The following is a 115,343-nucleotide window of genomic DNA, read 5'->3' on the forward strand; positions in this document are numbered from 1 at the left end:
GCAGCCGATTGGCGTCCATTCCCCGCAAAGCCCGGCCGCGCAGCAGTTCGCGCGGCTGTGGCGGGCTATAGAGGCCAAGCTCGCCGAACGGGCCGGTTAGCTCTCCCTCTGTTCAGCCGCCGGACAACGCGATAGGTTCTCTCCCGTTTCAGGGGGAACGCATGAACGAGATCACCGAGAGTCTCGCCGAGATCGGACAAGGCGCGCTGGCCGCGCAAGCCGTCGAACCCGATACGGGCAGTGAGGGGCACACGCATGAAACCGCCTGCCTCAATTGCGGCACTCCGCTGATCGGTCCGCACTGCCATTCCTGCGGGCAGGCGGCGCATGTCCATCGCAGCCTCGGCGCGTTCTTTCACGACCTGCTGCACGGCGTGTTCCATTTCGAAGGCAAGATCTGGCGGACGCTGCCGCTGTTGGTCTGGCGTCCGGGCCGGCTGACGCGCGAATATATTGACGGACGGCGCGCCAGCTACGTCTCTCCGATCGCCCTGTTTCTGTTCAGCGTCTTCTTGATGTTCGCGGCATTCCACGCCTTGGAAGGGGCCGAGGGCGGAGAAATGCCGACGGTTCGCAGCGGCAATTTCGACGAAGCGATTGGTGCGAGTGAAAAGGAACTCGCGGGTCTGCGCGCGGAACGCCAGAAATTGCAGGACCGGCGCGCCGATACCGACGCGATCGATCGCAGGATCGACAGCAGAAAACAGGCACTCGAAGCGCTGAAGGACACGCGATCCGCAATTACCGAGAACCTGCCCGATCAGCAGCGCTACAGCGACTTCCACCAGATCGACAAGGCCGTCAAAAAATTCAAGAAGAACCCGGAACTCGCCGCCTACAAGCTTCAGACTTACGCCTACAAGTATAGCTGGGCGCTGATACCGATCTCGGTGCCGTTCCTCTGGCTGCTCTTTCCGTTCAGTCGCCGGTTCCACCTTTACGACCACACGGTGTTCGTCACTTATTCGCTCTGCTTCATGACCTTGCTGGTCATTCTCGGCATGGTGCTGGATTCGCTGGGCGCAAAGGCGCTGGTTACGGTGCTGTTCGTCCTGCCGCCGATCCACATGTACCGGCAGTTGCGCGGAGCCTATGGCCTGAGGTGGTTCGGCGCGTTCTGGCGCACCGTGGTGCTGGGCTGGTTCGCTTCTACCGCGCTTGTCATCTTCTTCGTGATGATAATGGCTCAGATAAGCATCTGATTTTCCGCCGTTAGCCCCTGACCTTCACCTTGCGGGCCTGCCCAAGGGTGAGGGCGATCATGATCCGGGTGGAACGGATCGCGAGGTCGAGCAGAGTGCCGCGGGCCTTGTCACAAGGCAGCGTGACGGTGCGCAGTTCCGGACCTTCCAGCAGCGACAGCATCAGTCGTTCGTCGGCGGAGAGGTGCCGGGCTTCGCCTATCCGGAACGGCCGGTCGAGGGCGGATTCGAACAGCAGGCAGAAGCTGTCGAGCACCGGCGCGAGGACCGCGCAGTCGAACAGATCGAGACGGTTGGCAAGACTGGGCTGCGCCAGTCGCCCTTCGCGGCGAGCCTGACTCCAGCAGCGCGCCACGTCTACGAGAACGCTGGGCGGCAGCGTTGCAGGCGGGCCGGACGGGGTAGGGAAGTGAAAGGTCATCGGCGGGCACTCCAGGTCGCGTAAATCATGCTATTGCAAATCATTCGCAAATACTAGTCTGAAGTTTGTCCGGAATGGCGCTATCGGGGGCGGCGCGACGATAATCTTCTCGTCGCGCCGCTTGGCATTACCGCGGTCCGCGCCCCTGACCTCCCGGCGGGGCCGTGAAGAACAGCTTGCGGAAGGTAAGCTGGAACGAGCGGCCCACCGGATCGAGGTAATAAGGCGAATAGGCGAAGGGCGTATTGCCGTTGCCGTCGCGCACCTTCTGGCGGGCGTCGAACAGGTTGGATACCGAGAACGTCACGCGCGAGCCGCGCAGGAACGGCATCTTGTCGACGAGCTTGGGCTGCTGGCCGAGATCGGCGAAGAGGCGCAAGTCGAACTTGGCGAAATCCTCGAAACGCAGCTGCGTCGTCGGGTAGCCGTCTACCCCGTTCACCGTGGTGCCGCTCTGCCAGCTTCCGGTGAAGCGCATGCCGAGGCCGCTCTGCGAGTAGCCGGTCTGGAGTTCCAGCTTGTGGCGCGGCGTGCCGCCGCTGCTGGCACCGATAGTACCGCCCTTGAGCAGGTCGATCTCTGGCTGGCCTTCGCGCAGGACCACGCGGTCGGAGAAGACCCAGGTATGGTAGAGCGAGAAGGTCATGCGTCCGCCGCGTCCGCCGCCTCCGAAACCGCGCCCGCCGAAACTACCGCCAGGTCCGCCGCCGCCCGGACGACCGAAGCCGCCGCCTCCTCCTTCGCCGCGCGGGCCTTCGCCGCCGCCTGGATTGCCAGGTGTATTAGCCGCGGCATCCGGGGAAGCCCCCGCGCCGTCAGACTTGGCGCCAGCGCTTTCGCCTTCTGCAGGTGGCGGCGGCGGGGGACTGTCCTCTCCGTCGCGGCGGCCGGGGAAGCCGCCCGGAAAGCGCTTCCGGAAGCTCTCGCGCATAGCGTCGATCTGCGACTGCGGCGTCTTCAGCGACTTCGTGAAAGTGATGCCCATGCGCAGCTGGGACTTGTCCTCGCTGGCGATGTTGATCGGCCGCAAGTCGACGGAGACCAGATCGCCATCGGCATCGCGGGTGAAGCGTTCCGGGAAGGCTGCGACGACCGCCGGGGTCGCGCCGGGCAGGGCGGTTACCTGACCCCGCTGCCAGGTGCGGTTGTAGTCGAGGTTCAGCGTGATGTTCGGATCGTTCAGGCGGAACGTGCCGCCCAGACGGAAGTTGCGCATGCCCGAGCCCTTGAGGTCGGGATTGCCGCCGGTCAGCGCGGTGACGCGGATCGATTGCCCGCGGGTATAGTCGAAGATGTCGACATTGGCGGTGGTGATCACCGCACCGCCGAGCTGGGCCGCCGTGGGCGCATTCTGATCGTCCCGGTAACTGGCGATCAGGCTGAACTGGTTCGTCGGATTCCAGGTGAAGCCGCCGCCCAGCGTGCGCAAGGTGCCGAAATCGCCGACTTGCCGAACGGCGGCATTGGCGTTGATCGACATGCGTCCTGCGCCCGGGAACAGCGGCACGGCGCGGCTGCTGAGCGGAATGTCGATGTTGACCGAGGCCTCGCCCTGATTGCGGTTCACATCCCTGTTCTGCGTGAGGCCTTGCCGGGTGATCTCGCTTTCGGACCGGTCGAGGTTGCCGCCGACCTTGAAGGTCGTGTTCACCGCGCCGGCCGGCAGTTGCAGCGGCGAGGTCGTGGCGATCAGGTTGAGTTCGGCGCTGTCGGTGGAATTGCGTGACTGGTTGACCGACTGGAAGTCCAGGAACTGCCCGGCGATCGGCAGTGAGGGATCGGCAAGCGGATCTCCGGCGGCGACGGCGGCAGCGTAGTCCGCAAGGTTCAGCGGGCGCTGCTGGATCGAGCGGGTGTCGCTGTGGTCGTAGTTGCCGGTGACCGTCCACTGCCACTTTTGCGTGGTGCCGTTCAGCGTTAGCCCGAGATGCCCGGTCTGGGTGCTGTTGCTGTTGGTCAGCGGGGAGAGGCCGTCGACGGTGGGCAGGAAGGTTTCGTCCGCTGCCCCGCTCGCATAGGCACTGCCGCCGGGGATGGTGACGGGCGAAAGCGCGCTGCCGCGCAGGGCTTCGGTGTCGGTGGTGGTGACTTCGCCGTTGATCGTGGCCAGCCAGACCTGGGAGAGCGGCTTGGCGTAAGTTCCCGTCAGCGTCAGGGCTTCCGATCCCGAGCGCAGGGTGCGGTTGTTGCCGTTGCCGCCGCTGGTCGCGAGCCCGCGCTGGGCCTCGGTGATCGGATTGCCGTGCGAGTAGTTGGCGTCGATGTTGACGCGCTCGCCGCGGCGGATCGCCAGGAAGTCGGCCTTGGGGTTGAGCGTCAGGCCATCGCCTTTGGTGGTGAGCTTGCCGCCGCTTTCGAGGGTATAGGCGCGGAAACGCTGGCGCAGGACGATGTTGACGACCTTCTGCGTTGCCGCATAGCCGTACTTGAGCGCGACTTCCTCGGGCAGGATTTCCACGCGCTGGATCGCTTCGGTGGGGATCGTGCCGACTTCGCGGAAGCTGGCGATTCGGCGGCCTTCGAGCAAGACGACCGGTGCACCGCCGCCCGCGCTTTCGGTCTGCGGTGCGAGTTCTTCAAGCAGTTCGGTGACGCTGGAAACGCCCAGGGCGCGCACGTCGCCGGAGTTGAAGGTCACTTCGGGAGCGATGTCGCCGACCACCGAGCCGCGCGGCTTCTGGCCGGAGACGACGATTTCCATTTCCTCGCCGCTGTCTTCGACCGCTTGGGCAGGCGCAGCACTGCCGGCGCCGGTCGAAGCGGAACCCGAACCCGATTGGGCATGCACGGAAGCGATAGGCCAGGCCACCAGCGCAGCCGATGCCATCAGTCCGAAACGGAGTCGCACCACTTTGTAAATCCCTCATCTTGTTTTGTTGCTGCCATGACAAGATTTGCGCCCTTTGGGGCGTCACAATTTGTATTAATTGGTGACAGCTTCGCGTCATTGTTGCGTCGCCTCGTCGGCGAACTAACGGGCGATGCAATTCCAGTGATTTACCGAAGATGAGCGGGCCGCGATTGCTGCGACTTCAATAGAGATATGTCAGGCGCTCGCGGGTGATATCGGCGAGTGTCGCGCATCCGAGCTGCGCCATGGCCGCTTCCAGTTCGGTGCGCAGCAGGTGGATCGCATGGGCCAGGCCCGGCATTCCGGCGACGGCAAGGGCGTGCATCTGCGGACGGCCGATCAGCACCGAGCTTGCCCCGAGCGCCAGCGCCTTGACCACGTCGGTGCCGGAGCGGAAGCCGCCGTCCGCGAGTAGCGGAACGCACCCGCCGGTCGCCTGGGCTACCTCTTCGATCACGTCGAGCACGCTCGGCAAGCCATCGAGCACACGGCCGCCGTGGTTGGAAACGATAAGGCCGTCCGCCCCCAGACCGACGGCGAGGGTCGCGTCCTCGCCGAGCACCATGCCCTTTATGAGGATCGGCAGGGTGGTTGCCTCGCGTAGCCATGCGAGGTCCTCCCAGCGCGGGGCCGTATCGGCGAGCGGAGTACCGAACAGGATACGCCCGCCTGGCGTCGCGGTCTGGCGCGGCAGCGCCATTCCGGAGAGGTTCGCCGCGCCGACGCCGGGCGGCAGGGTCATGCCCGAGAGCTTGATGGCGGCGTCGATGGTGAGGACGATCGCCTCGTAGCCTGCCGCCTCGGCGCGGCGGACGAGGGCAAGGCTGTGCTCGCGGTCAGGCTGGAGATAGAGCTGGAACCAGAGCGGTGCCGCAGGCTTGCCGAGTTCGTGGGCGAAGGCGCGAGCGGCCCCGGCGATCTCTTCCAATGGCACGCTCGACAGGGTACTGACGATCGTGCCGGTATCGAGCGCGGTGGCGGCGCGTACGCTCGCCAGTTCGCCGTCGGGATGGGCGAGGCGCTGGTAGGCGATCGGCGCGAGCATCAGCGGTGCCGCGTGAGTGCGCCCGAACAGCTCGGTCGCCGTGCCGCCGCCGCGCAAGTCGGCCATGGCGCGGGGGCGGAAGCCTCGGTGCGCGAAAGCCTCGCGGTTGGCGCGCAGGGTCTGCCCCGTGCCCGAGCCTTCCTCGATATGGTGCCAGGCTTCGGCTGTCAGATGGGCAGGCGCGCGGCGCTCGTAGTCGGCGAGGCTGCGCAAATCCGGGGCGATCTGTGTCAGCGCGGGGAGTGGGCTGTCGCTCACGTCGCCGACCACTGGCGCAGCAGGTTATGATAGACCTGCGTGAGCGTATCGATCGAGGCGTGTTCGGGGTGGTCGCTTGCTACACCCTGGATTGCGCCGTCGAGTTCGAGCAGCAGGCGGCGGCGTTCCGGGGCGGCCACGAAGCTCTGGGTCCAGAAGAACGAGACGAACCGGGTGCCGCGCGTCACCGGGGCAACGCGGTGCAGGCTGCTGCCGGGATAGACGATCAGGTGGCCCGCCGGGAGCTTGACGGTATGGGCGCCGAACATGTCCTCGATCACCAGTTCGCCGCCGTCGTATTCGTCGGGATCGCTGAGGAACAGGGTGCTGGAAATGTCGCTGCGCAAGTGCTCGCCGGTGCCGGGGATCGGGAAGATCGCGTTGTCGACGTGGTTGCCGTAGTGCCCGCGCCCGTCATAGCGGCTGAAGCGGGGCTGGAGTACGCGTTGCGGCAGGGCGGCGGCGATGAACAGCGGGGTCTGCATGAGCCGGGCCAGCACGCGGTCGGCCAGCTGCTTCGCCAGCGGATGATCGAGTGGTAGCTGCTCGTTCTCCTTGACTTGCGCGGCGCGGTGACCGGCAGTGGCGCGTCCGTCCGCCCAGTCGGCGGTTTCCAGCGCTTCTCGGAATGCGCGCACTTCGTCGCCGGAGAAAAGTTCGGGAATTTCGATGACCATGGGCGCTCTTCTTGCCGAGGACGGCGCTCCTGACAATGACTCGCATCAAAAAGAGAAACCGGCGGGCGCCCTGAAGAGCGCCCGCCGGCCGTTGGGACAGGGTTCCCGCTTACATCTTCGCGGTAATGGTCAGGACTGCCGAGCGGGCATCGCCCGGCGTGGCCCAGCCGTTGTTGCGGATGCGCTGGTAGTAGAGCTTGTTGCCGATGTTCTTGACGTTGATCTGCGCCGAGAGGTTCGGGGTGAAGTCGTAGGACAGGAAGCCCTGATGAGTCAGGTAGTCGTCCGACTTGACGGCGGCAGCGGTCGGCGTTGCGGCCGAGAGCAGGAAGCCGTCCTGGTAGGTGAGGCCGTAGCCCAGCGTCAGACCGAAGGGCAGGCGATAGGTGGTGAACAGGCTGCCGGAGTGCTTGGGGGTCTGCGGCAGGTACTGACCGGCACCGGGGTTGGGGTTTGCAGGCGAGTTGGTGCAGGTGCCGCTGCCGGGGGCCGCAAGGCACTCGTCCGATACCGACTGGAGCAGCTTGGCCTTGAGGTAGGTGTAGTTCGCCGTGATCGTCCACGCCTTGGTGATCGTGCCGGAGGCACCGAGCGCGATACCGTCCACGCGCGACTTGCCGTCGAGCTGCTGGTTCGGAACCGTCGGGTCGCCGGAGATGACGGCGTACTTGTCACGCTCGTTGCGGAAAGCCGATGCGGTCAGCAGCAGGCCGCCGTCGAACAGTTCTCCCTTCACGCCGATCTCGTAGTTCTTGGCCGATTCCGGGTTGATATTGCAGGTCGTACCGGTCACGCCCGGCGCTTCGGCCGTGCAGGAGCCGTTGACCGAGTTCTTCGAGGGCGTGCGCGAGTTGCCGTAGGCGGCGTAGATGCTGACTTGCTCGACCGGCTTGTAGTTCAGGCCCACGCGGTAGGAGAACAGGGTGTCGGCATTGCGGCTCTTCACGCCGACTGCGCTGACGTCGCCCAGCGCGATCCGCGTTCCGCTCACGAGGCAGCCGCCCACGGTCGAGCAGATCGTATCGGCGCGGCTCGTGCCGACATTGCGCTCGATGCGGGCACCGGCGCTCAGTTCGAACTTGCCGAGCTTCATGGTGTCGAACAGGTAGCCCGCGACATTGGTCTGCTCGCCGATGGTGTGCCCGGCGCGGATGAAGTTCACCGGGCCGACATAGACGTTGCTGCCATAGGTGAAGTAAGGGCTGGCCGGTCCTGCCACGACATCGTTCGGGTTGGCGATATTGACCAGCGGGTAGCGCGAGTACGTCACCGAGCCGTCCGCGCCGCGCAGCGAGTTGCCGGTGTAGAGGTCGTACTTTTCCCAGGTCGCCGCGCCGCCGAGCGTGATCGTGTGCTCGATCGCGCCGGTGTTGAACACGGCCTTGAGGTCGAGCTGGTCGAACATCAGCTGGTTGCGGGTGTCGCGCGTGTTTCCGCGCGGACCGCCGATCAGGTAGTAGCCTGCGGGCAGGAGCACATTGTTGGGGGCGTTGGCGGTCCCGACATTGACGGTGCAGGCGGCGCCGAGCGGGGTAAGGCCGTTTGCGAGGCAATACGTACCCTGCGGCGGGCTGACCTGGGTCAGCTGGCGCGAATCCTGCCAGCGGGCGAGGTTGCGGATCGAGACGGTGTCGCTGAAATCGTGCTCGAAGATCGCGGTCAACTGGTCGACGTTGATGCGCTGCTTGTCGAAGTTGCGATAGCCGAAGTAGTCGCTGCGATGGACGCCGGGGACGCCTTTACCGGCATAGTACGGCACGCCGTACTGCGGGATGTTGTCGTCTTCCTGGTGGTTGTACTGGAGCGTCAGGCGGGTCGGGCTGTCAATGCCGATGGTGAGCGAGGGCGCGACGCCCCAGCGCTTGTAGTCCTCGACATCGCGGCCGGGCACGTCGTTGCGGTGCCACATGGCATTCAGGCGGAACGCGACGAGGTCGTTGACGCGCTTGTTGAGGTCCACCGTCGCGCGGTAGTAGTTATCGGTGCCGATACCGGCGGTTGCGAGGTAGGCGTCGTCCGACTTCGGTCGCTTGGTGACGATGTTGATGTTGCCGCCGGTCGAGCCTGCGCCCGAGATTACCGAGTTCGCTCCGTTCGTGACTTCGATCTGTTCGAGGTTGTACGAGTCCGTGCGGGTGATCTGGGCGCTGTCGCGAACGCCGTCCACGGTGATGTCGTTGCTGGCGCTGTAGCCGCGGAACGTGATGTTGTCGCCGGGGCCGGTGCCGCCTTCACCTGCACCGAACGTGATGCCGGGGACAGTCGAGAGCACGTCGCGCAGGGTCAGCAGGTTCTGCTGCTCGATCACTTCATTGGACAGTACGGTGATGGTCTGCGGGGTGTCGAGAACCGGACGGGTGCGCTTGGGGGATTCGAGCTTGCGTCCGGGCTGCTCGTCGATCGCGGTATCGCTGACGGTGACGCCGCCGAGCACGCGTTGGCCATCCGCCTGCTGGGCGTGAGCGACGGGGGCAATTGCCGGAGCGATGCAGGAAAGCGCGAGAAAGGTACGGCGAGCAGCCGCCGACGAAGGCTTGAAAGACATATTTCCCCTCATGTTTTGGAAACCTGTTGCGGTTCCGATAATGAGAGTCATTCGCATTCGCAATACGCTTTGTTACAAATGTATCGCTTTTGTTGCAAAGTTGGGTGAATGCAGCCGCTTGCGTAACGGCTCCGTTGCCAGCCGTGCCGTGAACTGGGGCTTAGTCTTCGACGATAAGCCGCTGAAATGCGGGACTGAGCCACTCCTCGACCTTATCGCCTGTACGATGAAGTGCGCGGACCGTCAGGTCATTCCGGATCGCGATTTCGTGCATGGCAGCGACGGATAGAACGGAGAGCGCGGTAGCCCAGGCGTCGGCCAGCATGGCGGAGCGATGGAGGACGCTCACCGCCATGGCATGTTCGACCGGCACGGCGCTGCGTGGGTCGATAGTATGACGACCGCGCACGTAATCTCCCGAGGTCGCTACGGCGAGCTGGTGGAGGGCGATGCGCAGCGGCGATACGTCGACTGTCGGGGTTTCCAGATCGACCCACCAGGGATCGCCGTCGGGCCTGACCCCGGAACCGATGAGTTCGCCGCCGATCTCGACAAGGAAATGACGGCAACCGCGTTTTCGCAAAAGTGTTGCCAGAGCGTCGACGGCATAGCCCTTGGCAATGCCGGACAAGTCGAGATGAAGGCCGCCGGGCTGGAGCAGGCGGCTGTTTTCGTGATCGTACGTCAGTCGCTGCCAACCGGAGCGCGCGCGGGCTTCGGCCAGTGCGTCCGGCGTCGGTGGCGCCTCGGAGGGTGTGGGGCCGTGGCCCCAGAGGTCGACGATAGCCCCGATCGCCGGATCGAAGGCGGCATCGGTCATTTCGGCGATGGCAAGAGCCGCGCTCATCACGCCCGCGAAATCGGGCGGGAGGGAGGTCCATTCCCCGGCAGGCGCACGATTGAAGCGGCCAAGGACCGAGTCCGCACGCCAATGGCTCATCTGCGCGAGAATGTCTTCCAGTCGGTCCTCGATCGCTTCAAGCGTCGCGTTCCGGTCGAAATCCTCGGGCACGGCCAGGCGCAGGCGCCAGGTCGTGCCCATGGTCTCGCCGCCGAGATCGATCACCGGGGCGCCCTGCCGCCAGTCGGCAAGGGCGCCCGGATCGATTTCGACGGGGATCGCCAGTCGCAGGCTGCCGGTCAGGGCGCTACCACTTCGACGGTGGCGGTATAGGTCATGCGACGCTCGGTGGCGCGCTTCTCGCTGGGCTTGGCGTCGCTGGCACTGGCGTTGATCCAATACATTCCGGCGACCGGCCACTTGATATGGAGCACGCCGTCGGCGCCGGTGGTCAGTTCCTGCGCTTCTTCGGCCTCGCGGTACTTCTTGCTGCCGGGGACGACCGTGACCTTCACCCCGGCGGCGGGCTTGCCGTCGATCAGGAAGCGGAACTGGCCTTCTTCGTTGGAAACGAGTTCGTCAGGATGCGAGATCGGATCGATTTCAAGACCCTTGCCGGTCGGGGTGAAGACGGTCTTGGTCGGGGCATCGGCGGTGACGTAGATGTAGTTGGCCGAGAGCGATTCCACGAGCTTCACGTCGGTGGCATTGGCCGGAATGTCGGCCACGGTCGCGACGCTGCGAGCAGGTGCTCCACCCGGACCGCCCGGGCCTCCGGTACCGGGAGCTCCCATCGGACGACCACGGCCGCCGAGGCGCCAGTCCTCGCCATTGACCTTGAAGCTGCCCATGATCGCCGAGCGCTGCGTGCCGATCTTCCATGTGCCGGGCTTGTCGATCTTCACGTCGAAGGTCGAGCGATAGCGGCCGGTGGCCGGGTTTTCGAGCTTGCCCACGCTGCCATCGGGTGTCCAGACGGTAACCTGCTCCGGGTTCATCGGGAAGTGATCGGGATAGAACAGGTCGTTCGATATGGCTGCGTCGACGGTCACGTATTCGCTGGTTCCCGCAAGCGTCGTGGTCGAGGGCAGCAGCCACGCGCGGTGGGCAGACGCAGGCGAGGCGAGGGCGGCGGCTGCGGCGGCCGACGCGATCAGGATGGAACTGTAGCGCATGTGATGTCCCCAAAAATCATAGAAAATGCGAGAGAGCGAAGTCAGCGGATGGTGACGGCGCCCAGTTCGGATGTGCCTGCCGCCGAAGCGCTCTTCTTGACCGGCACGGTGATCGGAACCGATACCAGTTCGCGCCCGCCCGTTTCGCGCGCGGCTTCCACCTTGAAGACGTATTGTCCGGCCGGGAGATTGGCAGGCAGCGCGACCTGATAGGTGCCGGGCGCGCGGGTAGCGCCGCTGAGACCGTCCGCAGGCAGGTTCAGCGAGCGACCGCCCTTGCGCCACCAGGACCGCAAGTCCGCCAGCCACTTGGTGCCGGGTTCGCGGCCGGCCTTCTTGACGTCGTACCACACGAAGATCGTGCGGGCCGGGCCGCCCGCAGCGGGTTCCAGCCAGCCGACGACATAGGGACGATGGTATTCCGCGACGTTGATGCGCGGGATCGTCACGCTCACGGTGGCCGCCGCCGCCGGAGAGGCGATGGTTCCGGCCGCCACGAGCGGGGCCAGAAGCGGAAGCGCGGGCAGTGCCTTCGATGTCGTCATCGGTGCCTTCTTGTCTCAGTGGATGAATATCAGGGCGATCGCGAGCGGGATCAGCAGGCTCAGCCCCACCAGCGGCCAGGTCGAGGGCCGGTGCTTGGCGTGAAGCTGGAGCAGGAACAGGCCGGTCACAGTGAAGATGACGCAGGCCGCCGCGAAGAGATCGATGAACCAGAACCACACGGAGCCGGTGTTGCGGCCCTTGTGGAGGTCGTTGAGATAGGAAACCGCACCGCGTTTTGTCACCTCGGCCGAGACCGCGCCGTTCGAGCGATCGATGCTGACCCAGGCGTCGCGGCCGGGACCGGGCATGGCGACATAGACTTCGTCATCGGCAGACCAGTCCGCCGCGAAACCGGAGGGATCCAGCGGGACCGCAGCTGCGACGGCTTTGGCCACGTCGGCGGGCAGCGGGGCGGTGCTGTCTCCTGCGGGCGGCAACTGGCGCAGGAGGCCCGGGGCGATCTTGCCCTGGCTCTGCACGACTTTGGGTTCGGCGCCGATCGACGCGGCGTGGTTCAGCGTGATGCCGGTTATCGCGAAAAGGAACATCCCCGCCAGCGAAACCGCCGCGCTCACCCAGTGCCAGGTGTGGAGCTGCTTCAGCCAGAAGGCGCGGGCCTTCTTGTTCTTTTTCTTGGCAGGAGCCTTGCGCGGCGCGGCCGGAGCCGCCTTGCGAACGGGCGGATCGATGCGTGCGGCTGCGGGCGCTTCTGTCAGGGCCGCAGCATCCAGCACATCGAGACTATCACCGCTGCCGCTCAACTTGCACGTTTCCCTTGAAAGACGGGAAGCGCGTGTAACGATGCGGAATCGAGTCCCGGCCCCCTTGAGCGGCAGCCATTACGCCAAGTGCGAATGCCTCGCAATAACAAAAGTGAATAAGGCTTATTAAGGAATCGTGCGGGCAACGAATGCCGCCGGGTTCCGGCTGAGCGGCTCCCGGCGGCAGGTCTACCGCCGCGCGTGCGACGGCAGGTGGGACTTCGGGATGCGGAGTCAGCCGCCGACCGTGAGCATGACGGCACCGCGTGCAGGCACAGTGTAGCTGGCCGGCAGCTTGGCAGTCCTGGCGCCGCTCCACAGGTCTTCGACCTGCGAAACCGAGGCGAGGCCTGCGTCGGCCGGGCTTAGAGCAAGCGAAGCTGCCGCATCGCCACGATTGAACAGGGCCAGGGCGACGCGGCCACCTGCCAGCGGCTTGGCCCAGACTTCCATCGTGCCGACCTTGCGCACGGCCTTGCCCTGAGCGCCCTTGGCGTCCTGATCGACGGCGATGACGCGCTTGTTGGTGAGCATCGCCAGCGTCGCGGCATCGGTTTCGCGAAGATCGTGGCCCATCATCAGCGGCGCGGCGGACATCGCCCAGAGCGTCATGTGGGTGCGGTATTCGTCCGCGCTCATGCCGCCGTTGCCGACTTCCAGCATGTCCGGGTCGTTCCAGCCGTGGGGGCCGGCCCAGTCGGGATTGCCGTTCTTGTCGAAGCCGATCTTGGCCATCGTCGGATAGTCGTCGGTGATGTCGCCGGTCGTGCGCCAGAGTTGACCGCCGACGTCGCGGCCCCAGCTGCCCACGTCGAAGCGGCCGTATTCGCAGAGCGAATAGATGAACTCGCGGCCGGTCGCCTGAAGCGCGGCGCCCATCTCGTAGTAGCTGCGCTTCACGGTGTCGGCATCGGCATAGAACCACTCGCCCGAGCAGAGGTCGTACTTCAGATAGTCGAAGCCCCATGCGGCATAAGTCTTCGCATCCTGCGCGACATGGCCGTAGCTGCCCTCATAACCGGCGCATGTGCGCGGACCCTGCGAGGAATAGATGCCGATCTTGAGGCCCTTGGAGTGGACGTAGTCGGTCAGCGCCTTCATGTCCGGGAACTTTTCGTTGGGCTGGAGCACGCCGTTCGCGTCGCGCTTGCCCTGCCAGCCGTCGTCGATGTTGATGTAGAGATAGCCCGCATCGCGCAGCCCGGTCGAGACCATGGCGTCGGCCTGGGCGCGGATCGTCTTGTCGTCGATGTGCTCGGCGAACTTGTTCCAGCTGCTCCAGCCCATCGGCGGCGTGGCGGCGATCTTGCTGGGGATCGGCGCGCCGAGCGGAGCGAGGGTCGAGAACTGGAAGGCGCGGGCTTTGGCGTCGGCGGACTTGCCCTTGTAGCCCGTGCTGTCGACTTCGGATTCCCAGATCCGGCCCTTGAGCCGGGCCTTTCCGTCTTCGAGCGCGACGCTCCACGGGCGGGTCAGATGTTCCTTGTCGTTGAGGTTGCGGGCCTCGAATTTCAGCTCCCCTTTTTCGATGCGCGGGTTCATCATCTCGACCGGGCCATACCACTTGGTGGTGACGGTGCCGGCGATCTTTCCGCCCTTGGACGTGACTTCCATCATCGTCACACCGGGCGTCGGCGGGGTGTCGTCGAACAGCCAGACGCCGTCATAGGCGGTCTTGGCGAGGGCAGGAGCAGCAGGCGAAAGTGCGGTGCCGAGCAGGGCGGCGGCCAGAACGAGGGCGCGTTTCATCGCGATCTCCTTGGATATTGAGAAGGATAGTTGAGAACGGTTCGAGGTTTTCGGGCTCAGGCCACCGCTGCCTCTCGGGCCGCCTCGCTGCGGGTGCGGCCATAGAGGAAGTATACCAGCAGGCCGATCACGTTCCAGGCGCCGAAGCGGACCAGCGTGCTCTCGGGCAGGCTGAACAGCAGGTAGGCGCAGCCGAGGATTGTCAGGGTGCCGACGAGGAAGGGCTTGGGGCACTTGAACAGACGCGGCAGCTCCGGCGCGCGGCGGCGCAGGATCATCAGGCAGGCGCCGACCGAGATGAAGGCGATCAGGGTCCCGGCATTGGCCAGTTCGGCGATCTCGTCGAGGCGGAAGATGCCCGCGACGACGGCGATCGACACGCCGGTCATCAGGGTGATGCGGGTGGGGGCACCAGTGCGGGGGCTGATCTTGGCGAGGCTGCGGGGAAGCAGGCCGTCGCGGGCCATGACGAAGAACACGCGGCTCTGGCCGTACATCATGACGAGGATGACCGAGGGCAGCGCGAGCACGGCGGCGAGGGCGATCAGGTGCGCGGCGACCGGCTGGCCGAGCTGGCGCAGGACAAGCGCCAGCGGTTCGGGCGAGTTGGCGAGCTGCTGGAAGGGCAGGGCGCCGATCGCGGTGATGGCGACCGCCATGTAGATCGCGGTGCAGACGACCATCGAGCCGACGATGCCGATGGTGAGGTCGCGGCCGGGGTTCTTGGCTTCCTCGGCCGAAGTGGCGACCGCGTCGAAGCCGTAGAAGGCGAAGAAGACGATGGCGGCAGCGGCCATGACCCCGCGCTTCTGGCCCTCGATCTCGGTGCTGGCGAAGCCGTAGGGCATGAAGGGTTCGAGGTTGCCGCCGTGGAAGGCGGGCAGCGCCATGACGACGAAGATCGACAGCGCGATCAGCTTGATGATGACGAGCACGATGTTCAGCGTCGCGCTTTCACGCGTACCGGCGATCAGCATGCCCATGACCGCCAGCGCCACGAGCACGGCAGGCAGGTTGACGATGCCGCCGCCGTGCGGGCCGACGAGCAGCATTTGCGGCAGATGTATGCCCGCCGACTGGATCCAGCCGACCAGATAGCCGGACCAGCCGACTGCGACGGTGGAGCAGGCCAGCGAATATTCGAGGATGAGGCTCCAGCCGACGATCCAGGCGATGGTCTCGCCCATGGCGGCGTAAGAGAACGTATAGGCGCTGCCCGCGGCGGGGATCATCGTCGCCATTTCGGCATAAGCGAGCGCGGCGCAGGCGCAGACCGCACCGGCGATGGCGAAGGCGAGGATCACGGCCGGACCGGCGCGCTCTGCGCCGACGCCGGTCAAGGTGTAGATGCCGGTGCCGACGATGGCGCCGACGCCGAGGGCAATCAGGTGGGGCCAGCTTAGGGTCTTGGCCAGGGAATGCCCGGATTCGCGTTGTGACAGTTTTTCTATGGATTTACGCGGTCCGAGCATGGATCCCCCTGATTATGGTCTCAGCCTGTCTGGCTGGCGGTAAAATGAGCGCGCAAGTCGTCTAGCGTGCTGGCGATGTGCTGCGTGAGCAGGCTCTGCACTTTGGCTGCATCTCCGGCGAGCCAGGTGTCGAGCAGTTCACTGTGTTCGGTATGGGCGCGGTCGCCGCGGCCCGCCGGCTCGAGGTGGGCGATGACGTAGCGTTCGGCGAGCACTTCGAGGCGCTCGACGAGCTGCGTGGTCAGCAGGCGCTTGCCGGGACGCACCAGCGAAACATGGTACTCGCGGTTGCGCACGGCGACGTCGCTGAGGTTTTCCTTGGCGGCGGCATCCAGCACTTCGAAAGCCTGGACCGCGGCCTTGTGGTCGTTTTCATCGGCGACGGAGCAGGCATAGGCAGCCGCAGCGGGTTCGATGGCGAGGCGCAGGAGGTAGATTTCCTCCGCCTGGTCGCTCGACATCGGGCGGACGAACCAGCCGCGATTGGCCTGGCTGGTCAGCAGGCCTTCATGTTCGAGCCGCGCGAGCGCTTCGCGCAGCGGAATCTTGCTGACGCCGAGTTCGGCAGCCAGTGCATCCTGCCTGACCGGCTCCATTACGGGGAGCTTTCCTTCGACGATCCTTTCGCGGATCACGTCGAAAATGCGTTCGGCAAGGGTGCGGACGACGATTGTCACCAGTGTATCTCCATAAACGTCTCGGCGGCGCAAAACGCCTCCGATCTAACGTATACGGTAGATGATCCCCAAAGGTGCTGCAATCCGACCTTTTCTGCAGACCTATTGCGTTTTGTTAATCGCGACCCTCCAACGCCCCGGCGAAGGGACGCGCGACCAATGCTGTGGATCGAGAGGTTCATGCGAGGAGCAAAGCCTTGTGCGAACGGGCGGTGATTGATATATGGTATACGATATAGTCTGACTTATGCAACGGAGTTTTTGTGGGGTCCATTGGAATTGTCGGTGGCGGAGTGGTTGGTCTCTGCACGGGCATCGAATTGCTCGAGGCGGGACATCAGGTCGCGATCGTCGATGACGATACCGAGGGCAAGGCGGCGTCCTGGGGCAATGCGGGCCATATCGCGGTGGAGCAGATCGAGCCGCTGGCTTCGATGAGCATGGTTCGCAGTCTGCCGCAACGCCTGTTCCTGCGCGGCGGGCCGCTGGGATTTCCGCCTTCCGCGATGGGCGAATGGCTGCCGTTCGGGCTGCGATTGCTGTCTGCCGCGCGTCCGGCCCGGTTCCGCAAGGGCTGCGAAGCCCTGGCGCCGCTGCTGGCGGGCTCGATGCCGGCCTGGACATCGCTCGTCGAGCGGATCGGAGCGCCGGACCTCGTCAGGCAGGACGGGCATTTCGTACTCTGGCATGGCGACCGGGCTGCGCGCGAGGGGCGTGCGTCATGGCTGTCTTCCGAGACCGGCAGTGCAACCGTGCAGGACGTGACCGAAGCCGAGCAGGAAATTCTTTCGGGCCTGGGTGACCGGCCGGTGGCGGGGGCGATCCGGTTTTCGGGCAGCGGTCAGATCGCCGATCTCGGCGAATTGCGTCAGGCGCTGCGTCAGGCGTTCCGGCAGCGCAGCGGCGTTCTGGTGGCGCAGCGCGGCGAGTTGCGGGTGGCCGGGAACCGCGTTGAAATCGGCGGTGTCGATGCCGAACAGGTACTGGTCTGTGCTGGCGTGCGCTCGCGGGAAGTCATGGAGCATCTCGGCCACAAAGTGCCGATGATCGCCGAGCGCGGCTATCATGTCCGCGCGGACGCCAGCCATTGGCCTGTCGACCTGCCGCCTGTCGTTTTCGAGGAGCGTTCGATGATCGTCACCCGCTATCGAAACGAAGTGCAGGCCGCCAGCTTCGTGGAACTCGGCAAGATCGATGCGCCTGCCGACCCCCGCAAGTGGGAGCGCCTGGAGAGGCACGTCGCGGAACTGGGCCTGCCGATCTCCGGGCCGTTCCGTCGCTGGATGGGCTGCCGCCCGACCCTGCCGGACTATCTTCCGGCAATAGGCCGCTCGACGAAGGCCTCCAATCTCTACTATGCCTTCGGGCATCAGCATCTCGGGCTTACTCTTGCGCCGATCACGGCGCGACTGGTGACGGCGATGGTCGCGGGCAGGCAGCCGGAACTGCCGCTTGCGCCTTTCGACATCCAGCGTTTCGCATGAAGGAATAAAAAGACATGATTGGCGGATCTACCGCAGAGACTGAACTGGCCCGGCTCGAACTCTGGGCCGACCGTGCCCCGGCCATCGGCGTGGCCGAGCGCGAGACGCGCATGGCCCGCGCGCAGGAACTGACCGACAGACTCGGCGCCGATGCCCTGCTCGTGAACGCCGGAGCCTCGCTGCGTTACTTCTCGGGCCTGCCTTGGGGGCAGACCGAACGGCTCGTCGCCATGCTGCTCGTCCCCGGCCGCAAGCCGATCATGATCTGCCCGCATTTCGAGATCGGTACGCTGGAAGCCGACCTTGCCATCCCGGTGGACATCCGCTCGTGGCAGGAAGACGAAGACCCCGTCGCGCTGGTGGTGCAGGTCCTCGCGGAACTGGGCGTGAAGACGCTGGCGATCGATCCCGATCTGCCGTTCCACTTCGCCGAGCGCGTTCGGCAGGGCGGTTCGGCCGCGCTCGTGGACGCGATGCCGGTCATCAAGCAGTGCCGCATGGTCAAGTCGGCGGCCGAACTGGCGCTGATGCAGCAGGCCAAGAACATGACCCTGCTGGTTCATCAGGCCGCCGCGCGCATCCTGCGCCCCGGCATCCGCCAGAGCGAAGTGGTTCACTTCATCGACGCCGCGCACCGCAAGCTGGGCGCCAGCGGATCGAGCTTCTGCATCGTCCAGTTCGGGGAGGCGACGGCCTATCCGCACGGGCTTCCCGGCGACCGGGAGCTTCAGGAAGGCCAGCTCGTACTGGTCGATACCGGCTGCACCATCCAGGGCTATCACTCCGACATCACCCGCACTTACGCTTTCGGAGAGGTTTCGCAGGACATCCGCCGCATCTGGGATATCGAGAAGGAAGCCCAGCAGGCCGCGTTCGACGCCTGCCGTCCGGGCGAACCTTGCGAGGCGGTCGATTACGCTGCCCGTGCGGTTCTCGAAAAGGCGGGGCTGGGGCCGGACTATAACCTGCCCGGCCTGCCGCACCGCACCGGCCACGGCATCGGCCTCTCGATCCACGAACCGGCCTATCTGGTGCGCGGCGACAAGACCCCGCTGGAGCCGGGCATGTGCTTCTCGAACGAACCGATGATCGTCGTTCCCCAGCAGTTCGGCGTGCGCCTGGAAGACCACATGTTCGTGATCGAGACCGGTGCGCAGTGGTTCACCCGGCCGCAGGTTTCGATCGACCGGCCGTTCGCGGACTGATCCCGTAGGGTTCCGGCATCGGCATTCGGGCTGAGGCCGGAACCCCACAAGCGGCGTGGATCGCCGCGCTGTTAGCCCGTCCAGTTGATTTTGGTTAATCGGGTAACCTTGTTGAAGGCAATCTTGTGCCATAGGTCGTGGCGCAATGGTCTGCGAATCGCCATTCTCGCGCCTCTTTCGAAAGGCGCTTATCGCCTTTTGCATGATCGTGTGCATGGGATCTGCGGGGCTGGGCTGGTCGGCGCCAGCCCTTGCGGAAGTGCTGCGGATTGGTCGCCCGCTGTGTCATGCGGTCAGCCGGACGGTCGTTGAGAACGACGGCGCTCCCTCGAATTTCATCTGCTCCGGTGAGCCCGAAGGCTATCAGAAAGGCACACTCTGGCTTCGCGCGATCCTGCCATCGGGAGCGGACGAGCGCGACGACCTCTCCCTGATCGTCCATAGTTCGCGGTTCGACCGTCTGGTCGTCACCTTTTCCTACGCCGATGGGGCGGTGGAACGGCAGGACGTGCGCAGCGGCGATTTCGGCACGCATTGGCGGGCAGGCGGGCAACTCGCCTTCCGTGCGCCGCACCGTGACGTGCCGCTGACCGGCGTGACGATGCGCTTCGACAAAGTGGCGAGTGCCCATCTGCTGCGGATGAGGCTCGTCGGACGCGGAGAGGAGAGCACGCAGACGACCGGGCTTGCCACATCGATCGGCGCGGCGCTCGTGCTCCTGCTGGCGGGAGCGATCTACAACGGCTCTTTGGCGGTTGCCGTGCGGCGGCAGTTTTCGGCCTGGCAGGCGGCGTGGGCCGCTTGCATGATCGCCTGGGGCGCATGCTGGTCGCAGCTTCATCTGTTCTTCTTCCCCGGCATGGCGGGGGCAATATCCGCGCAGATCTGCACGGGGCTCTCCTGCCTGGCCATTTCGCTGGCCACCCTCAGCGCCGTCACCGCGCTGGAGGACCATTGCGTCAGCCGCTGGCTGCGACGGACTGCACTCTGGCTGACGGGCGGCGTGTTCGCACTCGGTATTCCCCTCTCGGTGATGCGTTCCGGGCCGATCGACAGGCTTGGCGCCCTGCTGGGCATCCTCGTTCTCGCCAACCTCGTCGCGGTGGCATTCTGCATCGGGCAGGCCTGGCGGCGCGGTAGCAGCGAGGCGCGCAGTTTCGCGGGGGCCTGGGCCGTGCCGATGATCGTCCTCGCCTCTACGAGCTTCTTCGATGCGGATTCGATGTTCTGGGGCGGCGGTTCGCAAATCCTCGTTCTTTTCGCGGCAGCATGGCAGACGCTCTGGCTGTCCGTTGCTGCTTCGCGCTCCCATGCCCGTCTGCGCGTCGAGCGCGACATGGCGCGGCAGGCCGAAGCGCAGGCGCAGGAACTGGCCCGGCGCGACGCTCTGACCGGACTTCCCAATCGGCGCGGTTTCATCGAGCGGGTCGACACGGTCCTCGACGCTTCGCAAGGCAGGGGCGAAGTGGTCGCCCTGCTGCTGATCGACGTGGACTGGTTCAAGTCGATCAATGACGTCTACGGCCACGATGCGGGCGATGTCGTGCTGGAGGCGATCGCTCGTTGCATCGCACCCTACGAAAGCCCGACCTGTACCGTCGCCCGACTGGGGGGCGAGGAGTTCGCGGTGATGGTTGCAGGACTGGGGGGCTTCGAGCTGATGCGCTTTGCCGATACCCTTCGCCAGCAGATCGGCGGCTGCGAGCATGGCGATGTCGTTGGCCAACGCAAAGTCACGGTGAGCATCGGCATCGCGGAAACCGCGAGAAGTGCCGATTTCCGCGCACTCTATCGCCTGGCCGACGAGGCACTCTACGAAGCCAAACGTGGCGGACGCGACCAGGTCGCGATCCGCCTGCTCGACTCAGCCGAACCTTCCGCCGACGATCTCGACCAGATCGCGTTGGGGAACTGAATCTTCAGGGCGTCAGCGTCACCATGACGACGTCGTGAGGCTCGACTTCGGCCGAATAACTGCCCTTCATCGCGCCAAGGTCCCGGTGCGTCCAAAGGTTGCGCAGCTTGAGCGACTGGCTGGCGGGATAGTCGAGCTGTGCCCAGTTCACCGTCAGCGTCACCGGCGTCTCGCCCCGGTTGAACAGCAGCGCGGCGCGCTTGCCGTCGGCGAGCGTGCGAACCCAGACTTCTCCGTTACCATCCTTGGCGATCCGGCGACCCTGGCGGCCCAGCTTGTCCTGATCGACGGCGATCACGTCCTTGTTGAGCAGGATCGCCTTGGTGTCCGCACTCATGTTCGCCACATCGTTCCCGGCGATCAGCGGGGATGCCATCATTGCCCAGAGCGAGAAGTGGCTGCGATACTCGGTGGTCGTCATGCCACCGTTGCCGACTTCGAGCATGTCCGGATCGTTCCAGTGCCCCGGCGCGGCATAAGGCCAGAGCGGCTCGTTGAGATCGACGATATCGAGCATGCCCAATGCATAGCCGTGCTTGCCCGACCACTTGTCGGTGATGTCGCCCGTGGTGCGCCACATGTTGCCGATTTTCGAGGCCCAGAGCCATGGGCGATTGGTGCCCCATTCGCAGAGCGAGAGCAGCACGTCGCGCCCCGTGGAGCGCAGCGCGTCGGACATCAGCGCATAGGCTTCCTCGGCATTGCGGCTGCCGGTGCTGCACCAGTCGTATTTCAGATAGTCCACCCCCCATGAGGCGTAAGTGATTGCGTCCTGATACTCGTGCCCCTGGCTGCCCGGGCGGCCGCCGCAGGTCTTGGTGCCGGCGTCCGAATAGATGCCGAACTTCAGGCCCTTGGAATGTACATAGTCGGCCGTGGCCTTGATCCCCGAGGGGAAGGCCTTGGCATTGGCGGTGATGAAGCCCTTGGCATCGCGCTCGCCGTGCCAGCAATCGTCGATGACGAGGTAGTTGTACCCCGCATCCTTCATGCCGGTGGTGACCAGCGCATCCGCCGTGTCGCGGATGGTCTTTTCCGAGATGTTGCAGGCGAATTTGTTCCAGCTGTTCCAGCCCATCGGCGGCGTCTGCGCGAGGCCGTTGGCCATGCGCGTCGGGTCCTGCGAGGGCGGGAGGCGGTTCTGGTCCACTTCCTCCGCCAGCGCCGGATGGGCGAGCGTCAGAAGAGCAAGGGCGGCGAATTTCGCAAGGCGCGGCATAGGGAATTCTCTCTGTTCAGTTCGGACAGATTGCGCCGGTGGGATCGGCATCGAGCTTGACGGTGGAGAGCGAGATCGTCTCACCCGCATTGCCTTGAAGTATGAAGGGACGCGAAATCTTCGTCATGTCCGCACCTGCCTTGGCGAAGCAGGAGAGTGAGACCTTGACGCTGGCCCACTGGCCGGGGGCGGAGGTGAAGAGCTGCGCGCCGTCGAGGAACGTCTCGCCCAGGCCCAGATTCGGCGCGACCGCTCCCTTGGCATCGATACGGTAATCGATGCGCAGACTGAGCATGGCGTTGCTCTGGCGCCCCAGATCGACCGTCGGTCCTTCGATGCGCACTTCGCCGGGGCCGGTGAAGACAAGCTGGCGCGCGCCTTCCTGCGTGCCGCCGCCGTCGACGTTCTTCACCGCGACCGCGCCGCCCGTTGCAAGCTTCCACGGCGCGAGCACCTTGCCCGGCAGATAATAGACCGAGACGTTGGAAAGCGAGGCATCGAGCCCGGCCGCTTCGCTCAGCTGCGGAACCGTGGTGCGATCCTTGTAAGTGAGTCCGTAGCCATAGGCGAACTGCGGATCGTAACCCGGCTGGCCGACATTGTTGAGGAACTGGCCCGCGTTCTTCGGCCAGGAATAGCTGAGCTTGCCGCGGAAGTCCTGGTTCGGCGTGCCGTCCTTCTTCGCGACCAGCACGTCGGCAAGGCCCTCGCCCTCGGAGCCGGGCAGGAAGGCAGCGACGAAAGCGTCGGACTGGTTGATTTCCGGGTTCACCCAGAGCGCGCGGCCCGAAATGAACACCGAGACGACCGGAATGCCCTGCGCCTTCAGCGCCTTCAACTGTGCCAGCGCCTGCTTGTCGCCCGGCTGGAATTCCAGCGTCGAGATATCGCCGACCATCTCGGCGTAGGGCGTCTCGCCGAAGACGACGACAGCGACGTCCGGCTTCCGCCCCGTGACCTTGCCGTCGGCGCTCAGCGTGGCGGTGCCGCCCGCCGCCTCGATCGCGGTCTTGAGGCCGCCCCAGATCGAGGTGGCGCCGGGGAAGTCGGCATTGGTATTGCCGGTGCCCTGCCACGACAGCGTCCAGCCGCCGGTTTGCATGCCGATGTCGTCGGCATGGGTGCCGGTGACGAGCACCTTCTGACCGGGCCTGATCGGCAGCAGCGCGCCGTTGTTCTTGAGCAGCACCAGCGATTCCGCCGCCGCCTGACGCGCCACCGCGCGGTGTTCGGGAGTGCCGAGTTCGGTGCGGTGCTCATAAGGCCGCGCCGGATCGAACAGGCCCAGCTTGAACTTCACGCGCAGGATGCGGCGCACCGCATCGTCCACGCGTGCCATCGGGATCGTGCCGTCTTGAGCCTGCTTCAGCGTGTTGTTGAACAGCTCCTTCCAGTCGTTCGGCACCATTGCCATGTCTAGACCGGCGTTGAAGGTTGCCGCGCAATTGCCGTTGGTGCAGCCGGGGATCTGGCCATGCGCGTTCCAGTCGCCCACGGTGAAGCCCTCGAAGCCGAGGCGGCCCTTCAGTACATCGGTCAGCAGCGACTTGTTGCCGTGGTTCTTGACGCCATTCCACGAGGAGAAGCTGGCCATGACCGTCATCGCCCCGGCATCGATGCCGCTGACGTAACCGGGAACGTGAAGCTCGATCAGGTCCTTTTCGGGGACTTGCGCGTCGCCCTGATCGATGCCGCCATGGGTACCGCCGTCAGCCAGGAAATGCTTGATCGAGGCGGCGACGTTGCCGTTCTGGATGCGGCTCTTGCCCGGTGCGCCCTGAAGCCCGCGCACCATCGCGGCGGAATATTCGCGGGTGATCTCGGGACGTTCCGAATAGCCTTCGTAGGCGCGGCCCCAGCGATCATCCTGCGCCACAGTGACGGTGGGACCGAAAGCCCAGTCGAAGCCGGAGGCGGCGCTTTCGGCAGCGGTGACTTGCCCGATCTTCTCCATCAACGCCGGATCGCGCATCGCGCCAAGGCCGACGTTGTGCGGGAAGATCGTGGCGCCGAAGACGTTGGAATTGCCGTGGACCGAGTCCATGCCGAAGATCACCGGGATCGGCACGTGGCCGGGACGCTTCTCGATCGAGACCTGGCGGAAGGCTTCGGCGGTGGCGATCCAGTCGCTCGCGGGGCCGCGATCGTTGCCCGAAAGCGGCGGATCGTTGCCGCCGCCGAGGATCGAGCCGACCGGATATTCGCGCAGTTCTTCCGGCTTCATCGACGCGATGCTGGGCTGGATCATCTGCCCGACTTTTTCACGCAGCGACATCTGCGCCATCAGCTTGGTGATTTTCGCCTCGGTCTCCGGATCGACGAGGCCGACGCTCTTGGCCTTGGGCCAGAGGTCTGGATGGGTCGTGGCGGCATCCGGTAACGGCGCATCGGCGGCAGCGGGCGCAAAAGGTATTGCAGCACAGGACAGGGCGAGAAGGGAAAGCGTCAGTCGCATCGGTTTCCTAAGCGGAGTTTAGCGTGAATTGAGGGGCAGCATTCTGCGTAGCAGGCGCTGCACAAGTCTCGGCGATGAAGTGTTCGTGAGTGCCCGCGAGCGAAACGGCGCGGGCCACCGCAGCGCGCATCTGCTCGAACGTACCGCCCAGTTCCTCAGACGTGAACTGGTCGGCCAGCGGGTCGTAGCGAGAGGGCCAGATCTCGAACCCGGCGAACATCGACAGCCAGCTCGGCGACTGGAACGAATCCCACTCGAAGCGCGGCAGCTTGCCCGCGCCCTTATAGGCCCGGATGCGCTGCGCCAGCGTCTCGGGCAGGTCGAGCGCGCGGCATTCCTGCCACATCGTCTCCTCGCGTTGGCCGCCCCAATAGTGCAGCAACAGAAAGTCACGGATGCGCGCATACTCGAGCGCAGTGATGCGGTTGAACTCGTCTGCCAGCGAGGGATCGAAATCGCGGTCCGGGAAATGCGCGAGCAGGCGTTCGATGCCGCTCTGGATCAGCACGATCGAGGTTGATTCCAGCGGTTCGAGGAAACCTGCCGCGAGGCCGAGCGCGACGCAGTTCTTCTCCCAAACTTTCGTTCGATGGCCGGTGCGGAAGCGCAGCATGTTGGGCTCGGCCAGCGCTTCGCCTTCAAGGCTGGCGATCAGCGTGGCGGTTGCCTCGTCGTCGGAGATGTGGCGGCTAGAATAGACGTAACCGTTGCCGACGCGGTGCTGAAGCGGAATGCGCCATTGCCAGCCCGCCGTTCGCGCGGTGCTGCGGGTATAGGGCGTGAGATCGTCGCCATGCGTGCAGGGCATCGCCACCGCGCGGTCGCAGGGCAGCAGGTGCGTCCAGTCCTCGTAAGGGACCTCCAGCGTCTGGCCCAGCAGCAGGCTGCGGAAGCCGGAGCAATCGACGAACAGGTCGGCCTCCAGCTTGCGTCCATCGGTCAGCGTGACCGAGGCGATACGCCCGTTCTCGGCGTCGCGAGTGGCGCCGGAAATCGTGCCTTCGAGGTGGCGAACGCCCAGCAGGTCGTGTGCGCGCTGCGCGAGAAAGCGGGCAAACAGGCCCGCGTCGAAATGGATCGCCCAGTCGAACACGCCAAGATCGTTGACCGGTTGTTCGGACGGCAGCAGCATCAGGTTCCGCATCGCCGCCTGCGTGGGCAGGCAATAGTCGGACAGCGGCGTCTGATCTCCCGCCATGCGGCGCTTCAGCCAATACTGGTGGAACGGCACCGAGAAGGCATCGACGCCGTAGCGGCCGAAGGGATGGAAAAAGCTGGTGCCCGGCACTCGCCAGTCGCGAAACTCGATGCCCAGCTTCACGGTGCCTTGCGAGGCCTGCATGACTTCGGCCTCGGTCACGCCGATCGCCTTGAAGTAGTCGCGGATCGCGGGAACGGTTGCCTCGCCCACGCCGACGGTGCGGATGTCGGGGCTTTCGACCAGGGTGATTGCGATGGGAAGGCGGCACAGGCGCGTCGCCAGAAGATTGGCTGCCATCCATCCGGCAGTGCCGCCGCCGACGATCAGGATGGAACGGATCGAATTCTCTACCATGTTCTAGCCCCCGGAGATCGGTCTACCCCATGAGAAGGGAAAAAGGATCCCCCCCGCCCGGAGGAGGTGGGCGGGGGAGAAAGGGGGGAGATCAGAACTTGACGCGCGCGCCCATGGTGAAGCGGCGTTCGAAGATATTGTTGTAGGCCTTCTGGTCCTTCCAGGTGAGATAGTACTTCTCGTACTCGCCCGTCAGATTGGAGCCTTGTCCGTAGATCGTGACGTTCGGCGTCACGTCGTAGCTGACCGAGGCATCGACGTAGTTGGTCGGCGCCTGATAGAGTTCCAGCCCCTTGATGCCGCCGAAGTTCGACTGCACCGCGCGCTTCGAGCGGAAGTTCCATGCCACGCGGGCCTGGAAGCGCGAGTCCTGGTAGAATACGGCGGCGTTGGTCTGGATCTTCGAGTTGTCCTGGAAGGGTATCTTGCCCCCCGCCAGGTCCTTGTCGCCGGTGCTGGAGGGCGAGAAGGTGAAGTTCGTGTCGATCCCGAAGTTCGACAGGAAGCCCGGCATGAAGCCAAGATCGGTGAACGAGAGCTTCGCACCGGCCTCGATGCCCTTCAGCGAGCCGCCCGAACCCTGAACCGGCGTGCTGATGGAGACGGTGCGATTGCGCACCACGCCGTCGTTGTCGGGCAGGTCGGAGCGGACTACGTTGCCGCTCTGGATGAAGCTGTCCACTGTGATGTAGAACGCGCCGAGGCTCAGCAGGCTGCCGCGTCCAAGGTAGTATTCCAGCGAGCCTTCCACATTGGTGGCGCGCCAGGGATCGAGGTCCGGGTTACCGTTCTGGCTGCCCCCGGTGACGCGGAAGACCGGGGTTCCGGGAACGCTGGTGTCGATCGCGTAAGTGGGGTTCAGACCACCGCCCCACTGGTTGAGGTCGAGCAGCGTCATCGTCTTGGCGAAGGCGAAGCGGAACTTCAGGTTCTGCGCGAGGTCGAAGGCGACGTTGAACGCGGGCAGGATATCGGTGAAGTCGCGCTTGGTGTTGACCGAGCCGGCCAGTTCATTGGCAAGACCATAGGGCTGCGGGCTGCCGGTCACGTACTGGGTGATGTCCAGTTTGGTATTGATGACCTTGACGCCCGCATTGCCCGAGAAGGGCACGCCGAAGAAATCGCCGTGGAAGTCGGTCTGGACATAGCCGGAGATTTGCTTGACGCCGACGTTGAACGAGGCGCCGGGGTTCATGACCTCGACATTGCCGGGGTAAAACTCGTTCTGGAAGGCGAGCGCGTTGTCCATCGCCTTGGGATCGAGCACGTACATATTGGGCACGCCCGCGACGCCGGGGTTGAACAGCTTCACGCGGCCGCCAAGGGTCGGGTCGTTGGCGAGGCGGGTGAGGCCTGCCGTGTAGTAGCCCGAGGCATCCCCCGCGCTGCACGAGCTGTCGCTCATGGGCACGTCGAAGGCCTTCCACTTGACGAGGCAGCCGTTCGGATCGCTGGCTTGCCCGGCGTAGAGCGGGGCGGCACGGTCGAATTCGTAGTCGTTGATCGAGCGTTCGGAATAGCGGCCGCCGAAGCTCACCGTCAGTTCGGGCGAGAACTCGTAGGAGCCATCTGCACGCACGACCTTGAGGTCGCCCTTGCGGCGGTAATTGCCTTCCGAAGACATCGTCTTGAGTGCGTAGTTACTGATGTCGCCAAGATTGTCGAGCAGCTGCGACGGCAGGGTGAAGACCGGTTTGTTGCCGGTATAGTCGACCACGGCGGGCAGCGAGTTCAGACCGGCGATCGTGTTGACCGTGTAGCCGTTCGGATTGAATACGCGGTCGCCGCCCGGATAGTGGCCGATGCCGCCCGGCTGCCACTGCTGGCCGTCTGACATGCTGAACTGGAGGTAGCTCTGGTCGTAGTACTGGTGGGCCTTGCCGTAGATCCCGCGCAGGGTTCCCTTGAACGGGCCGCCGTTGTCGAACTTCAGTTCGAGATTGTAGTTCTGGGACTGCGACTTGTAGCGATCCGTCTGCGAATAGGAATCGAAGTTGCCGAGATCGTAGTTGTAAATCTGCGTGGTGTTGATGTTGTAGGTGCGCCCGTCGTTGCCGACGTAAGTGGCCCCGGTATCGCGCGATTGGCCGGGTACGAATTCCGCGGCCTGCCAGTTCACGTCCTGCATCTGGAAGCCGGCGGTGCGGGCGTGCTCGTTCTGGCGGGTGAAGAAGGCGTCGCCGGTCAGTGTCAGGGCGTCGCTGATCATCCACTGCGCCGAGCCGTTGATGCCCAGGCGCTGGCGCTGGTTGACCTTGTTCCAGCCGGTGAAGCCCTGCGGCACAATGAAGGCGTCGTTGGAATTGCCGTTGCCGTTGACGTCCACACCGCCCGCGACCGCCGTGCCGCGCGGGCGATTGGCTGGCGAGAAGCCGCCGGTCGAGGTGGCGTCGAGCGTGCCTTCATTGTGCAACGCCGCGCCGTAGCCTTCCTGGATCCCGTTATGCGAGTTCGACAGGCGCACGTCGGAATAGGCGGCCGAGACCATCACCCCGAAGCGGTCGTTATGCCAGGAGAGCAGGCCGTTGAAGTTCGGGTCGAACTTGTGCTTGGTCTTGTCGCCGTACGCGCCCTCCGCCGCGACGGCGACGGTCACGCCGTCCTTCAGGTCGAAAGGACGGCGCGTGCGCAAGTTGACGGTGCCGGTGATGCCCGCGTTGAGCGAATCCGCCGTGGCGGACTTGATGACGTCGGCGCCTGCGAAGAGCTGCGAGGGGATGTCGTTGAAGTTCGGCTGGATCGTCGTGATCGACTGCGCGCCGAGGTAGGCTTCGCCGTTGAGCAGGGTGGTCACCTGCGGCAGGCCGCGAATGTTGATCGTCGAGCCTTCGCCGGCGCTGCGCAGGATCTGCACGCCGGGAATGCGCTGGAGCGAGTCCGAGATAGTGACGTCGGGCAGCTTGCCGATATCCTCGGCCGAAATGGAGTCGACCACCGAGGTCGCGTTGCGCTTGATGTTGACCGCGCGCTCCTGCGAGGCACGAATGCCGGTGACGATAATGTCCTCGGCGCTCGGGGCGGCTGACGGCGCGGCTTCCTGTGCCCAGGCGCCGTGCGACGACCCCAGTGCCAGAACCGAAGTGGCGACCATGAGAACACCACGACGCACGCAACTATGCTGCTTCATTCCCCTCAACTCCTCTCTTCACGCGAAACGCGTGCCTCACTTTGTCGGAGAGGGGATAAACCCGCGGTCATCTTGCCGCTTTTCCTCTCCTGGTCCGAGTATTCTTTGTGACTCGTGTTGCGCTACACATCCGCCCAATGAAGAAGACCGTCAACTTAAATTTTTTCTTTTTTGTTAGTTCGGCGGCCAAAGCGGAGGTAATCGTCCCGGTCATGAAAAGAGAGGATCGCAGCGTCGCTACCCCTGATTCGGCAGAAGTCCGCGCCAAGCGGTTGGCCATTTCGCTTTCCGGCACCAATCTGGCGCGTGCTAGCGACTACAACCAACGCATCGTGCTCCAGGCCATTCGCCTGAGCGGTGAAACGACCCGTATCGAGCTGGCCCGGCAGACCGGCCTGACCGCACCGACGATCGCGAACATCACCTCGCGGCTCGACGAGATGGGGCTGATCGCGCACCTCGGCCGCAAGCACGGAGGGCGGGGGCAACCGGCGCTGCGCTTGGCCGTGAATCCGGACGGCGCCTTCGCGATCGGTCTCAACGTCGACCGCGATCACATCACTCTGGTCGCGCTGGACCTGGCCGGGGAAGTCCGTAGCCGTGTCACCCGCGAGGTCCGCTTCGCGCTGCCTTCCGATGTCGTGGCCATCGTCGGCGAGGAACTGGACGGGCTGCTGGCCGCAGGTGGAGTGGATCGCGCGCGGGTATTGGGGATTGGCCTCGCCCGCCCGGACGACCTTGGCGGGATCGTGCTTCCCAACAAGCCGGAAGGCTACGAAAGCTGGTCCAAGGTCGATTTCGCCAGCCTTCTCAAGGAAATCCTGCCCTGGCCCGTCCACGTCGACAATGACGCGGCGGCTGCTGCACTCGGCGAGGCGCAGGGGGTGAGCGGCCATGAAAGGCCAAGCTTCTTCTACCTGCTCATTAGCGCAGGCCTTGGCGGCGGGCCGGTGATCGATGGGAGCTATTACCGGGGTGCCCGGATGCGCAGCGGCGAGATCGGCCTGATGCCGGACGTCGGCGCGGCCGATCCCGGTGCCGTTGTGCAGGACACGGTTTCGCTTTCGGCAATCGAGGAAAGGCTTGCGCAAGTCGGGCGCAAACTCGATGTGCTGGAGGACCTCCTCGCGCTCGATCCGGTGATGGCGACGACGGTAGATCAATGGATCGCCGATGCCACCCGCGCGTTGACAGTGCCGCTGGTGGCGGCGTCATGCCTGCTCGATCCCGATGCCATCGTCATCGGCGGCCGATTGCCCGCGCCGTTGATCGAGCGTCTGTGCGCCCGGCTGGATGCGGCGCTGGCGGAAGTCTCGATGCCCAATCGCGTTCCGGTCCATCCGGCCCAGATGGCGGCGGAAGCTCCGGCGATCGGCGCAGCGATCCTGCCGTTCCTCGACCAGCTCCTGCCCTCAGATGCGATCCTCATGCAGGCCGGCCGATCGGAGGCAAATTAAAAAAAGAAATTGTCTTATTCGCAAGACCTGCCAGAATGCGCCGACATCTTGAGGCGTCGGGGCAATTCGTGCCCGGTGAAGGCGCAGTCTTACCGGAGAGGGCAATGGCGGGTATCGCGCCGATGCGGCGAGTGGCCGCATGACCATGCGGATTGGAATCGATTTCGGCGGCACAAAGATCGAAGCGGCGGCGCTGGCCGCCGACGGAACTGTGCTGCATCGCCGCCGGACGCCGACGCCGGGCACTTATGACGCGGCTTTGACGACGCTTTGCGAACTCGTTGCCGGGGTGGAAGGCGAACTCGGCCTGCGTGGGACGATCGGGATCGGCACGCCCGGCTCTGCGGCGCGCGGTTCGGGCCTTATGCGCAACGCCAATTCGGCCTATCTCAACGGTCGCCCCTTCCAGCGCGACCTTGAAACCGCACTCGGTCGGCCGATCCGGCTGGCCAACGATGCCAACTGCTTTGCGCTGTCGGAAGCGATCGACGGTGCGGCAGCGGGCAAGGCCGCCGTGTTCGGGCTCATCATCGGCACGGGCTGCGGCGGCGGCATCGTGCTGGACCAGCATGTCGTCGGCGGAGCGCACGGTTTGGCAGGGGAACTCGGTCACATGCCGCTTCCCGATCCCCAGCCGGATGAATTGCCCGCTCCGGCCTGCTGGTGCGGTCTCAGCGGATGTTTCGAATCCTGGGTTTCTGGCACCGGCTTCCGCCGTTCCTTCGCAGCGGCAACCGGCCGCGACCTTGGTGCCCCGGCAATCGTCGCAGCGGCGGCAGAGGGCGACCCGCATGGGCTCGCGGCGCTGGAGCGTTACCGCGACCGACTGGCTCGCGGACTGGCCGTGGTCGCCAACCTTCTCGATCCCGATGCGATCGTGCTAGGCGGCGGCATGTCGAACGTGGAGGCGATCTACGAAGGACTGGCCGAGGCGATACGGGCGCGAACTTTCTCCGGCGCCTGGACCGGCGAAGTCGTGCGCGCCCGCTGGGGCGACAGTTCGGGCGTTCGCGGGGCGGCCCTGCTCTGGGATCTGGAAGAGGTCGTTCCCGCGCTCTGATCAGGGAGCGGAGCGCAGGGCGCAGGTCTTGCGGGACAGGTCTTTCACCTGCCGAATTCCGCTCTCAGAGAACTCCAGCGTGATGCCTTCCTGCCCGAAGCGCGGCCACGGAGCGAGACCGGCGTCTTCCGGTTTTCCGGTACTTGCGAACGCCGCCCAATAAGCGGCGAGCGGGGCAAGTGGCCCCGTTTCGCTGCCCTCCTCGCCGAGGACGTAGCGGATTTCGGAGCCGTGCGTGACCGGCACGCCGTCTGATCCCTCGATGCTGAATTGATAGTGCCATGTCTGGCCGCCGCTGCGTGTCCGCGCCGCTGCGACGTGGAGGGCTGGACAGCGGAAAGTCAGGTCGTTTGCAAGGCGCAGGTCGAGATCGGCGGGCGGCGTACCGCCGGGGGCAAGGCCGTAGGCTTTCAGCGCTTCCGGCGCATTCGCACCGAACCCCTGCGCGATCGCCCGCTCCGGAGAACCGTGAAGACCGAGTTCGTACAGATTGTTGCCGAGTATCAGCGGAATGTCGCTGCCCATGCCGCGCGCGAGCGAGGCTTCCGGCGTTTCCGTCAGCACTTCGCCGTCGACCACGGCCTGAAGCCAGATGAAGCTGTCGTCGTCCAGCGCGGGAACGTCCGCAGCTTCGCTTGCCGCAATGAGTGCCTGCGCCGAAATGGCCCGCAGTTGCCGGGCCGAAGCCTGGGGCGGTGCCCCGGCGGCCACCGCGATCGTCTCGCCCAGCGCCTCGTTCTCCGCGAGCATTCGCGGGGGAAGGCCGAAGCTGGGGGTTCCGCTTTCGGCAATGGCCCGGGCGAATAGTCCCGTGGCGCCGGGCGAGAGCATTTGCAGGCCGACGTCCTGCGCCCCGGCGGACTCTCCGAAGATCGTGACTCTGGTCGGATCGCCGCCGAAACGCGCGATATTGGCGCGGACCCAACGCAGCGCGGCCTGCTGGTCCATCAGGCCATAGTTGCCGGAATGCGCACCGAGCGCCGGATGCGAGAGAAAGCCAAGTGCGGAAAGCCGATATTGCAGGCTGACCAGCACTATCCCACGCTTGACGATCGGGGACGTTATCGTGCCCGCGCCGCTGCCTCCGCGATTGCCGCCGCCGTGTATCCAGACCATGACCGGCAGCGGCTTTTCCGGCTTCAGCGAAGGTGTGGCGACTTCCAGATAGAGGCAGTCTTCGGACTGGTTTGCCGCCGCATCATGGTTCCAGCCATAGTCGATCTGCATGCAGGCGGGGCCGGAACGTGTGGCCTCGCGCACCCCATGCCAAGGCGTTACCGTCTGCGGAGGCCGCCAGCGCAGATCGCCTATGGGCGGTGCGGCGAAGGGAATTCCGCGAAACAGACTGGGCCCGTCGCCTCGTGTTTCCCCCCGGACGGTGCCGCTTTCGGTTTCGATCACCGGAGCGGCGACGCTCCCGCCCGATGCCGTCAGGAGGAGCGCCGCCAGTGCTGCGATCATGGCACGCGGGCGGTCGCGAGCGGCCTCGGCGCGGGCAGGGCGAGCGCCTGCTTGAAGGCGGCTTCGGCCACCTTGTTCATCACTTCGTATCCCGCCGGGGTCGGATGGACGTGATCGGACGTCAGCCCGTCACGCGCGCCAAGGCCGGTGCCTTTCATGGCCGTCCAGTAGTCCGCATAGACCGAGCCGGTCTTTGCGGCATAGCTCTTGAGCCAGGCATTGATGCGCTGGATGCGTGTGCCGGTATCGAGGCCCGGGCGCCAGGGGAACAGGTCGGCGGGCGGGATCGAGGCGATCACCACGCGGATGCCGTGCGCCTGCGCCATCTCGACCATCGAGCGGAAATTGCCCTGGATCTGCTCGTCGGTCATCGGTCCGGTGTTTCCGGCGATGTCATTGGTGCCGGCCATGATCTGCACGACCTGCGGCTTGAGGTCGACCACGTCCTGACGGAAGCGCAGCAGCATCTGAGAGGTCGTCTGACCGCCGATCCCGCGTCCGATCCGGCCGGGCGTGAAGAAGGGGCGATCGAGGTCGTACCAGCCCTGGGTGATGGAATCGCCCATGAGCACGATGCGCGGGCGAGCCGTCCCGGCGGCATCGGCCAGGTTCGCATCGCGGTAGCGCGCGGTCCAGGCCCAGTCCGTCCGCAGGCGCTGCTCCGCCGCATTGGGCGCGTTCGGCGAAGGCACGGCGGGCGGTGTCTGGGCGAAAGCCGGGATGGAAAGAGCGAGGGCGGGAAGAACGAGAGCGGTCGAAAGTTTCAGGCGCAAGGTCATTTTCCTGTGGCGATGGTCCGGGGCACGACGTTCCAGCCGCGCAGCTTGACGGAAGGTGAACTTCCGGCCGCATCCTTCGGCGCGGTGATCGTCACGCTACGCGTCTCGCCGGGGAGAAGCGAGACGTAGTTGTCCGAGAAATAGGCGGGCAGCACCTGCTTCCCCCCGGCGTCGAACAGGGTGAGCTTGGTCTGGATCGCGGCGGTCTTGCCGGGGTTGGTCAGAGTGACCTCGATCCGTGTCTCCTCGCCGTCCTGCGATGCCCGTGCCTGCGCGTCGAGCGGCACTTGCTCCATGGCGCTGAGGGCCTGAAGCGCCTCGTCGCTACCGGCTTGCCAGTAGAAGTTATCCGAAAGCCGGGTTCCCGATGTGTCGAGCGCTTCAAGCCGGACAAGCACCGGTCCGGTAGCCATCAGCGGCGCGAGATCGAGCGTGAAGGCCTCGCCGACCTTGCCGCCGGTGATATCCAGCTTCTTCTCCTGCGCCGTAAGCTGGCGGCCGTCGAGTGCCTGCACCGTCGCGCGCACGGTCACACCCGAGAGCGCGGTCATGCGGTTGTTGACGAGGATGACCTTGTGATCCGGCAGGTTCATCTGGACATGAACCGGCTCGGAGGCCTTCTTCATGCCGTAGAAGGCGCCGTGGGTATCGTAATCCGACGACAGGATCTGCCACGCGGAACTTGGCCATGCGGGCTGGGTCATCCATAGCATGCGGCCGGAATTCTCGGTCCAGAGCCCCGCGTTCATACCCTCGAAGATCGCGCGATAGCTTTCGTATTCGAGCATTTGCGCCTTGCGTTCGAAGTCGGGCAGGCTGGTCGGCTTGCCGAACTCGCGGTCCATGGCATCGGTGAAGCTCTTGACCGCGCCGTTTCCGGTCTGGTGCCAGTCGTGATAGGCCCAGGTGTCGCTGACCGGCCAGCGCTCGCTTGCCGGGATCGCGCGTTCCCAGGATTCCAGCGTCGGAAACGAGGGGGTGCCGACTTCGACGGCGAAGCCCTTCGAGTATTCGGTGAAGTATTTCTCCGGAGCGCGCCAGTTGTAGGGGCCGGAATCGTGCAGGTTGATGCGATTGGACGAGGCCATGTAGAGCCGGGTGCCGTCCTCCTGGCGCAGCATTTGGTCCAGCCCCTCGTTGAGGATCGGCTGCGGCACGCCTTCGTTGCGACCGAACCACAGCACGATCGAGGGATGGTTGCGGAAACGCTGCACCACATCCTTGGCATTGCCGAGGAACAGTTGCGCGTCCTCTGCCTCGATATTGTAGTCCTGCGTGGATTCCCAGAAATCGCTCATGACCATCAGGCCGTATTCGTCGGCGAGGTCGAAGAAGCTGGTCTGTGTGCTCTGGCCAACCCAGTTGCGGATGACGTTGACGTGGGCGTCCTTGTGCAGCTTGAAGAACGGCTCCAGCCGCGCGCGATCGACGCGCTTCATGAAGTCGTCCATGCCGATCGAGCCGCCGCGCGCGGCGATCCGCACGCCGTTGACGCGCAGGACGAGGAAGGGCGACAGGCCTTCGTCCCCCGCGATCGGGGTGACGGCGGACGATTTCGCGGCACCCGGCGCGAAGGAATAGGCCCAGCCGCCGCGCACCTGACGGATCGCCTGATGCCGCTCATCCACGATCTGCTGGCCCAGCGCGCGGGCTTTCTCGAAGTCGATGGTGACGCGGTCGAGGCTGCCGTCCTCATCCACCAGCGACATCTCGTAAGTTACTTGCCGCATGCCGAAGCGCAGGTCCTTCGCGTCCGACTTTGCACCGTCAACCGAGGCGGTCAGATGAAGCTTGTGTAGTGCCGGATCGCCGTAGCCGTTGGGCCACCAGAGTTTCGGATTGCGCACGGCCAGCGCGGCATCGGTCTCGGGCGAGAAGCGCACGGCGGCCGATCGGCCTGCGGGAACGGTGATCGAACGCTCGACCGTCACGTCATCGAAGGCGGCGCGGACGGTCACGGTGCGGGGCTGGTCTGAGAGGTTGCTGACCGGAACCGTGATCTCGACATTGGCCACGGAATTGTCGGGATTGGGTAGGGTGGTGACGACTTGCGGGTCCCCGATCTGCACGTCGCCCGAGGCGACGAGCTGCACGTCCTGCCAGAGACCGGTCTGACGGTCGCGGATCGTGGGGATCCAGTCCCAGCCTTCGGAGGCGCCGAAGGTGGGGCCGTCGAGCATCATCGCACCGCCGTTCTCGCCGACCCCGGCGGTCAGCGATTCCTCATGGGCGAGGCCGGGATGCGGCGGCGGCGAAACGCGGATGGCGACCGCATTGCGGCCCGGTTTCAGATGAGATGAAACGTCGAAACGACCGCGCACGAAGGCGCCCTTGGTCGTGCCCACTTGCGTGCCGTTGACCCAGATCTGAGAACTGTAGTTCACCCCGTTCAGGAGCAGTTCCAGTCGCTTGCCGGATGTTCCTGCGGGCAGGTCGAACTCGGTGCGATACCAGTAATCCTGGTGCGCGAGCTTCTCGGGGATGACGAGATTGTTCAGCCCATGGGCCGGGTCGGGGTAGATGCCGCGATCGACAAGCGTGGTGAGCACGGTGCCGGGGACGGTCGCCGCGTACCACTTGCCACCCGTGAAACCGGCGCGGGAGATGGCGTTGCCCCCGCCTGAAACATCAGGCTCTTCGGCCAGCGTCCATTTCTGCAAGGTCCAGCGTGCATCGCTTTGGGCGGCGAGCGGCGCGACTTGCGGGACCGGTTTGGCCACCGGCTTGTCCGGCGCGGTGGCGCTGCGGGGCAGGGTGGCGGGCGGCTGCGGCGTCGATTGGCCCTGCATCTGCCGAACCTGAAGCGGCCAGCGGGCACTGGTCTCGGTGAACTGGGTGAGCGAAGGATCGGGGGTATTGGCGGCGATCTTGCGCAGTTCCGCCGGGGATTTCGCGCCGCCGTCGATCCGCAGGCCGATCAGGCGCGCCGAAACTTCACCGGAAGGGCGGTTGGACGGTGCGACCAGCAGCTTGCTCGGCGATCCGGCGAGCGGCTGTGCAAGGCTGGCGGCCGGACGGCCGTCGACATAGAGCCGCTGGCCGCCCGCTTCGGCGACGACAGCGTAATGGTGCCAGCCCGTCGGCTTCGACAGAGCGGAGCCGACGGCTTGCCGCTCGCCCGCAGCGATGCCGGGCTTGCCTTTTGCAACGACCAGCGAGAACACCGGCGCATCGGTGCCGTTTGCCAGGGTCACGATCGGCCCCTCGCTTTCTGGTGCGAGCGATGCCCAGAACGACAGCGTCCAGTCCCCGGCAGGCAGGGCAAGATCGCTCGTCCAGGTCGGCGCGGCAGGAATGACCTGGAGATCGAAAGGTCCGGATACTTGCGCCATGCCCGCAGTCGAGCCGAGCGAGGTAGCGGTCAGAACCGTGCCCAAAGCGGTGCCGAGTGCCGTGCGCGCAGAAATCCTCATCCGTTTCTTCATCCCCGTCCCTCCGTTGCCTCTCGGGCCCTTATGCTGCGAAGAAACACGGCTTCCGGTAAAAAGACAAATGTTTTTAGATATTGCCGCGCAGCTTTCTTCCAAGGCGTCGTTGACGCGGGCGGGCAGGTCGGCGATGTGCGGCGAAAATACGGGCACGGATTCAGTGGAATCGGATCATCCATGAGAATCGTCATTATCGACGACAGCGGACTACGCGCGACGGTTCTCGAAGAGGGCCTGCGCGAGGCGGGCTATGACGACATTCACATCGTCCCGCCGCGCGGCGCCTTCGTTGCGCGGCTTGAGCGCATGGCGCCCGATGTCGTGCTGATGGACCTCGGCAGCCCCAGCCGCGACACCCTGGAGGAAATGCTTACCGTCAGCCGCGCGTTGGCGCGTCCCATCGCGATGTTCGTGGATCAGTCCGACGAGGCGATGATCGGCGCGGCCATCGATGCGGGGGTTTCGGCCTATGTCGTCGACGGGCTGCGCAAGGAGCGGGTGAAGCCGGTACTCGAACTGGCGGTGCGGCGTTTCAATGCCTTCGCGCGGATACAGGCGGAACTGGACGAGGCCCGCAATGCCTTGTCCGATCGCAAGGTGATCGACCGGGCCAAGTCGATCCTGATGGCGCAGCGCAGCCTTTCGGAGCAGGAGGCCTATGCCCTGCTCCGTTCGAGTGCGATGAACCAGGGCAAGAAGATCGTGGACGTGGCGCAGGCGCTGATCACCGCCAGCGACCTTCTGGGAGGGGGATTATGACGACGAACTTGCGCATCGCCTTCCTGCCGCTCAACGACGTGGCGGTCCTTGCTGCCGCCCGCGAGCGCGGATTTGCCGAAGAGGAGGGGCTGGCGCTCGATCTGCTGCGCACGACCAGTTGGGCAACCTTGCGCGACCGGCTCGTTTATGGGCAGGTGCAGGCCGCGCATATGCTGGCGCCGCTCGCCGTCGCGGTGACGCTGGGTCTCAGCCAGCAGCCTGCCGCTCTGGCGGCGCCCTACAAGCTCGGCGTCAACGGCAATATGCTGGTCATGGCGAAGGAGTTTGCCGCGGCTCTCGATCCCGATCCGGCAAGCCGCATCGCTGATCCGCTGGGCACCGCGCACGATTTTGCCGCTGCCATCGGTCTGTGGCGGCGCAAGCCGGTGATCGGCGTGGTCCATCGGTTCTCCAGCCATGCGCTGATGGTGCGCTACTGGCTGGCGAGCGCAGGTGTCGATCCCGACCGCGACGTGGTGCTGCGCGTGTTGCCGCCGTCGCTGACGGTGGAGGCGCTCCATGCGGGCGAGATCGACGGTTTCATCGCCGGAGAGCCCTGGGGCAGTGCTGCGGTGGAGGCAGGTCTGGCCGAAACCGTGGCCGTGGGCGAGCGCATCTGGCAGCGCGGCGTGGAGAAAGTGCTGGCCTTCCGCGAGAACTGGCTGGAGGAGAACGCCGAGACGGTCGACCGGCTGCTCCGAGCTCTGGCGCGGGCCGCGAACTGGTGCGACGCTCCGGAGAACCATGAGGCTCTGGCGCACTTGCTCGCCGATCCGCGCTATCTCGACCAACCCGCCGATCTTATCCGACGCGGACTGACCGGGCAGATCGTGGCCCGTGCTGGCGAAGCGCCGATTTCCAATCCCGATTTCATGTTGTTCTCGCGCGAGGCGACGCCGTTCCCCTGGCGCAGTCAGGCACTGTGGATCTACTCGCAGCTCGCGCGCTGGGGTATGGCCGAGCACTCGCCGGAAAATGCGGCCAAGGCGGGCAGGGTCTTCAGGCCCGACGTATTCCGCCGCGCTCTGGCCGGCAGCGACATGCCGATGCCAGGGGCCAGCATGAAACTCGAAGGCGCGGTTGCCTCGCCGCTTGCGGTGGGATCTCGCAAGGGCGACCTGACGCTTGGCCCGGACCGGTTCTTCGACGGCCGGATCTTCGATCCCGAGCGGATCGATGATTATCTGACGGGGTTTGTGCAAGTGCGCTGAAGTCGGCGCGAATTTTGTGCCTTGCAACAAAACGCGAATCGCATGATGATGCAGGCCACACGCGACGCCGCGTGACCATATCCGGATGTGCTGCTCCAAGGGCGGGGCGCCATCCTCACCGAAATTCGCAGCAAAGCCGCTGACCGGGCTCACCATGGGGTGACGTCCGGCCTGCGGCTTTTTTCGTGTCCGTTACATGAGGGACCTACGATGGCAACCGCTTACTGGGAACGCGATGAAGAGGCCGAAATGGCCGGTGCTTCGGCAGAAACGACCGACTTGACGACCGGCCCGACGACCAGCTTCTGGAAGGCCGGTCATGCGCCGACCCTGATCGCCGCCTTTCTCTATTTCGACCTTGCCTTCATGGTCTGGGTCCTGCTCGGCCCGCTGGCACCGGAGATCTCGAAAACGCTGGGGCTGACTTCGGCCGAAAAGGGCCTGATGGTGGCGACGCCCACGCTTGCGGGCGCCTTGCTGCGGGTCGTCAACGGCCTGTTGGTGGACCGCATCGGACCCAAGCGCTCGGGCGCGATCAGCCAGATCATCGTCATCGCCGGATTGTTCCTTGCCTGGTTCATGGGCGTGAACAGCTTTGCGGGCACTCTGGCGCTCGGCGTGGTGCTCGGCTTTGCGGGTGCGAGCTTCGCCATCGCCCTGCCGCTCGCCAGTCGCTGGTATCCGCCCGAACATCAGGGCAAGGCCATGGGGCTCGCCGGGATGGGCAATTCCGGCACTGTACTGGCCTCGCTCTTCGCGCCGCTGCTGGCCAAGATGTTCGGCTGGAACACCGTGCTCGGGCTGGCCTGCATTCCGCTCTCGCTGGTTTTCGTGGTCTATATGCTGATGGCGAAGGACGCTCCGAACCAGCCTGCAGCGCGCAAGCTGGTCGACTATTTCGAGCCGCTCAAGCAGGCCGACGCCTGGTGGCTGATGGCCTTCTATGCCGTGACCTTCGGCGGTTTCGTAGGCCTTGCCGCGTCGCTGCCGATCTATTTCACCGACCAGTTCGGCCTGACCCCGATCGTAGCGGGTTATTGCACGGCGGGCTGCGTTTTTGCCGGGTCGCTGGTGCGGCCGATGGGCGGCGCGCTGGCCGACCGGATCGGCGGAGTGAAAGCCCTGATGGTGGTCTATCTTGTCGCGGCGGTGGCGCTGGCCGGTGTCGCAAATGCCGCCAGTCTGCCGGCGGCGCTCGGTCTGTTCGTACTGGCGATGCTGGCTCTCGGCACCGGCAACGGCGCGGTGTTCCAGCTCGTGCCCCAGCGCTTCCAGGCGGAGATCGGCGTGATGACCGGGCTGGTCGGCATGGCAGGCGGCATCGGCGGGTTCTATCTCGCGAGTTCGCTCGGCCTTGCCAAGCAGTTCACCGGCAGCTTCGCCCCCGGTTTCCTGATCTTCGCGGGCCTGGCGGTGATGGCGCTCGCCTCGCTGGCGATGGTCAAGACTCGGTGGCGCGCGACCTGGAAGACCGCAGCCCGCATATAATGGGAGAGTGCGGCGGTCGGTCCTCTCGGATCGGCCGCCGCTCTTTATGTGCCTTTCCCAGGAGATTTCACCAAACATGCGATACTTGCTTGGCACGGCGGCTGCGTTGGCCGTCGCGGGACCGGCTTGCGCCCAGGATTTCGAGATACGGCCGTTGGCGGAAGTGCGCCTGCGTAACGAACATGTCGATCAGGACGGCCTGCCGCGCGAAGCCGATGCCGTCACTGCGCGCGTCCGGACGGGCGTCGAGATTGCTTCCGGCCACTGGAGCGCCACGGTTCAGGGACAGGGCACGCTCGCACTGGTCGATCATTACGACGACGGCCTGCACGGCCCTGCCGATCGCCCGCAGATTTCGGATCCGCAGAACATCGGTCTCTACGTGGCACAGCTTCAGTACCGGACCAAGGGCGCATTGCTGACGGCGGGGCGCCAGAAGATCACGCTCGACGACGAGCGCTTCGTCGGCAATGCGCCGATCCGTGACAATGCGCAGACTTATGACGCCGTGCGCGCGCAGCTTTCGCCGATCCGGGGGCTGAAGCTCGATGTCTCCTATGCCTGGAGCGTCCGCACCATCTGGGGTATCGACGGTCGCGGCGCCCGCCAGCAGGCCGTGGGCGGGGACAATGTCTTCGCCAACTTGTCCTATGCCACGCCGATCGGGACGCTGACCGGGTTCGCCTATCTGGTCGATCAGGACGAAGCCGCGGTGCAGGGCTACCGGTTGTCGAGCCGCACTTACGGCGCGCGGCTGAGCGGCAGCCATGCCTTCTCTCCGTCGGTCAAGCTCGACTATCTGGCGAGCTACGCACGGCAGTGGGATCATCATCGCAACCCGAACGACTATCATGCCGACTACTGGCTGGGTGACGCCACTCTGGATGTCAGGGGCTGGAAGCTCAACGCCGGGTACGAGGTACTGGGCGCGAGTGACGGCACACCCTTCACCAGTTTCCAGACGCCGCTGGGCAGTAATTTCAAATTCCAGGGCTGGACCGACAAGTTCCTGACGACCCCTGCGAACGGAATCCGCGATCTCTATTTCGGCGGCGGTTACGGGCTGAAGCAGGTGGGGCCGCTTTCGGGCGTTTCGCTCCAGGCGGTATGGCACCGTCTCGACAGCGACAGGCTCGACCAGCATTACGGCAACGAGGTCGATCTTCTCGCATCCGCGAAGCTGCGCAAGACGCTCGTCTCGCTCCGTTATGCCCATTACGATGCGCGTAACTTCGCGACGGATACGGATAAGTACTGGATTCAGTTCGACTGGACCTATTGAGCAGGACCATCACGGAATCGCTTGAGCCCTCGGGCGATTCCGCTTATGGTGCAGTGCAAAGGACGACGTTGTCCTTCCAAACCATAGCCGATGCGGTCCACTGACGGGCCGCAGAAGCGCGAATGATGGCAAGGCCGCCATCCAGACTTTCGGTTTCGAACCGAGGGTCCGGATGGCGGCCTTTTTCTTTTTCTCCCTTCGTTTTTCTGGAGTCACGGGGATGGAGTTTCAGGACGGGATCGAACCCTCTGCGGATTACGAGGATACGCTGATCGTGCCTTCGCAGGACTTGCGCGAACATCTGGTGGTCGTCGGCAACGGCATGGCGGGATGCCGCGCGGTGGAGGAACTGCTGGCGCGTGATGCCGGGCGCTACCGCGTCACCATCTTCGGCGCCGAGCCGCATGTGAACTACAATCGGATCATGCTTTCCCCGGTGCTGGCGGGAGAGAAGACCTTCGACCAGATCGTCATCAATACGCGCGAATGGTATGATGAAAACGGGATCGAACTGGTCACTTCAGATCCGGTGATTTCCATCGACCGGGCGGGCCGAACCGTAACGACGCAGTCGGGCCGCAAGGTCCGCTACGACCGCCTGCTGATCGCGACCGGCTCCGACCCCTTCATCATTCCGGTCCCCGGAAAGGACCTGCCCGGCGTCATCTCGTTCCGCGACATGAAGGACGTGGACCTCATGCTCGATGCGGCCGGGAAGGGCGGCGATGCGGTGGTGATCGGCGGGGGGCTGCTCGGTCTCGAAGCGGCGCATGGCCTCAGCCTGCGCGGCATGAAAGTCACGGTGATCCACCTGATGCCGACGCTGATGGAGCGCCAACTCGACGAGGCGGCGGGCTGGCTGCTCAAGACCGCCCTCGAAGCGCGCGGCCAGACGATCCTGACCGGAGCCGACACCGCCGAAATCTTTGGCGCGGGCAAAGTCGAGGGCGTGCGCCTGAAGGACGGGCGCGAGATTGCAGCCAGCCTCGTCGTCATGGCGGTCGGCATCCGGCCTTCCACGGCACTGGCGCGCGACGCCGGGCTGGAGGTGGGCCGCGGGATCAAGGTGGACGACCACATGGTGACGAGCGATCCTGCCGTCCTCGCGGTCGGCGAATGCGTCGAGCATGACGGAAACGTCTACGGCCTCGTCGCGCCGCTCTGGGACATGTGCCGCAGTCTCGCCGACGGCCTGACCGACCGGCACAGCGGCTATCGCGGTTCGGTGACCTCCACCAAGCTCAAGGTTGCAGGCCTCGACGTGTTTTCGGCGGGCGACTTCTCGGGCGGGGAGGGCTGCGAGGATATCGTCCTGCGCGATGCCTCGCGCGGGGTCTACAAGCGCGTCGTGGTCAAGGACGACAAGGTCGTCGGCGCGGTGCTTTACGGCGATACGGCGGACGGCAACTGGTACTTCGATCTGCTGAAAAAGGGCGAGGATGTCTCGGAAATCCGCGACTACCTGATCCTCGGGCAGGCTTTTGCCTCGGGCGGCACCAACGATCCGCTGGCGGCCGTGGCGGCCCTGCCCGACGATGCCGAAGTCTGCGGTTGCAACGGCGTGTCCAAGGGACAGGTGGTCGCTTCGATCACGGGCGGCGCGTGTAGCCTCGATGCCGTGCGCGCGACCTGCAAGGCTTCGGCAAGCTGCGGTTCCTGCACCGGCCTCGTCGAGAGCCTGCTGGCGCTGACCTTGGGCGAGGAGGTCAAGTCCGGCCCGAAGACGATGTGCAAGTGCACCAGCTTCACCCACGACGACGTGCGGCGCGAGATCGTGGCGCAGGGGATGAAGTCGATCCCAGAAGTCATGCAGAAGCTGCACTGGTCCACGCCAGACGGCTGTTCTTCGTGCCGTCCCGCGCTCAACTACTATCTGCTTTGCGCACTGCCGGGCGAATACGAGGACGACCAGCAGAGCCGCTTCGTCAATGAGCGCATGCACGCCAATATCCAGAAGGACGGCACATATTCGGTCGTCCCGCGCATGTGGGGTGGGCTCACCAATCCCCGCGAACTGCGCGCCATTGCCGATGTCGTGGAGAAATACGACGCGCCGATGGTCAAGGTGACGGGCGGGCAGCGGCTGGACATCTTCGGGATCAAGAAGGAAGACCTGCCCGCCGTCTGGGCCGATCTTAATGCGGCCGGAATGGTTTCGGGCCACGCCTACGGCAAGTCGCTGCGCACGGTGAAGACTTGCGTGGGGTCCGAATGGTGCCGCTTCGGCACCCAGGATTCCACCGGCCTCGGCGTGAAGGCCGAGCGGATGACCTGGGGTTCATGGATGCCGCACAAGTTCAAGATCGCCGTCTCCGGCTGCCCGCGCAATTGCGCCGAAGCCACGATCAAGGACTTCGGGATCGTCTGCGTGGACTCCGGCTACGAACTCCATGTCGGCGGCAACGGCGGCATCCACGTCCGCGCCACCGACTTCCTTTGCAAGGTCGCCACCGAGCAGGAAGCGCTCGATTACTGCGCCGCCTTCACCCAGCTCTACCGTGAGGAAGCCCGCTATCTGGAGCGCACCGCGCCGTGGATCGAGCGTGTCGGCGTGGAATATGTGAAGCAGCGGATTGTCGAGGACGACACCGGCCGCGAGGCCCTGCGCGCCCGCTTCCTCTATTCGCAGAGCTTCAGCCAGGAAGACCCCTGGGCCGAGCGCGCAGCGGGCCACAAGGCCGAACTGCACCAGCACCTCGAACCTCTGGCGATTGCAGCGGAGTGAATGACATGAACGACTGGATCGATATCGGCACTCTCTCCGACATTCCCCTGCGCGGTGCCCGCACCGTGCAGTTGGAAGGCGAGAAGGAAATTGCGGTCTTCCGCACCGGCGACGACCGCGTTTTCGCGCTCGTCAACGAATGCCCGCACAAGAAGGGGCCGCTCAGCCAGGGCATCGTCCATGGGCATTCGGTTACCTGCCCGCTGCACAACTGGAACATCGCGCTCGCAAGCGGCGAGGCGCAGGGCGAGGACAAGGGCTGTACCCCGACCATCGCGGTAAAGCAGGACGGCGAACGCATCCTGATCGCCCACCCGCAGAGCTTGCAGGTGGCCGCTTGACGCCCCTCGACCGTGTTGGGCCCAACCCCATCCAGGCAGGCGAGGTCTGGCTGGTCGGGGCGGGGCCGGGCGATCCGGACTTGCTCACCCGCAAGGCCGAGCGCCTGATCGCGGCGGCGGACGTGGTGTTCTACGATGCGCTCGTCGGCTCCGGCGTACTCGACCTGATCCCGCCGGGAACCGAGCAGGTGAGCGTCGGTAAGCGTTCGGGTCGTCACAGCAAGGCGCAAGGCTCGATCAACGATCTGCTGTTGGAGGCGGCCAAGGCGGGCAAGCGGGTGGTGCGCTTGAAAGGCGGAGACCCTTCGATCTTCGGGCGGTCGGCGGAAGAGATGGACCATCTCGCGGCGGCAGGCATTGCACTGCGGATCTGTCCCGGCATCACCACCGCCAGCGCGGCGGCTGCGAGCGGGCTGGCCTCGCTTACCTTGCGCGGCGTGGCGAGGGGCGTCACCTTCGTGACCGCGCATCTCAAGGCGGGAGAGCCGCTGAAACTCGACTGGGACGTGCTGGCCCGACCCGGCGGAACCCTTGGCGTCTACATGGGCCGGGCGGCAGCGGGTGAGATCAGCCGCTCGCTGATCGCCGCCGGGCGCGATCCCGACACGCCGGTGATGATCGCCGTCAACGTCTCACTGCCCAGCGAGCGGTTGATCCGGGGGAAGCTGTCGGCCCTGGCCTTCCTCGTCGCCACGATCAGCGACGACGATCCCACTCTGCTGCTGATCGGAGAAGCGGTGGAGGCGCGGTACGACCTCACATCGGTAACGGAAGAAATGGTCGGCGCGATCGCGTGACGGCGCCGACCGTCCTTATGCTCAATCGAGATAGAGCGCCCGCAGCTTCGCGATCTGCGGCTTGTCCAGTCCCAGTTCGTCCTTGAGATAACCCATGGCCCCGCCGCGATGGGAGTCGAGCGCCTTGAATGCCGCTTCGATATACGCACGGTCTGCCTTCATGAAGGCAGCCTGCACAGCAGGCGGCAGCGACATGAAGGCCTTGCCGGTCGCATCGCTCGGGCCGGTCTTCGCCTTGGCGAGTGCGGCGGGAAGGTACTGGTTGGTGAGCAGGTAGTCCTGGATCACCGTTTCGCGCGGCACGCCCAGTGCGGTGAGCAGGAGGGCTGACGAAACGCCTGTCCGATCCTTGCCCGCCGAGCAATTGAACGCCAGCGGTGCATTGCCCTCCAGAAGCTGTCCGAACATGCGCTTGAACTGCGGTGCGAAAGTCTTGAGCATCATCGGATAGGTCTTCGCCATGATGGCCGAGGCAGTTTCCGGCGTGATCTTGCCCATGTCCTTCGGCATGAGGCCGACTGCCATGCCGTCATAGTCGTCGGCGAAGATCGTCGGGCCGGTTCCTGCGGCCCAGGGCATCGGCTCGGCCTTGCGCTCATTGCGGTCGCGGTAGTCGCAGATCGTCCGGATGCCGAGCTTGTTGAGATAGCCGAGATCCTGCGCCGTCAGGTCCACCATCGACCCCGAGCGGAACAGCATGCCCCATTTCACCGTGTGGCCGTCGGCAGTACGATAGCCGCCGAGGTCGCGGAAGTTGCGGCCGCCTTCCAGCGGCAGCAGTCGCTGGTGCGCGGCGTGGCGGGCAGGCGCGGAGACTTGTGCCAGCGAGCCGGTCGCGGGCTGAACGAGAAGGCCGAGCGCGAGAAGGGCGCCGGCGGGAATACGCCAGTTCATGGTCTTTTCCTTTGTCGGAGGCTTAGTACTTGACCGTCGCGGACAGGCCGAAGGTGCGCGGATCGTTGAAGATGCCGTAGTATCCCAGCGAAGAGCCGCCATTGGCCTTCACGAACGTATAGGCCTCGTTGAACAGGTTGCGCCCCCAGACCGAGAGTTCGAGGTCGGGGCCGCTCGCCATGCGGATGTCGGCGAGGGCGACGCGGCCGTTGACGATGAAGGACTTGCCCGTGCTCGTTCCGTCGCTGGCCAGCGAATATTGGCCGGTGGCGTAGTTGCCGTCGAGGTGGAAGCGCAGCGTGGCGTCGGCGACCGGGAGTTCGTAGTCGATAGCTCCGCTGGCGGCGTGCTTGGGCGTATAGACGGTGTAGACCTGGACCAGCTTGTCCCCGTCGAACGGGTTCGCTGCGGGCGGCAGGTGGACGTCGGTATAGGCGTAGGAGCCGGTAAGCGTCAGGCCCTGGATCGGCGTGACAGTCAGGTCGGCCTCGATGCCCTTGATACGGCCCTTGCCGGTGGCGTTGCGCGTCTCGATCGTCGTGCGCGTGGTGTTGAGCACCGGCGCGTTGAAGTCGATCTGCATGTCCTTATAGGCCGAGGTATAGGCCGCGATATTGAAGCGGGCATGGCGGTCGAAGAACTCGGTCTTGGCGCCGATTTCGAAGGTCGAGACCGATTCCGGGTCGAAGCTGTGATATTCCTTGGACCGGCTGTTGGCGCCGCCGGCCTTGTAGCCGGTGCTCCACTTCCCATAGACGTGGACGTCCTGGGTCACATCCGCCGCAAGGTTCACCATCGGATCGAAGCGGTTCCACGAGGCGTCCAGCGTGTAGTCGGTGTCGACGCCGTTCACCTTTTCGAGCGCGCCGGTCTTCTTGTCATGCGTGAAACGGCCGCCGGCGGTCAGATGGACGATGTCGTTCAGCATGGCCGGGGTCCAGGTCGCCTGACCGAAGACGCCGATGCTTTCGGTAACGGCGTGGCTGGCGCGATCGGGGAACGGGATCGAGGATGTGGGGGTGTCGAGAATGGTATAGTCGGTGCCGTCCGCGTTCCACTTGTTGGTGTAAGGCGTCCAGGCGTTATCGCGCACCTTTTCGTGGTAATAGAAACCGCCGGCCACGAAGTTTACTTCCTTCAGCGTGCCGATGAGCTGAATTTCCTGGCTGTACTGCTTCTGCCACACGTCGGCGAGGCTGAAGCGGCTGAAATTGGTGTTGTCGCTATAGCCCTTGATGAAGACGCCGAGGTTGGCCGAACCGTTATCGTTCTGGGTCTGGGTCAGCTGGCGGTAGGAACTGATCGACTTGATCTCCAGTTCGGGCGAGACCGTCCAGTCCAGCGTCAGCAGGTGGCCGCTGGTCTTGCCGAGTGCCCAGGGCTGCGGCGCGCCGATGTTGGCGACCTTGGCGCGGTCGGGCTGCATCTGGAGCAGCGGGCCGGTGGTCCTGGTCAGAAGCTGGAGGTAGTACGGCGTGGTCTCGTCGCGCGAGATGTCGAACGAATAGAGCGCATTGAAATTGCTGCTCGGCTCCCAGAGCACGGCGGCATGCGCGCCTTTCTTGTTGTAGGCGTTGAAGTCATGCTCGCCAGCCAGCGGGTTGTCCACGGTACCGCCACGGGTGGTGATGAGGCCGTCCAGCTTGACGGAAATATTGGCGAAGCTGGGCAGGTCGAGGTGAAGCCCGGCCTCGCGGGAATCGTAGTTGCCGACGCCCACGGTTGCGCGGGCGCCGAATTCGCCGCTGGGTTTCTTGGTGACGATGCTGATCGCGCCGCCTTCGGTATTGCGTCCGAAGAGCGTGCCCTGCGGTCCCTTGAGCACTTCGATGCGTTCGACATCGTAAAGCGCCGAGCCGAGACCTTGTGCGCGGCCCATGAACACGCCGTCGATATAGACGCCGACGCCCTGGTCGCGGGCGGGCTGGTTGGCGTCGCCCAGAGTGCCGATGCCGCGCATGCCGACGGTCAGGGCCGAACTGCGCGAGAACATCGGGGCGATGCGGAGCGAGGGGATGGAGCCGTCCGCCAGCGATTCCAGCGAGACGACATGGCGGTTCTGGAGGTCCTGGGCGTTCACTACCGCGATCGAGATCGGGGTCGTCTGAAGGCTGGTTTCCCGCTTCTGGGCGCTCACGACGATGTCGCTCAGGCCGGGGCCGGCTTCCGCGGCAGCACTGTCGGCGGCGGCTACCTCGGCTTCGACTGAAGCTTCGGCGGCATGGGCGGTGCCGCCCGAGAGAAGCGCGCCGAATGCACTTCCAGCCAAGGCGATAGAACGAAACGATGGCGCGTTGTGGACAGACATGAAACGACCCTCATAGTGATTGCGAGGCGTCCGCTAGAACGTCTGTATGTCACCTGTGTTACGTTTGTACCGCTTGTACGATGCGGCCGGAACGGATCGCTTGTTGCCGCATTGCGGCTTATGGCAATGTGGCAAGGAATATCCGAAGCCTCGGCTTTTTCGTTTGACAAAGATGATCGGTTCTACGTGAAAGATTCTGAAAACACTGAATTTTCTTCAAAAGAAAAGCTTATCCGCGCAGTGTTGCAGATCTGGGCGAATCAAGGGCATTCGGCGGTTTCCGCTCGGGCCTTGTCGCGCGCCACGGAGTTGCCTACCTCCAGCATCTATCATCACTTCGGCTCTATGGAACAGTTGTTCCAGTCGGCGCAGGGTTATGCGCATGACGCGGCCCGTATCTGGTGCAGCCGGAAACTGGAGGAGATGAACGGCTGGCCGAAAAATGGAGGCGTCGATTCGCTCGCAAGGGCATTGGCGATTCTCATCGATGACTGGACGACCGAGTGCCGCGATCTGGCTTTCGCGTGGAGCCAGTGCCATCTCCTGGCCCAGCGTGACGAGACGTATGTCGCTGCGATCGACGCCTGGCGCGATCATTGGGCTGCATTCTGGAGAGAATTATGCGGGCAGGCCGGGCTCGGCCGCTTTGCGGCAATGACCTCTCACATCTTCGAGGCTACTGCCCAATTCCAGTTGATGCGCTGGCATCGTACTATCGATCGTGCCGCACTCGACGAGTTCTGCATGGGTTGGGGGCGGTGGCTGGCCGGCGAACTGGCCGAGGAGGGGCCTTGGCGACGCCATGCGCGCGAACAGGCACTGGCTTCGGCACCGGAAGTCGCGGTTCAGAACGGCGTCGCAGCCGCGATCTCGATCGCGGCTGCCGATATCGTCGAAGAAGGCGGTGTTGCGGCCCTTACGCACCGGGCCGTAGCAGCGCGGGCGCAAGTGACGCTGGGGGTGACGTCCTACAATTTCCGGACGAGTGCGGACCTGGTGCGCGCGGCTTTCAACGATATCTACCAGCGCTTGATCCAGCCTTTGGAAAAGCCGGTCACGCCGGTTGATCGTGACGTTCCCATCGTCGCATGGCGGGATTTCGGGTCGCAGCCCCGGCGTCTTGCCGCGATGGAGGAACTGATGCTGGCCGTGGCGCAAGATCCGGACTTGCGCGATTTCGCCCCGCAACTGCGCTATCTCCGGGGGCGAAGCAGCAGGACGCTACTGGCCGGGAAACTGGGCGGAGACGCGCCGATTTCGCCGCTCGACGCGGCCATCTATTCCTGCCTGGTTTCCGGACAGCGCCGCGCCTTGATCGGACGATCCGAGGCTGAAATCCATGCCAACCTTGATGAAATGGACTTGCTGATCGCAGGCTTGCGGGCCGGGTTGTGAAATCGCGGCGCCCGATCAGAAGTCGGGCGCCGCGATCAGGTCAATCAGAAGCTGGCGCCCACCGAGAACAGCACGGTGGAGCCGGCAATCTGCGAGCCATTCTTCGTCGAAGAGAAGTTGGGCTGCAGATAGGCGCTCTGCGACTTTGAAATGTCGGTATCGACATAGGCGACGCCCAGCGTCACCGGGCCGAGCGCGAGATCTGCGCCGAGCATCCAGTCGAGATACTCGCCGGTCGGGGCGACGCTGGTACCGTTGGGGCCAAGGCCCGAGTTGCCGTTGGAATAGCCGAAGTGCCCCTTGAGGGTCAGCGGCGTGTTGGGAATGGCGGTATTGCCGTCAAGCCAGAGATAGACGTTGTCGGTCTTGGCACCGAAATTGCCGATGCCGTCGGCATAGTCCGCACCGCTGGCGTAGACCTTGCCGAGTGCCTGCTGCTTGGGCGCGTAGGCCACGCCGGCGAGCAGGTTGGCCGGGCCGACCGTACCGGAAAGCTTGACGTAAGGTTCGGCGAAGTCAGTCTTGTCGGCGCCGCCCGGATACATGTACCAGGTCAGGCCGACATCGAGCTTTACGCCGCTGGTGATCTCGGTGGCATAGCCGCCGACGAGGTCGAGTTCCATGTTGGAGCCGCCGAAGGTGCCCCACCCGGCAAGGTTCGAACCCCAGGTGGCGACATAGAGGCCGCTCTCATGCGAGACGGTGATACCTCCCTGCACAGCCATTTCCTTGTCGGTCTGGGAGACGCCGCGGAAACGGTAGTCGGACACGAGCCCGACGGAGCCGGACACGGTGATCTCGCTCGGAGCTTCTTCCTGGGCCATCGCCGGAGCGGAGAATGCCAGGCCGGAAGCAGCAAGGCCGAGCAGGCCTGCGGCAAGACGGATTTTCATATGGAACGCCCTCATGTTGACTTTGTCGCGTTCCATCCTGCGGCCTGTTTGCCGGAGCCTACATGCGTGGCGGCTCCGTTTCAGACAGACTTGTATGGATTACCGTAATTTATGCTCTTCAGCCAGAGGAAATTATAATAAAATACCGCCAGACCGGAGCTGATTGTGCGAAAAGGAAATTTATCAAAAAAAACGGGCGGTCTCCTGAGAGCCGCCCGGTAAAGGGAAGGTGCGGATGACAGTGCGTCCGCACGATACGAGAAGTGAAGTCCTGTCGGCCGCGACCTCAGGCGGCGACCGGCAGCGGACGCAGGATCGGCGCGGGGCCGGTCACGCGGTCCGAATGGCCGCTTTGGCGGCGGCGGTTGAGCCATTCGCTGATCGTCTCGGCCGTGGTGTGATCCATGACTTTGAGCTGGCCAAGGTCGAGATGGACCGGGCGGCCGTGCGGCAGCTTTTCCAGCACCTTGTTGAGGCGGGTGAGGCCGAGGAAGGTGGCACCGCCACCCAGTGCGAGGCGGGTCGCTTCGCCGGCCTCGTGCTCTTCGACGTGTTCCTCGACCTTGAGCTTCAGGTTCCGGAAGTGCGGAGCCAGTTCCAGCACCGTCAGGGCCAGCCCGACCAGCACGCCGGTCAGCAGGTCGGTGGTGATGACGAGGGCGAAGGTCACCGCCCAGATCACCGCAGGGAAGGCGCCGTAGTTGTGGAACAGATGACGCACATGGCTGAGGCTTACAAGGCGCCAGCCGGTCACAACCAGAACGCCGCCCAGTGCCGCCATCGGCACTTCGCGCAGCAACCAGGGCAGCAGAGCGATGAAGGCGAGAATCCAGGCGCCATGAAGGATCGTCGAAAGACGGGTCTTGGCACCGGCCTGGACGTTCGCCGAGCTACGCACGATCACGCCGGTCATCGGCAGGGCGCCGAACACGCCGCAAAGCAGGTTGCCGATGCCCTGGGCGCGCAGTTCCTTGTCGTACTTGGTACGCACGCCGTCATGCATGCGGTCCACCGCGGCGGCCGAAAGCAGCGTTTCGGCACTGGCGATGAAGGCGATGGCAAGCGCGGCGACGATCAGCGCGGGATTGGCGAGCGGGGCGAACCAGCCGGTGCTGGTGGGCAGCGCGAAGGCGGCGCCGATCGATTCCGGCACGGCAATGCGCGCGACGTCGAGGCCCATGGTCCAGGCCACGGCGGTCGCCGCGACGACGCCGAGAAGCGCACCGGGGACGAGGCCCATGCTCTTCGGGCGCACCTTTTCCCAACCGAGCATCACGGCCATCGTCAGCACGCCGAGCATCAGCGCGAGTTCGGTGGAAGCGAAATTGGTGGGATCCAGGCCGAGGATGCGCGCGGGCATCATCGCCATGTTCTCAAGTCCGCTCGACATCGGCTTCTGGTCGAAGAGGATGTGGAACTGACCGATGACGATCAGCGCGCCGATGCCGGCGAGCATGCCGTGGACGACCGCCGGGCTGATCGCGCGGAACAGGCCGCCAAGGCGAAGCGCGCCCGCGACGAGCTGGAACACACCGGCCAGCAGCAAGACCGGACCCAGCGCTTCGAGGCCGTGCTCGCGCACGAATTCGAAAACGATAACGGCGAGACCGGCCGCCGGGCCGCTCACCTGGAGAGGTGAGCCTGCCAGAAGGCCGACCACGAGGCCGCCGATGATGCCGGTGACGAGCCCCTTTTCAGGCGGCACGCCCGAGGCGATGGCGATACCCATGCAGAGCGGCATCGCCACGAGGAACACCACGATGGATGCGGTGAAATCCCGTCCGAAGTGGGCGAAAGGCCCGCTCTTGGAGGGGCCCTCGGCCGAAGCCGGGGAGGAGGGGGTGGAAAGGGCGGAGGTCATTCCGCTGCCTCGGCGAATTCGATGGCGACGCGGGCCTTCGCGGCGAGCGCGACCGGCAGCGGGGCATCTTCGCGCAGCGGCACGAACTGGCCGGTGTCGCCGTCGAGACCCAGGACTTGGCCGGCGTGAATGTCGACGAACCAGCCGTGCAGCGTCATTTCGCCGCGCGCGATGGCCGCGGCGACGGCCGGGTGCGTGCGCAGGTGGCTGATCTGGGCGATGATGTTTTCGAGGGTGATCGCGCGGACGCGGTCATTGCCTTCGAGTTCGCCGTGGCAGGTGCTGACGATGTGCTCGGCAGCCGCACCGTGCTTGAGCCAGGCAGCGACGTTCGGCATCGCTTCGAGGCCGGTGGGGTCGGCAAGCGCCTTCATGGCGCCGCAGCCCGAGTGACCGCTGATGATGATGTCGCGCACGCCGAGCGCGGCCACCGCGTATTCGACCGTGGAGGTCACGCCGCCGTTCTGGGTCGCGTAAGGGGGCACCATGTTGCCGGCGTTGCGGCAGACGAAGAGGTCGCCGGGCTGGGCCTGCATGATCTGCTCGGGGACGATGCGCGAGTCCGCGCAGGAGATCATCAGCGCCTTGGGTTCCTGGCCCTCGTTGGCGAGTTTGCCGAACAGTTCGCTGCTGGCGGGGAAGATGGTCTTCTCGAAGTGGAAGACGCGACCGATCAGTTCGTTCACTCTCGTAACCTTTCCTTGTTTTCGTTGTCTGGTGCTCCGCGCTCCGAAGGGGGAACACGAGACACGGAGCTTGTCATGGAAAGTACGGGTCGCGATTTTCGATTGTCGTTCGCTTTTGTCAGGAAATGTTGCTGCGCTGCAGCGGGGATGAAAGAAAATTCATCGAATTGCGAGGGTATCCGGGGGTTTTCGAAGGCTGCTCATTTTGTGTCGCGCTATTGCCGAACCATAACAAGCGGTTAAGCGAAAGTGTCACCCTTGCTGCTTTGCAGCAGGAAATTTATTGCGCTGCAAGCGGCAGACGAATTGTGGCGCGCAGTCCGCCTTCGGGGCGGTTCCTCAGGTCCAGCGTACCGCCTTCCAAACGCACGGCCTTGCGCACGATCGGCAGGCCGAGACCCATTCCGGCGGTGTCGCGCGCACGTGCGGTATCAAGGCGGATGAACGGTTGTAGCGCGTCGGTGATGCGATCTTCGGGAATACCGGGGCCGTCGTCGTCCACGGTGATCTCGGCCGCACCGCCGTCCTTGCGAAGCCCGACGCGGACATTGCCGCCGTAATGCAGTGCATTCTCGATCAGGTTCGACAGGGCACGGCGAATCGAGACCGGGCGTGCCATGATTACCAGGCTGGAAAGGCCCGAATAGGATGCATCCGCACCGCGATCGGCGGCGGTATCGACGAGCGTCTCGGCCATGATGGCAAGATCGATGCGCTCGGCCGGGATTTGTGTGCCTCCCGTATCGACGTAGGCCTGGATCGAATCGAGCAGCATCCGCATCTCGTCGATGTCATGGTTGATGCCGTCGCGAACGACCGGATCGACCTCGCCGTCGTCCAGCCGCAGGCGTATGCGCGAAAGCGGGGTCTTCAGGTCGTGACCGATGGCCAGCATCGTGTGCGTGCGGTCGAGCATCGACTGATGGATCCGCTCCTGCATCTCGTTCATTGCGCGGATCAACTCGCGCATTTCGTCAGGCCCGTGTTCGGGGACCGGGCGCGGAGGACCCGCGTCGAAATGACGGGTAGCGCGCACCAGCGAACGCAACGGATTGAGCGCGGCGCGCAAGAGCAGCCAGGCCAGCGATATCAGCAGTACCGTCGGCAGCACGAGGCTGGCGAAGCGGCCGATGCTGAGTTTCCAGGCCGAACGGGCATGGGTCCGGAAATCCAGCACCCCGCCGTCCACCAAGCGGAGCGAACCGCCGATATTGCCTTCGCGCGGGATCGATTCGAGATGGAGTTCCAGGTCGCTATGCGCGAGTTCCGGCTCCATCTCGATCACTTGCGCGCGCAAGTTGGCAAGGCTCAGCGAGCCGCGATAGCGCTTGCTCTGGTCGGTCAGCTTGAGCGAGAACTTAGCCGTGCTGAGCGCGGTCGTGACCGCCTGCCGCTCGCCTGCCGCCGAGTGCTCGACGGCGCGGCGCGCCAGCACGAGGTTCTCGGCAATGCGCTGGGCATCGTCGCGGCGCAGTTCGAACGTATTGGCGCGTTCGAACAGAACCGTGTTGCACACCACGTCGATGACGAAGACCAGCAGGAGGACCGCAATCAGCCGCTCGGGCAGACCGAAGCGCCGGAACAGGCGAAACCGGCGCAAGGACATCAGGCGCGCGTGACCTCGGCCTTGAACATGTAGCCGACGCCGCGGACGGTCACGATCGGCGATTCCGCGCCTTCGGCCTGAAGCTTGCGGCGCAGGCGGCTGACGAGCACGTCGACGCTGCGATCGGAGCTGTCGCCCAGGCGCGAGCGCGAAAGTTCGATCAGGCGCTCACGGCCGAGTACCCGCTGCGGATAGGCGAGGAATGTGGCGAGCAGGTCGAACTCGGCACCGGTCAGGTCGACCATGGCCCCGCCGGGCGAGCGCAGTTCGCGGCGCGCCATCGACAAGTTCCAGCCTTCGAAATGGATCGATTCGGGGGTGCGGCCGTCGGCAACGGCGTCGCTGCCGGTGAAATCGGCCGAGGTCGGATTGTTGCCGCCGCGGCGCAGGACCGCGCTGACGCGGGCGGCCAGTTCGCGGGTGCTGAAGGGCTTGGCGAGATAGTCGTCCGCGCCCAGTTCGAGGCCGAGAACGCGATCTTCCTCGCTGCCGCGGGCGCTGATGAAGATCACCGGAATGTCGCATTCGCGGCGCAGGCGGCGGAACAGGTCGAAGCCGCTGGTGCCCGGAAGCATGATATCCAGAACGACGAGGCTGACCGGGCCTTCGCGCAAGGTCACCCACATTTCCGCACCGGTCGCGGCGGTAAGCACGTTGAAGCCGGTCTGGCGCAGGGCGCGGGCGGTCAGCGTGCGCAGGGGGCCGTCGTCCTCCACGAGCAGGATCGTCGGGGTGGGCATCGGGCCGTCATCGAGATGGCGATAAATGGGGGCTGTGGTGTTGCTCATCGTCTCTTCTTGATCAAATGTAGTTTTTCGGGTGCGGCTTGGCAAACCCGACCTGCAATTTCCCGGTGGCGGCTGGCCGGGATCGCGCGCCGGAAGCGGCGGTGTCGAGGGCGCTCGCCGTGAAGAGATATCATGCCGTCAGGTTGCCTTTTTCCTGGGGCGGAACTTGGCCATGCAGCATGTCTTGGTTTGTGCGGAATTGTTACGAAATGTTTCTGCTGAGAAGTGCTTGGAAACATTCCGGAAAACATTGAGCAATGCGCGTGGTGCGCAATCAGGTTCCGCGCAGGAGGCACTCATCCGGGATGCTACGCAGAAATTCCGTGCAGTTCCAGAGGGCGTGGTCGGGAATCCCTGGACGGCGGACGAAAGTGAAGGAAATCGCATCTACAGCCGTTCCGGACAGAGGCATCGCCTGCCCGGAACGACTGGGATCGGTCCAGCCGATAAAGCGGCATTCCTGTAGTCCGGCGCAGCGTTCTTCGGCCAGGCGCGGGAACGTTCCGGGCGCGTCGGCGGGAACGACAACAAGGAAAAGTCCGGCATGGGGCTTGAAGGTCGGTGCGCTCCCCGGTGCTTCCGACAGTGTGGGCGGTGCTTGGCGCGCTGGACCGCCGTGGGCAGGAGATAGCCCGGCGAGCTGTGCCATTCGCGGTTCCCGCCCGGCATGACGTTGAAGGAAAGCGGCAGGCGAACCGGTCGTTCCGCGCCAACGGAAGAACAGGTGCGTCTTGACGACCGCGAGCTTGTCCATTGCGCGGTCCCAAGGTGGGCTGACCCAATCGGTATGGTAGTGCGTGGCCTGGCCGACGGTAGTTTCGACGCGTCCCAGCAGCATTTCGGCAGCGGTCTCGCGCGCCTCCAGCCAGTGGCGCGGCGAAGGGCGATGACGCTCCAGCGAACCGTCGCAGGTAAACGTGAACTGGCAACCGGTCGCACGTTCCGCGCCGGCAAAGACGACGCCGCAGATCGTCGCCGGGAATGCGGCATGACGCACGCGGTTGAGCACGACTTGCGCCACGGCGCGCTGATCGAGTGCTCCGGGACCGGCCTCATAGTAGTCGGCAGCGGCAAGGCAGTCGATCGCCCTTGCGCGGTCCTCTGGACCAGCTTCGAGAATGAAGGGGCGGGAGGATGTAAGCGCGGCCGTGGCAAGCGGAATCGCTGCGTTGAAAGCGCGGACGTGTTCGATGGCCGCCGCCTTTGGACGCGAGGGTTCAATGTCAGGCTGCATGATGCGGTGCGGTCTTGCGGAAAGGCCATGGTCCGGAAGCCGCTCGACCGGGGCCAGAGCCGATGCGAAGAGCAGCAGCGAGGCGCGAAGCCGCGTCATGGGCGCGGCTTCGCGCTCATGCGTTCTGGTTGGCGGCAGCGGGATGTGCGGCGTCGATCACGCGAACCGGGTCATCCGGGGATGATATCCGCCCGGGCACGCGGGTCGCGCGAAGCAGGCTTCCAGCCATGACGAGGATTTCCTCGGGCAGCGGATGGCTGATGAAATGCACCGGGCTGGCAGTGAGACCGTAAGCACCGCTGTTGTGCACGGCGAGCAGGTCACCTTCCTCGATCCGGGGCAATACGATCCCGCTGGCAAGGCGGTCGATCGAGGTGCAGAGCGGGCCGACCACGTCCAGGGGGGCACACGGCCCGTCAGGGGCCTTGCCGATCCGATGCATCCGGTAGTTCCGGCGCACGACCATCCCGAAATGACCGGAAGCCGGGAGGTGGTTGTTCATCCCGCCGTCGCAGATTGCAATGCGCCTCCCGCGCGAGACTTTGGTGGAGATCACCCGCGTGACCAGATAGCCCGCCTCCGAAACCAGATAGCGCCCAAGCTCCAGCACCATTCGCGTCCGGGCGAAACGCGGATTTTCCCGCAGAACCGCCAACTCGCGGTGCAAGGCGGTGGCGACGACGGACAGGTCGAGTGCCGTGTCGCCCTCGTGATAGGGCACGCCGAGGCCTGAGCCCATGACCAGCATGTCCGGCACCACGCCATGAACCGAACAGAGACGGCCGAAGATCGTCAGAAGGTGGCGGTAGGTCTCCGCGATCACCTCCGGTTTCAGGCACTGGGTACCGGCATAGATGTGAAATCCGGCGAGAAGGAGACCGGGAAGCGACTGGATTTCGGCGATCGCCTCGTCTGCATCCTCGATGTCGATCCCGAAGTGGGTCGGCCGTCCGGCCATCTGGTCGCCGAACCCCCTGGGAAGGCTCTCCGGCGAAATACGCAGGAGCACCGGCTGAACCCTTGCCGCCTGCCGGGCGATCCGGTCTGCAAGGCGCGCTTCGCGCAGGGACTCCAGCACGAGGTGGCCGACACCGGCACGGATCGCCTCGCTGATCTCGGCCTCACGCTTGCCCGGACCGGTGAAGCTCAGCAGCGCGGGGTTCCATCCGGCTTCCTGCGCCAGACGTAGTTCTCCGGCCGAGGAAATGTCGAGCCGATCGATCGCACCGGAAAGCCAGGCCAACAGCGTGGGATTGGGATTGGCCTTCACGGCATAGCTGAGTTCCAGCCTTTCACCGAAATTTTCCCGCAGCAGGGCGATGCGCTGCTCGATCCGTTCGGTGAAGTAGACGAAGCAGGGGGTGCCGAAACGCTCGGCCGCCTTTTCCAGAAGGTCGTCTTCCTCCTCTGGCGTCATGCCGCCAGTTTCCGCGCGAAATCGAGTATCCGGGCGGCGGTATCGAAATTTTCCAGCGTCACGTCCTCGGCGCGGATTTCGCTGCCGGTCTCGCGCTCGACGAACACGATAAGGTTGAGCATCGCGACGGAATCCAGCGCGCCGCTGGAGAACAGTGGGGTCTCGGCATCCAGATCGCCATCGAGCGCGGCGAACTCGGCAATGCTGCGGATCAGGGTGTCTTCGGTCAGGGCCATTGTCGAGGGGTCCTCAGAAAGCGGGAGAAGGCGGCGCCGAGGGCTGGCAGGCGCGGATCACTTCGGCGCGCGCAAGTTTGCCGCTGGCAGTGCGGGGCATATCCTCCGGCCAGACGTGGATGCGCTGCGGAACCATGTAGCCGGGCATCACCGTCCGGCAATGCGTCAGCAGCGCTTCGCGCGTCGCGCCGCCCAGCAGGGTCACGGCGACCTGGACCGCCTGGCCCAGCATCTCGTCCTGAACCCCGAAGGCGACGACATCGGCGGCAAGGCCGCTGCGATGGACGAGGTCTTCCACTTCGTCCGGACTGATGCGGTAACCGCTGGTCTTGATGAGAGCATCGTTGCGGCCGACGAACCACATGTCGCCGTCCTCGTCGATGCGGACGATATCGCCGCTGTAGACGACGGGTTCGTCGCCGATCAGGCCGAAGAGTTCGGGGCAGGGCCGGATCTTCTCGGCAGTCGCCTCCGGACGGTTCCAGTACCCCTGACTGACCAGAGGCCCACGATGGACGAGTTCGCCCTGTTCGCCGGGCCCCGCGATGCCCATGCCGTGCCGGATCACGAAAACTTCGGCGCCCGGAACGGCCCGGCCGATCGACCCCATCTTCGCCGCGAACCGTTCCGGGGCGAGATAGGTTGAGCGGAAAGCCTCCGTCAGGCCATACATGAGGAAAATCTGCGTATTACGTAAGATATCTGGCATCATTTCGAGAATGTTGCGCGGTATCTTTCCGCCTGAATTGGTCACATAGCGCAGGGCTGGAAGCGGTGTGGGCGTAACCGCGAGCAGGCGCACAAGCTGGATCCACAGCGGCGGAACGGCGGCAAGACCGGTCACGCCATGGCGTTCGAGCGAGCGGACTATCTCGCTGGCCATCGGCACGGGCTGGTGCACCACGCTGCCGCCCACCAGCATCATCGTCGTGAGCTGGTTGAAGCCGTAGTCGAAGCTGTAAGGCAGCACGCTCAGGACCCGGTCGGCTGCGGTGAGGTTGAGGTATTCCGCTACGGAACGCGCACCTTGCAGCACATTGGCGTGGCTGAGCATCACGCCCTTGGGCTTGCCGGTCGATCCCGAGGTATAGACGATCGCGGCGAGATCGTCGGGATATCGGGGCAGCGGTTCGAAGCGATGGTCAGGAAGGGAGACCAGTGTTTGCAGCCCCTCCAGTCCATGCCCGACATCGACAGGCAGGATACGGGCGGGATCGATGTGGGACGCAATGAGCGTCCGGGCCATGGCAGGCTCGACCACCAGCAGGGCGGCTTCACAATCCTCGGCGACGAAGCGGACCTGTTCGGCGTTCCAGGCCGTGCTGATATCGACCAACACCGCGCCTGCCCGGGTGACGCCGAGCAAAGCCTCCACCTCGGCAACGCCCTTGCGCACCTGCACGAGAACCCGGTCTCCCGGACGGACACCGCGCGCGGCGAGATGCGCGGCGACGGCATCCGCGCGGGCATCCACTTCGGCATAAGTCGCCTCGCGGGCGGGGTCGATGAGGAAGACCTTTTCGGCACGCTCCGGCAGGTTAGCCGCGAAAAGTTCGTGAAGGGTCTCGGGCCTCATCGCAGCGGCCCCAGTCGCGGATAAATCCGGGCCGGGGAGCCGACGACGATCGAGTCCGAGGGCACATCGGTGGTGACGGCGGTATTGGCGGCGATCCGCACCCGGTCTCCCACCCGGATCGCGCCGAGCACGGTCGAGTTGACGCCGATGAAGACATCGTCGCCGATCACCGGAGCGCCCTCACGCATGTTGGAGCCGATGGTGACGTTGTGCATCACTCCAAGCCGGTCGCCGATCACCGCGTCGGGGTGGATCGAGAGCGACCCCTCGTTATTGACGATGTGGAAGTCGCGGCCCAGCGTGGCGGCGGGGGGGATCCAGATCTTGGTCAGATTGGCGAGAAAGAGATTGGCGAAGCCGTAAGTCCGCGAGACCAAGGCACGGGCCAGCGGATGGCGCAACCCGCGCCCCCAACGCCCGTAGCGATAAAGGGAGAGCGACAGGAAGGCCCCGCTCAGCAACGTGCCGCCGTGGCGCCGGTAGTCGCTCCGGAGGGTCGACCATGCATGCGGGCGCATGGCCACGGGGGCCCTCTCAGACGAGATCGAGCGTGCGCTCGATCTCGTCGACGTCTGCTGTGAAAGCATCCTTGGTTCCTTTCCCCACCACCAGGGCATAGTCCTGCCCCTGCCGGTCGGTGAGCAGCTTGAGCGCCGATACCGCTCGGCTTGGCGGCTGGATGACGAGGGCGCAGGCATCGGGCGGCATTGCCACCAGTCCGTGCACGAGGTGGCTGCCTTCTACCCCGGCGACGACACGCGCGCCGCCACAGGCGCGGACGATCTCGGCGAGGTCGGCGTGGCTGGGATCGAGCACCTGGAACCCGCGCCTGGCCGCCAGGTGTTCGGCGATGCGGCGCTCGCCGGCCAATACGCGGGCATCGCCGCTGGTTCCGCGCAGCAGGAAAGTGCCGGGGTGGCGCGGCGCGCTCGCATGCACGAGCCTGCGCCGCATCGCTTCGGCGCGCTGACGCTTGTGTTCGTTATGGCCGCCGTCGTCGAAGATCACGAGATCACGGAACAGCGCCGAAGTCCCGCGTGCGGGCAACATGTCGAGCGCGCGTTCGTATTGGGGCAAGTGCCCGTCCGGCCCGTGCGTGGTGAAAGGTATGCCTGCGCTCTCCGTGAGGCGATAGGTCAGGCAATCGTCGCTCAGCCAGTTGCCGAACCAGCGATTGCCGAGCCAGGATTCGTAGAGCGCCATGCCCGCCTCCTCGCACGGGGCGAGAGCGAGCGGCCTATAGCGCGCGCGTTGCCGCAAATGCCGCACGGCCCCCGCTGCCTGGAGCACGCCGTCATGGAGGAGCACGTTCCTGAGGCGATAGCCCATGGTCGCGGATTGCCGGGAGCCGAAGCCCCCCCGGAAATGCTGCACGACTTCGCCGATCGACGCGAATTCGGCTCCGGCGATGCGTTCGAGCTGCCCGGGCAGGTATTTCGCGGGAAGAACCTCCAGCGTGGTGCCCGGAGCGATCTGCCACCGTTCGACGGCAGCGGCAGCGATGTCCGGCAGGGACCGTCGCAGCAGTCCTGCCGTCATCGTTGCCGCCGGCCGCAAGGACAAGGCCCGCCGTGGAGCGAAGCGAACCGGCATTGTGTCCTGCGAACGGGTCAGGCCGGGAGTCATGGCCGACGAACTCCGGCCGGGCGCCTTGCGTCCGTTTCCAATGACAGCAGGCGTGGCAGTCTCGGCAAGGCATGTCTCCGCAAATTCGCATCACGTTCGCATGCCTCGGCGGCGGAGCGCATCCGGGGGAAGGGGACCCCATGGACCACTGCTCAAATCCCATTGGGAAAAGTCGCAATGCCCGGCCGTTCGGTCTTGCGCCATAGTCCGGGCATGACGAGCAATCGGGACGGAGCGGCGCCACGGGTAGCCTACCTCACCAATGTCTATCCCAAGATCAGCCACAGCTTCATCCGCACCGAGATCGCCGCGCTGGAGCGCCGGGGCTATTCGGTCAGCCGTTTCACCGTGCGCCGCGCGCAGGAACGGTTCGGCGATCCCGAAGACCGGGTCGAAGCCGGGCGAACCGAGGCTTTGCTGGAGGATCGCGTCGGTCTGGCCGGGGCGGTCGCGGCCTGCCTCGTGACGCAGCCGCATCGGGTGGCGGGAGCATGGAGACTGGCGTGGCGGTCGAGCGGCAGGCGCATGATAACCGCCTGCGCCTATTTTGCCGAAGCGGCGCTGCTGGCGCGGCGGTTGCGGCGGGACGGCATTCGGCATGTCCACGTCCATTTCGGGACCAACCCCGCGACTGTGGCCCGGCTGGCGAGCCGACTGGCGCCCGTCACTTATAGCCTCACCGTGCATGGGCCTGACGAGTTCGACGATCCGCGCGGCCTCGATTTGCCGGGCAAGATCGCCGAGGCGGCCTTCGTGGTCGGCATCTCGCGTTTCGGGAGGGGGCAGTTGATGCGCTGGGCGGCGCTACCTGACTGGGCGCGCATCCAGGTCGTGCCCTGCGCCGCCTCGCCGTGTTTCCTCGCGCCGGAAGGGCCGCTCGCAGACATACCCGAACGGCCGCACTTCCTCTGCATTGCCCGGCTCAGCGCCCAAAAGGGGCTTCCCCTGCTGATAGAGGCCGCGGCCATGGTCGCCGCGCGTCGGCCGATCACGCTCGACATCATCGGCGACGGCGAGGACCGTGCGGCAATCGAACGACAGATCGCGCAAGCAGGTCTCGGCGGCGTGATAGGGCTGCGCGGATGGGCCACGCCGCAAGCGATCCGGGCTGCCATCAAGGACGCCCGCGCACTCGTGGTGCCGAGTTTCGCCGAAGGCCTGCCGGTCGTCATCATGGAGGCCATGGCCTGTCGTCGCCCGGTCATCGCCACGGCCATCGCCGGAATTCCCGAACTGGTGGACCGAAGTGCGGGTTGGCTGGTGCCATCCGGCTCCGTGGAGGCACTTGCCGCCGCTCTCGACGCCGCGCTGGACGCGAGCGCTCGGGAACTTGCCGCCAAAGGCGAACAGGGGCGCCTGCGGGTGCTCGAACGTCACGATCCGGAGCGCAGCGCAGCCAGGCTCGCTGCCCTGCTGGCACCGTTTCTCTAGAGACCGGCGGGCGGGATCAGTTTCAGCAATCTCGGCAATTGCTGCCGCCAGAGCGCGGCGCGGCGTTGCCGTTCGGGCAGGCGGCGGACCATCCATTCGATATCCTGCCGGGACAGTCCGGTCCGTTCGCAGAGGAAGGGATGGCGGGGCGGACTGGCGAAATAGCTGTAGAACAGCGCGGCCCGATCGCGCGAGACGGCCGGCTTTCCGCGATGGAAGTAACGGGCCGTATCGCAGAACACCACGGTGCCGCGCGGTCCTTCGCAGCTGACGATATCCTGCTCGTAACCCGGCCCGAGACGATGTTCGAGTTCAGCGTCGTCGGACAGGGCATAGGTGAAACCCCGAGTATCGTCCTGGAGCGTATCCGGCCGCGAAATCTGCTGAAAGGGGCCGCCCGCATCATCCACATCGTGAAGATAGACCGCGACTTTCAGCATCCGGCGGTCTTCCCAGTCGCGGTGCCACTTGCGGGTGGAGATCGCCCGGCCGTCCGCTACCGTGTAGTTGATCGCCACGCCGTCGTAAGCGGCCTGGAGACCGAGATAGGCCTCGGCGATATCGAGCAGCCGCTCCTGAAGGCCCCAGCGATAGATCATGGCATTGCGTACGATACGCTCGGGCGGGACGATGATGAAAGGGCTTCCCGCAGCGGCAAGGCGGCGGGCGGGCTGCGCGAATTCTTCCGCCAGCATGGCTGAGCGGGCGAGAATCTCGTTGCTGCCCGGAATGCCCAGCGCATCGAGATCCGTTACGTGGATGCCCCGCTCTGCGAGGTCCGAGACGACTTGCGCATCGATCCGCCCGAGACGGGGCAGCGCAGGTCGGTGGCGCAGCAAAGCCTGCTCGTAGCGGTGTCCCAGCCAGCCGCGGACATGCGGCTGGTTGAACAGCTTGAGCGTCGTTCGTGCGGGGAGGTCGCGCAGCCAGCGGCTGTCCCTGGAACCGATCATCCTGCCTCATCCGTCGCATCGCGGTAATAGCCGTAGTCGCCGAGCCGCGCCGGGGCGGAGAGCGCCATGTTGAGGATCGAGCCGACGATCGGCGTTGCCCCGAGCGCGTTCGACACTTCGAGAACGCCGCACTTGCGGCTGCGCCCCTCCTGCGCGACCAGCAGCACGCCGTCGACGGTCCGCGCGATATGCAGGAGATCGTCGCCGATCAGCGCCGGGGGCGTATCGATCAGGCAGATCGCGGCCTCGTCCTCGGCGGCGATGTGCCGGAGGGCATGGCTCAGCCGCGGGGAAGCCAGCAATCGCTCGGCGCGGGGATGGGGACGACGGGCGCGGTGGACGGCGAGATCGAAGCCGTCGATCTCCATGGCGGTATCGCGCCAGGCCGCTTCTCCGGCGAGGTAGTCGTCGATGCCCGGCCTGTCGTTCATCAGGCCCAGCCGGGCGCCGAGGCTGGGGCGTCGCAAGTCCAGTTCGACGAGGACGGTCGGTCGTACCCGGCTGAGCACGGCTGCAAGGTTGGCCGCGACATGGGTCTTGCCGTTGCCTGCTTCCACCGAGGTGATCGCCAGCACGCAGTGCCCGGTCGCCTCGACATGGGCGAGCAGGGCGGAACGGATCATGAAGAACGGATAGAGCTGCTCGCTCATCTGGCCGAAGCCGAAGACGTGGCTGGCAGCGAGATGCTCCGGATCGAGCGTGACGGTCGCGGTGCCTGCCTCGTCGCGCCGGCGTCGCAGCGGCGGAATTCCGGGTTCCGCGTTCATGGCCTCGTTCCCCCGCGCAGGCCTGGGACATAGCTTTCCAGTCGCGAGGCGAGCGTGCGCGCCAGCTGCGACAAGCGCGTCTCCTCGGCTACCCGCGGCACTACCCCGAAGCAGGGCACCTGCATCGTCCGGGCCAGGGTATCGGCGCCGTGGATCGTGCCGCTCAGCAGTTCGAAGGCGAGGATCATGCACAAACCGAAGCCCGCACCGCCCGCCAGCCCCAGTGCGAGTAGCATGACCGGCTTCAGGCCGAGCGGCTGAAGCGGCAGGCTGGGCTGATCGACGACGGTGAAGCGCTCGCCCTTGTCCTCGGACTGGAGGTTCGCAGCGACTTGCGCTTCAAGCTGCTTCTCGCGCAGGGAATCGTACTGGCGCTTGATGTTGTCGTACTCCCGCTCGATCATGTTCAGTTCGTAGGCGGCCTGGGGGGCCTGGGCAGCGCGCTGGTCGAGGTCGGCCATCGTGCGGATCAGTTCGGAGCGGCGGCTCGCCAGCACGTCGATCCGCTGGCGGCCAGCGACGATCTCGGTTCCGATCACGTTCGATCCCGGCGGAGGAAGATGCGAAAGCAGCACTTTCTGGCGCTCCACTTCGGCCCGCGCGGCGATGACATCCGGAAAAACGTCCGAATGGACCGCCAGAAGCTGGGCGAGCCGGTCCTCGGCGCGGCGCAGTCCATCGGCGCCGCTCGGGGGGGCCTGTTGCAGTTCCTGTTGCCGCGCGGCGAGCAGGCCGTTCTGCTGGACGATCCCTTGCGTCTCGGCATCGGTGCGCGAGATCTCGGCGCGCAGCGCGGAACTGGACTGGGCGCTGAGGGCGACGCTGCTGGGCAGGGCACCGGCATAAAGCGCTTCCACTTCGCGCCGCTTGTCCTCCAGATCGCGCAGCTGACGGCGCAGTTCCTCCGAGCGGTTTTCGAGAAAGGCGGCGGTGCCGGTCGCCTGCTCGGTGCGGAACCGCTTGTCCTCCACGAGGAACATGCGGGTGAGTTGCTCGGTGACGTTGCGCGCCTTGAGCGGATCGGGATACTTGAACGAGAGTGTGAAGGCGATCGTGCTGCCCCCGCCCCGCGCCTGGTCGGCTCCGACCAGATCGACCCCGATATCCCGGCGCATCATGTCGAGAATGCCGGGAAAATCCATGGCCTCGCGTTGCTCCGGATAGAGCCCGTTGCCACGGATCAGCCCGGCCAGGCTGTCGCGGCTGACGATCTGCTGGCGGATCTTGGCGATGCGCTCGTCGGCGATGTCCGTTAGCGGCGAGGCGACAAGGCTGGTCGGGATCTGCGGGGAATCGATCAGCAGTGTCGCAGCGGACTGGTAGACGGGCTGACGCAGCGCGATGGCGATCCCGGCCGCGAGCAGGCCGAGCACGACCGGCGGGATCATCCAGCGCCAACGGCGGCGGAACATGGCCAGTATCTCGGCCGGATAGATACCGACGCTGTCCGGATCGATGCCGCGAGAAGCGGAAGCGGGTGGCGGGTTCATCTGCGCGGTATCCGGTAGATCAGCCCGGCGCGGACCGTCATCGCATGCAGCCGATCGGTCCCGAGGCCGGTTCTCTGCTGATACTCCGCGCCGCCATAGACGGCGAAGCGGCCATCGAGACGATGCTCGTAGCGGGCATCGAGGGTCAGTACTTCCAGATCGGGTCGGGCGATGCCTTGCGGCGAACGGCGATACTCGCCTCGTGCCAGGACGGTGCCGCGTTCGCTCGTTCGCCAGTCGAGGCTGGTGGAGGCAGAGACTTCCCGCTGGATGCCGCCGAAGCTGGTGACGATGGAAGCGACCGCGCCCGAAGCGCAGAAGCGGATGTGGCCCGGTTCGTGGCAGATGCCGACGTTGCCCGAGAACTGTACCGGACCGGCCTGCCGCCCACCTGCCGGTTCGAGGCGGGAAATACGGGTCGCGCCGGCCTCGACCACCAGGTTCCAGGCCTTCGGAAACCGGCGTGTCGCGCGTGCTGCGAAAGCCCAGGTGCGCGGATCCCCGCCGGTGCGCGACCGGCTGGCCAAGAGTTGCCCGGCGAAGCCCAAGGTCGTCGCCGGATCGATCCTTCGCTCGGCACCGAAATCGAAGAAGACGGCGCTTGTCGGTGCCAGCAGCAGCGACCGGCGGGGCGCGATGCGGTTCCAGCCGACGCGTCCGTTGAAAGTGGTGAGCGTGCTGGTATTGTAGGTCAACGCCTGCGATATCTCGTAGCGGTCCTGAAGGCTGATCGGATCGATGGCACCGTCGAGGCTCGATGCCAGCGCTTCGATTGGCAGGATACGCTCGAACGAGGCTTCGGTTCGAAACGAGAGATATTCGTTCCGGCGTTGCGCCAGCGCCAGTTCCAGCGACCCGCTCAGGAACTCGCCGTATTCGCGCGCGTATTGCCGATAGGTCAAGCTGCCGTCGGTCTCCAGGTTCGTTCGGTGGTCGAGCGCCCATATCGCTTCGGCTTTTCCGGCGATCTGGCCGCCCAGCGTCAGCGCCTCTTCGCCGGGACGCAGGAAGGGGTTGCTGGCACCGAAAAGGCTCATGTCCACCTCGATATGCGGTTGGCTCTGCGCGCAAAGCGGTCCGGGCAGCAGGACGGCAAGGATGACACCGAGAGGAAAGGCCGGACCATGGGGGCGCCGCGTCACGGAACGACGAGAACGTCGCCGCTGGCGAGGGTCGGCAGCGGCTCGGCGAGATTGCCGGGATCGAGGCTGCGGCCGCCCTTGAGCAGGCGTTTGAGCTGGACCGGCTCGACCCTCTGGCCTTGCGGGGTCTGGCGCAGGATCACGGCATGGCCAAGGTCGGCGAAGTCGGCCGTCCCCCCCGCCATGCTCAGCGCCTGGAGCACGTTCGGCGCGGTGCCGCTGGTGAAGCTGCCGGGACTGCGGACTTTGCCCAGTACGTAAAACCGCATGCCGGTCGCCTCGCGCACTGATACGGTGACGTCGGGCGGCGCAGTGCGGTAGTTGAGCGAGATGCGCTGGCGGACTTCAGCGGCGATGTCGGAAACGTTGCGACCGCTCGCCTTGATGGTGCCGGCAAGCGGGAAGGCGAACGTGCCGTCGGGCTGAACCAGCACCTGCCGCTGCATCCGCTCCTCGCCCCAGACGAAGACGTCCAGTTCGTCCCCGGCATTGACGGTATAGCGGGACACGGCGAGCGCCGCACCTGCCCCCGTCGCCGAAACCGCCGCCGCTGCGACCGTCTCGCCGGCCTCCTGGGCCGCGACGGGAACCGGCGCGAAGAGCAGGAGCACTGCGGCGGACATCTCGGAAAGCGGAAGCGGGATGCGAGAAGGGAACACGATACCTCCCTGACCGACGGCTGTTCTCGTGCGGTCCGAGACTTAGGCTATCGGCAGCGCCAAACACCCGAAATCGTTGGATCGGAGGGCGGTCTTCACGGGTCGGAGAATTCGCCAGTCCCGAAAATCGCCTCTTCGGAAAAGACAGGTCCACAATTGGGGCAGGCGGATAGGGGAGCGCAGTAGCCACAAGAGATCGGCGCACGGCCCTGCTGCATAGTGGCCCGCGGGGAGAAACGTCATGTATCTGGAAAAGATCCACAAGGGACCGGGGCCTTTCGAAGCGACCGATCTTCGGGAATTGATCGGACTTTTCGGTCCGGCTTTACCACCCGAAAAACCGCAAACGGTGGAATTCCTCGACCTCGCCTTCGACGCGGTCGACATGGCGGGGGCGCTCGATGCGATCCTGTCCCGCCCGGCATCGGCGCCTTTCGCCTATGTGGTGACGCCCAATGTCGATCACGTCGTACGCCTGCAACGGCGGCGCTCGGATCTCTGGCCCGCCTATCGCGGTGCCTGGATGACGCTCTGCGACAGCCGCATCCTCGCGAAGATGGCGCACGCGGTTGGACGCGACTTGCCGGTCGTGACCGGCAGCGACCTCTCCGCTGCCCTGTTCGAACGGCATATCGGCGCCGATGACCGGATCGCGATACTTGGCGGCGATGCCGAGATGGTGGAGCGGATTGCGGCGCGCTACGGGCTTCGCGACGTGCGGCACTACAATCCGCCGATGGGCTTTATCCGCAGCGCGCGGGAGGTTGCGCGCGCCGTGCGTTTCCTCGCCGAGGCACAGGCCCGCTACGTCTTTCTGGCGGTGGGATCGCCGCAGCAGGAGATCGTCGCCCGGCGTCTCGCCAAGACGCGCGGCGCGACCGGAACGGGCTTCTGCGTCGGGGCCGGGCTTGAATTCCTGACCGGCGACCAGGAACGTGCGCCGCGCCTCGTACAGCGCATGTCGCTGGAGTGGCTCTACCGCCTGGCCTGCGACCCGCAGCGGCTCTGGCGCCGTTATCTGGTGGAAGGTCCGCAGATCTTCCGGATACATCAGATCTGGCACCGCATGGCGGTCCGCACCGCCGGAGGGCACCCCCGCTGAAGTTCCTTGCGGTCGCAACGCTTCTCTGCGCTGTCGCAGCGACAACCGCGGGAGTGTTGCTCGTGCCCGCCATGGGGTCCCGTCCTGCAACGCCGGTCGATGCCGCAGTTCCCGCGACCGCGCTAGGGATAAACCTTTCCGGCCTTCAGACCTTCAACCGCCAGCAGGTCTTCGCCAACATGATCGCGCAAAGCGAATGGTTCTCCTCGCGCGGGAGCGGCTGGACCGCGATGCCGCAGGCACAGCTCGATGCCGATGGCTGGGTCATCGGGCTGGACCCTGGGCAGACTGCCCCGCGCCCGCTGGTTATTCCCGCCGCCCCGTTTCGCCCGGTCGAAGTTCGCTGCACGTTCGGCGGACGCGGCGAACTGGCGGCAGGCGGGGTTGCGCGGATCACCGGAACGGCCGGGAACGCCATCGATCTCGAACTGACGCCGACTGGCGACGAGGGCGAGGGGGCCTGGATCGAACTGCTCGCCACCGATCCCGCCGACCCCCTGCGCGATCTCGATTGCCGGAAGGCCGGAACGCCGCGAGAAGCGCGCTTCGATCCGGAGTTCCTGACTTTCCTTTCCGGCTTCAGCGCGATCCGCTTCGTCGACTGGCAGCGCACCAACGACAATGCGAAAGTCCGGTGGAGCGCGCGCGCGCGGCCCGAGAGCGGCTCGCAAGTGGGCGCGGCAGGCGCGTCGATTGAGGACATGGTCGATCTTGCGAACGCCGTGGGGGCCGATCCCTGGTTCCTGATGCCCTACGATGCCGACGCTGCCTATATCGGCAGTTTCGCGCAGCTCGTGCATCGCCGCCTCGATCCCGGCCGCAAGGTTTATGTCGAACTCGGCAACGAAGTGTGGAACGATATCTTCGATGCGGCCGGGCAAGCCGAGCGGGAAGGCATGGCGCTCGGCCTGGGCGGCGGTGATGCGACCCGCGCGCGAATGGAGCGCTATGCCGACAAGATGATCGGCGCGATGCGCATCTGGACGCGCGTCTATGCCGACCGGCCGGATGCACTCGTCCGCGTCTGCGCAACCCAGCATGCCAATCCGGACCTCGCGCGGATTGTCCTGGGGCATGACGGCAGTGCGGACTGGGTCGATGCGCTGGCCACCGCGCCTTATATCTGGCTGGATCTCGACGGTTACCGCAACGGGGATGTCGACCGGGTCTTTGCGGCCATGCCGGAGTCCCTGTCGAGGACATTCGCCATGGCCGAGGACAATCGCGCGATCGCGAAAGCGCACGGCCTTCGTTACATTGCCTACGAGGGCGGGCAGCATCTCGTCACCACCGACCTTGTGTTGGCCCGTGCCGTCCAGCGTGACCCTCGCATGGGCGAAGTCTATGCCCGTTATCTCGAAGGCTGGCGCCGCCGTTTCGGAGATACGCTGGTGCTCTACGCCACGAGTGCCCCGATCGCCGGATACGGTTCCTGGGGCTTGCAGGAATATGCCGGCCAGCCCGCCTCGGAGACGCCCAAACTCACGGCCTTGCGCCAGTTCCAGGCCGGGATTCGATGAACCGGCAGGTCATGCAGGCAGTCCTGGGAACGGCTGTGTTTCTTGCCTTGCTCGTCCTCGCCTATCAGGAACTTCACGCGGCGCTCTACGTATCGATCGTCAGCGGCGCAGGAGTGGCGCTGTTCCTGTTCTGCCTGCGACGCCCTTATCGCGACGATATGGCGACCTCCAGCCTGCTCGGCGTGGTGACGATGCCGGTATTGGCCTGGCTGTTGCCGGCGCTGTCGTTGACGGGCGTGCATCTGCTTCATCTGGCCATGTGCATCTGGGTGCCGCTCTTCGCCGGTCGTGGAGAGCGGATAGCGCCGGTCTATCTGTTCAGCCTGTTGCTGTTGCCGGGCCTCGACCTGCCCGTCTCGCTGGGGTCGCTGAAACTGTTCGACTTCGGCGTGCAGGATGCGCTCGGCCTGGGGGCCGCGGCCGCGATCCGGCTGCGGCCCCCAGGCGCCGCGCGACGGGTTGCCAGCGACGGCTGGGTTCTGTTGCTGCTGCTGCTGCTCGGCATCTGCCTGTCGCGAGAGACGAGCGCCACCAATTTCCTGAGAACGACGGTCAATCTCCTACTCGACCTGGGCCTGCCCTATTACATCCTGAGCCGGGGCATCACCGATGTGGCCGGGCAGCGCGCCGCACTTCGCTGGCTGGCCTGCGGGGGCATTGCCCTGAGCATGATCCTGTTGTTCGAGACCTGGCGCAGCTGGCCGATCTACAACGAGCTATACGGTCTCTACAATGTGCCGATGATCCTGCTGGTCAAGGCACGCGGCGGGCTGCTCCGTGCCGGCGGACCTTTCGTGGAGCCGACGTCGATCGCGCTCGTTCTGGCCATGTGCTTCGCCGCTCTAAGCCAGTTGCGGGAGGACTTCCGCTCGCGATTGAAGCATGTCGGGCTGCTCGCGATCGCCTTTCTCGGCGTTTCGGCGCCGCAGTCGCGCGGGGCCTGGATCGGGCTTGCACTCGCGGTCGTGGCGATGGCGGCCTATCGCGGGCGCTGGCGCGCTCTGGTGCTGAACGCAGGCGGCATCGGGCTGGTACTGGGCTTCGTCTTCCTCGCCGCGAAACTCTTTCCGGGCTTCGCGGAAATGCTGGGGCTTTCGGACGGCGGCGCCAGCGATACCACGACCTATCGACGCGAGCTGTTCGAAAAAGGCAGGCAGGTGTTCCGGCTCAGCCCGCTCGTCGGTCATTCGATACCGCGCCTCAACGTGCTGATGGCCGAACTGCGGCAAGGCGAGGGGATCATCGACTTCGTGAACACGTACTTGTGGATCGCGCTGATCGGCGGATCGGCAGGCCTCGCGATCTTCATTGGCAATTTTGCCGATCCGCTGGTGAGCCTTTGGCGGCGGCGTACGGTTTTGCGCTCTTGCGAACCGGGGCAGGCACCTGCGGCCTTCGTTTTCGGATGCCTGGTCATGCTCTGCGAAATGCTGTTCTTCACGTCGTTCGGAGGAAGACCGGCATTCCTGACTTTCGGGCTGTTCGGCCTGGGCGCCGCGATTTTGGGCGGGCGGCGCTATCGATCGCCGTGGAGCGAACGCGTCCCTATCGCAACACCCGCATGATCGTGCCTGCCGCAACGAAGCCGCAGCCTGTTCCGGCAAGGCCCGCTGCGAGGAACAGCAATTCCTCGCGGATATCGAGCAGCCCTGCCATCCGCAACCGCACCCACTTCACCACCAGCGCCGGAGCCTCCATCAGGCCGACGGCCAGGACCAATCCGAACTGGCCCCAAAGAAGATAGCCCATCGTTCCGGCCGCCGTAAGCCAGGCCAGTTTGACGATGCTGGCTTCCAGCGTCGCACGAATCCGTCCGGTTGCCGTCAGCACCTCGTTCGCCGCATTCGACGGCAGGGCCAGCAGCGAGGAAATGCAAAGGATCTGGAGATAGCCCGCAGCCTCGCCGTAACGCGGGTCGTAGAGCACGCCGACGATCAGCGGCGCGCCGCCGATGATGCCGCCGGTGGCGAAACCGTAAAGCAAAGAGGGCAGGCGCCGCTTGTCGTAGAAGCGGGCGCGCAGGTCTTCGGCGCGGTCGCGCCAGAGTTGGGCGTAAGTCGGATAGAGCACGCGGCTGGCGTAATTCATCGCGAAGCCGAGCGGTGCCGAGGCGAGGTTGCCTGCCAGGATGTAGAACCCGAACTGGTCGAGCGGCATCAGCTTGGCCAGCACCAGCTTGTCGCACTGGGAGATCAGCAGGAAGATGATGCTGGACCCGGTGACATAGCGGGAAAAGCCCCACAAGGCCCGCAAAGTCGCGCGATCGAGCCTAAATCCCCGCCGGGCATCCTCGAACATCGTGTAGCTGAGCGTAGTCTTGAGCAGCCCGCCGGTGAGCAGTCCGCCCAGGATCGCCCAGTAGTTGCCCCAGGCCCAGGCCAGAACCGCGCTCATGGCGATCTGCGCGAGGAGAGCGACGAGTTCGAGCGCCGAAAGACGCAGAATCCGGCGACGGCGCAAGGCGGTAAGGAGGCTGGTGGAGGCCAGCCCCTCGACCACGAACGTCAGGCTGGACGCAGCCAGGAGCAGGGCCAGTTCGGGCTTGGCGAGGATGTGCGCCAGCGGCAGCGCCGAAGCGGCGAGCACGAGGGCGAGGACCAGCGAGCGGACCAGCGAAACGGTCCAGACCGTATCCAGAAAGCGCTTCTCGTCGCCGTTCTCCTGCCGCACGACAAAGGCTTGGAAACCCAGGTCGGTCGCCAGCGAAACGGTGAACTGGATCGAGGCGATGACGCCGGAAATGCCGAAGACTTCGGGCATCAGCAGGCGCGTCAGGATCATGCCCGATATCGCGCGCAGCAAGTTGTTGAGGATCACCGAAACGATGACGACATTGGTGTCGCGCGCGGCAAAGTCCAAAAAACGGCTGCGAAGGCCGCGCCGCTCGGGAAGTCCCTGCCAGGGCGGACTTGCAGCCTGTTCGGTGGTCAAGCGGGCATTTCCAGCGTCTGGCGGTAACAGTCGAGCAGCTTGTCCCCGACGATCTCGAGCGAGAACTCGGATGCGCAGCGCTCTCGCGCGGCATGACCCATGGCGGCGGCCCGCTGCCCGTCGCGGAGTATCCGGTCGAGCGTGACGGCCAGGCGATCGGGCTGCGCAATCGGTGAGAGCAGGCCGCTCTCGCCGTCGATGACGATTTCCTCCGCGCCCGGCCAATCCGTCGAAACGAGAGGGCTTCCGGCGGCCATGGCTTCCAGCAGGACGTAGGGAAAATTCTCGCAGCGGGAACTCACCACCGTGGCCATGGCCTTCAACCGCAGCGGAGCGATTTCCGCCTGGCTGAGCAACCCGCGAAACTCTATCCGCTGCCGGGTTCGAGGCAAAAGCCGGGTGGCGGCGAACTCTGCGAAACCGATGCGTCTGCCGGCTCCCGCCTCCATTCCCTCGTCGGGGCCTACCAGGGTCAACCGGGCCTCCGGCTGCGTTTCCAACAGACGTTCGAAGGCCAGCAGCATGGTATCGGCGCCTTTCAGATAGTCGAAGCGGCCGACCATCAGGACATGGCCGGGCTCGGCACCGCCGAGGGTCCAGCGCGGCGTGTCCTCGCGCAAACGGATGGGGTTGGCGATCACGGCGGAGCAGGCTGCCGGATCGCGGCTGTAGCTGCGGCAGGTCCCGGTCATCATGGCCTGTGTCGGGGCCGTGACCATGGCGGCGTTGCGAACGGCGCGGGCTTCCGCCTCGCACCGGGCTTGACCTTCGCGCCGCTCGCGTTCCGTCAGGTCGTTGTCGGGCTTCAGGAAATGCGGGCCGTGGATCCGGGTGATGACCGGCGCGGCGATGGCGCGTGCGGCCAAGTCGGACCATCCGAAGCTCTCCTCCATCTCGACGACATCGAAGGGCCGGAGGCGATGGGCCGCCGCAATCTGGCGGGCGACGTTGCGGCCGACTTCGGGCAGCGCCCCTTCGGATTGCCTGCGCAGGCGGCGGAGCCTGTCCCGCGACTGTGCCACGGCTTTCGCCGTCCGGCTCGGCGCCAGCGACAGGGCGGCGCCATCGCTCGTATGGAGCCGCTCCTGGGAAACCACCGAAACCTCATGCCCGCGTGCAATGAAATGGTCGCGTATGGCCGAGACGTAACTGACGATACCGTTGGCCTGCGAGGGCGGCCAATGGGGAGAACATAGCCCGATATGCACGCGAATACCTCCCGCGGCGGTTTTCCCGAAAAGCCTACGGAGCGGCTCCGGAAGTGTCGATCATGAGAACTTCCAAGGGAGTTTCACGCCTGCCCCGTTCCCGCCGCGCCCCTTATCGTGAGGCGGGGGCAAATCTGGAGCAGGCTTTGAAAGGGATGTCATGGCGTTTCTCGATCTGACCGATCTCGGCGGCTATCGGTGCTTCGATCATGCCTCCTGCAAGGCTGCCGGTGCCGACTGCGCCGCGCGGTATCGGGACAACCGGCCTTTTCCGCACATCGTGCTCGACGATTTTCTCGACGCGGATATCCTGCGCAAAGTGCTGGACGAATTCCCGGACAGCCGCGGCAAGGACTATTTCGACCGCGATCAGGAGCGTCTGAAATTCCAGTTCCGCCCCGACGAATGCGACGGGCCGACGACCCGCATGCTTTTCGCCGAGCTGAATTCGCGGGCTTTCCTGGGTTTCCTTTCCGCCCTGACCGGCATCCGCGGTCTGATCGCCGATCCCTATCATGCCGGGGCAGGACTGCACGAGACACGCCGGGGCGGGCACCTCGGCATCCACGCGGATTTCCCGCATCATGGCCGGATGAAGATCGAGCGCAGGCTCAACCTGCTGATCTACCTCAACGAGGACTGGCCTGCCGACTACGGTGGTGCGCTGGAACTCTGGGATCGCAGCATGACCCGGGCCCAACACCGGATCCAACCCGGGTTCGGCCGGGCCGTGATCTTCAGCACCGATCGCGATACCTATCATGGCCATCCCGATCCTCTCGCTTGTCCCGAGGGGCGGTCACGCCGCTCGATCGCGACCTATTACTATACCGCCACCGCCGCTGCCTTGCCCGCGATCGAGCGGACCACGGACTTCCGCGCCCGCCCCGGCACTGTCGACAAGGCCGACTGGCGCGTGCGCCTGCACAACCTCAAGTCCGACTGGCTCCCGCCGATCCTCCAGCGCCGGGGGCGGGAGCCACTGGAAGCGCTGCCGGTCGATCCCGCCTCGACGGCAGCCTGATGGCCGGGCTGTTCGTCTGGACGGTGACACTGGCTGGGACCTTCCTTGCCGGTGGCCTTTCGATCGAGTGCCTCGCCGGTCTGTTACCTCCCAGGCGGCGACAGAAAGGCGCCAAGGCGCCTCGCTTCGTCGTGCTCATGCCCGCCCATGACGAGGCTCGCGGCATCGCTCCGGCCATTTCCGCGGTCCTTGCACAAGTGCGGTTGGAGGACGAACTCATCGTAGTCGCCGATAACTGCACCGACGCGACGGCCCGCATCGCGCGTGACCTCGGCGCGACCGTCATCGAGCGGGCGGACCCTACCCGGCGAGGAAAAGGCCATGCCCTCGATTTCGCGCGGGGCTTCCTGATCTCGCATCGATCAGCCCATCCGGCAGAGGTCGTGATCGTTGTCGATGCCGATTGCATCGTGCAGCCCGGCGCCTTGCCGGCGCTCGCGGCCATCTCCGCAGCGCAGGATGCCGTGGTGCAGGGTGCCTACCTGATGGTTCCGCCGAACGGCGCGGAAACCCTGGTGCGCGTCTCGTGCTTCGCTTTCCTGGTCAAGAATTTCGTGCGGCAGGCGGCGCTTGACAGGCTGGCCGGAGCGGCCCTCCTGCAGGGTTCGGGAATGGCTTTCCCGCGAGAGACTTTCACGGAAATGCACTGGCGGGTCGGATCGCTGGTCGAGGATCTCGACATGGGGCTGGAACTCCTGCTGTCCGGCCGACGCGTGATCTTCGAACGGGAGGCGATGTTCCTCAGTCCGGCCAGTTCGCGGGACGGCACGGCCGGTCAGCGCCGACGCTGGGAGCACGGAATCTTGCAGACGGCCATGCGTTTCGTTCCGAGACTTCTTCGCGCCGCCCTCAGGCAGAGGCGGCCGGGATTGGCCGTCATCGCATGTGATCTCCTCCTGCCGCCGACGGTGCTGCTCGGGCTGGTCGTGGCGGGTGCTCTGGTGCTGGTCGCGACGTTGGATGGCTTCGGACTGCCCCTGCTGGTTCTGGCCGGCGCCACGGCAAGTCTTGTGGCGGCACTGCTCATGGCGTGGTGGCGCCATGGCCGCGCGACGTTGCCGCTCTCCGCCCTCCTTCGCATTCCCGGCTACGTGCTCTGGAAGCTGCCTTTGCTTGCGCAGTTCGTCACCCGGCGAGAACGGAACTGGCTACGCACCGAGCGCGAGCCATGAGCGGTGTCGGCTTCGTGATCATCGGACGCAACGAAGGCGCGAGGCTCGCCTTGTCCATCGACAGCGTCCTGATGCAGACCGTTCTGGCCGTCTATGTCGATTCCGGATCAAGCGACGGCAGCGTTGCCCTGGCGCGAAGCAAGGGCCTGCCCGTGGTGGAACTCGATCCTGCCACGCCTTTCACCGCCGCTCGGGCACGCAACGCGGGTTTCGCGTGGCTGGCAGGCCATGATCCGGCGATCGAACTCGTGCACTTCATCGATGGCGACTGCGAACTCGTGCCGGGCTGGCTCGACCGGGCGCTGGCCGCGATCCGCTCCGACGGGAGCCTTGCCGCCGTCTGCGGCCGGCGACGCGAGCGGGATCCCGCGGCCAGCCCGTACAACCGGCTCTGCGACCACGAATGGAATACGCCCGTGGGCCTTCGGGAAACCTGCGGCGGCGACGCGCTGGTCCGGGCGATCGCCTTCCGTGCAGTGAGCGGCTTTCGCGAGGACCTCATCGCCGGCGAGGAGCCGGACTTGTGCCATCGTATCCGGCGGCAGGGCTGGAGGATACGGCGCATCGACGCCGAAATGACGGTGCATGATGCGGCGATGACCCGCTTCTCGCAGTGGTGGCAGCGCAACCGCCGTAGCGGCTATGCCATTGCCGAGGGCTTTGCCCTGCGCGGCGACGGCAATGCGCGGCTTCGCCGCGACGTGGTGAGCAACGTGCTCTGGGCGTTGCCGCCGATGTGGCTGCTCTGGCCTGTTCTCTGGACGCGTGTGTGCCTGCGCAGCGGGCCCTTGGTCGCCAGCTTCATCACTTTGGGAAAACTGCCGCATTGTCAGGGGCAGATGCAGTATTGGTGGCGGAAGCTGCGCCATAAAGCGGCGAACTCCGAGACGCGGTTGATCGAATACAAGTAAAAATCTGCCGCCCAATCCTCGTGGTCGTACCACCACCATGAATTTCCGGACCGAGTAGACGAAATGGTGAGGAAACGTCCGAGTCGATAGCTTCATCCGATGAGGAGAATATCCATGGGTGGGACATTCGATCCGACGATGCACGATAGTCTTGTCGATCTTTCCGGAAAGGACGATCGCAACCGACCGATCGGGTATCGCTCGATCTTGGTCGGTGACGAGACGCTTCTGGTCGAGTGCGGCGAAATGCTGCGGAGCCGGGGGCACGATGTGGTCGCCGTCGTCGCCGCCGCAGGGTCTCCCGCCTTCGAATGGGCATGCCGCAACCGTTTTCCCGCGCTTGAACGTCCGCGCGACTTGCTGGTCGGGGGAATGGCTCCGGTCGACTGGCTCTTCAGCATCTCGAACCTCGCCATCCTCCCGCATGAGGTCCTGTCCCTCGCGAGGCGGGGGGCGATCAATTTCCACGACGGCCCGCTGCCGCAGCGCGGCGGTCTCAACACGCCGGTCTGGGCCTTGCTGGAAGGCGAACGGCGACACGGCGTCACCTGGCACCTGATGACGGACGCGGTCGATGCAGGCCCCTTGCTGGCGGCCGAGCCGATTGCGGTGAACGACGGCGAGAGCGCTTTCTCGCTGAACACCCGCTGCTTCGAGGCCGGGCTGCGCAGCTTCGCGCGGATCGTGGACGATCTGGAAGGCGCCGTATCCGCGGCCGTGCCGCAGGGCCATGCCCCGGCGCGCATGTTCGGCCGTGAGCATCGTCCGGCAGCCGCCGCGACCATCGACTGGACGCGCCCGGCCGAGGAAGTCGCGCGGCTCGTCTCGGCGCTGGATTTCGGTCTCTACGCCAATCCCATGGGCTTGCCGAAAGCGTTGCTGGGAGACCGTCTGCTGCTGGTGCGCCAGGTCACGGTGCTGGAAGGCCGGTCGGACGCGGAGCCGGGGACACTGTTGTCGCGAGGGACTGCCCCGGTGGTGGCGACGGGCGGCAGGGACTTGCGGATCGATCGCCTTTCGACGCTCGACGGCCATGCGTGGGATGGGCATGAGCCGGCCGCAGCTGGAGCCTTTGCGGTGCTCGGGGCGGAGCAGCGCGACCGGCTCAGTCCGCTCGATGCCGCCGCAGGGCGGTACGAGCGGTGGTGGCGCCGCCGCCTCCAGCAGCGCGACAGCCTGCAACTGCCCGCCTTCAAGCTCCGTCCGGAGAATATACCGCCCCGATGGATCAGCGAGGATCGACCGTTCCGGCAATCCGGCGTGCCGCTCCTCGCGGCCGTGACGGGATGGCTTGCGCGGACAGCCGACCGCGACTGCGTGGAGATCGGCTATCGCGATCCGGTCGGCGCTGCGAGAATGGAAGATGTGGCGGCCTGGTTCGCCCCGGAACTTCCCCTGAAGGCCTGCGTCGATTTCGAGGCTCCGATATCGGCACTGGTCAAGGTGATAGAGCGGGACGTCGCGGCGCTTCATCGCCACGTCGGCTATTCGGCGGACCTGATCGCGCGGAGCCCGGAACTGCGAGGGCGGGCAAGCATCGAGCACCCGGTGGCCGTGCGGATCGTCGACACCCATTCGCAGCACCGGCCTGCGGATGCCACCGTGCTGGACCTTGCCATCTGCGCGAAGGAGGGAACCTGCCGCTGGACTTACGATGCGGCGTGTCTTGCCGAACATGAGGCGGCGGACCTCTGGACCGGCTTCGACATCTTCCAGGCCGCGGCGGAGGCCGAACCGGAAACGCCGCTCGGCCGACTTTCCTTGATGGCCGAGGAGGAACGCGCACGGGTGATCGACGCGTGGAACGCCGGGCCGACGGTCATCCCCAAGGGCGAGAACTGGCATCGCCTGTTCATGGAGCAGGCGGCACGCACACCCGATCGGATCGCGGTGACGGCAGGCGACAAGACGCTGACTTATGCGGAATTGGATGCGTTCTCGAACCGGATCGCGCGGCTGCTGGCGGCCCGTGGGGTCGGGCGGGAAACGCGGGTCGGTCTGCATCTCGCCCGGTCGGTGGAGATGGTTGCCTGCGTGATCGCGGTGCACAAGGCGGGCGGAGCCTACGTTCCTCTCGACCCCGGCTACCCGGCCGACCGCCTCGCCCACATGATCGCGGATTCCGGCATGAGCCTGATCCTGAGCGAAACCCGGCTTCTTGGTACACTTCCGAAGGAACGTGCCGAAACGCTCGGCATCGACGATCTTTCCGAAGCATGTTCCGGGTTTCCGTCCACCGATTTGGGGGGCGATGCGCGCGGCACCGATCTTGCCTACATGATCTACACTTCGGGTTCGACAGGGGTGCCCAAGGGCGTCCTCGTCGAGCATAGCAACCTGCTGAACTTCTTCGCAGGGATGGATGCGAAACTGGAACCCGAAGCGACATGGCTGGCCGTCACCAGTCTGAGCTTCGACATTTCGGTGTTGGAACTGCTCTATCCGCTCATTCACGGTTGTCACGTCGTAGTGGCCAGCGAACGGCAGGTGCGGGGGGATGTCTCGCCTCCCGGTCCGGTGCGGAAGACCGGGTTCAGTCTCTTCTATTTCGCCAGTTCCAGTGCCGGTAGCGCAGCCGACCATTACCGGCTCCTGCTGGAAGGCGCGCGTTTCGCGGACAGCCATGGTTTCGAGGCGATCTGGACGCCGGAGCGGCATTTCCACGCCTTCGGCGGCCCCTATCCGAACCCCTCGGTCGCTTCGGCCGCCATCGCAGCGGTGACGTCGCGCGTGGGAATCCGAGCCGGAAGCGTCGTCGGAACGCTTCATCATCCGCTGCGCATCGCCGAGGAATGGGCGCTGGTCGACAATCTCTCCGCCGGGCGGGTGGGCATCGCCTTCGCTTCCGGTTGGCAGCCGAACGACTTCATTCTCAACCCCGCCGCCTTCGCAGACCGGGCAGGCACGCTGCGCAGCGCCATGGAGGACGTTCGCGCCTTGTGGCGCGGCGAGCCGAGGCGCTTTGCCGGACCGCTCGGCACCGACGTCGAAGTCCTCACCTACCCGCGCCCGATCCAGCCCGAACTGCCGTGCTGGATCACCTCGGCAGGTAATGTCGCCACGTTCGTCGAGGCGGGCCGGGCAGGGGCTTTCGTCCTGACCCATCTGCTCGGCCAGTCGATCGCGGAAGTGGCCGAAAAGATCGCGGCCTATCGCCGGGCCTGGCGCGAGGCTGGTCATGCAGGAGAGGGCCATGCCACGCTCATGCTCCACACGTTCCTGGGCGAAGACGAAGCCACGGTCCGCGAGAAGGTACGCGGCCCGCTGATCGAATATCTGCGCACGGCCACCGCATTGCTGCACGAATATGCCTGGTCGTTCCCTGCCTTCAAGCGTCCGGCCGGAACCGGGACAGGCGGCCAGGTCGATCTCGGCAGTCTCGGCGCGGACGAAACCGAAGCACTGCTCGACCATGCTTTCGAGCGATATTTTGAAACCAGCGGCCTGTTCGGAACGCCGGAAGACAATCTCGCCCTGATCCGGCGCCTGAGCGATCTGGGCGTCGACGAGATCGGCTGCCTGATCGACTTCGGCATCGATACCGATACCGTGATCGCGCATCTTCCGGCCATCGATCGCCTCCGCGCGCTGGTGCAGGAGCGGGCGGGCGAGGCGGAATGTTCGCTTGCCGAACTGATGCAGCGGCACGGCGTGACGCACCTCCAGTGCACGCCTTCGCTGCTTCAGGCGCTGGCCGGTGATCCGGCGGCTCGCTCCGAACTCGCCGAACTGCGCTGCCTGATGGTCGGTGGCGAAGCCTTCCCGCCGCACCTCGCGCAGGACATGTTGGCGCTGGTCCCGGGCGCGGTGACGAACATGTACGGCCCCACCGAGACGACCGTCTGGTCCGCCGTCCATCGCCTGACCGGGGACGACAAGGCACCGCCGCTGGGCCGTCCGCTCGCCAACCAGCAAGTCTATATCCTCGACCGCCGCTTGCAGCCGGTACGGCCGGGCACGCCGGGAGAGCTGGTGATCGGCGGTGCGGGCGTGGTGCGCGGCTATCACGAGCGACCGGAACTGACCGCAGAGCGCTTCGTCGCGCACCCGTTCCTTGCCGGAGAGCGCGCCTACCGCACCGGCGACCTTGCCCGGCATCGGCCGGACGGTACGCTGGAATTCCTCGGCCGTCTCGACCATCAGGTGAAGATCCGCGGTTATCGCATCGAACTGGGCGAGATCGAGGCGGCGCTCGCCGCACACGAAGCGGTGACCGAGGCCGTCGTGATCGCGCGCCGCGACGGCGCAGCGACGCGGTTGATCGGCTATGTCACGCCGGGGCCTTCGCGCCCCTCTCCGGAAGCCCTGCGCGATCACTTGCGCAGCCATTTGCCGGACTTCATGGTTCCGGGCAGCCTTGTCGTTCTGGGCAGCCTGCCGCGAACGCCGAACGGCAAGATCGATCGCAAGGCCCTGCCGGAGCCGCTGGCGGTTCGCGAGGCGGAGTTCGTCGCAGGATCGCAGGAAGCGTCACACAGTCCGTTGGAAGACCAGATCCGCGAGGTCTGGTGCGATCTTCTGCAATTGTCTCGCGTCGGCCGGAACGAGAACTTCTTCGATATCGGTGGACACTCGCTGCTCGCCATCCAGGTTCATCGGCGGCTTGCGGCAGTGGCACCGCATCCTGTGGCGCTGACGGATATCTTCCGGTTCCCCACGATCGCCGCGCTGGGCAGCCATCTGTCGGGAGAAACCGGCGACGCTGTAGCCGCCCGCGAAGGACAGGAGCGCGCCATGGCCCGCCGCGCGGCGCTCGCCCGTCGGAGCGGCGCCCGCGTAATTGCCGGGATCTAAGCGATGGACCAGACATTCGGATCGTTCGAAGACCGCGAGAACGCGCCCGACCTCTCGGCGGTGGCCATCGTCGGCATGAGCTGCCGCTTCGCCGGAGTACATGGAACCGAGCAGTTCTGGGACTTGCTGCGGGAAGGGCGCGAAGGGATCGAGACCTACAGCGAGGAGGAGCTTCTTGCCGCAGGCGTCAGTCCGGCGCTCCTGCGCAATCCCCGCTATGTCCGGCGCGGTGCGCCGCTGGCCGACATGGAATGCTTCGATGCCGCACTCTTCGGCCTGAGCCAGCGCGACGCGGCGATCATGGACCCGCAGCATCGCCACTTCCTGGAGTGCGCGTGGGAAGCGCTGGAGGATGCCGGCCATACGCCGCAGGGCTTCGGCGGCGTGATCGGTGTCTTTGCGGGGTCAGGGCACAATGCCTACATGCCCTACAACCTGCTCGGCAACCGGCGCCTTGTCCGGGATACGGGGCTGTTTCTGCTGCGTCATACCGGAAACGACAAGGATTTCCTGACGACCCGCGCCTCCTACCTGCTCGACCTCAAGGGGCCGAGCATCAATGTCCAGACCGCCTGCTCGACCTCGCTCGTGGCGATCCACATGGCGGCGCAGAGCCTGCTGGCGGGTGAGTGCGACATGGTGCTGGCGGGGGGTGTCTCGATCGAACTGCCGCACCGGCAGGGTTACCTCTACGAGGAAGGGGAGATCCTTTCGCCGGATGGGCGATGCCGGCCTTTCGATGCCTCTTCGCAGGGCACTGTCTTCGGCAGCGGCGTGGCGGTGCTGGCGCTGCGCCGTCTGTCGGACGCCATCGAGAGCGGCGACCACATCCATGCGGTGCTGCGCGGTTCGGCGATCAACAACGACGGCAGCGGCAAGGTCGGCTATCTGGCGCCGGGCGTCGAGGGGCAGGCAGCCGTCATTGCCGAGGCTCTGGCGGTATCCGGCATCGATCCCTCCGAGATCGACTACGTGGAGGCCCATGGCACCGGAACGCCGATCGGCGACCCGATCGAAGTCGCCGCGCTGACACAAGTGTTCCGGCAATCGGCCCCGCGTATCCGGCCCTGCGGACTGGGTTCGGTCAAGGCGAACATCGGCCATACCGATACGGCTGCGGGTGCGGCGGGGGTCATCAAGGTGGCTCTGGCCATGCGCCATGAAGAACTTCCCGCGGTGCCTCATTTCGAGGCTCCCAATCCTGACTGCGCATTCGCCACGAGCCCGCTGCGCGTTCAGGCCTCGCGGGAACCCTGGCCCCGGCGCGATAACAGCCCCCGTCGCGCCGGGGTCAGTTCACTGGGCGTGGGCGGCACCAATGCCCATGTCGTGCTGGAAGAGGCCCCGCCGAGAGCGCCGGGAAGCGCAAGTCGCCGCCATCAACTCCTGACCGTCTCGGGCCAGAGCGAAACGGCGGCTCAGGCCAATCTCTCCGCCCTGGCCACGCAGGTCGCGGGGCGCCCGGAACTGTCGCTGGCCGACGCGGCCTTCACACTGAGCACGGGGCGCCGTCCTCTCGGCATCCGGCGCTTCGCGGTAGCGAAGACCGAACGACCGGATCAGGCCGCGAGCGCGCTTGAAACGGCGGCCGCTTCGCCCCCTTCCGGTGCGCGCTGCGTTCCCGGACGGAGCGTGGCTTTCCTGTTCTGCGGCGGCGGTCCGCAGCATGTCGACATGGCACGCGGCCTTTACGAAACCGAGCCGCTGTTCCGCGCCGAGATGGATCGCGGGCTGGACCTGCTCGACAGTATCGCACCGAACAGTCTGCGGCGATGGTTGTTCCCTGCAGCACCCGATCGCACGCGGGCGGTTGCCGAGCTGGAACGCCCGTCGAACGCCTTGCCCGCGCTCTACATCGTCCAGACGGCGCTGGCGCGGCTCTGGATGTCGCTCGGGATCGTGCCTGCGGCGATGATCGGTCATAGCTGCGGCGAATATGCCGCCGCGCATATTTCCGGCGTGATCGACCTCGAAAGCGGGCTGCGCATCGTTCACGCGCGCGGGGCATTGTTCGAGAAGACCGGCGCGGGCGGCATGTTGGGGGTTCCGCTTTCCGAAGCGGAACTGACTTCGCTGCTGCCTGCGGAACTTTCCATCGCAGCGATAAACGGGGCGCGGCTCTGCGTCGTTTCCGGGGAATCCGACGCCATCTCTGCCTTTCGCGAAGTCCTCTCAGCGCAGGAAATCGAGGCGCAGAGCATTCCGATCACCGTCGCTGCCCACTCGCCGATGCTCGACCCGATCCTGCCCGAGTTCCGCGCGATCCTGCGCAGCATCGCGTTCCAGACGCCGCGCATTCCCTTTGCCTCCAACCTCACCGGCGACTGGGTCGGCGCCGAGCAGGTCGGCGACTGGCCTGAGTACTGGGCCCGGCACTTGCGCGAGCCGGTGCGTTTCACCCACGGTCTCCAGCGCCTTCTCAACGATCCCGAGCGCGTCCTGCTGGAAGTCGGTCCGGGGCGCACGATGGCGAGCCTGGCCCGCCAGCACCCGGACCGGAAACCGGACCAGCCGGTCGTCCATTCGATGCGTCATCCGGATCAGGACGTTCCCGACGACGCGCGGCTGCTGGAAGCTCTGGGCGAACTCTGGTCGCTCGGCGTCTCGATCGACTGGAATGCCTACTGGGCCGGTGAGCGCCGCCTTCGTATCCCGCTGCCGACCTATCGGTTCGATCGCCAGCGGCACTGGTTCGAGCCGGCCGCCGCATTCGGGCAGGATGCCGGGGATGCCGATCCGGACGAGCGGATGGACCTGGGGGACTGGACTTATGAACCGGTCTGGACGCGCGTGGACGTAAACGCGGAGGAGACCGACAGGACGCCGGTTCTCGTCCTCCGCGACGAGCAAGGCCTGTCCGATGCGCTCATCGGGAAACTTCGCGCAGACGGCGTGGACGTCGTCACCGTGCTGAGCAGGCGCCGTCGGTCCGAGGGCGAGGGCGATGCCTTCACCGTTCGCCCGGCCGAACGCGACGATTGGGCATGGCTCTTCGCACGGCTGCTGGAACAGGGGCGCCTGCCGTCGCGGGTCTATCACTGCTGGCTGGTGAATGGGCAGGTCTCCGGTGACAGGATGTTGCTGGAGCACGGGTTGTTCGCCCTGGCCGCCATGGCGCCCGAACTGGCCGCGGTCTGCGAGGGCACGGAAGTCGAGGTCATGCTCGTCACCGACCGGGCACAGTGCGTGGCGGGGGACCGCGGGGTCATGCCGCTCAAGGCGACCTTGCTCGGTGCCCGGCGGGTTATCGGCACGGAATATCCGGGCCTGCGCTTTCACGCGATCGATATCGAAGAGCCATCCGGTGTTCGCGCGCTCGAAAGGACCGTCGAGGCGCTGATCCGCGAACCCGTTCCGGCGAATGGCGGTGATGTCGCCTTGCGCGGCGGCGAGCGCTGGACGCTCGATCATCGTCCTGTCCGGACAGCGCAGAGCAGCGAGACCTGGCTGAAACGGCGTGGCGCCTATCTGATAACCGGCGGTCTCGGCGGCATCGGCCTGACGATTGCCGACCGCCTCGCGCGTACTTGCGCCGCCCGGCTCGTGCTCGTCTCGCGAACGGCGCTTCCAGACCGCGCACGCTGGAACGAACTGCTTCAGGGCGGCGAGCTTCCGCTTGGAGTGCGGGAAAGGATCTGCCGCGTCCTGGCGCTGGAAGCCTCGGGCAGCGAGGTCGAACTCATCACCGCCGACGTGGCCGAGGTCAGCACCTTGCGGCGGGGAATCAAGCGGGCCGAGGCGCGTTTCGGGCCGATCCACGGCGTGTTCCACACGGCCGGGACCATCGACGACGAACTCGTCGAAACCCGCCGCCGCACGTCCATGGAGGCCGTGCTGCGGCCCAAGATCTCAGGTACTTTCGCGCTCGAACGGGTCTTTGCATCCCGCCCGCCCGCGTTCCTGATGCTGTTTTCCTCGATCAGCGCCTTTGCGGGGCTTCCCGGACAGACCGACTATGCCGCCGCCAATGCCTTCCTCGACGCTTATGCCCAGTCGCGGCGACACGATCCGATCACGCGTGTCGTCTCGGTGGGATGGAGCCAGTGGGCCGAAGTCGGGATGGCGGCAGCGCTTGCGCGGCAGGAAGGGGGGGATGCCATGTCCGATCTCGGCACCGGACGGCCTTTCGCGCATCCTTTCCTCGACCGGGTTCATTCCATCTCGAACAGCGAATTCGTCCTGACCGGCACCCTCTCTCCCCAGCAGCATTGGGTGCTGGACGAACACAGGCTGACGGATGTCGGCGCGCTTCTGCCGGGGACCGCCTATCTCGAACTGGCGCGGACGGCCGTGGCGATGGTGGAGACCGGATCTCTCGAACTGAGGGACTTCGCGTTCCTCGAACCGTTCGCCGTGCCCGACGAGAGGTATCGCGATCTGCGCGTCCATGTCCGGCAGGACGAGCAAGGAGGAGGATGGGGTGTCGTCATCCTGGGGCGGGAGGCGCGCTCGCTGGGCGCATGGACCGAACATGCACGCGGAACGGTGCGCCGTCATGAAGGAACACGGCTCCATGCTCCGCTCGATCTCGATGCCATCGCGGCGCGGTGCCGGCCGGGAATGGGCGGGAGCGACGATCAGCCGAGACTGCGCTTCGGCCCGCGCTGGCAGACTATCGACCGCGTTTTGCTGGGAGCGGAAGAGGCGCTGCTTCATCTTGAAATCCCCGAGGCTTTCGGGGGGGAACTCGAACAGCTCGCCCTGCACCCGGCGCTGCTCGATTTCGCGACGGCCGGGGCACAGGCGCTCATCGCCGGGCGCGATCCTGCCACGGATTTCTACGCGCCTTTCACTTATAATCGCCTCGTTCTTCATGCGCCGCTGCCCGCTCGCATCGCCAGCCATGTCCGTTATCGAGGAGATGGCAAGGGTGGAGAGAAGGGCGGAAAAACGGCCGTTTTCAATGTCACCATCACCGATCCGGACGGGCTGGTGATCGCGGAAGTCAGCGATTTCACGATGATCCGCGTGGAAAGTGCCGCGCTGACCCGCAGTTCCTCCGCAAACGACATCACAGCCAAGTCGGGTGAACGTGCAGCTATCCATCCCGGAGAGGGCGCGGAAATCGTCGCGCGGTTGCTGTCGGGTGCGGGACGTCCGCACACGATCGTTTCTCCCTACGCTCTTCCTGCGGTTCTCGCCAGGCTTCGCAAACCGCCGAAAACGGCATCGCCCACCGCTCCCGGCGATCCCGCCGATGCCCCGGCCACCGAGACGGAAAAAGTAATCGCCGCGTTGTGGAGCGATTTGCTGGGCGTGGATTGCATCGGTCGGAACGACAATTTCTTCGATCTCGGCGGCCACTCGCTGCTGGCAGTCCAATTCACCAATCGCCTGCGCAAGCGGACGGGCAAGGCCTTGCCGCTCGCCGCCATGCTGGGGCAACCGACAGTCGCCGGTCTCGCGGCCGTTCTCGATCCCGACAGCGGGATGAACGCAGGCTCCGAGAACAGCAGGGAGGGCATTGTCACCATTCGCGAGGGCGGGTCCAGGGCACCGCTGTTCCTGGTCCACGACGGGCTTGGCGAGACACTGCTTTATCGCGGATTCGCGCTTCGACTCGACAGGGTGCGCCCTGTGATCGGCATGGAACCCTTGCGACGACCGGACGGCACTTACGCCCATACCCGCATCGACGAGATGGCCGCGTACTACATCGCGCTGTTGCGGACTTATCAGGCTTCCGGTCCTTATCTGCTCGCGGGTCTCTGCGCGGGCGGGGTGATCGCCTTCGAGATGGCGCGCCAGCTTCAGAACCAGGGCGAACGGGTTGCCTTCGTCGGCATCATCGACGCCGCCGATGTCGAGGCACGGAAGTTCCGTTTCTTGACCACGCGCCTGCGCCTTTCCCGGCTGCGCGCCGCCCTGTCCCGATCCGGGTCCCGATCCAGCGGGGCGGGCCTATTGCCCGATCTCGGTCGCCGCGCATGGAATGCCTTGCGTTGGGAGATCGGATCGCGGCTGCATCAGGCCCGAGATCGCAGGACGGTCCGCGAAATGCGCGCGCGGGATCACGCCGTAACAGGTGAGGGAGCGGCGATTCCGTTCCTCAAGCTCTACGAAGTGGCCCACAAGGAACACCGTCCCCTCGGCATCTTCGAGGGGGGGACGGTCGCCCTGTTCAAGGCCGGTGACGATACCGGCCTGCCGGACGACACGCCCTATTGCCTGACGTATCGGGATTATGCGCTAGGCTGGGGCAAGCGCGTGCGCGACGAGATCGTGATCGTCGACATTCCCGGCGGACACAGCAGCAATCTTCAGGAACCCTATGTCGACAGGCTGGCGCCGCTGTTCCAGGAAGCTCTCGATGCTGCGCTGGCCTCGGTCGAACCTGTGGCATCCGAAAAGCAGAGCCACGAGGCTTTCGACCCGATGGTGGTTGCGGCGGAATGAGCAGCAGGCGGACACCGGATGCGATCGATGTGGTGATCGTCAACTATCGGACGGGACCGCTGGTCGTGTCCTGTCTCGAAAGCCTTGCAGCTGAAATCGGACAGGACCTTCGGCTGCGGGCTTTCGTGATCGACAATGCTTCGGGCGACGGTTCTGAGGGCGAGATCGAGGCGGCCATCGCGCGCGAGGGATGGGACTGGGTGCGATTGATCCGCTCTCCGATCAACGGTGGTTTTGGTGCGGGCAACAATCTGGGTATCGATGCAGCCCTCGGCGAGGACCGACCGGCCGGACTGATCTGGCTGCTCAACCCCGATACAAGGATCATGCCGGGCGCGGCGCGGGAACTTGGCCGCTTCGCGGCGCGAACGCCGGGCGCCGGCATCATCGGCACGGCCCTGCTTGAAGGCGACGGAACACCCTGGCCTTTCGCCTTCCGCTTCCCCAGCATCCTTGGCGAAGTCGAGCGAGGCCTGCGATGGAGGCTGGCCTCGCGGCTGCTCGCGCGCCATGCCGTGCCACGGCGCATGGGCCTGCAACCGGCGCGTGTCGATTGGGTGAGCGGTGCCAGCCTGGCGATCCGTACCGAACTGCTGGAGGAAGGGCTGCGTTTCGACGAAGACTATTTCCTCTATTACGAGGAAACCGACTTGTGCCGCACGGTCCGGGATCTGGGTTGGGAATGCTGGTATCTGCCGCAGGCGCTGGTTCTCCATATCGCCGGCCAAAGCACCGGCGTTACCGATAGCCGGTCGGGGGCGCGGCGGATGCCCGGTTACTGGTTCGAATCCCGCCACCGTTATTTCCGCAAGAACCATGGGGCTATCTACGCGCTGGCGGCGGATCTGGCCTGGATGACGTCACATGCGCTGTTTCTGGCGAAACAGGTCCTGCGCCGCGAGCCGCATGAGGATCCACCGCACTTGCTGCGCGATTTTGCCCGGCACAGCGCCTTCTTGCCGCAGCGGCGCTGAAGTCTCGATGAGCATCATGAACCTTGCCGTGCCGATCGGCCTGGGCCTGATGGGGAGGCGGTTGCCCGCGCCTTTCGGGCTTTGGCTGATCGATGTCCCGAAGGTCCTCGACCCGCGATTGCCCGCCTGTCTTTCCGACCAGGAGAATGCTCGCGCGGACCGTTTCCGCGACGAATTTTTCGCCCGCCGCTATCGTGCGGCCCATGGTGCGCTGCGCCTTCTGGCGGATAGCCTCTTCGGTATCCCGGCAGGACATCAGCGCTACGAGGCGAACACGTACGGCAAACCGGGCCTCCGGGATTTCCCGAGCCTCCATTGCAGCCTGAGCTACGGCGGGAGCCGCGTGCTGGTCGGTTGGTCGCAGGATCGCGCGATCGGCGTCGACCTGGAACCCATGAGGACGATCCCGGAAGCCCGAGACTTGGCCGAACTCTATTTCACGCCTGCCGAAAGCAGCTGTCTCTCTCGGGCAGAAGACATGGACCGGGCCTTTCTGACGGCCTGGGTCCGCAAGGAAGCTTGCGTCAAGGCGCTTGGAAGCGGCCTGACAATTGCACCTGCCTCATTCGAATGCGACGTTGACCCGGGGTCGGTTCTGGTTGAAATCGAAGGCTCTTCTATCGAGAGCCATGTCTACGACCTGAAGGACGACGACCTGGTCGCCTGGGCCCGATGCATACCCCCGAACCGGTGTGATCGGATCCATCGACACGTAGCGGCGTGCCATCTTCCCGTTTGGGCTTTTACTGCTGAAGTTGCAGCAGTCCCTCGCGGATGACATGGGCGATCATGTGCGCCCGGTTGCGCGTTCTGGTCTTCAGGCGGACGTTTTCGACATGCCTTTCGACCGTACAGGGCGCGATATTGAGTTCTATCGCCGTCTCCTTCGCCGAACGGCCCATCGCCACGAAGCGCAGGACGTCCAGTTCGCGAGCGGTAAGTTGCACAGCTTCATTGTCAAATCTGTACATGAAATTCCCCCTATATTTCGATGTTGCTTATTGCCCCCTTGCCTTCCGTTGAGACCATGTTGAGCCTCATTTACAAATGTTGCATTGGCGAAGATTCGAGTCACGCTATATTTTGGCCTCTCGAAGGAGCCGTTTGGGCTGCGGTGTCATTCCGCGGGGTCCGCATGGACCTCAGGACTATCCCTATTCGACTACATGTTCTTTAGGGTGAATCGTCCGAGGTATGTTCACGATTGCACACAGCATTGCCCGACGAGATGATCACCCGTGCGTGACCGCCTCTCGACGCGCTCAGGGGCGCAGGATGGTGGGGAGGGCGACTTCGCCCTATGGCCGGGGGCAGGCCAGGCAAGCCTGCCCCTGAACCGCAAGTTCGCGGGCGAGCACGGCGGCCTGGGTCCGATTGGTGACGGACAACTTCTTGAGCAGCGATTTCACGGTGGCCTTCACTGCGGATTCGCTAATGCCGATATCACGCGAAATCGTCTTGTTGGGGAGGCCGCGCTCCAGCGCGCCCAGCACTTCCCACTCTCTTTCGCCCAGGTCGTAAGCCAGCGTGGCGTGGCGCTGCGCGGGCATTTCGGTGAGCAGCAACAGGTTGTCGAGCAGGTCGATGATCTCCGGCGGAGCGACTTTCTGACCGACGGCGACCATCTGCATCATCGCTACAAGCGACTGATAGGGAATCTGATCGAGAAAATAGGCATAGGCTCCGGCCGCATAAATTGCCGCCATTTCGGTGAACTCGAACGTCGAAACCAGAGCGATAACCCGCGCGTCCGGAAAGCGATGGAGGATGTCCCCGACTACGGCCGGGCCATCCCGTCCGAGCAGGGAGCCATCGACGACGATGAGATGTTCGCCGGTGTCTGCGGTGGCTGGACAAGACAGGCTATCAAGATCGTCAACGGGTTCATCCAACGTGAAACCCGAATCCGAAAGGATACGCCTGACTCCTTCACGGATCAGCGAATTTCTGATGGCTACCGATACTACCGTAGTCATTGTCGTCCGCAGGCCTCTCTTCTTCATCGCATCTTCGGGAAAGCGCGATATCCGAGAAAGAATCCGTTCCGCCCAACAGAACTCGGAAAAAACGATCGGTTCAGGTTAATTCTTGGGCAAGCTTATTGTAAATCATCCAAATTTGACAGGTTCTGTCTTTTCGGAGGGTGTTTTCCCGCAATTCGCAGTTGCGAGGCAGGTCCCGCGCGGTAAACCTCTTGCCATGCAGTGCCGATATTTCATTGCAGCCATCCTAGCCGCACCCTTCGCGCTTGCGCCTGCTGCGGCCAAGAATGCGGGCGCACCGCCCGTTGCCGCCGCTGCGGGCAATGTCGATCCTGCCTTCGTCGGCCATTACTACCTTTCGGGAATTATGGAGACCGGCTCCGAACTCCTGCTTCGCGATGACGGTTCGTTCGAATGGTACATGTCCTATGGCGCGCTGGACCAGTTCGCGAACGGCACCTGGCGCCGCGTGAACGACAGGATCGTACTGGCGGCACGGCAACCCGATCGGGACAAGCCGCTGTTCGCCTATCTCGATACGCAGCCCTGGTCGGCGGAAGCGGAGCAATCGCGCCTCGATGCCGAGCACGATGCACAGGAGAACGCGGTGCGATCTGCCTGTCCGTTTCTGGCTGACAACGTGAGCGTGACCGCGCCTGTCCCGACCATCGTCGGCAGCACCGAGAACAAAAAGCCTACCCTGGAGGAGCTTCGCGGCAAGGCCGAAGCTACGCTGCTCTCGGCACGGCAAGCCCGGTCCCGTATGGAGGAGGCTGCCCGCAGGATCATGGCTGGAAACAGCACCGACGAAGCGGCCGTGCGTGAAGCGCACCGGGTCACTGCGGCATGGTACGAGGCCAGCGATATCGCCCGCAATGCAGCCCAAGCTGCGGGTCTACCTAACCCCGACCTTTCGGAGCCGGTTCTCCCCTCGGCTTGCAGTCTTCCCGAGCGGCGGACTGTCGATCCCGGAGCCCCGGAAAGCTGGAAGCCGGGGCTGGCCGTAGAGGTGATCGACCCGAAGTCGGGCAACAAGGCGCGGGGGGTAAAAATCGGTCTGCGGTCCGGTGACGGCAAGACCGTCGAAGTGACTACCGCCGGGGATGGGATCACGCTCCTCACCGATTTCGGCAACGATGCGCAGCTTACGGCAACACTGGATGCCCCTTACGCGCCTGGTCGTGCGGTGGAAGTCGGAATTCCTCCTGTCAGGTATGGAACTATCAGATTTTCCATAGACACCGAGCAACTCATGGCACCGCCCTTCGAACGCCTTACCTTGCGGATTGACGGGGCCGCGCTGCTCCCCGAAGAATTCGGGCGTGGGCGTTACACCCGCTGATATCGATTGTCGGGAACATGTGCGTGTCACGGACGATATGGTCGTCAGTCGTCTATAAGGCGTGTCATGCAACTTCGACTTATCCTTCTGGCCATCATGATCGCAGGCCCGACCTCCGCCCTCGCGCAGGATCGCGACTACTGTCCGGACCGGCCCGGCATCGGCACTCCCGCCTGCACGATGGACCCCGGCCGTTTCTCACTGGAAACCGGCCTCGGCGACTGGACCGTGAACCGCGATTCCTCGCAGCGCGAGGATAGCGTCGTGCTCGGCGATTTCCTGCTGCGCATGGGCGTGGCGGACCATGCCGAAGTCCAGGTCGGCTGGACGAGCCTCGGCTTCGTGCGGACGCGCGATCGCGAGAGCGGACATGTCGACCATCGCACCGGCACAGGCGACATGACGCTGGCCTTGCGGCGCAACCTCGTCAATCCGGACGGTTCGGGCTTCTCGGCGGCGATGATGCCGTTCGTTTCGTTGCCCACCGGCGGAGCCGCGATCGGGGCTGGCGACTGGGGAGGCGGTGTAAGGATTCCGCTCTCCTACGAACTGACCTCGGCCGTCAGCCTGGAAGCGGTGCCCGAGTTCGATGCCGACGTCGACGAGGACCGGCACGGCCGCCATTTCACGTTCAGCGATGTCGTCGGGGTATCGGTCAAGCTCGCCGAGGCCATTACCGCGACGGCCGAGTACCAGTTCAGCGCGGTTCGCGAAAAGGGCGACCATCATCTGGAACACGTTTCTGGTCTGTCGCTTGCATGGCAGACTTCAGACAATTTCCAGGTCGATCTCGGCGCCAATGCCGGGCTCGATCGGGACAGCGACGATCTCCAGGTCTATCTGGGCGTGTCCCGCAGGTTCTGATCTGTTTCATGCTGCGCTGCGAAACAGGCTCTTGCAGCGAGGCCGGGGTTACGGCAAGATAATCGGCAAATCGGATTTCGGCCCGCAAAGGGGCGGATCGAAATCCAGCAGTCCGCGCCGATAACAGGCAAGGGCTGGCGAACAAGGCAACGACGCCATCGGTCGAACCTGAAAGGGTTCCGGCCGGTGGCGTTTTTTCGTTTGGGGAAGACGTGGCAAGCAGCAAGGTCAAGAGCGCATGTCCCTACTGCGGCGTCGGCTGCGGGATCGTCATGGATGTGCTGGACGGGCGCATCGTCAAGGTTACCGGCGACAAGGACCATCCGACCAACTTCGGCCGCCTCTGCACCAAGGGCAGTACCTGTCATGTCCCGGTCACCGCGCCGGGACGCGCGGAAACGGCCTATGCCCGTATCGAGGGAACCGGTGACCAGGGTGCCATCCCGATGACGGAAGCGATCACGCGCACCGCGCAGGGCCTGCGCCGGATCGTCGATCGCGACGGGCCGGACGCCGTCTCGTTCTACGTCTCGGGGCAGATGTCGCTGGAGGCGCAGTATCTGGCCAACAAGCTCTGCAAGGGCTTCATCGGCACCAACAATATCGAGAGCAATTCGCGGCTCTGCATGGCGAGCGCGGCGAGCGGCTACAAGCTCTCGCTCGGTGCGGACGGACCGCCGGGATCTTATCAGGATTTCGACAAGGCCGACCTGTTCTTCGTGATCGGCGCCAACATGGCCGACTGCCATCCGATCCTGTTCCTGCGGATGATGGACAGGGTGAAGGCCGGCGCGAAGCTGATCGTCGTCGATCCCCGCCGCACCGGTACGGCGGACAAGGCGGATCTGTTCCTGCAAATTCGCCCCGGCACCGACCTCGCCTTGCTCAACGGACTGCTGCACCTCCTGGCCGCGCAAGGTCGGATCGATGCCGCATTCATCGCCGCCCATACCGAAGGCTGGGACGATATGCCCGCCTTCCTCGCCGACTACGCTCCTGCGAAAGTGGCTGAAATCACCGGCCTTGCCGAGGCAGATTTGCGCCAAGCCGCGCAATGGATCGGCGATGCGGGGGCCTGGATGACCTGCTGGACCATGGGCCTCAACCAGAGCACCCACGGCACCTGGAACACCAATGCGATCTGCAATCTCCACCTCGCCACCGGGGCGATCTGCCGCCCCGGTGCAGGGCCGTTCTCGCTGACGGGACAGCCCAATGCCATGGGCGGGCGGGAGATGGGCTACATGGGACCGGGCCTTCCCGGCCAGCGCGCGACGACCAGCGAGGCCGACCGGCATTTCGTGGAGGATATGTGGCGCGTCCCTCGCGGAACCCTCAGGGCGGAAGCGGGCGGGGGAACCGTCGCGATGTTCGAGGACATGGCGGCGGGGCGCATCAAGGCCTGCTGGATCATCTGTACCAACCCCGTCGCCAGCATGGCCAACCGCCAGACGGTCGTAGCCGGGCTGGAAGCTGCCGAACTCGTGATCGCGCAGGACGTCTTCGTCGATACCGAGACCAATCGCCATGCCGACCTGATCCTGCCCGGCGCGCTCTGGGCTGAAGCGGAAGGGGTGATGATAAATTCCGAACGCAACCTCACGCTGATGCAGAAGGCTGTCGATCCTCCCGGCGAGGCGATGGCGGACTGGGAAATCATCGCCCGCGTCGCCTGTGAAATGGGCTATGAGGATGCCTTCTCCTACACTTCGGCGGCGGACGTTTTCGAGGAAATCCGCAGCTTTCGGAACCCGCGGACTGGCTACGACATTCGCGGCGCCAGCCATGAGCGGCTGCGCGAGACCCCGATGCAATGGCCTTGCCCACCCGGTTCCCCTAGCGACCGCAATCCGATCCGCTACCGCAATGACGGGGTAAGCCGATCCGACGGATTAGAAGAGGATGGAAACCGTCCGCCGATCGCTTTCCCGACCGAGACGGGCAAGGCCTGTTTCCTGCCGCGACCGCATATGGCCCCGGCAGAGATGCCCGATGCGGATTTCCCGCTGGTGCTCAATACGGGGCGCCTCCAGCACCAATGGCACACGCTGACGAAGACCGGGAAAGTGCCCACGCTCAACAAGCTCAACCCCGGCCCCTTTCTGGAGCTCCACCCCGAAGATGCCGCCGCGCTCGGGATCGGCGAGGGAGACAGGGTCGAACTGCGCTCGCGGCGGGGGAGGGCGGTGCTCCCGGCTGTCGTGACCGATCGCGTTCGCGCCGGCAACTGCTTCGCGCCGTTTCACTGGAATGACGTCTTCGGCGAAGATCTGGCCGTCAACGCCGTGACGAGCGATGCGGTCGATCAGCTGTCGTTGCAACCGGAATTCAAGTTCTCGGCCGTCGCGGTGACCCGCCTGTCAGGGCCGGTCGAACAGCTTCCCACGACTTTGGCCGAGGATGACCGGACACTGGCACTTTCCGCACCTTCATCCGCCGGAACGCACCTGCCGTCCTCTCGGCAATCCGCAATCGACGCATTCGCCGAAGTCTTGGACCTGTCTTTCTCAAAGGCACCGGCACTGTTGCCTGAGGAAGAGAGCTATCTGTCCGGCTTCATAACCGGCCTGCAAAAGCGCGAGCAGCCGGCTTGTAACCCGACATTACCGCAGAGCGCTCCGTTCGAAGGTGAAAAGCGTCATTATATCAATGGTTTGCTGTCAGGTCTTTTTGGACATACTGAGATTTATCAGGGCGTGGCGCTTGCCGAGCTTTTGCCGGAGGCACCCGCCGCTGCATCCCCTGGCGAGGTCATGGTCCTCTGGGCGTCCCAGACCGGCAATGCAGAGGACTTCGCGGAGCAATGCGCAAAGAGGCTCGAGAGCCAGTCACGCCGGGTCCGGCTTGCCTCCCTCGACAGCGTGAAACCCTCCGAACTGGTTCAAGCCGGTCAGGTGCTGTTTATCGCCAGCACGTTCGGCGACGGTGATGCGCCGGACAACGGGGAAGCGTTCTGGTCCGCTCTTGCAGCCGAGGCACCGTCGGTGATGGCGGATTTGCGCTATTCGGTGCTCGCTTTCGGCGACTCCAGTTACGGTCAATTCTGCGGTTTCGGCCGTAACCTCGATAAAAGACTGGAAGAACTGGGGGCATCCCGCTTCGCTCCCCGTGTCGATTGCGAACCTGACTACGAGGAAGCTGCCGGTCAATGGCTGGAGAATGTGCTTGGTGCCCTGTCTGTCACGTCGTCTGTCGAAGCGGTTCCGAACGTCGTAACGGCGCCGACGTCGACTGCCGCGCCAGCCGGGATCGCATACAGCCGCAAGAACCCGCTGCATACGCGGATGGTCCGCAATACGCTGCTGAGCGGGCTCGGCGCGCAGAAGGAGGTCCGGCAGTTCGGTTTCGATCTGGCCGGTCATGATTTCTCGTACCGGGCCGGCGATGCGCTGGGAGTATGGCCGATAAACTGTCCGGCACTGGCAAGCGAGATCGCGGATTTGCTGAAACTCGATCCCGAGCAACCGGTGGCGGTGAAGGGGATCGGCGATGTGCCGCTTCACGACGCACTCCTGCGCCATTGGGACATCTCAAAACTGACGCGTAACATATTGGAATTGATAGCATGTCGCATACCGGAAGCGGCGTTTGCGCCGCTCCTCGATCCTGAGCGCAAACCCGAATACGATCGCTTCCTGGGCGAGTATCAGATCGCCGACATCCTGCATGAAACCGGGGCCCTGCTCGGTCCGGCGGATCTTGAGCAGGTCATGCGACCGATCCAGCCCCGGTTCTATTCGATCGCGTCCAGCCCTCGTGCCCAGGTGGATGAAGTGCAGCTTACAGTCTCCGTCCTGCGCTACAGCAATAAAGGGCGGAGGCGCAGCGGCGTCTGCTCGGCCTTCATGGCCGATCGTGCGGAAGCTTCAGGTGCGGGAATATTCCTGCAACCGGCCGCACATTTTCGGCCGCCTGCGGATCCCTCCCGCGCGGCGATCATGGTTGGGCCGGGAACCGGGATCGCGCCGTTCCGAGGATTCCTGCACGATCGTCAGGCAACGTGTGCGACCGGAAGCAATTGGCTTTTCTTTGGAGAACAGCACGAAGCGACGGACTTCTACTATCGAGACGAGATCGAGGCCTGGCGTCGCTCCGGCCATCTCGACCGGCTCAGCCTCGCCTTTTCGCGCGATCAGACGGAGAAAGTCTACGTGCAGGACCGGATGATCGAGGAGGGACCCGAGCTCTGGCGCTGGATCGACGGCGGAGCCCATTTCTACGTCTGCGGCGATGCGAGCCGAATGGCCAAGGATGTCGATCTCGCCTTACGGCGGATCGTTGCGACACATGGCGGCATGAAGCCGGACATTGCCGACGATTACATCGCCCAGATGCGGGAGGACCGGCGCTACGTTCGCGACGTTTATTGAACCGATCGATGAAACCGCCATCGATCCGCAGGCGTTGCTCTGATACGCTGGTTACGGAGGTCAACGATGACGGAAAAGGAAACGCGGCCTCAATCGGACGCGGTATCTGACATCGGCCTGCTGGGCGCCCAGGATGAACGCCTTGCACCGCGCGTCGATATGCGAGCCCGGTCGTTTTTGGACTGGCTGGTTTCCCGCCGCGACGCCGTTCATTCACGGAACCGGAGTGCGACTGGCGAGTTCGGAGGTTTTCTCGATTAGGAGTAAGACATGCCGTCAGCGACGTTCGAAACTTTGGAAGGCGATGAAATCGATGTGGATCCCGCGGAAGTCGTAAGCATCGCCGAAGGTGGGGATGACGATACGACGCTCATAGAACTGGACGATGGGCAGGAAATCACGGTCGTCGCCAGCCCGGTGGAAGTGGTCGCCGAACTCGGACTGGATCCGCTCGAATTCCTCAACCTCGACGATGACGAGGCGGTTGAGGACGACGACGAGGATTACGAGAGCGAATGACAGGGGCGGGGCCGGTACCCGGTCCCTTGCCCGAACTCTGGAGACCTTGATGCTGGAACATCTCCCCCGCTGGCTGGGATCGCTGATGAGCAACGTGCGTGCGGGCCATGCCAAGCTCGCCATCGTGCAGGACGACGTTATGGCCGGGTCGGGCTTCATCGACCTGTCGAGTCCGGCCTTTGCCAACGGCGGTCGCCTGCCGCAAAGGTTCACCGCAGACGGTGAGGGCGTTTCGCCGCCGCTGGTCTGGGGCGGGGTCCCCGAGGGAACGGTTAGTCTGGTCCTGCTGGTGGAGGATCCGGATGCCCCGGCGCCGCAACCGATGGTTCATGCCCTGATCTGGAACCTGCCTCCCGATACGCGGCGGCTAGCCGAGGGCGAAATCGTGGCCGACGGCTTCGGCACTGCCGATGGCCGGGATGTGGGCCGCAACAGCTTCTTCCTCGAAGGCTGGCTACCGCCCGATCCGCCGCCGGGCCACGGCGTTCACGACTACGTGTTCCAGCTCTTTGCGCTCTCCGAAGCGATCGACGTCGACGACAATCCCGGGCGCTCCGAAGTCGTCGGCGCGATCACCGGCAGGGTCCTTGCGGCAGGGATGCTCGTCGGGACTTATTCGCGCGAGGAACCCATGCGGGTCGATGACGTAGTGGAAGCGTCGGTGACTGCCGGCGGACCGGGCATGCAGACCGCCTGATCCTCCGCGTCATCTTCGCTGGAAGAGCAGGCTAACGCGGGCGCTCTGCTGCTGCGGGCGCTCCATATTTTCTGTTCCACTCTGCATATGCCTTCAGAGCGTCCTGCGGCTGCGTTACCCACCAGTTGTAGCCGTTGCGGCGGCCTTCCGATATCTCGTTGACGTCATCATGGATCGTGCGGTTCTTGTCCCCGAAGATTGGTTGGCCGGACACCACGTCGTAGTTGCGCGACCAGAGCGGCCCGCCGCCCTTGCGCGCGAAGAGCTTGCGGCCGCCTTCCGTCTTTTCCCAGGCGTGATCGTAAAGCGCGACCTGCTTGAGCCACGCCGTGCCCCCCTCGACGGCGGCGCGAATCGCTGGCGACGGCGAAGGACGATTCATCAGGAAGATAAGGACCTCGGTGGTCTCGCCGCTCGCAACCGATCGCGGTTCGTAATTGCGGGCCGAGATCGGCTCCAGCGTCAACGGATCGACCTGCTGCGGCCAGCCGAGCAACTGGCCGTCGCGGCTTACTTGCGCGGCAAGGATGACATCGACCGCCTTGTTCACTGCCGCGGAGGCCTTTTGCCTCAGTGAGCCGGGAACGAAGCGATACGTCGGCGCCTGGGCCACGTCCTGAAGCAGCATGGCCGCCTTGGCGACGGCATTGTCGTTGAAAGTGATTCCGTCGTGGAAGCCGCCTTCCAGCGGCCAGATCTGCGGCCAACCGCCATTGGGGTACTGGGCCGCGAGCAGGTATTCGACGCCCCGGACGATGCTCTCGCGGTAGCGTGCGCCGCGCTCTCCAGGCAGGGCGTCCGATACGCGCGCGAGGAAGCGCATCTCGGTGGTCGTGGCATCGTTGTCGAGCGTGCCGACGAAGGTCCAGAACCGGTCGTAGGGCGCATCGAAATTCGCCGGGTCCTGAACCATCGTCTCGGCATCGTTGCCGTAGCGCTGACCCGGCAGACGCGGCGGGCCTGCGCGGTTCTGGTTCTTGCTCCACCCGCCCGCCGGGGTCTGGAAGCTGACCATCGTATCGGCAATGCGCAGGGCTTCGGCGGACTTGTACCAAACCGCCGGGCGGTCCAGCGGCATGTTATAGTTCGACGGACCGACCGCCTGCGGAGGCGGGGGCGGCGTCTGTCCGGGCGGAAGTTCGGCCGCGAGCGATTGTCGGTCCGCGCGGGCCTGCGCCTTGGAGCGGAGAAGGTAGGCGAGCCAAACCGCCCGTTCCGCGTCGGGCAGGGTGCCGATGCGGGCCTCCGTCAAGGTCAGCGCGGGCTGGTTGATGGCGATGACTTTGGCGGCGACGGGGGACAGGCCTCCAGCCAGCGTCGTCGCCGCCAGACAGAACCCAAGCACGCGTGCGGTCTTCATGGCTTATCTCTCTCCCGTAAGCGCCCGGAGACCTGTTCGTCAGGCCGGTTTTGCAGGCACCCCATTCGGAATGGATTGCTATCACGCGAAAAATCCCCGGAGAAGAGGGAAAATCAAAAGTCATCATATAACTTTTGGCATTTATGGGTTCTATCATTGACACCGGTAACCTGTTCGTGATGAGAAGGGGGAGAACGGACGCCCGAAGGTGTCGTCATCCGGGAGCGGCATCATGATCCAGTCGGCGGCGAACGGCCGTTCGAAGCAGGGGCGCCAGAGCCGGCTCCTGCTTTCGGGCATTCTGGCCCTATCGGTCGCAACACCCGTCATCGCCGACACCGCGCCGGGACCTGGGTCGGCACCGGGCGGGCCGATCGACCGCAAGGCACTGGTCCAACGCCACAATCCGGTCTTGACCGCGATCGATCCCCATGCGCCCGTCATGCTCGGCAATGGCGACATCGGCTTTACTGCCGACATCACCGGCCTTCAGACTTTTCCGGACCACTATTCGCCGCTGGCGCCGCTGCTGACGATGGCGCAGTGGGCATGGCACAGTTTTCCCGACAAGGCGGGCCATACCGAGAGGGACGGCCTCGTGCAGGTTCCCGTGCCGGGGCGCGGCGAGCAGCCCTATGCCTGGATGCGGTCTTGGGCCGAGGCCGAGAGCAACCCTGCGATCGACTGGCTGCGGGCCAATCCCCACCGCATCTCGCTGGGCCGCGTGGCGATGACCATGGACGGCAAGGCGCCGCGTTTCGAGGCGATATCCGACACCCGGCAAGTGCTCGACATGTGGACGGGGACATTGACGAGTCGCTTTGCTTACGAGGGCATTGCCGTCACGGTGGTCACCCGCGTCCTGCCGCAGCGGGATGCGGTTTCGGTGGAGGTCACTTCTGCCCTGGCCGCATCGGGACGGCTTGGGCTGACGGTGCGCTATCCGGGAGTGGACAAGCGGATCAACCCCGATCCTTCGTCCTGGGATCCGGAGAGCGGACGGACGCAGATACTTTCCGAGGGGCGCACCCGCATCCAGCTGCGGCGCGATCTCGATTCCGCTCGCTATTGGTCCGCCGTAGAGAGCGACGGCGCGCTCGCATTCGACGGCAAGGCGACGATCGGCGTGAAAGGGACGGGCCGCGAAACGCTCCGCCTGACCGTAAGCTACGACCGCACTTCCGTGACGGCGCCGTTGCCGCAGGCCGAAGAGGGCGCCCATGCCCTCGCCGACCACTGGCAGGCTTTCTGGACCCGCGGCGGCGCGGTGGACTTCACCGGCAGCACAGATCCGCGCGCTGCCGAACTGGAGCGCCGCGTGGTGCTTTCGCAATACCTTTCCGCGATCAACGGCGCGGGCGAACTACCGCCGCAGGAGGAAGGGCTGTTCTCGAACAGCTGGTTCGGCAAGTTCCACCTCGAGATGCACCCGTGGCACTCGGCCTGGCAGGCGCTCTGGGGGCATCCGGAACTGCTCGAACGCAGCCTGCCCTGGTATCTCGCGCACTTGCCCAAGGCGCGCGAGGAAGCGGCCCGGCACAAGGTCCGCGGGGCTTGGTGGCCGAAGATGGTGGGACCGGAGGGGCGCAACAGCCCCAGCCTCGTCTCGCCCTTCATCATGTGGCAGCAGCCCCATCCGATCCTGATGGCGGAACTGGTCTGGCGAGCGGGGAAGGATCGCCAGACGCTTTCCCGCTACGGGGAACTGGTGGAGGCGACCGCCGATCTTCTGGCGTCCTGGCCGACCGAGCGGGACGGCCGATTGAACCTCGGTCCGCCGCTGATCCCCGCGCAGGAGAATTATGACCCACTGACGACCGCCAATCCCACTTTCGAGTTGGAGTACTTCCGCTGGGCGCTCCAGACCGCGCAACGCTGGCGGGAACGGCAGGGATTGCCTCGCAAGGCGGAATGGGATGCGGCGATAGGGCGCCTTGCCCCGCCGTCCATGCGCGATGGGCTGTACCTGCCGGTGGGAACGGTTCCGGACTTCTGGGATGTGGCGCGCTCGCCCGCCTGTCGGGGTGACGCGGCGGCAGAGCCTTGCAAGAACCGCGACCATCCTTCGTTTCTGATGGCATACGGCTTCATTGCCGGAGATCGCATCGATCCGGCCGCGATGCGGCGCACGCTCGATGCCGTCGCGGAGAACTGGGACTTGCGGCAGACCTGGGGCTGGGACTTCCCGATGCTGGCCATGGCCGCCGCGCGCCTGGGAGAGCCGGACAAGGCCGTCGACTGGCTCTTCGCCGATCGCAAGAACAACCAGTGGGGGCCGACCGGCATGACGCCTCGGGTCCATCTCGATGCCCATGCCGAGGACCTCGTGCCGGTTTCGGGCGGGGCGGGCGGCGTTGCGCTGGAAAACAATCCGGACGGTGCCGGTTATCGGCGGGCGGCGGAAACCTACTTCCCCTCGAACGGTTCGCTGCTCCTGGCCGTGGGATTGATGGCCGGTGGTTGGGACGGTTCGAAAGGGCATGCGCCGGGATTTCCGAAGCAGGGTTGGACAGTGCGCGTCGAAGGGCTGACGCCCGCACCCTGATGCAGAGTGGAGATGAAGGATGATCTGGGAACAGCAGAACCGCCGCGGACTACTCAAAGCGCTGGCGGCAGGATCGCTGGGCGGTGCGGCCTTCGCCCGTGCCGCCGTGGCGCCCGCGCAGGACCGCCCGTCAGGCCCGCCACCGAAGGCATGGACGGATTCTGCGACCGGCTATCGCGTGGTTCGCCTCAGTCCTGACGAAGGCGGGGGCAAGCTCTATTTCTACAAGAACAGTTTCACGCCTGAAGGTGACCTGATGGTCATGTCGACGCCCTCCGGCATCGTCGCCGTGGACCTGAAAAGCCATGCGCTCCGCACGCTGGTGAACGACCCGAAGGCGGACCTGCTGTTCACGGCCCGGCGTTCCCGGCACGTGTTCTACAGCATCAGCGATCCCGGTGAGGAGCAGCCGATGGACCGCCCGCGCACGATCTTTTCCCTGGATATCGATAGCGGCAGGAAACGTCGGATCGGCCGGATTCCCAATGGCCAGATCAATGCGGCCAATGCCGACGACAGCTTGATGCTGGGGTTCGTCGCCTATGGGTCCAAGCCGCTTCAGCCCGATGTGGCGGACCCTCGCAACCGGCGTTTCGACCAAGCGGAATATTCCGCCAAGGGACCTGACGGTAAGCCGCTGAACTTTGCGCGGGCCAAAGGCGTGCGGATGCTCGAACGCTGGGCCGCGCGCTACCCGATGGAGATCTTCACGCTGGATCTGCGCAGCGGCCAGCGCCGGACGGTCCACAAGACCAACGAGTGGATCGGACACACGCAGTTTTCGCCGACCGACCCGCAGCGCATCATCTTCTGCCATGAAGGGCCGTGGCACCGGGTCGATCGCATGTGGACCATGCGCACTGACGGCAGCGATTTGCGCAAGCTCCACCAGCGCACGATGAACTTCGAGATATTCGGCCATGAATGGTTCGGGGCAGACGGCCGCGAGGTCTACTACGATCTCCAGACCCCGCGCGGGCAAGTGTTCTGGGTCGCCTCGGTCAATCTCGATACGGGTGCCCGCATCTGGCGGCGCGTGGATCGCAATGACTGGTCGGTTCACTTCAACCGCTCGCCGGACGGCAGGTTGTTTGCAGGTGACGGCGGTGATGCGGACATGGTCGCCCATGCCTCGGACGGCAAGTGGCTGGTGCTCCTGCGCCCGGAAGAGGTGCCCGATGCGGACCCTGAAAGCGATCAGGCCGGACTGGTCTCGACACAGGTCATGCGCTCGACCCGGCTCGTAAACATGTCCGCGCACGACTACCGGCTCGAACCCAACGTGACCTTCACGCCCGATGGGCGGTGGATCGTGTTCTGCTCCAACATGCATGGCCGAAACCATGTCTATGCCGTGGATCTCGCTAGCAAGTCATGAGAGCGGATCTGTAGTATGAAACGATGTTTCTTGTCCGTGCGTACTTCTTCCTGCTTCTGGAAATAACGAACGTAGGCTGCAACATAGCTGTTGCGACTCCCTCGAAGTTATCATACATCTTTCTCATTGACACCGGTAGCAAAACAGCAGCCGGGCAAAACGGAGAGGCAAGGCCATGGAAAAGGGCTTCGGAGCAAGGGATAGACTGGCACTCGGAACATCGGCGCTGGCTGTCATTCTGGGACTATCCGCTGCGCCGGCATCGGCCCAGTCGGTCGATCCGCAACCGGAAACGACACCATCCGAGCAGGCCTCCGCGCCCTCGGGCGACACGGTGGGCGGCGTCTCCGCACCGGAGATCATCGTCACTGGCTTTCGTACCAGCCTGGACAAGGCCCTGACCATCAAGCGCGGTGAAGCCGGTGCGGTCGATACGATCCTTGCCGAGGACATGGCCGATTTCCCCGATCTCAACCTGGCGGAATCGATCCAGCGCCTGCCCGGCGTCACTATCGAGCGCGACGGCGGGCAGGGGCGCACGATCAGCGTGCGCGGCCTCAATGCCGACTTCACCCGGGTCCGCATCAACGGACTGGAGGCTCAGGCGGCCTATGGCAGCAACCGAAGCCGCGGCTTCGATTTCTCGATCTTCGCATCGGAACTGTTCAACTCGATCACCGTGCGCAAGACCCAGTCGGCCGAGATCGAGGAAGGCTCGCTGGGCGCCACGGTCGACCTCCAGACCGGACGCGGTCTCGATTTCGGCGCGGGGCTGCATGGCGCCCTCTCTGCGCAGGGATCCTACAACGACCTGTCCGAAAAACTTCTGCCGAGAATTGCTGGCCTGCTCAGTTGGGCCAATGCCGACGAGACCTTCGGGGCGCTCGTCTCGGTGGCCTACAGCGAGCGCAAGCCGACCAGCGAGAGCTTCAATACCACCCGCTGGCAGAGCGGTGATCCGTCCATGGCCTATGGCGCGGGCAACAACTTTGCAGGCTGCGTGACCTGCACCACGCCCGAGCAGCGCAGCGAGTTGCTCTCGGCCTATTATCCGCGCATCCCCCGCTACACGATCGGGCAGTTCTCGGAAGATCGCCTGGGCATCACCGCCTCGCTGCAATGGAAGCCTTCGGACGATACCGAGATCACGCTCGACGGCCTGCTCTCTCGCTTCAACCAGGAAGCGGAGAGCCCCAATATCGAGGCGATCAGCTTCAGCCGCGCCGCGGGCGGCGTGCGCGAGACGGTCGTGCGCGACTACGAGATCGATCCGACGAAGAACACGATATCCTATGGTGTCTTCGATGACGTCGACATCCGCTCCGAGAACGGCTTCTCGCGCGACGAGAGCACCTTCACCCAGCTTTCGTTCAATGCCCGCCATGCCTTCACCGATCGTTTCCGCGGGCGGATCAAGCTGGGAACCTCGCACTCCAAGGCGCGGACGCCGCTCTCGGTGTCCTACATGTTCGATGCCACGAACCGCGACGGCTACACTTACGACTTCCGCGGCAACGATCGCCTGCCGCAGATTTCCTATGGCTTCGACGTTACCGACGGCCGCAACTTCACACTCACCGAATGGCGCAGGAGCACCGGCGGCGCGGACTACCGCCTGAAGACCGGGGCCGGCGCTCTCGAATACGACCTGACCGATGCGATCACCATCAAGGCGGGCGGCGAGTACCGCACTTACGGTTTCGACACGTATGGCTTCCAGCAAGCCGTCTCGGTTCTCTCCGGCAGCGACCGCGCCACGGACGTCACCAATCTCGGCAAGATCGAGACCATCGCCGGTGGGCTGGCCATTCCGGGCGGGACGGACCTTAACTACATCACGCCGGATATCGACAAGATCAGCGCATTCCTCAGCATCTACGACGATCCGCTGGTGCCCACCTACAACGGTGTGCGCGAAGTCAAGGAACGCGATACCGGCGCCTTCGTGCAGGCAGACTTCGATACTGACATTTCCGGGGTCACGGTGCGCGGCAATGTCGGCCTGCGCTATGCCCATACCGGCACGACCTCGTCCGGCTATCTCAACACCGACTATGTGACCGTGAAGAACGGCTACAACGACTGGCTGCCCTCGTTCAACCTCGCGATCGAGCCGGGCGGCGATCTGGTCCTGCGCCTCGGTGCGGCGAAAGTCATGTCGCGCCCGGCGCTGGGAGACCTCACACCCGGCGGCAGCCTGTCGACGCCGACGCGCCGCGTATCCTACGGCAATCCGCTGCTCGATCCGTTCCGGGCGACGAACTACGATGCCTCGGTCGAATGGTACTTCGCCAAGGAATCCCTGCTGGCGGCGGCCGTGTTCTACAAGAAGATCGACTCCTTCATCACCACCGTCACCGACGTCGTGCCCTGGGCCAGCCTGGGACTGCCGGACAGCCTGCTGATCGGCACGCCCGCCTCTCCCGACGAGGACTTCGAAGTCACCCGAAAGATCAACGGGAAGGGCGGCACGCTGAAGGGACTGGAAGTCCAGTATCAGCAGCCGTTCTCGTTCCTGCCGGGACCGCTCAGGAATTTCGGTTTCATCGGCAACGTCACTTTCGTCGATTCCAAAGTCGATTACGGCGACTACGGCAAGAACCGCCTGACCGGGCAATCCAAGTTCATGTACAACGCGACGCTCTATTACGAGACCAAGCGCTTCAGCGCCCGTGCCTCGGCAGCCTATCGCGACAGCTATCTGTTGTCCTTCCCAGGCGGCAACAACAATACCGAGGAAGGCGTCAACAGCACCCTGAACATCGACGCCTCGATCTCCTATGAACTGAACGACAATATCAAGCTCTCGGTAGAGGCCGTGAACCTGACCGACGAGTATAACGACCGCTATGTCGATGCGACCGACCGCGTCTCCAACTACCGGCATTTCGGTCGCGAGTTCCTGTTCGGCGTACGTGCGACATTCTGATCGAGAAAAAGGCTATGCAAGGAGAGTGGGTGTGAAAGTGAAGCGCAGCTACGGCCATCGGATCGCGGGATCGCTGCTGCTCGCAGGAACCTTGATGACGCCGCCCGCGTCGTTTGCGCAGGAACAGGCGGTTCCGGTCGCCGGTGTGGCGCCGGAATGGCTGCGTCTTCCGCCGCGCCCCCGCCTCGACACCGAAGGCCAGCGTCTGCCCACGCGGGCTGAGGCGCTGGCGGCTGCGGAATATGTGAATGCGGCGCAGATGGCGGACATGGCGGCGCGGCCCATACCGCTTTCGACCGGCGGCGCTCTCGATGCGATGGCGCCGAACTGGGTCTCGGCCGTCTACTACGTCGGCGCGGCGCGGCTCGCACGGGTCTCCGAACGACCGGAAACTCTGCGGTTCCTCACGACGGTCGCCGAGCACTATCACTACGCCCTGCGCGGTGCCCGCTCGGGCGTGACCATGCTCAATGCCGACGATATCGCGGTGGGCGATCTCTACCAGGAACTCTACGCGCGGCGGCGCCAGGAAGGCGTGCTGATGCCTTTGCAGCAGCGGCTCGACTGGCAGGTTCCGCATCTGGCCCGCAAGGAGGACACGAAAGCGCTGGTCTGGTGGTGGTGCGACGCCCTGTTCATGGCGCCTCCGGTGCTGGCCCGCATGTCGGCGATCACCGGCGAGCCGAAATACCTTCTTGCCGCCGACAAGGAATGGCGGCGCACCGCCCAGCGTCTCTGGGTGCCGCAGGACCGGCTGTTCCTGCGCGATGAGCGGTTCGTCGGCCGCACCGAGGCGAATGCCAAGCCGATCTACTGGGCGAGAGGCAACGGCTGGGTCCTCGGCGGTCTTGCGCGCTGGCTAGAGGCCATGCCAGCGGACCAGCAAGGGCGTGCCTACTACCTCGACCTGTTCCGGACGTTGGCCGGGCGCATTGCCGAACTCCAGCGACCGAACGGCCTCTGGAGCACGAGCCTGCTGGCTCCGGAGGCCTATCCGGAACCGGAGACTTCGGGCTCGGCTTTCTTCGTCTATGGACTGGCATGGGGTATCAACCACGGCGTGCTCGATCGGGCGACCTATCTCCCGTATGTCCTCAAGGGCTGGGCGGCGCTGAACCGGCAAGTCCTTCCCAATGGGCAGCTCGGCGCCGCCCAGAAGACCGGCGACCAGCCCGTACATACGGCCGCTGAGGATACCGGACCTTATGCCAACGGCGCCTACATCCTCGCTGCGCTGGAAATTGCCGACCTCTCGGGACCGGGGCAGGCTCTTCCTCATGGGGAGCCGATACAGGACAGTCCCGAAGTCGTCGCAGCGACCACCCCGTCGCCGCCTGCACCGAAAACCGTGCGCGGACCTGAGGAACTCGCCCGGCGCGAGGCGGAGATGAAGGCCACGGCGGCGCTGGCTTACGATCCGGTCCTGACGGGCCGTCCCTCCACCGTGGAACCGCTGGCGCCGCCGCCCGCATCCGAGCGCACGCCCCGCGCCGTTGCCCGCTTCGCGCCGGATCGGCTTGACGATCTGCTCTGGGAGAACGATCTCGTCGCGCACCGCATCTACGGTCCGGCTCTGGAGGTCAAGGAGGCACCGTCCGGTTCGGGTATAGACACCTGGGCGAAGCGCGTGCGCTGGCCGTTCATGGATCGTCAGCTGAAGTTTCCGAACTATCACATGGATCGCGGCGAGGGGCTGGACTACTACGATGTCGGGCGCTCGCGTGGCAGCGGGGGGCTCGGCATCTGGTATGACAACAAGCTCTGGACGAGCCGCAACTTCGCGACCTACAAGATCGAGGAAACGGGCGGGAAGCTTGCGCGCTTCTCCGTCACCTACAAGCCGTGGCCGGTCGATGTCGTGCGCAAGGTCTGGGAAACGCGGGAATTCTCGCTGCCGCTGGGCTCGCACTTCACGCGCATGCGCTCGACCTTGCAATCGGACAGCAAGGAGCCGCTGGTCGTCGGCATCGGCATCGCCAAGAAGAGCAACGAGAACGGCAAGGGTTTCATCGCGCGGGATCAGGCCGGCGGACGCATGACCTACTGGTCTCCGGAAAGCGCGGAGCACGGTACGCTGGGCTTTGCGATCGCGGTCGATCCGAAGATGCTCATAGGCTTCACGGAAGATGCCGAAGATTACATCGTGCTCGTGAAAGTCCAGCCCGGCCAGCCCTTTACCTACTACATGGGATCGGCATGGGACCGGGGCGGCGACGTGCCCGATCGCGCGGCCTGGGAAAGGCTTGTAGCGGGCGAGACTTTTGCCTTTTAGCGACAGCGGGGAGGGATCTCCTCCCCGCAACCGTTTATTGCAATTGGCAGATATCGAGTACGTTCATGTCCGCGTAGTCGAGGTTCTCACCCGCCATGGCCCAGATGAAGCTGTAGTTGCCGGTCCCCGCGCCCATGTGCACGGACCAGGGCGGCGATATGACGACTTCCTCGTTTCTCATGACGATATGCCGCAAGTCATCCGGCTTGCCCATGAAATGGAATACCCGGTCCTCTTCCTCCAGGTCGAAATAGAGATAGATTTCGGAGCGGCGTTCATGGACGTGGGGCGGCATCGTGTTCCAGACGCTGCCCGGCTTGAGGCGCGTCAGGCCGAGGCATAGCGACGCGCTCTGGCAGGTGTGCGGCAGGATCAACTGGTGGATCGAGCGTTCGTTGGCGTTCCCGGCACTGCCGCGCTCCATCGAACAGGCATCGTTGAGCGTCAGGCGGCGCAGCGGGAAGGCGACATGGGCGGGCACGCTCAGAAGGTAGAAGCGCGCGCCTTCCCCGGCGAACAGAACCTCGCCCGATCCCATGGGAATGTAGAGAGCCTCATGGCGGGACAGGTTTATCGCCGCCCCGTCGACGATGACGGTCCCGTCGCCATGGCCGATATTGACCACGCCCATTTCCCTCCGTTCCAGCAGCGGATGGCCGGCGAGGCTGTCCGGTTCGGACTGCACGGGCAGGGCGAGGGGCGTTTCCGCCGGAACCGCGCCGCCGATGATGAACCTTTCCCCATGCGCATAGTTAAGGACGATCTCACCGCGCCGGAACAAGTTTGAAACGAGGTGCCGATCGCGCAAGTCCTGCTGGCTTGCTCCGGCCATCATGTCCGGATGAACCGCATGGTAGGTTTTTTCGAACATCTTGTCGGACAACGGACCGTCTTTCCCATGAGTGTGCAAGCGCGCGCCGTAATCGCGGCACCACGATACATCGCCGAAACCGGAGAATTCGGCCTTCCTCGCCATTTCGGCGGCGTTCTGTCAGATCATGGGAGCCTCTCGCTCAAAAGCCGTTTCTCGCGAGAGTTATCATACAGGTTTGAAAGGGTGTCAATCTTCGACAGCATCCAGCTCGCTGTCGGCAATCGCATCGCTTAGCTCGGAATGCCGCATGAGGCTTTCCTGCATGTGTCGGCGCGCCGCTTCTCGCGCGCGCTCGATATCCATGCGGACGATAGCGTTTAGCACGGCGTCGTGTTCGTCGCGGACTTTGTCGGCATAGTCCTGATGCGCGGCGGAGGGGCGGTCCCGAAGATAGAGATTCCTCGGAGGGACAAGGCGAACCCCCAGAAAGTCGATGAACCGTACGAAGTAGTCGTTTTTCGTGGCACGCGCGATCGCCATATGGAACTGCGTGTCGGCAAGCGCCGATGCGGCGGGATCGTCCGCGACTTCGCGCATGCGCTTGAGGGCGGTGCGCAGAGCGACGATGTCGTTCTGATCGCGCCGGGCCGCCGCGAGGCCGGCCATTTCGGTCTCGATCGCAAGGCGCATTTCCAGAAGTTTTATGATGTCCGACAGTTCGGACAATTCTTCGCGCGTCACCTGGAACGCGCGGTAGCGTGCGCTTTCGGACACGTAGACCCCGGACCCCTGGCGTGCCTGCGCGTAACCTTGCGCTTCGAGCCGGGCGACGGCTTCCCGCACGACCGTGCGACTCACTTCCTCGGTTTCTGCGATTTCTTTCTGCGAAGGCAATTTCGAACCGGGCGCCAATTCGCCCGACATAATGCCGCTTTTCAACTTCGCATAAAGTTCGTCAGCGAGCGAAACGGCTTTAACCATCGACTGCCTCTTGCTTCGATCCAAAGGCAGGAATGCCCACGGAAGACTACCGCATTCGAAAGCCTTCATACAGCATAGATTTCGAGCTTGTATTATCAATTTCAAGTTTTGCTCGAAGCTCGACCCGATACAGGCATTCGGCAGGCACTCGCATGATCGTCATCGCGGGAAGGGCGGCGGCTTGCCGCGCTGATGTGGCCGCAGACGGCGCAACTCCCGATCGCGCCGCCACCCTGGATGTCCCCTGAGATCCACCTTGCGTAACATTATACCTCCGCCCATTTACTCAGACTAATTTTCGGTTGCAGACTCGATATGAGAACGATAAGCCCAAGCGATACGAACAAATAATCACCGTAGATTCGTGGCTTATGAAGATAGCCCGATCTGCTTTGGGATCTGTTGGGGGAGGGGCTAATGCTTAAAGTCAGACTGTACTTGTCGTGCGCGTGTGCCGCGTTCGCATCGCCTGCGTGGGCGCAAGACATTGTCGCAAAAACGGACGATGCCACCGAAACGACGGCAACCGACACATCTGCCGGCCAGCCATCGGCGGAAGACATTATCGTCACCGGTTTCCGGGCCAGCCTCTTCAATGCCGCCCAGATCAAGCGCGATTCCGACGCTATCGTCGATGCCGTGGTGGCAGAGGACATCGGCAAGCTGCCGGATAACAACGCGGCGGAATCGCTGGCGCGCGTGTCGGGCATCCAGGTCAGCCGTTCCGGGGACGAAGCCAACCAGGTGCTCGTTCGCGGCCTGCCCGACCTAACCACGACCTTCAACGGACGCGACATCTTCACGGCGGAATCGCGCGGGGTCGCGCTCTGGGACTTCCCTCCGGGCGCCCTCCGCGCGCTGGAGGTCTACAAGTCCGGCACGGCGGATCTTATCGAGCCGGGACTCGCCGGTCTCATCAACGTGCGCACCTGGCGTCCATTCGATTTCAAGGGCTTCGAAATCGCCGGTGCCGTTCGCGGCACCTACAACGACCAGTCGAAGAAATACGACCCGGCCAACGCGAACCTCCAGATCACCGACCGCTGGCAGACCGGCATCGGCGAGATCGGCGCGCTCATCAACTTCGCATACACGCAGCAGCAGTTCCGCAATGCCGCGCGCTGGAACAGCGCCGACGTGCTGGCGCCGGACGCAGCCAACACGGTGGAGCCGGAATCGGTCGGCCGCGACTTCGTTTTCCCGGAAGCCGTGGGCGTGTTCTACAACAGCGGCATCCGCAAGCGTCCTTCGATCAACGCCTCGCTCCAATGGAAGCCCGCACCCAACCTCGAAATCTATGTGGACGGTCTTTGGCAGGCCTATAGAGGGCGCGACGCGAACGACTTCTTCGCCACGTCGCTGCGGTTTGCCGGTGCCCAGCTGAGCAACGTCGTTCTTGATCCCGACGAACCGAACAAGGTTCTCAGCCTGACCAAGACCGGTGGCTGGCGTCCCGACATCTACCGTTCTACCGTCAACGGTGACACCAATACCTATCAGGGCGCGATCGGCGCGATCTGGACGACCGGCAAGGCCACGATCTCCACCGATTTCGCCTATACCGACAGCACTTTCAAGCAGACCGAATGGAGTCTCGATTCCGCGCTGACTTCTGCGCCGACCGTGGATGCCGCTTTCGATGAAAAGGGCTCTGCGGCCTTCTCGCTGCCCGGTTTCGACGCGACCGATCCCAGTCACTACCAGTTCCGCGGCTTCTTCGACCGGACTTACATCGGCAAGGGCAACGGCATCCAGTGGCGCGGCGATGTCTCGCTGGAAACCGACATTCCCTTCCTGCCCCTGCTACAGGTAGGCAGCCGCGTAACCACCCGCAAATCCTCGGTTCGCTCGGGCTCGCGCTATGCCTACCTGATGGATCTCGGCATCCCGATGACGGATCTGGGCCTCGGCGAGATGTCGTTGATCGACAATACCTTCCGAGGCGGTGTGCAGGGCTTCACCCAGTGGCTCGCACCGAGCCGCTCGGGCGTGCGCGGCAACATCGACGGGTTGCGCGCGATCTCGCTCGCCGGATTGCAGCAGCTGGCACAGATGTACCCGGACGATGCCGGCATTCGCGACAACATCGAACGCTGGTCCAGCGCCGAGGTGCCGCTCGACCCATTGGCCTCATGGGATGCCAGCGAGAAGACGTATGCCGCCTACGCCCAGGGCAAGTACGCCTTTGACATCGGCGGCGTCGAGATCGGCGGCCTCGTCGGCGTACGCATCGTCAATACCGACGGGGTCTACTCCGGGACGTCTCTGGTCGACGGTGTAGCGACCCCCGAGGAGACGCGGCAGAACTACGTCGATGTGCTGCCCAAC

The 115,343-nt window shown here is 65.0% G+C and carries 81 protein-coding genes (2 of these 81 cut by a window edge); 37 read left to right on the plus strand and 44 right to left on the minus strand.

Going from position 1 to position 115,343, the window contains the following annotated elements; all coding sequences use genetic code 11:
• Together V7066_RS00220 and V7066_RS00225 are read left to right on the plus strand one after the other, a co-directional pair.
• Positions 1-100, plus strand: the 3' portion of a protein-coding gene (locus V7066_RS00220) for a ParA family protein (RefSeq protein WP_334181453.1). Its footprint begins 671 nt before the window's first position; 100 of the gene's 771 nt are visible here — the last part of the coding sequence; the start codon falls outside the window, past its left edge; its stop codon occupies positions 98-100.
• A gap of 61 nt (positions 101-161) precedes the next feature.
• Entirely contained in the window at positions 162-1,202 is a 1,041-nt protein-coding gene (locus V7066_RS00225) for a DUF3667 domain-containing protein (RefSeq protein ID WP_334181237.1), read from the plus strand.
• Between the two features lie 10 nt (positions 1,203-1,212).
• On the opposite strand, the gene V7066_RS00230 is transcribed toward V7066_RS00225, so the two are convergent.
• From V7066_RS00230 to V7066_RS00285, 12 genes are all read right to left on the minus strand, one after another.
• Positions 1,213-1,623: a hypothetical protein gene (locus tag V7066_RS00230; RefSeq protein ID WP_334181238.1), complete on the minus strand. Its 411-nt coding sequence runs from the start codon at positions 1,621-1,623 to the stop codon at positions 1,213-1,215.
• Between the two features lie 127 nt (positions 1,624-1,750).
• The gene (locus V7066_RS00235) at positions 1,751-4,471 is read right to left on the minus strand and encodes a TonB-dependent receptor (protein WP_334181239.1); all 2,721 of its coding nucleotides are present in this window, start codon (positions 4,469-4,471) and stop codon (positions 1,751-1,753) included.
• Positions 4,472-4,655: 184 nt separating this feature from the next.
• Entirely contained in the window at positions 4,656-5,777 is a 1,122-nt protein-coding gene (locus tag V7066_RS00240) for an alpha-hydroxy acid oxidase (RefSeq protein ID WP_334181240.1), read from the minus strand.
• Entirely contained in the window at positions 5,774-6,454 is a 681-nt protein-coding gene (locus V7066_RS00245; RefSeq protein WP_334181241.1) for a Fe2+-dependent dioxygenase, read from the minus strand. The genes V7066_RS00240 and V7066_RS00245 overlap by 4 nt, the downstream gene beginning before the upstream one ends.
• A 109-nt stretch (positions 6,455-6,563) precedes the next feature.
• On the minus strand, positions 6,564-8,999 hold the full coding sequence (locus tag V7066_RS00250) for a TonB-dependent receptor (RefSeq protein WP_334181242.1): 2,436 nt from the start codon (positions 8,997-8,999) through the stop codon (positions 6,564-6,566).
• A gap of 160 nt (positions 9,000-9,159) precedes the next feature.
• Complete coding sequence (locus tag V7066_RS00255; protein ID WP_334181243.1) at positions 9,160-10,065, minus strand: FAD:protein FMN transferase; 906 nt, start codon at positions 10,063-10,065, stop codon at positions 9,160-9,162.
• A gap of 74 nt (positions 10,066-10,139) precedes the next feature.
• Positions 10,140-11,015 (minus strand): DUF4198 domain-containing protein, encoded by an 876-nt coding sequence (locus V7066_RS00260; protein ID WP_334181244.1) that lies wholly within the window; start codon positions 11,013-11,015, stop codon positions 10,140-10,142.
• A 41-nt stretch (positions 11,016-11,056) separates the two neighbouring features.
• Positions 11,057-11,560 carry a DUF2271 domain-containing protein gene (locus tag V7066_RS00265; protein ID WP_334181245.1) on the minus strand — a complete coding sequence of 168 codons (504 nt, stop codon included), beginning with the start codon at positions 11,558-11,560 and terminating at the stop codon, positions 11,057-11,059.
• A 15-nt stretch (positions 11,561-11,575) separates the two neighbouring features.
• Positions 11,576-12,250 (minus strand): PepSY-associated TM helix domain-containing protein, encoded by a 675-nt coding sequence (locus tag V7066_RS00270; protein ID WP_334181454.1) that lies wholly within the window; start codon positions 12,248-12,250, stop codon positions 11,576-11,578.
• Positions 12,251-12,556: 306 nt separating this feature from the next.
• Entirely contained in the window at positions 12,557-14,071 is a 1,515-nt protein-coding gene (locus V7066_RS00275; RefSeq protein WP_334181246.1) for a glycoside hydrolase family 27 protein, read from the minus strand.
• A gap of 56 nt (positions 14,072-14,127) precedes the next feature.
• Positions 14,128-15,543, minus strand: coding sequence for an amino acid permease (locus V7066_RS00280; RefSeq protein WP_334181247.1), 1,416 nt, complete (start codon positions 15,541-15,543; stop codon positions 14,128-14,130).
• 20 nt (positions 15,544-15,563) lie between these two features.
• Positions 15,564-16,220, minus strand: a complete 657-nt coding sequence (locus V7066_RS00285; RefSeq protein WP_334181248.1) for a GntR family transcriptional regulator — start codon at positions 16,218-16,220, stop codon at positions 15,564-15,566.
• A 263-nt stretch (positions 16,221-16,483) separates the two neighbouring features.
• Between V7066_RS00285 and V7066_RS00290 the strand changes: the two genes are divergently transcribed.
• From V7066_RS00290 to V7066_RS00300, 3 genes are all read left to right on the plus strand, one after another.
• On the plus strand, positions 16,484-17,704 hold the full coding sequence (locus tag V7066_RS00290) for an NAD(P)/FAD-dependent oxidoreductase (RefSeq protein WP_334181249.1): 1,221 nt from the start codon (positions 16,484-16,486) through the stop codon (positions 17,702-17,704).
• Positions 17,705-17,718: 14 nt separating this feature from the next.
• Positions 17,719-18,909 carry a M24 family metallopeptidase gene (locus V7066_RS00295; protein ID WP_334181250.1) on the plus strand — a complete coding sequence of 397 codons (1,191 nt, stop codon included), beginning with the start codon at positions 17,719-17,721 and terminating at the stop codon, positions 18,907-18,909.
• A gap of 214 nt (positions 18,910-19,123) precedes the next feature.
• Complete coding sequence (locus V7066_RS00300) at positions 19,124-20,824, plus strand: GGDEF domain-containing protein (RefSeq protein ID WP_334181251.1); 1,701 nt, start codon at positions 19,124-19,126, stop codon at positions 20,822-20,824.
• Positions 20,825-20,828: 4 nt separating this feature from the next.
• On the opposite strand, the gene V7066_RS00305 is transcribed toward V7066_RS00300, so the two are convergent.
• The 4 genes from V7066_RS00305 to V7066_RS00320 all read right to left on the minus strand — a co-directional run bounded on the left by V7066_RS00305 (position 20,829) and on the right by V7066_RS00320 (position 29,180).
• Positions 20,829-22,043: a glycoside hydrolase family 27 protein gene (locus V7066_RS00305; protein WP_334181252.1), complete on the minus strand. Its 1,215-nt coding sequence runs from the start codon at positions 22,041-22,043 to the stop codon at positions 20,829-20,831.
• Between the two features lie 16 nt (positions 22,044-22,059).
• The gene (locus tag V7066_RS00310; RefSeq protein ID WP_334181253.1) at positions 22,060-24,498 is read right to left on the minus strand and encodes a glycoside hydrolase family 3 protein; all 2,439 of its coding nucleotides are present in this window, start codon (positions 24,496-24,498) and stop codon (positions 22,060-22,062) included.
• Positions 24,499-24,505: 7 nt separating this feature from the next.
• Positions 24,506-26,053, minus strand: a complete 1,548-nt coding sequence (locus tag V7066_RS00315) for a tryptophan halogenase family protein (RefSeq protein ID WP_334181254.1) — start codon at positions 26,051-26,053, stop codon at positions 24,506-24,508.
• Between the two features lie 91 nt (positions 26,054-26,144).
• Positions 26,145-29,180 carry a TonB-dependent receptor gene (locus tag V7066_RS00320; RefSeq protein ID WP_334181255.1) on the minus strand — a complete coding sequence of 1,012 codons (3,036 nt, stop codon included), beginning with the start codon at positions 29,178-29,180 and terminating at the stop codon, positions 26,145-26,147.
• Between the two features lie 212 nt (positions 29,181-29,392).
• On the opposite strand from V7066_RS00320, the gene V7066_RS00325 reads away from it, so the two are divergent.
• Both V7066_RS00325 and V7066_RS00330 read left to right on the plus strand, forming a co-directional pair.
• Positions 29,393-30,637, plus strand: a complete 1,245-nt coding sequence (locus V7066_RS00325; protein ID WP_334181256.1) for an ROK family transcriptional regulator — start codon at positions 29,393-29,395, stop codon at positions 30,635-30,637.
• 139 nt (positions 30,638-30,776) lie between these two features.
• Positions 30,777-31,697 carry an ROK family protein gene (locus tag V7066_RS00330; RefSeq protein WP_334181257.1) on the plus strand — a complete coding sequence of 307 codons (921 nt, stop codon included), beginning with the start codon at positions 30,777-30,779 and terminating at the stop codon, positions 31,695-31,697.
• On the opposite strand, the gene V7066_RS00335 is transcribed toward V7066_RS00330, so the two are convergent.
• The 3 genes from V7066_RS00335 to V7066_RS00345 are packed head-to-tail and all read right to left on the minus strand — an operon-like array spanning position 31,698 to position 37,362.
• Complete coding sequence (locus tag V7066_RS00335; protein WP_334181258.1) at positions 31,698-33,158, minus strand: carboxylesterase/lipase family protein; 1,461 nt, start codon at positions 33,156-33,158, stop codon at positions 31,698-31,700.
• Positions 33,155-33,931 carry a GDSL-type esterase/lipase family protein gene (locus V7066_RS00340; RefSeq protein ID WP_442947284.1) on the minus strand — a complete coding sequence of 259 codons (777 nt, stop codon included), beginning with the start codon at positions 33,929-33,931 and terminating at the stop codon, positions 33,155-33,157. The genes V7066_RS00335 and V7066_RS00340 overlap by 4 nt, the downstream gene beginning before the upstream one ends.
• 2 nt (positions 33,932-33,933) lie before the next feature.
• A complete protein-coding gene (locus tag V7066_RS00345) occupies positions 33,934-37,362 on the minus strand; it encodes a glycosyl hydrolase 2 galactose-binding domain-containing protein (protein ID WP_334181260.1) in 3,429 nt (1,142 codons plus the stop codon).
• Between the two features lie 180 nt (positions 37,363-37,542).
• Here V7066_RS00345 and V7066_RS00350 point away from each other — a divergent pair, with 180 nt between their 5' ends.
• From V7066_RS00350 to cobA, 7 genes are all read left to right on the plus strand, one after another.
• Positions 37,543-38,124: an ANTAR domain-containing response regulator gene (locus V7066_RS00350; protein ID WP_334181261.1), complete on the plus strand. Its 582-nt coding sequence runs from the start codon at positions 37,543-37,545 to the stop codon at positions 38,122-38,124.
• Positions 38,121-39,335 carry a CmpA/NrtA family ABC transporter substrate-binding protein gene (locus tag V7066_RS00355; protein ID WP_334181262.1) on the plus strand — a complete coding sequence of 405 codons (1,215 nt, stop codon included), beginning with the start codon at positions 38,121-38,123 and terminating at the stop codon, positions 39,333-39,335. The genes V7066_RS00350 and V7066_RS00355 overlap by 4 nt, the downstream gene beginning before the upstream one ends.
• Before the next feature lie 210 nt (positions 39,336-39,545).
• Complete coding sequence (locus V7066_RS00360; protein WP_334181263.1) at positions 39,546-40,823, plus strand: nitrate/nitrite transporter; 1,278 nt, start codon at positions 39,546-39,548, stop codon at positions 40,821-40,823.
• 76 nt (positions 40,824-40,899) lie between these two features.
• Entirely contained in the window at positions 40,900-42,105 is a 1,206-nt protein-coding gene (locus V7066_RS00365) for a hypothetical protein (RefSeq protein WP_334181264.1), read from the plus strand.
• Between the two features lie 220 nt (positions 42,106-42,325).
• Complete coding sequence (gene nirB / locus V7066_RS00370) at positions 42,326-44,830, plus strand: nitrite reductase large subunit NirB (protein WP_334181265.1); 2,505 nt, start codon at positions 42,326-42,328, stop codon at positions 44,828-44,830.
• A gap of 5 nt (positions 44,831-44,835) precedes the next feature.
• Entirely contained in the window at positions 44,836-45,171 is a 336-nt protein-coding gene (nirD, locus tag V7066_RS00375) for a nitrite reductase small subunit NirD (protein WP_334181266.1), read from the plus strand.
• Positions 45,168-45,968, plus strand: a complete 801-nt coding sequence (gene cobA / locus V7066_RS00380; protein WP_334181267.1) for a uroporphyrinogen-III C-methyltransferase — start codon at positions 45,168-45,170, stop codon at positions 45,966-45,968. The genes nirD and cobA overlap by 4 nt, the downstream gene beginning before the upstream one ends.
• 21 nt (positions 45,969-45,989) lie before the next feature.
• Here cobA and V7066_RS00385 read toward each other — a convergent pair whose 3' ends face one another.
• Positions 45,990-46,862 (minus strand): tyrosine-protein phosphatase, encoded by an 873-nt coding sequence (locus tag V7066_RS00385; RefSeq protein WP_334181268.1) that lies wholly within the window; start codon positions 46,860-46,862, stop codon positions 45,990-45,992.
• A gap of 22 nt (positions 46,863-46,884) precedes the next feature.
• Complete coding sequence (locus V7066_RS00390; protein ID WP_334181269.1) at positions 46,885-49,170, minus strand: TonB-dependent receptor; 2,286 nt, start codon at positions 49,168-49,170, stop codon at positions 46,885-46,887.
• Positions 49,171-49,290: 120 nt separating this feature from the next.
• Between V7066_RS00390 and V7066_RS00395 the strand changes: the two genes are divergently transcribed.
• Positions 49,291-50,565: a TetR family transcriptional regulator gene (locus V7066_RS00395; protein WP_334181270.1), complete on the plus strand. Its 1,275-nt coding sequence runs from the start codon at positions 49,291-49,293 to the stop codon at positions 50,563-50,565.
• A gap of 44 nt (positions 50,566-50,609) precedes the next feature.
• Here V7066_RS00395 and V7066_RS00400 read toward each other — a convergent pair whose 3' ends face one another.
• The 11 genes from V7066_RS00400 to V7066_RS00450 all read right to left on the minus strand — a co-directional run bounded on the left by V7066_RS00400 (position 50,610) and on the right by V7066_RS00450 (position 62,401).
• Positions 50,610-51,458 (minus strand): TorF family putative porin, encoded by an 849-nt coding sequence (locus V7066_RS00400; protein WP_334181271.1) that lies wholly within the window; start codon positions 51,456-51,458, stop codon positions 50,610-50,612.
• Positions 51,459-51,744: 286 nt separating this feature from the next.
• A complete protein-coding gene (locus tag V7066_RS00405) occupies positions 51,745-53,319 on the minus strand; it encodes a SulP family inorganic anion transporter (RefSeq protein ID WP_334181272.1) in 1,575 nt (524 codons plus the stop codon).
• Positions 53,316-54,005, minus strand: a complete 690-nt coding sequence (locus V7066_RS00410; RefSeq protein WP_334181273.1) for a carbonic anhydrase — start codon at positions 54,003-54,005, stop codon at positions 53,316-53,318. The genes V7066_RS00405 and V7066_RS00410 overlap by 4 nt, the downstream gene beginning before the upstream one ends.
• A gap of 280 nt (positions 54,006-54,285) precedes the next feature.
• Positions 54,286-55,611, minus strand: a complete 1,326-nt coding sequence (locus V7066_RS00415) for an ATP-binding protein (protein ID WP_334181274.1) — start codon at positions 55,609-55,611, stop codon at positions 54,286-54,288.
• Complete coding sequence (locus V7066_RS00420; protein ID WP_334181455.1) at positions 55,611-56,351, minus strand: response regulator transcription factor; 741 nt, start codon at positions 56,349-56,351, stop codon at positions 55,611-55,613. The genes V7066_RS00415 and V7066_RS00420 overlap by 1 nt, the downstream gene beginning before the upstream one ends.
• Positions 56,352-56,673: 322 nt before the next feature.
• Positions 56,674-57,732, minus strand: coding sequence for a cell wall hydrolase (locus V7066_RS00425; protein ID WP_334181275.1), 1,059 nt, complete (start codon positions 57,730-57,732; stop codon positions 56,674-56,676).
• 16 nt (positions 57,733-57,748) lie between these two features.
• A complete protein-coding gene (locus tag V7066_RS00430) occupies positions 57,749-59,050 on the minus strand; it encodes a type III PLP-dependent enzyme (RefSeq protein ID WP_334181276.1) in 1,302 nt (433 codons plus the stop codon).
• Positions 59,047-59,286, minus strand: coding sequence for an acyl carrier protein (locus V7066_RS00435; RefSeq protein ID WP_334181277.1), 240 nt, complete (start codon positions 59,284-59,286; stop codon positions 59,047-59,049). Before V7066_RS00435 ends, V7066_RS00430 begins: the two co-directional genes overlap by 4 nt.
• A gap of 13 nt (positions 59,287-59,299) precedes the next feature.
• Positions 59,300-60,862: an AMP-binding protein gene (locus V7066_RS00440; RefSeq protein WP_334181278.1), complete on the minus strand. Its 1,563-nt coding sequence runs from the start codon at positions 60,860-60,862 to the stop codon at positions 59,300-59,302.
• A complete protein-coding gene (locus tag V7066_RS00445) occupies positions 60,859-61,380 on the minus strand; it encodes a serine acetyltransferase (RefSeq protein ID WP_334181456.1) in 522 nt (173 codons plus the stop codon). The genes V7066_RS00440 and V7066_RS00445 overlap by 4 nt, the downstream gene beginning before the upstream one ends.
• 16 nt (positions 61,381-61,396) lie before the next feature.
• A complete protein-coding gene (locus V7066_RS00450; RefSeq protein ID WP_334181279.1) occupies positions 61,397-62,401 on the minus strand; it encodes a glycosyltransferase family 61 protein in 1,005 nt (334 codons plus the stop codon).
• Between the two features lie 264 nt (positions 62,402-62,665).
• Here V7066_RS00450 and V7066_RS00455 point away from each other — a divergent pair, with 264 nt between their 5' ends.
• Positions 62,666-63,919, plus strand: a complete 1,254-nt coding sequence (locus V7066_RS00455) for a glycosyltransferase (protein ID WP_334181280.1) — start codon at positions 62,666-62,668, stop codon at positions 63,917-63,919.
• On the opposite strand, the gene V7066_RS00460 is transcribed toward V7066_RS00455, so the two are convergent.
• The 5 genes from V7066_RS00460 to V7066_RS00480 form a co-directional block, all read right to left on the minus strand.
• Complete coding sequence (locus V7066_RS00460; RefSeq protein ID WP_334181281.1) at positions 63,916-64,872, minus strand: hypothetical protein; 957 nt, start codon at positions 64,870-64,872, stop codon at positions 63,916-63,918. The genes V7066_RS00455 and V7066_RS00460 overlap by 4 nt on opposite strands.
• Positions 64,869-65,639 (minus strand): CpsD/CapB family tyrosine-protein kinase, encoded by a 771-nt coding sequence (locus V7066_RS00465; protein ID WP_334181282.1) that lies wholly within the window; start codon positions 65,637-65,639, stop codon positions 64,869-64,871. The genes V7066_RS00460 and V7066_RS00465 overlap by 4 nt, the downstream gene beginning before the upstream one ends.
• The gene (locus V7066_RS00470; protein WP_334181283.1) at positions 65,636-67,129 is read right to left on the minus strand and encodes a GumC family protein; all 1,494 of its coding nucleotides are present in this window, start codon (positions 67,127-67,129) and stop codon (positions 65,636-65,638) included. Before V7066_RS00470 ends, V7066_RS00465 begins: the two co-directional genes overlap by 4 nt.
• Entirely contained in the window at positions 67,126-68,166 is a 1,041-nt protein-coding gene (locus tag V7066_RS00475) for a hypothetical protein (protein ID WP_334181284.1), read from the minus strand. The genes V7066_RS00470 and V7066_RS00475 overlap by 4 nt, the downstream gene beginning before the upstream one ends.
• Positions 68,167-68,267: 101 nt before the next feature.
• Positions 68,268-68,930, minus strand: coding sequence for a polysaccharide biosynthesis/export family protein (locus V7066_RS00480; RefSeq protein WP_334181285.1), 663 nt, complete (start codon positions 68,928-68,930; stop codon positions 68,268-68,270).
• A gap of 241 nt (positions 68,931-69,171) precedes the next feature.
• On the opposite strand from V7066_RS00480, the gene V7066_RS00485 reads away from it, so the two are divergent.
• From V7066_RS00485 to V7066_RS00495, 3 genes are all read left to right on the plus strand, one after another.
• Positions 69,172-70,032, plus strand: coding sequence for a WecB/TagA/CpsF family glycosyltransferase (locus tag V7066_RS00485; protein ID WP_334181286.1), 861 nt, complete (start codon positions 69,172-69,174; stop codon positions 70,030-70,032).
• A 62-nt stretch (positions 70,033-70,094) separates the two neighbouring features.
• Positions 70,095-71,552, plus strand: coding sequence for a hypothetical protein (locus V7066_RS00490; RefSeq protein ID WP_334181287.1), 1,458 nt, complete (start codon positions 70,095-70,097; stop codon positions 71,550-71,552).
• Positions 71,549-73,117, plus strand: coding sequence for an O-antigen ligase family protein (locus V7066_RS00495; RefSeq protein ID WP_334181288.1), 1,569 nt, complete (start codon positions 71,549-71,551; stop codon positions 73,115-73,117). Before V7066_RS00490 ends, V7066_RS00495 begins: the two co-directional genes overlap by 4 nt.
• On the opposite strand, the gene V7066_RS00500 is transcribed toward V7066_RS00495, so the two are convergent.
• Together V7066_RS00500 and V7066_RS00505 are read right to left on the minus strand one after the other, a co-directional pair.
• Positions 73,098-74,483, minus strand: coding sequence for an oligosaccharide flippase family protein (locus V7066_RS00500; protein ID WP_334181289.1), 1,386 nt, complete (start codon positions 74,481-74,483; stop codon positions 73,098-73,100). The two genes, V7066_RS00495 and V7066_RS00500, sit on opposite strands and share 20 nt — an antisense overlap.
• A complete protein-coding gene (locus V7066_RS00505; RefSeq protein WP_334181290.1) occupies positions 74,480-75,691 on the minus strand; it encodes a glycosyltransferase family 4 protein in 1,212 nt (403 codons plus the stop codon). Before V7066_RS00505 ends, V7066_RS00500 begins: the two co-directional genes overlap by 4 nt.
• 160 nt (positions 75,692-75,851) lie before the next feature.
• On the opposite strand from V7066_RS00505, the gene V7066_RS00510 reads away from it, so the two are divergent.
• From V7066_RS00510 to V7066_RS00540, 7 genes are all read left to right on the plus strand, one after another.
• Positions 75,852-76,715, plus strand: a complete 864-nt coding sequence (locus tag V7066_RS00510) for a 2OG-Fe(II) oxygenase (RefSeq protein ID WP_334181291.1) — start codon at positions 75,852-75,854, stop codon at positions 76,713-76,715.
• Entirely contained in the window at positions 76,715-77,887 is a 1,173-nt protein-coding gene (locus tag V7066_RS00515; RefSeq protein WP_334181292.1) for a glycosyltransferase family 2 protein, read from the plus strand. Before V7066_RS00510 ends, V7066_RS00515 begins: the two co-directional genes overlap by 1 nt.
• Positions 77,884-78,798 (plus strand): glycosyltransferase family 2 protein, encoded by a 915-nt coding sequence (locus V7066_RS00520; RefSeq protein ID WP_334181293.1) that lies wholly within the window; start codon positions 77,884-77,886, stop codon positions 78,796-78,798. The genes V7066_RS00515 and V7066_RS00520 overlap by 4 nt, the downstream gene beginning before the upstream one ends.
• 114 nt (positions 78,799-78,912) lie before the next feature.
• The gene (locus V7066_RS00525; protein WP_334181294.1) at positions 78,913-83,592 is read left to right on the plus strand and encodes a MupA/Atu3671 family FMN-dependent luciferase-like monooxygenase; all 4,680 of its coding nucleotides are present in this window, start codon (positions 78,913-78,915) and stop codon (positions 83,590-83,592) included.
• Between the two features lie 3 nt (positions 83,593-83,595).
• Positions 83,596-89,988 carry a type I polyketide synthase gene (locus tag V7066_RS00530; protein WP_334181295.1) on the plus strand — a complete coding sequence of 2,131 codons (6,393 nt, stop codon included), beginning with the start codon at positions 83,596-83,598 and terminating at the stop codon, positions 89,986-89,988.
• Positions 89,985-90,962 carry a glycosyltransferase family 2 protein gene (locus V7066_RS00535; protein ID WP_334181296.1) on the plus strand — a complete coding sequence of 326 codons (978 nt, stop codon included), beginning with the start codon at positions 89,985-89,987 and terminating at the stop codon, positions 90,960-90,962. The genes V7066_RS00530 and V7066_RS00535 overlap by 4 nt, the downstream gene beginning before the upstream one ends.
• Positions 90,963-90,969: 7 nt before the next feature.
• A complete protein-coding gene (locus V7066_RS00540; RefSeq protein WP_334181297.1) occupies positions 90,970-91,740 on the plus strand; it encodes a 4'-phosphopantetheinyl transferase family protein in 771 nt (256 codons plus the stop codon).
• On the opposite strand, the gene V7066_RS00545 is transcribed toward V7066_RS00540, so the two are convergent.
• Entirely contained in the window at positions 91,706-91,933 is a 228-nt protein-coding gene (locus V7066_RS00545; RefSeq protein ID WP_086491050.1) for a response regulator transcription factor, read from the minus strand. The genes V7066_RS00540 and V7066_RS00545 overlap by 35 nt on opposite strands.
• Positions 91,934-92,260: 327 nt before the next feature.
• Positions 92,261-92,854: a response regulator transcription factor gene (locus tag V7066_RS00550; protein WP_334181298.1), complete on the minus strand. Its 594-nt coding sequence runs from the start codon at positions 92,852-92,854 to the stop codon at positions 92,261-92,263.
• Positions 92,855-93,161: 307 nt separating this feature from the next.
• Between V7066_RS00550 and V7066_RS00555 the strand changes: the two genes are divergently transcribed.
• From V7066_RS00555 to V7066_RS00580, 6 genes are all read left to right on the plus strand, one after another.
• A complete protein-coding gene (locus V7066_RS00555) occupies positions 93,162-94,286 on the plus strand; it encodes a hypothetical protein (protein ID WP_334181299.1) in 1,125 nt (374 codons plus the stop codon).
• 66 nt (positions 94,287-94,352) lie between these two features.
• A complete protein-coding gene (locus tag V7066_RS00560; protein ID WP_334181300.1) occupies positions 94,353-95,150 on the plus strand; it encodes a transporter in 798 nt (265 codons plus the stop codon).
• 212 nt (positions 95,151-95,362) lie between these two features.
• On the plus strand, positions 95,363-99,520 hold the full coding sequence (locus V7066_RS00565) for a bifunctional nitrate reductase/sulfite reductase flavoprotein subunit alpha (protein WP_334181301.1): 4,158 nt from the start codon (positions 95,363-95,365) through the stop codon (positions 99,518-99,520).
• A gap of 66 nt (positions 99,521-99,586) precedes the next feature.
• Positions 99,587-99,781, plus strand: coding sequence for a hypothetical protein (locus tag V7066_RS00570; RefSeq protein ID WP_334181302.1), 195 nt, complete (start codon positions 99,587-99,589; stop codon positions 99,779-99,781).
• Between the two features lie 9 nt (positions 99,782-99,790).
• Positions 99,791-100,039, plus strand: a complete 249-nt coding sequence (locus tag V7066_RS00575; protein ID WP_334181303.1) for a hypothetical protein — start codon at positions 99,791-99,793, stop codon at positions 100,037-100,039.
• A gap of 49 nt (positions 100,040-100,088) precedes the next feature.
• Positions 100,089-100,736 carry a YbhB/YbcL family Raf kinase inhibitor-like protein gene (locus tag V7066_RS00580; RefSeq protein WP_334181304.1) on the plus strand — a complete coding sequence of 216 codons (648 nt, stop codon included), beginning with the start codon at positions 100,089-100,091 and terminating at the stop codon, positions 100,734-100,736.
• Between the two features lie 31 nt (positions 100,737-100,767).
• On the opposite strand, the gene pelA is transcribed toward V7066_RS00580, so the two are convergent.
• Positions 100,768-102,096, minus strand: coding sequence for a pectate lyase (pelA, locus tag V7066_RS00585; RefSeq protein ID WP_334181305.1), 1,329 nt, complete (start codon positions 102,094-102,096; stop codon positions 100,768-100,770).
• 232 nt (positions 102,097-102,328) lie between these two features.
• On the opposite strand from pelA, the gene V7066_RS00590 reads away from it, so the two are divergent.
• The 4 genes from V7066_RS00590 to V7066_RS00605 all read left to right on the plus strand — a co-directional run bounded on the left by V7066_RS00590 (position 102,329) and on the right by V7066_RS00605 (position 111,220).
• Positions 102,329-104,641, plus strand: coding sequence for a hypothetical protein (locus tag V7066_RS00590; RefSeq protein ID WP_334181306.1), 2,313 nt, complete (start codon positions 102,329-102,331; stop codon positions 104,639-104,641).
• A 19-nt stretch (positions 104,642-104,660) separates the two neighbouring features.
• Entirely contained in the window at positions 104,661-106,019 is a 1,359-nt protein-coding gene (locus V7066_RS00595) for an oligogalacturonate lyase family protein (RefSeq protein WP_334181307.1), read from the plus strand.
• A 175-nt stretch (positions 106,020-106,194) separates the two neighbouring features.
• On the plus strand, positions 106,195-108,948 hold the full coding sequence (locus V7066_RS00600; RefSeq protein WP_334181308.1) for a TonB-dependent receptor: 2,754 nt from the start codon (positions 106,195-106,197) through the stop codon (positions 108,946-108,948).
• A gap of 31 nt (positions 108,949-108,979) precedes the next feature.
• Positions 108,980-111,220 carry a glycoside hydrolase family 88 protein gene (locus tag V7066_RS00605; RefSeq protein ID WP_334181309.1) on the plus strand — a complete coding sequence of 747 codons (2,241 nt, stop codon included), beginning with the start codon at positions 108,980-108,982 and terminating at the stop codon, positions 111,218-111,220.
• A gap of 34 nt (positions 111,221-111,254) precedes the next feature.
• Here the strand turns inward: V7066_RS00605 and kduI are convergent, their stop codons facing one another.
• Together kduI and V7066_RS00615 are read right to left on the minus strand one after the other, a co-directional pair.
• Entirely contained in the window at positions 111,255-112,091 is an 837-nt protein-coding gene (kduI, locus tag V7066_RS00610; RefSeq protein WP_334181457.1) for a 5-dehydro-4-deoxy-D-glucuronate isomerase, read from the minus strand.
• Positions 112,092-112,280: 189 nt separating this feature from the next.
• A complete protein-coding gene (locus tag V7066_RS00615) occupies positions 112,281-113,084 on the minus strand; it encodes a FadR/GntR family transcriptional regulator (RefSeq protein ID WP_334181310.1) in 804 nt (267 codons plus the stop codon).
• A gap of 348 nt (positions 113,085-113,432) precedes the next feature.
• Between V7066_RS00615 and V7066_RS00620 the strand changes: the two genes are divergently transcribed.
• Positions 113,433-115,343, plus strand: partial view of a TonB-dependent receptor gene (locus V7066_RS00620; RefSeq protein WP_334181311.1) — the 5' portion only. 852 nt of this gene lie beyond the right edge of the window; only the first 1,911 of its 2,763 coding nucleotides appear in the window; it begins with the start codon at positions 113,433-113,435; its stop codon lies off the right edge, out of view.

It is taken from the genome of Novosphingobium sp. (genome assembly GCF_036820275.1).
GTDB lineage: Bacteria > Pseudomonadota > Alphaproteobacteria > Sphingomonadales > Sphingomonadaceae > Novosphingobium.

Coding starts and splice junctions, on each gene's coding strand:
- V7066_RS00225 (WP_334181237.1), top strand. CDS start 162: ATGAACGAGATCACCGAGAGTCTCGCCGAGATCGGACAAGGCGCGCTG.
- V7066_RS00230 (WP_334181238.1), bottom strand. CDS start 1,623: ATGACCTTTCACTTCCCTACCCCGTCCGGCCCGCCTGCAACGCTGCCG.
- V7066_RS00245 (WP_334181241.1), bottom strand. CDS start 6,454: ATGGTCATCGAAATTCCCGAACTTTTCTCCGGCGACGAAGTGCGCGCA.
- V7066_RS00250 (WP_334181242.1), bottom strand. CDS start 8,999: ATGTCTTTCAAGCCTTCGTCGGCGGCTGCTCGCCGTACCTTTCTCGCG.
- V7066_RS00260 (WP_334181244.1), bottom strand. CDS start 11,015: ATGCGCTACAGTTCCATCCTGATCGCGTCGGCCGCCGCAGCCGCCGCC.
- V7066_RS00265 (WP_334181245.1), bottom strand. CDS start 11,560: ATGACGACATCGAAGGCACTGCCCGCGCTTCCGCTTCTGGCCCCGCTC.
- V7066_RS00275 (WP_334181246.1), bottom strand. CDS start 14,071: ATGAAACGCGCCCTCGTTCTGGCCGCCGCCCTGCTCGGCACCGCACTT.
- V7066_RS00280 (WP_334181247.1), bottom strand. CDS start 15,543: ATGCTCGGACCGCGTAAATCCATAGAAAAACTGTCACAACGCGAATCC.
- V7066_RS00295 (WP_334181250.1), top strand. CDS start 17,719: ATGATTGGCGGATCTACCGCAGAGACTGAACTGGCCCGGCTCGAACTC.
- V7066_RS00300 (WP_334181251.1), top strand. CDS start 19,124: ATGGGATCTGCGGGGCTGGGCTGGTCGGCGCCAGCCCTTGCGGAAGTG.
- V7066_RS00305 (WP_334181252.1), bottom strand. CDS start 22,043: ATGCCGCGCCTTGCGAAATTCGCCGCCCTTGCTCTTCTGACGCTCGCC.
- V7066_RS00310 (WP_334181253.1), bottom strand. CDS start 24,498: ATGCGACTGACGCTTTCCCTTCTCGCCCTGTCCTGTGCTGCAATACCT.
- V7066_RS00315 (WP_334181254.1), bottom strand. CDS start 26,053: ATGGTAGAGAATTCGATCCGTTCCATCCTGATCGTCGGCGGCGGCACT.
- V7066_RS00320 (WP_334181255.1), bottom strand. CDS start 29,180: ATGAAGCAGCATAGTTGCGTGCGTCGTGGTGTTCTCATGGTCGCCACT.
- V7066_RS00325 (WP_334181256.1), top strand. CDS start 29,393: ATGAAAAGAGAGGATCGCAGCGTCGCTACCCCTGATTCGGCAGAAGTC.
- V7066_RS00330 (WP_334181257.1), top strand. CDS start 30,777: ATGACCATGCGGATTGGAATCGATTTCGGCGGCACAAAGATCGAAGCG.
- V7066_RS00335 (WP_334181258.1), bottom strand. CDS start 33,158: ATGATCGCAGCACTGGCGGCGCTCCTCCTGACGGCATCGGGCGGGAGC.
- V7066_RS00345 (WP_334181260.1), bottom strand. CDS start 37,362: ATGAAGAAACGGATGAGGATTTCTGCGCGCACGGCACTCGGCACCGCT.
- V7066_RS00350 (WP_334181261.1), top strand. CDS start 37,543: ATGAGAATCGTCATTATCGACGACAGCGGACTACGCGCGACGGTTCTC.
- V7066_RS00355 (WP_334181262.1), top strand. CDS start 38,121: ATGACGACGAACTTGCGCATCGCCTTCCTGCCGCTCAACGACGTGGCG.
- V7066_RS00360 (WP_334181263.1), top strand. CDS start 39,546: ATGGCAACCGCTTACTGGGAACGCGATGAAGAGGCCGAAATGGCCGGT.
- V7066_RS00365 (WP_334181264.1), top strand. CDS start 40,900: ATGCGATACTTGCTTGGCACGGCGGCTGCGTTGGCCGTCGCGGGACCG.
- nirB (WP_334181265.1), top strand. CDS start 42,326: ATGGAGTTTCAGGACGGGATCGAACCCTCTGCGGATTACGAGGATACG.
- nirD (WP_334181266.1), top strand. CDS start 44,836: ATGAACGACTGGATCGATATCGGCACTCTCTCCGACATTCCCCTGCGC.
- V7066_RS00385 (WP_334181268.1), bottom strand. CDS start 46,862: ATGAACTGGCGTATTCCCGCCGGCGCCCTTCTCGCGCTCGGCCTTCTC.
- V7066_RS00390 (WP_334181269.1), bottom strand. CDS start 49,170: ATGTCTGTCCACAACGCGCCATCGTTTCGTTCTATCGCCTTGGCTGGA.
- V7066_RS00395 (WP_334181270.1), top strand. CDS start 49,291: ATGGCAATGTGGCAAGGAATATCCGAAGCCTCGGCTTTTTCGTTTGAC.
- V7066_RS00400 (WP_334181271.1), bottom strand. CDS start 51,458: ATGAAAATCCGTCTTGCCGCAGGCCTGCTCGGCCTTGCTGCTTCCGGC.
- V7066_RS00405 (WP_334181272.1), bottom strand. CDS start 53,319: ATGACCTCCGCCCTTTCCACCCCCTCCTCCCCGGCTTCGGCCGAGGGC.
- V7066_RS00415 (WP_334181274.1), bottom strand. CDS start 55,611: ATGTCCTTGCGCCGGTTTCGCCTGTTCCGGCGCTTCGGTCTGCCCGAG.
- V7066_RS00420 (WP_334181455.1), bottom strand. CDS start 56,351: ATGCCCACCCCGACGATCCTGCTCGTGGAGGACGACGGCCCCCTGCGC.
- V7066_RS00425 (WP_334181275.1), bottom strand. CDS start 57,732: ATGACGCGGCTTCGCGCCTCGCTGCTGCTCTTCGCATCGGCTCTGGCC.
- V7066_RS00430 (WP_334181276.1), bottom strand. CDS start 59,050: ATGACGCCAGAGGAGGAAGACGACCTTCTGGAAAAGGCGGCCGAGCGT.
- V7066_RS00435 (WP_334181277.1), bottom strand. CDS start 59,286: ATGGCCCTGACCGAAGACACCCTGATCCGCAGCATTGCCGAGTTCGCC.
- V7066_RS00440 (WP_334181278.1), bottom strand. CDS start 60,862: ATGAGGCCCGAGACCCTTCACGAACTTTTCGCGGCTAACCTGCCGGAG.
- V7066_RS00445 (WP_334181456.1), bottom strand. CDS start 61,380: ATGCGCCCGCATGCATGGTCGACCCTCCGGAGCGACTACCGGCGCCAC.
- V7066_RS00450 (WP_334181279.1), bottom strand. CDS start 62,401: ATGACGGCAGGACTGCTGCGACGGTCCCTGCCGGACATCGCTGCCGCT.
- V7066_RS00455 (WP_334181280.1), top strand. CDS start 62,666: ATGCCCGGCCGTTCGGTCTTGCGCCATAGTCCGGGCATGACGAGCAAT.
- V7066_RS00460 (WP_334181281.1), bottom strand. CDS start 64,872: ATGATCGGTTCCAGGGACAGCCGCTGGCTGCGCGACCTCCCCGCACGA.
- V7066_RS00465 (WP_334181282.1), bottom strand. CDS start 65,639: ATGAACGCGGAACCCGGAATTCCGCCGCTGCGACGCCGGCGCGACGAG.
- V7066_RS00470 (WP_334181283.1), bottom strand. CDS start 67,129: ATGAACCCGCCACCCGCTTCCGCTTCTCGCGGCATCGATCCGGACAGC.
- V7066_RS00475 (WP_334181284.1), bottom strand. CDS start 68,166: ATGAGCCTTTTCGGTGCCAGCAACCCCTTCCTGCGTCCCGGCGAAGAG.
- V7066_RS00485 (WP_334181286.1), top strand. CDS start 69,172: ATGTATCTGGAAAAGATCCACAAGGGACCGGGGCCTTTCGAAGCGACC.
- V7066_RS00495 (WP_334181288.1), top strand. CDS start 71,549: ATGAACCGGCAGGTCATGCAGGCAGTCCTGGGAACGGCTGTGTTTCTT.
- V7066_RS00510 (WP_334181291.1), top strand. CDS start 75,852: ATGGCGTTTCTCGATCTGACCGATCTCGGCGGCTATCGGTGCTTCGAT.
- V7066_RS00515 (WP_334181292.1), top strand. CDS start 76,715: ATGGCCGGGCTGTTCGTCTGGACGGTGACACTGGCTGGGACCTTCCTT.
- V7066_RS00520 (WP_334181293.1), top strand. CDS start 77,884: ATGAGCGGTGTCGGCTTCGTGATCATCGGACGCAACGAAGGCGCGAGG.
- V7066_RS00525 (WP_334181294.1), top strand. CDS start 78,913: ATGGGTGGGACATTCGATCCGACGATGCACGATAGTCTTGTCGATCTT.
- V7066_RS00530 (WP_334181295.1), top strand. CDS start 83,596: ATGGACCAGACATTCGGATCGTTCGAAGACCGCGAGAACGCGCCCGAC.
- V7066_RS00535 (WP_334181296.1), top strand. CDS start 89,985: ATGAGCAGCAGGCGGACACCGGATGCGATCGATGTGGTGATCGTCAAC.
- V7066_RS00540 (WP_334181297.1), top strand. CDS start 90,970: ATGAGCATCATGAACCTTGCCGTGCCGATCGGCCTGGGCCTGATGGGG.
- V7066_RS00545 (WP_086491050.1), bottom strand. CDS start 91,933: ATGTACAGATTTGACAATGAAGCTGTGCAACTTACCGCTCGCGAACTG.
- V7066_RS00555 (WP_334181299.1), top strand. CDS start 93,162: ATGCAGTGCCGATATTTCATTGCAGCCATCCTAGCCGCACCCTTCGCG.
- V7066_RS00560 (WP_334181300.1), top strand. CDS start 94,353: ATGCAACTTCGACTTATCCTTCTGGCCATCATGATCGCAGGCCCGACC.
- V7066_RS00570 (WP_334181302.1), top strand. CDS start 99,587: ATGACGGAAAAGGAAACGCGGCCTCAATCGGACGCGGTATCTGACATC.
- V7066_RS00575 (WP_334181303.1), top strand. CDS start 99,791: ATGCCGTCAGCGACGTTCGAAACTTTGGAAGGCGATGAAATCGATGTG.
- V7066_RS00580 (WP_334181304.1), top strand. CDS start 100,089: ATGCTGGAACATCTCCCCCGCTGGCTGGGATCGCTGATGAGCAACGTG.
- pelA (WP_334181305.1), bottom strand. CDS start 102,096: ATGAAGACCGCACGCGTGCTTGGGTTCTGTCTGGCGGCGACGACGCTG.
- V7066_RS00590 (WP_334181306.1), top strand. CDS start 102,329: ATGATCCAGTCGGCGGCGAACGGCCGTTCGAAGCAGGGGCGCCAGAGC.
- V7066_RS00595 (WP_334181307.1), top strand. CDS start 104,661: ATGATCTGGGAACAGCAGAACCGCCGCGGACTACTCAAAGCGCTGGCG.
- V7066_RS00600 (WP_334181308.1), top strand. CDS start 106,195: ATGGAAAAGGGCTTCGGAGCAAGGGATAGACTGGCACTCGGAACATCG.
- kduI (WP_334181457.1), bottom strand. CDS start 112,091: ATGTTCGAAAAAACCTACCATGCGGTTCATCCGGACATGATGGCCGGA.
- V7066_RS00615 (WP_334181310.1), bottom strand. CDS start 113,084: ATGAAGGCTTTCGAATGCGGTAGTCTTCCGTGGGCATTCCTGCCTTTG.